We start from the raw sequence: 115,343 nt of genomic DNA on the forward strand, positions 1-115,343 counted from the left end.
CGGGCGGAATGGAAAAGTCGTATTTGCGGAAAGCGGAGAGATGTTCTCCGAAGATGTGGAAGGTTTGAAGAAGTACTTATGAAAACTCTGGTGATTGCAGAAAAGCCCTCGGTGGCACAAGACATTGTGCGTGCCATCACGCCCACGGCGGGGAAGTTCGAGAAGCACGACGAGTACTTCGAGAGCGACGAGTGGCTGGTCACCTCGGCCGTGGGCCACCTGGTGGAGATCCAGGCGCCCGAGGAGTTTGACGTGAAGCGCGGCAAGTGGAGCTTTGCCAACCTGCCGGTGATTCCGCCGTACTTTGAGGTCAAGCCCATCGACAAGACCAAAACGCGGCTCAACGCCATCGTCAAGCTGGCCAAGCGCAAAGATGTGGGCGCCATCGTCAATGCCTGCGACGCGGGGCGCGAGGGCGAGCTGATCTTCCGGCTGATCCAGCAGTACGCCAACAGCAAGCACCCGGTCAAGCGCCTCTGGCTGCAGTCCATGACGCCGGCCGCGATCCGCGAGGGCTTTGACAGCCTGCGTACCGAAAAGCAGATGCAGGGCCTGGCCGATGCCGCGCGCTCCCGCTCCGAGGCCGACTGGATGGTCGGCATCAACGGCACCCGCGCCATGACCGCCTTCAATTCACGCGATGGCGGCTTCTTCCTGACCACCGTGGGCCGCGTGCAGACGCCGACGCTGTCGGTGGTGGTGGAGCGCGAAGAGAAAATCCGCAAATTTGTCAGCCGCGACTACTGGGAGATCCACGCATCTTTCCTGGCCGAAGCCGGCGAATACCCGGCCAAGTGGTTCGACCCGAAATGGAAAAAGGCCGCGGCGAATGCCGACAATGCCGAGCCCGACGCCGAGCTGCGGGCCGACCGCGTCTGGTCGGAGCGCGAAGCGCTGGCGATTGCCGAGGCGGTGCGCGGCAAGGCCGCCACGGTCACGGAAGAGTCCAAGCCGACCACGCAGGCCGCCGGCCTGCTGTTCGATTTGACCTCTCTACAGCGCGAAGCCAACGGCAAGTTCGGCTTCTCGGCCAAGACCACGCTGTCGATTGCGCAAAGCCTGTACGAGCGCCACAAGGCGCTGACCTATCCGCGTACCGACTCGCGCGCGCTGCCCGAAGACTATTTGCCGGTGGTGAAGCAGACCTTCGAAATGCTGGCTGACAGCGGCATGCGCCACCTGGCGCCGCACGCGGCCACGGCCATCAAAGGCAACTACATCAAGCCCAGCAAGCGGATTTTTGACAACGCCAAGGTGAGCGATCACTTCGCAATTATCCCAACCACGCAGGCGCCCAGTGGCCTGAGCGAGGCCGAGCAAAAGCTGTACGACCTGGTGGTGCGCCGCTTCATGGCGGTGTTCTACCCGAGCGCCGAATACCTGGTCACCACGCGTATCTCGCAAGCGGTTGGACATAGCTTCAAGACCGAGGGCAAGGTGCTGGTGAAGCCCGGCTGGCTGGCAATTTACGGCAAGGAAGCGGCCGATGAAGTGGCCGATGCCAAGGACGGCGACAAGGGCCAGAGCCTGGTGCCGGTCAAGCCCGGCGAGATGGTGCGCGCCGAAGTGGTCGAGGCCAAGGGCCTGAAGACCCGGCCGCCGGCACGCTACAGCGAGGCCACCCTGCTGGGCGCGATGGAAGGCGCCGGCAAGACCATAGACGACGACGAGCTGCGTGAAGCCATGCAGGAAAAAGGCCTGGGCACGCCGGCCACGCGCGCCGCCACCATTGAGGGCCTGATTGCCGAGAAGTACATGCTGCGCGAAGGGCGCGAACTGATCCCGACCGCCAAGGCCTTCCAGCTCATGACGCTGCTACGCGGCCTGGGCGTGGAAGAGCTCTCCAAGGCCGAACTGACCGGCGAGTGGGAGTACAAGCTGGCCCAGATGGAGCATGGCAAGCTGAGCCGCGAAACCTTCATGGCTGAAATTGCCGCCATGACGGAAAAGCTGGTCAACAAGGCCAAGGGCTACGACAAGGACACGATTCCCGGCGACTACGCCACACTGCAGACGCCCTGCCCCAACTGCGGCGGCGTGGTGAAGGAGAACTACCGCCGCTACACCTGCACCGGGAAAAATGGTGGCGACGGCTGCGGTTTTTCATTCGGCAAGACGCCGGCGGGCCGCACCTTTGAAACGGCCGAGGTCGAGCAGTTCCTGCGCGACCGCAAGATCGGGCCGCTGGAGGGGTTCCGCTCCAAGGCGGGCTGGCCCTTCACCGCCGAGATGGTGATCAAGTTCGACGAGGAAACGAAGAACTACAAGCTGGAATTCGATTTTGGCGACGACAAGAACGGCGAGACCGGCGAGATCGTGGATTTTGTCGGCCAGCAGTCGCTGGGCCCCTGCCCGCGCTGCGCCGCCCGGGTGTTCGAGCTCGGCAAGAACTACGTCTGCGAAAAGTCAGTGCCCACGCTGGAGCAACCCACACCGAGCTGCACCTTCAAGACCGGCCAGGTGATCCTGCAGCAGCCGATCGAGCGCGAGCAAATGCACAAGCTGTTGGAAACCGGCAAGACCGACCTGCTGGACAAGTTTGTCTCCATGCGCACGCGCCGCCCGTTCAAGGCCATGCTGGCCTGGGACAAGGAGGCCGACAAGGTGAACTTCGAGTTCGCGCCGTCCAAGTTCCCGCCGCGCAAACCGGCGGCCGCCAAGACGGGGGTCGTGAAGACGCCGTTCGGCAAGACGGTGGCGGCCAAAGGGGCCGCAGGCGATGCGGCGCCGGCGGCCAAGAAAGCTGCGGCCAAAAAGGTCGCCGCCAAAAAAGCGCCGGCCAAGACGGCCGCACCCAAGGTGGCGCGCAAGGCAGCCACCCCCAAGCCGGGTGCCGGCCTCAAGCCCAGCGCATCGCTCGCCGCGGTGATTGGCGCCGAGCCGGTGGCCCGCACCCAGGTGATCAAGAAGCTGTGGGACTACATCAAGGCCGAAGGCCTGCAGGACGCCACCAACAAGCGCGCCATCAATGCCGACGCCAAGCTGCTGCCGGTCTTCGGCAAGCCGCAGGTGACGATGTTCGAGCTGGCCGGGATTGTGGGCAAGCACCTGAGCTGAGGCGTCCGCCAATGGATGCCCCCGCCGCATCACATGTCCTTTCGAGCACGGTCCGCCACCGCATCCGCACGATCACGGTGCGTGACGACATGGTGGGCTGGGTGGCCTCGGGCAGCAAGCGCCTGGCCACCCCGCAAGGCAGCACCGGTTTTCGCACCGGCGACGTGTTCGTGGTTCCGCGTGCGACGCAATGGGACATGGTGAACGACCCCGCGCCGCAGGGCCGTTACATCGCGCGCGTGTTGACTTTCGCGCCGCCGCTGGTGGAGCTGTTCCATGAGCGCTTTGGCCAGTTCGCTGCCACCCCGGTCGTGCAAGGCTGCGCCAGCCTGCTAGTCGACGAGGCGTTTACCGCCACCTTCGGCCATGCCGCTGCGGCCCTGGAGGACAGCGAAGCGTCGCAGGCCATGCGCCAGCATCGCGCGCTTGAAGTGCTGTTGCTGCTGGCCGAGCGCGGCCTGGTGTTCGCGCCAGCCCGTGAACTCGGCTGGGCCGACCGCGTGCGGCGGCTGGCGGGGCAGCGCCCGCAAGCCGTCTGGACGGTGGACGACGTGGCCCGCGCCTTTCACCTGAGCGCCAGCACCCTGCAGCGCCGGCTGGCGCAAGAGGCCACATCGGTCAGCCAGTGCGTGCGCGAGGTCCGGCTGGAAACGGCCATGAGCCTGCTGCAAACGACCGGGCTGCAGGTGTCTGAAATTGCCGGCCGCTGCGGCTACGAATCACACAGCCGCTTTTCCGCGGCGTTCCGCGAGCGCTTCGGCTTCGCGCCTTCGCACCTGCGTCCTTGAGAACGGGTTGCGGAGGGCTCTGGGCTCTGCCGCACAGCAATTGATGCGGCGCAGCCAGCAAGGTGCGCCGGTTTGCACCATCATCCGGTTCTCATCTTCAGGAGAATTTCATGAAACGCACGCTTCTCATCGCCGCCCTGGCAGGCGCCGCCACGCTGGCGCACGCCGCCGCCTTCACGCTCACCAGCCCGGACATCAGGGCCGGCGGAATGATCCCCAAGAGCTTCGAGTTCAACGGCTTTGGCTGCTCGGGCGACAACAAATCGCCCGCGCTCAAGTGGAGCGGCATGCCCAAGGACACCAAGAGCTTTGCCGTGACGGTCTACGATCCCGACGCGCCCACCGGCTCGGGCTGGTGGCACTGGTCGGTTATCAACATTCCGGCTTCGGTGACGGAGCTGGCGCCCAACGCCGGCGCTGTGGGTGGTGCAAACCTGCCCAAGGGTGCGGTCCCGGTGCGCATCGATTACGGCGTGGCCGGCTGGGGCGGCACCTGCCCGCCGCAAGGCGACAGGCCGCACCGCTACATCTTTACCGTGCATGCGCTCAAGGTCGACAAGCTGGAGGTGCCGGCCGATGCCACGGCGGCGCTTGTCGGCTTCATGATCAACGCCAACACGCTGGGCAAAGCCAGCTTTACCGCTAGATATGGCCGCAAGAAATAAGAACAGAAGAACAGCCGCGTGTCCGGGATCGTGTCGGCTGCGCTTCAGCCGGGCTGGCCCTGCTCAGCGCAGCTGCAGTGCCGGCCAGCCGCGCTCGCCGCCTATGGCCGCCAGTGTCGCGTCGGCGTTCACCGTCACCGGGTGCTTCACCGCTTCCAGCAGCGGCAGGTCATTGATGGAGTCGCTGTACGCCGTGGTTTTGAAGTCCTTGAAGCGCAGGCCGCGTGCCATCAGCCAGTCATGCAGGCGCGTTACCTTGCCGGCACGCATGTTCAGTGTGCCGGTGGTGCTGCCGGTAAAGCAGTTGTCTTGCACTTCGGGCTCGGTGGCAATCAGGTGCTCGATGTTCAGGTAGAAAGCGGTCAGCTCGGTGAGGAAGCGGTTGGTGGCCGTGGTCATGACGACCAGGTCGCCGGCTTCCAGGTGCTTGTCGACCAGCGCCACGGCCTGCGGCGTGATGCGCGGGACGATCCATTCCGAGAAGAACTCCTGCCGCAGGGGTTCCCACTCGCGCACGGTGCGTCCGGCCAGGGTGCCCACATAAAAATCGGCAAACTCTTTCAGATCGACCGTGCCGGCCTTGTAGCGCGCTTCGATGTCGGCATTGCGGGCGGAAAAATGCGCTTTGTCGAGCACGCCTTTTTCCATGAGGAAGTCGCACCACAGCACATCGCTGTCACCGCTGAGCAGGGTGTGGTCGAGGTCGAAGAGGGTCAGGCGCATGGTGTTCTCCTCATGACGAGACAATTTTCCGACGGGCCGCCCCGAGCAGGTTCAGCCCCGCTTTCCCGTGCAAGGGGCAGCGCACCGCCGAAGGCACGCGAAGCGACAAGCGTGGGGGCCATATTTCTAGGGTTGGCGCAAGTGCCAGGCCTTGGGACGGGTGAAGGTCTGGATGCCGTAGGTGGACAGCGTCAGGCCAACGCCCGAATCGCCGTAACCGCTCCAGGGCAGGCGCGGGCTGACGCGGTCGCAGCAGTTCCAGTAGACACTGCCCGCATTCACCTGCGCCAGCAGCGCCTTCGCACGGGTCTCGTTCGGGGTGAACACGCCCGCCGTCAGGCCGTAGCGCGTGTCGTTCATGAGCCTGACGGCTTCCTCGTCGCCGGCGACTTTCTGGATGCCGATGATGGGGCCGAAACTTTCCTCCTGCATCAGCGCCATGCCGTGGTTGACGTCGGCAAACACGGTGGGCGCATACCAGTTGCCCGGGCCCGGCAGGCGGTGGCCGCCGGCCAGCAGCGTGGCGCCTTTGGCTTTGGCGTCCAGCACCTGCGCATCCAGCACCTCCAGCTGGGGTGCGCGCGTGATGGCGCCGATATAGGTGTCCTCGGCCATCGGGTCGCCGACCTTGAAGGTCCTGACCGTGTCGACAAAGGCGGCCACGAACGCGTCGTGAATCTTCTCGTGCACGTAGATGCGCTCGACCGAGCAGCAGCTCTGCCCGGTGTTGTACATCGCGCCGTCGGCGAGCGACTCCGCGGCGGCTTTCGGGTCGGCATCGTCGCAGACGTAGGTCGGGTCCTTGCCGCCCAGCTCCAGCTGCAGCTTGACCATGCGCGGGCCCATGGCGCGGGCAATCCGCGCGCCCGTCGCGTAGGAGCCGGTGAAAAAGAGGCCGTCCACCTTCTGCGCCAGCAGGGCTTCCCCCACGGCCGCGCCGCCGACCAGCGGCACAAACACATCCCGGGGCACGCCGGCGGCGTGCAGCAGGCGGGCCATGGCCAGGCCCGTCATGGCGGCATATTCGGAAGGCTTGTAGAGCACGGCGTTGCCCGTGAGCAGGGCGGGAATGAACACATTGCCGCCGACGAACCAGGGGTAGTTCCAGGCCGAGATATTGGCCACCACGCCCAGCGGCGCGTGTTCGATCTGCTCGGTCATGCCGCCCTCGCTGAAGACGGTTTGCGTGGCGGTGGTGCTGTCGAGTTCTGCCAGGAAGAAGTCGACGCGCCCCAGCAGGCCGTTCAGTTCGTTGCGCGACATCTTGATGGGCTTGCCGGTTTCGTGCGTCATGGTCGCGGCCAGCGCGTCCAGCTCGGCCACGATGCCGGCGCGAAAACGCGTGATGCAGGCCTTGCGCTCGGCCAGCGGCACCCTGGCCCAGCCGAGCTGGGCGGCACGCGCCTGGTCGGCCTTGCTGGCCACCGTGGCAGCGTCATCGGCCGGCAGGTCCGTGATCAGGGCACCGGTCGCGGGGTTGTGGATGGACAGTTGCGTCATGCCTTGCTTTTTCGGGAATGGTTGTGATGGTTGTGCTTGGCGTCCGCCACGGCCGACAGGAAGTCTTCGAGCATGGCGGCGTCATCAATCGTGTCGGAGCCGGGCTGGTGGAATTCGGGATGCCACTGCAGCGCGGCGATATAGCTTTTGGAGCGGTCCTTGCGGCGTATGGCTTCCACAATGCCGTCGCCGACGCTGTAGGCCTCGACTTCAAATTCGGGCGACAGCTTCTTGATGGCCTGGTGGTGAATGCTGTTGACGCGCACCCGCTCCACGCCGGGGTACAGCGCCGACAGCCGGGAGCCCTGCACGATGTCCACGCTGTGGAAATTCTGGTCGTAGGCCGCCGCGTCGCGGTGAAGGAAGGAGTCGGGCACCTGGGTCTGGATGTCCTGGTAGAGCGTTCCGCCAAAGGCCACGTTCAGCAGCTGCAGGCCGCGGCACACGCCAAAAATCGGCTTTCCGACGGCTTCGAATGTGGCGACCAGCGCCTTGTCGTATTCGTCGCGTATCCGGTCGCCGGACCATTTGTCTTCCATGGGCGCCTCGCCATAGCTGCCGGGCCAGACGTCGGCGCCGCCATGCAGCACCAGGCCGTCCAGCCACTGGGCGTAATGCTCATAGGTCACATCGCCGCGCCGGGTACTGCCCGTGGGGCAGGGCACCATGACCACCATGGCGCCCGAGGACATCAGCCAGTGTGCGATGGACTGCTCCACGTACTGCAGTGTCTTGCCGGTAAAAAAAGACCGGCTCGGATCGGCGTGCGAAAAGCAGGCCGATAAACCTATTTTGAGACGACTGGCGGCGGTCATGGAGCCCCCACGCTTTTCACTGCGTGTAATGCGCTGCCCCCCGAGGGGGCGCTGCGCCTGCGGCCCGGCAAAGCCGGTTCCGCGGCCCCTGCTGGAAGTGGGAGTGGGGCCTCCATCACGAGAGTTGTCATATCGGCGTTCATAAAGCGGCCTCGAACAGCTTTTGAAAGTCCTCGGCCTTGCAGGGCCGCGGGTTGGTCTGATGGCAAATGTCGGCCGTGGCTATTTCGACCAGCCGCGGCAGGTGTTCACGCTTGACGCCGTGCGCCGACAGCGGACCGGTGATGCCGACACTTTCTTTCAGCTGCTTGAGCCAGGGCACCAGGGCCTTGCCGCCGCCGGCCACGCCGCAAACATGGGCCAGCTCGTCGAATTTGGCCGGGGCGGCTTCGTAGTTCCAGGCCAGCACCGTGTCTATCATCAGCGCGTTGGCCAGGCCATGGTGCAGGTCGCACACCGCGCCCAGCGCATGCGCACACGAGTGCACGGCGCCCAGGTCTTTCTGGAAGGCAATGGCGCCCATCATGGAGGCCATCATCATGTCGCCTCTAGCCTGCAGGTTGCCGGGCTCTTTCACCGCGGTGAGCAGGGCCCGGGCAGCGATGCGCGTGCCTTCGAGCGCAATGCCGTCGCACAGCGGATGGTAGGCGGGCGACAGGTAGCTTTCGATGTTGTGGGTGAGCGCGTCCATGCCGGTGGCGGCCGTCACATGCGGCGGCAGGCCGAGCGTGAGTTCGGGGTCGGCGAACACCACCTTGGCCAGGATTTTGGGGCTGAACACCACGCGCTTGAGGTGCGTTTCGTTTTCGCTGACCACGCTGGAGCGGCCGACTTCGGAGCCGGTGCCGGAGGTGGTGGGCAGGGCCACAAAGTAGGGCAGCTCGCCCGTGATGGCACGCACCTGCGGGTGGTCCCAGGCGTATTCCAAAATGTCGCCCTCATGGGTGGCCGCGACGCCCACCACCTTGGCCACGTCCAGCGCCGCGCCGCCGCCAAAGCCGATCACGCAGTCGGCCTGGTGCTCCTTGAACGCCGCGGCGCCGTCCATCACCTGGCTGCAGGTCGGGTTGCCGGACACGCCGGAAAATACCGCCACCTCCAGCCCCGCCAGATGGGTCCTGAACTCGGCCAGCACCGGCAGGGCCGCCAGGGCCTTGTCGGTCACGATGAGCGGGCGCTTGCAGCCGGCCGCCAGCAGGGCTTCGGCCACCTGCTTGCGTGCGCCCGGGCCGAATTTGATGGCGGTGGGGAAGGAGAAGCTGGTGATGGTCATGGGGTTAGAGGGCCAGAGGGTTATGAGGGTGGGGTGGTCAGAAGGACCGGGCGTGTGTGAGCTGGCGGTACATATGGGTTTTGCCCAGACTGGCGCCGTTGACCCGTATCGCGTCGGGCTCCGTGCCGAAAGACGAAAAACCGGCGCTTTCGTAGAGCGCCACGGCCTGCCGGTTGCTGTCCGTGACAGTGAGAATGACAAGCTCCACGCCCCAGGTTTTTGCCGTTTGCAGCACGGTGTCGACCAGCGCGCGGCCGAGACCCTGGCCGCTGTATTCCTCCGCCACATACATGCTCACCAGTGAGGCCTTGTGGCGGTTTTTCAGGCGGGTTTCACGGCTGAGCCCCACCATGCCGGCCATGACGGATTTCTCGCCTTCGACAAAAGCACCCCAGAGTTTTTCACTTGTGCTGGCGGCCAGCCTTTTTTCGGTGTCGGCCATGGGGCGCAGGGTTTCCTCTTCAAAACTCGACGTGAAGGCATCGGGGTGCTCGCGCAGGCCACGCAGCCGAAAGGCCCGGTAGACCGGCGCATCGGAGATTTCAAGGGGTCGAATTTCCATGCCTGCCATGTCTAGATGATCTCGAAGTAGCGTTTTAATTCCCAGTCGGTCACCCCGTCAAGCCATTGCCGCCATTCCCAGTCACGGGTCGCGGCGAAGTGGTCGACAAAGGTATCGCCCAGCCAGTCGCGGGCAATGCTGGACTGCTGGAAGATGCGGGTGGTTTCGATCAGGGTGCGCGGTGCGCGCGGAATGTGCTCGGCGCCCTGGTTGGTGCCGGTGATGGGCGGCGCCGTGAGCTTGAGGCCTTTTTCCACACCGTCCAGCCCGGCCGCAATCACGGCCGCCATGGCGAGGTAGGGGTTCACGTCGGCGCCCGGGCAGCGGGTCTCCAGCCGCGTGGCCTTGGGGCTGCCGGCAATCACGCGAAAGCTGGCGGTGCGGTTGTCCATGCCCCAGGTGGGTTTGACCGGCGCCCAGAAACCGTCGACCAGGCGCTTGTAGCTGTTGATGGTGGGCCAGATCAGCGGGCCGAAATCCATCATGCAGGCGACCTGCCCGGCCACATAGCTTTCAAACAGCTTGCTCATCTTGCGCGGGTTTTTCGCGTCGTAGAACAGGTTGTTTTTGCCGTCGGACAGGCTCTGGTGGATATGCCCGCTGCAGCCGGGCAGGTGCTGGTTGGGCTTGGCCATGAAGCTGGGCATGATGCCGAAGCGCGCACCGATTTCCCGGGTGCCGGTCTTGAACAGGATGGCGCGGTCGGCCTGCGCCAGCGCTTCGCTGAAGCCGATGGCGGCTTCATAGACGCCGGGCCCGGTCTCGGTGTGCAGGCCTTCAATCGGGATGTCAAAGGCCAGCATCTCATCCATGATGGCCTTGAAGAACTCGCGGTTCTGGTTCATGCGCAGCACCGAATAGCCGAACATGCCCGGTGTCAGCTGCTCGGGCCCGACGCCTTTTTTGGCGGCCCAGCTGTGCGGTGTCTCCAGGAAGTTGAACCACTCGAATTCCATGCCGGTCATCACCATGAAACCCATCTTGTCGGCGCGCTTGAGCACGCGCTTGAGCGTCTGGCGCGGGCAGACGGCATGCGGTGTGCCGTCCGCGTTGACGAATTCTCCGAGAAAGAAGGGCACACCATCGTCCCAGGGCACATGGCGCGCGGTGTTCAGGTCCAGCCTGGCCAGCGCGTCGGGAAAGCCGTGCTGCCAGCCGGTGACCGTGGTGTTGTCGTAACAGCTGTCCGTCATGTCCCAGCCCAGCACCACGTCGCAAAAGCCAAAGCCGCCCGCCGGGTAAGGCTCGGCGGTGCCCAGAAACTTGTCGCGGTGCAGGTATTTGCCGCGCAGGACGCCGTCGATGTCGCTGACGGCCACCTTGACCTTGGTCGCACCTGATTTTCTGACCGCCTCTACAGCGGGGTGGGTCTTGCCGGATGCTTTGCTGGCCATGCTGACTCCTGGTTTTTTATCGGTGTGCTCAATGCGCGGGTACGGCAGAGGGGACGCCCATGTCCTGCAACGCCCCGGCGATGGCCTGGACCGCCTGCTCCATTTCCCGCGGGCCGATCGCACCGATACAGCCTACACGGAAAGTTTCCACCTGGGTGAGTTTGCCGGGGTATAGGACAAAGCCGCGTTCGCGCGCGGAGGCATAGAACCTCTTGAATTCATAGCGGCTGTCGGCCGGCGCATGAAAGGTCACGATGATGGGGGCCTGGATGGCCGGGTCCAGGAATGGCTTGAAGCCGAGCCGGGCCATGCCGTCGACCAGCGTGGTGTAGTTGCGCTGGTAGCGCGCCAGGCGGGCGGGCTGGCCACCTTCCTCCTCGAACTGCGCAATCGCCTCGGCCAGCGCTACCACGACGTGCGTGGGGGGCGTAAAGCGCCATTGCGTGGTCTTCTCCATGTAGATGTACTGGTCGTACAGGTCCATGGCCAGCGACTGGCTGCGGCCGGCGCAGCCGTCCAGAATCGCCTTGCGGATAAAGACAAAGCCCATGCCGGGCACGCCCTCCAGGCATTTGCCGCTGGCCGCCACCAGCGCATCAAAGTGCACCTTGCGCGCGTCGATTTCCAGCGCGCCAAAGGAACTCATGGCGTCCACGATCAGGCCCCTGCCGTGGGCGGCGCACACGTCGGCCACCTCCTGCAGCGGATTGAGCACGCCGGCGCCGGTTTCGCAGTGGATCAGGATCACATGGCTGATGCTGGCATCGGCCTTGAGCTGGTCGGCCAGCGCGGCGGCAGACACCGGCGCCGCTTCGTCGAACGGCAGCACGGTGCAGCGGCGGCCCATCAGCGTGGTGAGGCGCGCGGCGCGTTTGCAATAGGCGCCATTGTCCAGCACCAGCACATGGCCGTCATGTGGCACCAGGGTGGCGACGGCGGCTTCGACGCTGAAGGTGCCGCTGCCCTGCAACGGCACCACCATATGCGAATCGTGGCCGTGGATGATGTCCAGCAGGCTGCGCCGCACGCTGGCCGTCACGGCGTTGAAGTCGGCGTCCCAGGAGCCCCAGTCTTTCAGCATGGCCAGCTTGGTGCGCAGCGTGGTGGTGAGGGGGCCCGGTGTGAGGAGGATTTTGTCTCGATCCATTTTTATCTTTCAGTTCCAGTGCCAGCTTCAGGCAATGAGAGAACGTGGGGGATAGTGGTCTTCACCAGCAGGGGCCGCGGGACTGGCTTCGCCAGACCGCAGGCGCAGCGCCCCCTCGGGGGGCAGGGAGCTACACGCAGTGAGCGAGCGTGGGGGCACTACTTCCTCCATGCTTGCGTACGGCGGTTGATCCACCACGCCAGCGCCATGAAAAGCAAAGTTGCAATCGTTGATGCAATACCAATCAGCACGGCCATGGCCGCGGCGGCGCCCATTTCGCCGGCTTCGTCCAGGTTCAGGATGGCAATCGATGCCACCTTGGTTTCGGGTGAATACAAAAACACCACGGCCGAAATGGTCGTCATGGCATTGATGAAGAAGTAACGCGCAATGTCCACCAGCGCCGGCGTGCAGATGGGCAAGGTTACGCGCCAGAAGGTCTTGAAGAACGGCACCTTGAGCGAGGCGCTGACCGCCTCGAACTCGCTGTCCAGGCTCTTCAGCGCCGTCACCGCGGTGAGGTGGCCGGTGGTGTAGAAGTGCACGATGGTGCACAGCGTCAGCAGCGTCAGCGTGTGGTACAGGCCGCCCAGGGGGTTGTCCGGCGCATTGAAAAAGAAAATGTAGCCCAGGCCCAGCACCAGGCCGGGCACGGCCATGGGCAGCATGGCCAGCATGCGCACGAAGCCGCGCAGGTTGTCCATGCCCTTGGTTTTTTCCAGCAGGTAGGCGCCGCAAAACACCAGCGCCGTGCCGAAGAACGCGGTGCCGGCCGACATCTTCAGGCTGTTCATGAAACCCACGCCCACTTCCGCATCGACCAGGCCGAGCGTGTAGTGGCGCAGGCTGGGTGTGAGGTTGTAGGGCCAGAAGCTGGCGAACGAGGCAAACACGGCCATCGCCAGCATGGCCAGCACCAGCAAGGCGATCGCGCAGCAATACAGCGTCATGAGGGCGTCGTAGCCGCGCGCGGGCGTGGGGCGGTAGGGCACTGCGCGCGCGGTGAGCATCGCGGTCTGCCGCTTGCTCACGTAGTTGTCGACGGCGAAGGTCAGCACGGCCGGTGCGAGCAGGAGAATCGCCACCACGGCGCCCTTGGCGAAGTCCTGCTGGCCGATCACCAGCTTGAAGACGTCGGTGGCCAGTACATTGAAGCTGCCGCCGATGACCTTGGGAATGCCGAAGTCGGTGATGACCAGGGTGAAGGTGACGAGGGCCGCCGAGATCAGGCCGTACTTGGCGCCCGGCAGCGTGATGGTGAAGAATTTGCGGCGGGCGCTGGTGCCCATGGCATTGGCCGCCTCATACAGCCGCGCATCCGACAGGCTCAGCGCGGTGAGCAGAATCATCAGCGCATGCGGGAACACGGCAAAGCATTCCGCAATCACGATGCCGGGCGCGCCGTAGATCTGCTCCACCCCCAGGCCCTGCATCCAGCCCTTGAGCACGCCCTGGTTGCCGAACCAGTAAATCAGGGAAATGGCCGACAGCAGCGACGGGGCCAGCAGCGGGATCAGCGTGATGCCGCGAAACAGCGCCTTGTAAGGCATGCACGAGCGCGCCAGCGCGTACGCAAAGCCGAAAGCCAGCGGCACGGTCACCACGGTGACGGCGACGGACACCCAGATGCTGTTCCACAGGCTTTCCAGCAGCGCCGGGGTCTTCGCGTAGTCAATGAAGTTGTCAAACCAGACGAAATCGCCGGCCTTGTCTTCCACGGCCTGCTGCAGGATGGTGATCAGCGGCGCCGCGAGGAACGCTATCAAAATGACAGCCACCAGCGCCAGTGCGGCGTAGGCGAGGTGGTCAATCCAGTGCACGCGCTGCCTGACCAGCGGGAGTTTGGCGGCGGTGGACAGGGGCATCAAAACACCTTGATGCGTTCGGGCAGCAGCCGAAGGGGCAGGGTCGAGCCGATCTGCAGCGACTGCTCGGACAGGAAGTTGAGCGAAAGATAAACCGTGAGCCTGTGCTTGTCCAGTGCGGGGGAGGTCACATGCACGTGGCAGAAGGACCCGAGAAAGTCGATTTTCTCGATGGTGGCGTTGAACACATGGGGGTCGCCCTCGGCAATGGGACGGGCCAGCACGTCTTCGGGCCGCAGGTAGACCTTGACGTCGCGGTCGGCGCCGTCGCAGGGCAGGCAGAGTGCGCCAAACCTCATTTCGCCGCCCCTGACATGGGCCGGCAACACATTCACCTTGCCGACAAAATCGGCCACGAAGGGCGAGGCCGGCTCGCGGTAAATCTCCATCGGCGTGCCCACCTGCTCGATCAGCCCCTCGTTGATCACGACAATGCGGTCGGCCACGCTGAGGGCTTCTTCCTGGTCGTGCGTCACCATGATGGTGGTCACGCCCAGCTTTTGCTGCAGCGCCCGGATCTCCTGGCGCAGCCGCACGCGTTCCAGCGCGTCCAGGGCCGACAGGGGCTCGTCCAGCAGCAACAGGCCCGGTGAGGTGGCGAGCGCCCGCGCCAGCGCAATGCGCTGCTGCTGGCCGCCCGACAGCTGGCTGGGGTATTTGGACTCGCTGCCCGGCAGGCCCACCAGCCTGACCAGCTCGCCCACCCGTCTGGCGGCTTCGGCCCGCCGGGTCTTGCGGTTGACCAGACCATAGGCCACGTTGTCGGCCACCGTGAGGTTGGGAAACAGCGCGTAGCTCTGGAACACAATGCCGTAGTCGCGCAGCGCGGGCGGCAGGCGGGAAATGTCGCGGCCGCCCTGGTGCACTTCGCCGGCAGTCTGCACTTCCAGCCCGGCAATGATGCGCAGCAAGGTGGTCTTGCCGCAGCCGGATGGCCCGAGAAAGCAGACGAACTCACCCTTGCGGATATCCAGGTTGATGTCCTGGAGCGCAGTAAAACCACCGAACTCTTTCCGGATGTGGCGCAGCGCGAGAAAAGTGTCGTGGGTCATTCGTGGGTCATACGTGTGTATTGCCTGGACGGGCGGCGCGCCGATGCAAAAAAGCAGGCAGCGGCGTGGAACCGGCTCCGCCGGGCCACAGCGGCTGTCCCCCTGAGGGGGAGACGGCGGCCAAAGGCCGCCGACAGGGGGCTATTTTTTTTCTGTTTTGCTGTTATAGCGCCGGGTCCATTCGTTCAGGATGCGTTCGCGGTTGTCGGCGGCCCAGGTGAAGTCCATCTTCACGAGGCGTGCTTCATAGTCCTTGGGCACGTTGGCCAGCGGCGGCGCCAGGCCTGGCTGCGCCGTGATGGCGAAGTTCTTGCCGTACAGCATCATGGCGTCCTTGCTGGAAGCCCAGTCAGCCAGTTTTTTGGCGGCGTCCAGTTTCTTGGTGCCCTTGTGGATGGCAAACGCCTCGAGGTCCCAGCCCAGGCCCTCTTTCGGGAAGACCAGGTCGATCGGTGCGCCCTTGGCCTTGTTGGCGTTGCCCCGGTACTCGAAGGAGATGCCCATCAGGAACTCACCGGCGGCAGCCATGTTGCAGGGCTTGGAGCCGGAGTGGGTGTACTGCGCAATGTTTTCATGCAGGCCGTCCATGTATTTCCAGCCGCCGCCCTTGCCGTCCTTGTCGCCAAACAGGGTGAGCCAGGCGGTCACGTCGAAGTAGCCCGTGCCGCTGGAGGCGGGGTTGGGCATGACGATCTGGCCCTTGTAGATGGGCTTGGTGAGGTCCTGCCAGGTTTCCGGTTTGGGAATGTTCTTTTTCTGGGCTTCGGTCGTGTTGAAGCAGATGGTGGCACCCCACACGTCCATGCCAAACCAGGCCGGGACTTTTTTCTTGTCGCGGTACTGGCTCATGATGCCGTCGAGGTTGAGCGGCGCATAAGGCTCGAGCATGCCCTGCTTGTCCAGCAGGGCCAGGCTGGAAGCCGCCACGCCCATCACTGCGTCGGCCTGCGGATTGGCTTTTTCAGCGAGCAGCTTGGCGGTGATCACGCCGGTCGAGTCGCGCACCCACTTGATGTCGATGTCGGGATGCGCCTTGTTGAAGCCTTCCTGGTAGGCCTTGAGCTGGTCGGTTTCCAGGGCGGTATAGACCAGCAGCTGGGTTTTTTGCGCGGAGGCCGACGCTGCGATGGCCAGCAGGCCTGCTGCGGCGAGTGCCTTGCCGAGGGATTTGAGATGGAGAGCCAGCTGCATACATCGTCCTTTGTGAAAAACCTGCCATGTTGTGACCTGATCGTGTCAGCGGGATGACATGTGATGGCGCAACCTGCGCTCAGGCCATATCGATCCAGCTCGAGTGAATTGGACGCCGCCCCTTTTTACTTGTCAATTGTTTTTTGCAGATTGTTGACATTTTTTGGTTTTGTGCTTCAATGCAGGGCATGAACGCAGTCTTTCACCCCACCATCGCGCTCCTCCAAAACAGTTCCCTCACCACCGTAGTGCAGCAGGAAATCGAGCGGGCCATTCTCGTCGGCGAGTACGAGCCCGGCAGCAAGCTGATTGAAGCGGCGCTGGCCGAGAAGATGGGTGTCTCGCGCGGGCCGGTGCGTGAAGCCTTTCGCATGCTGGAGGAAGCGGGGCTGGTGCGCAACGAAAAAAACCGCGGCGTCTTTGTGCGCGACATCCCGATCGACGAGGCGGTGGAGATTTTTGACCTGCGCGCGGCGATGGACGAGCTGGTGGGCCGCCAGCTCGCCAGGAACATCACGCCGGCGCAGCTCAAGGAAATCAAGGGCCTGGTCGACGAGATGGAAAAGGCCGTGAAGGCCGAAGACGCCTACAACTACCACCTGCTGAACCTCAAGTTCCACGACCGGTTGGTCGAGATGGCCGGCAACCGCAAGCTCACGGCGATTTACCGCAAGCTGATCAAGGAGCTGTCGCTGTTTCGCCGTCTCAACCTGGCCGACGGCTGGCTCATGCCCATTTCGGCCAGTGAGCACCGGCAGATCGTCAAGGCCATCGCCTCGGGGGACGCGGATACCGCCGGGCGGGCCATGTTCGACCATGTGATCGAAAGCAAGGAACGCACGATCGAGAACGATTTGCGGCGCCAGGCACGGCTGCAGGGCGGCGACGCCGGGACGGGTGCAGGGCAGGGCGCAGCCAGGGCCACGCACCTGAACAACACTTCGGACACCGACAGGGGAAGGCCCAAACGTGGCAACCGATAAGGCACGCGCTGAACTGACGGTGAATGGCCGGTCGTACGCACTGCCGACGCAGCCCACGGTGGTGGTGTGCGTCGATGGCTGCGAGCCCGACTACCTGGCCCAGGCCGTCGCCACGGGCCACATGCCTTGGCTGCAGCGCACGCTGGCCCTGGGTTCGGGCCTGACGGCCGACTGCGTGGTGCCCAGCTTCACCAATCCCAACAACCTGTCCATCGTCACCGGCGCGCCGCCCAGCGTGCACGGCATTTGCGGCAACTACCTGTTTGACACCGCGACCGGCACGGAGGTCATGATGAACGACCCCAAATGGCTGCGCGCGCCCACGCTGCTGGCCGCGCTGGCCGATGCGGGCCTGTCGCTGGTGGTGGTGACGGCCAAGGACAAACTGCGCAAGCTGCTCGGCCATCAGATGAAGGGCATCTGCTTTTCGTCCGAGAAGGCCGACCAGGTGACGCTGGCGGAAAACGGGATTGAGGACGTGCTGGGGCTGGTGGGTCGGCCGCTGCCGGATGTGTACAGCGCAGACCTGTCCGAGTTTGTCTTTGCCGCCGGCGTGAAGATCATGCAGAAATACCAACCCGACGTGATGTACCTGTCGACCACCGACTATGTGCAGCACAAGCATGCGCCGGGTACCGACGGCGCCAACGCGTTTTACCGCATGATGGACGGTTACCTGGCCCAGCTGGATGCGCTGGGCTGCGTGATCGCGCTGACCGCCGACCATGGCATGAATGCCAAGGTTGCGCTGGACGGCACGCCCGATGTGATTTACCTGCAGGACTGGTTTGACGAGTGGCTGGGCACGGCGAAAGCGCGCGTGATCCTGCCGATCACCGACCCGTATGTCGTGCACCATGGCGCGCTCGGCTCGTTTGCCACGGTCTACCTGCCGGATGGTGTGGACGTGACCGCGGCCTGCGAACGCCTGGCGCAGCTCCAGGGCATGGAAGTCGTGCTGACCCGCGAACAGGCCGCCCGGCGCTTTGAGTTGCCGGCCGACCGCATTGGCGACCTCGTGGCCGTGTCGGAGCGCTTCACCGTGATCGGCACGTCGGCGTCGCGCCACGACCTCTCCGCACTGGAGGTGCCGCTGCGCTCGCACGGCGGCCTCAGCGAGCAGCGCGTGCCGCTGATCGTGAACCGCAAGCTGCCGGGGCTGGACAGGAACCGGCGTTTCCGGAACTTCGATGCCTTTGACCTGGCGCTGAACTATGCACAAGGCTGAGTCTTATTCCCTCTCCCAAAGGGAGAGGGGGGAAACATCCAGGAGTGTTGTGTGACGAGCGACTACATCCGCGACCACCAGCTCAATGCCATGCGCCTGGCCGGCCGCAAGGTCGGCGCCGAGCGCAGCGGCGGGCGCGCGATCCAGGTTTTCAATCCCTACACCGAAGCGCTGATTGGCACGGTGCCCAAGGCCACGCTGGAGGAAGTGCGGGAGACCTTCGCCAGGGCGCATGCCTACAAGCCCCAACTCACCCGCTACGAACGCGCTGCGATTCTCAACCGTGCAGCCGCCATCATCCAGGCGCGGCTTGGCGACGTGGCGAATCTGATCACCGCCGAGTCCGGGCTGTGCCTGAAGGACTCGCTGTACGAAGCCGGGCGCGTGAGCGACGTGCTGTTGTTCGGCGCCAGCGAAGCGCTCCGGGACGACGGCCAGATTTTCAGCTGCGACCTGACACCGCACGGCAAAAAGCGCCGCGTGTACACGCAGCGCTCACCGCTGCTGGGTGTCATCACCGCCATCACGCCCTTCAACCACCCGATGAACCAGGTGGCGCACAAGGTGGTGCCCAGCATCGCGAGCAACAACCGCATGGTGCTGAAACCCTCCGAAAAAGTGCCCTTCTCGGCCATCCTGTTTGCCGACATCCTGTACGAGGCCGGCCTGCCGCCCGAGATGCTCAGCGTGGTCACCGGCGACCCGCGTGAAATCGCCGACGAGCTGATCACGAACCCGCTGGTCGACCTGGTGACCTTCACCGGCGGCGTGGCGATCGGCAAATACATCGCGTCCAAAGCCGGCTACCGCCGCGTGGTGCTGGAGTTGGGCGGCAACGACCCGATCATCGTGATGGAAGATGCCGACATCGACGAAGCGTCCACGCTGGCGGTGCAGGGCTCGTACAGGAACTCGGGCCAGCGCTGCACGGCCATCAAACGCCTGCTGGTGCACGAGGCCGTGGCCGGCCAGTTTGTGGAACAGGTGCTGGCCAAGACCCTGGCCTGGAAATACGGCGACCCCACCGACCGGGCCAACGACATGGGCACGGTGATCGATGAGGCCGCCGCCATGCTGTTCGAGTCGCGCGTCAACGAGGCGGTGGCGCAGGGCGCCAAGCTGCTGGCCGGCAACCAGCGCCGCGGCGCGCTGTATTCGCCCACGCTGCTGGACCATGTCCTGCCGCAGATGACGGTGGCCCGGGAAGAAACCTTTGGCCCGGTGTCGCCGGTGATCCGTTTCAGGAACATCGATGAAGCGATACAGATCTCCAACGGCACGGCCTACGGCCTGTCGAGCGCGGTCTGCACCAACCGCATGGATTACATCACGCGCTTTGTGAGCGAACTGCAGGTGGGCACGGTCAATGTCCGCGAAGTGCCGGGCTACCGGCTCGAACTCACCCCTTTCGGTGGCATCAAGGACTCGGGCCTGGGCTACAAGGAGGGCGTGCAGGAAGCGATCAAGAGTTTCACCAACCTCAAAACCTATTCGCTCCCATGGAGTGGCTGATGCTCTCCCCGAAGCGCCTTCGGCGCCCCGTGCAACGGCCAGAGGCCGAAGCTCTTCGAGGCCTCCAAGCCTGCGAAAGCAGGCTTGGAGCCGCGGCCCTCAGCCCCAGGGGCGGCCACCTGCGGCCCGGCGAAGCCGGTTCCGCGGCGGCCACTGGCCTGTGCGTCCTTCTCTATTGTTCATCCTTTGAGGAATTCACGTGCTGAGCTTTGACGACATTGAACACCTCTTCACCGAGCGCGGCGGCGAGCAGTACAGTGGCGAGCCGGTCACGCAGCTGCAGCACGCGCTGCAGACCGCGGCGCTCGGCGAGGCCGAAGGCGCCAGCGACGAACTGGTGACCGCCGCCCTGCTGCATGACCTGGGGCATTTGCTGCACGACCTCGGCGAGACGCCTTCGCTGCGCGGTGTGGACGACGTGCACCAGTACCGCGCCCTGCCCTTTTTGCGCGGCCTGTTTGCCGACGAGGTGCTGGACGCCATCAAGCTGCATGTGGACGCCAAGCGCTACCTGTGCGCCGCCCGGCGCGGCTACCATTCCAGCCTCTCGGCGGACTCCAAGCGCAGCCTGCTGCTGCAAGGGGGGATCTTCTCGGCCGAAGAAGCCGCGCGCTTCATTGAGCAGCCCGGCGCTGTGGATGCGGTGAAGCTGCGCCTCTGGGACGACCTGGCGAAGGACGCCAGCAGGATCACCCCGCCCTTGACGCATTTCCTCGCACGCGCGCAGCGCTGCGCCCTGCCCCCGTCAAGGCCTGCTGTTGCCCTCTGACATCCTGGCGCTGACCTGGCCGGTGCTGGGTGCCGTGTTGTTCGGCGCACTGCTGCACGCCGGCTGGAACGCCCTGGTCAAATCCAGCACGGACAAGGCGCTGGACATGGCGGTGATCCACCTGATCGGCTCCGTGCTGGCCGTGCCGCTGGTCGCGCTGGCGGGGTGGCCGCGCCCGGAAGCCTGGCCTTTCATCGCCGCCTCGGTGGTGATTCATATCGGCTACTACATCGCCACCACGCAGGCCTACCACCATGGCGAGCTGGGCCTGACCTATCCGCTGATGCGCGGCGTGGCCCCCTTGCTGGTGGCCCTGTCGGCCTCCTTCACGCTGGGCGAGACCCTGTCGCCGCTGGCGTGGGCCGGCATCCTCGGCATCTGCTGCGGCGTGCTGGTGCTGGGCCTGAGCCGGCACGCGCTGCATGCGCCCAAGGCCGTTGGTTTTGCACTCGCCAACGCGGTCATCATTGCCATTTACACGGTGGTCGATGCGCTGGGCGTGCGCGCCTCGGGCAATGCCCTGCAGTATGTCGCCACGCTGTTCCTGCTGGACGGCTGGCCGTTTGGCCTCCTGATGCTGGCGCGGCGCGGCCGTGCCATGGGGCACTATGCGCTGCAGCGCTGGCCGATCGCGACCGGCGGCGCGCTGGCCTCGCTGGGCTCGTATGGCATTGCGCTGTGGGCGATGACCCGGGCTCCGGTGGCTACCGTCGCGGCCTTGCGCGAAACCTCGGTGCTGTTCGCCGTGCTGCTGGGCACCTGGCTGCTGAAAGAGGCGTTCACGATGCGCCGGCTGCTTGGCACCTGCGTCATTGTGGGTGGCGTGATGGCCGTACGGCTGGCCTGACCGCCCGCAAGGCATCTTCACAACCGTCGCGGTGTGATGCAGCACTGACGCGCCGGCTTCAGCCGACTTCAACCACCATCAGCCGCCGTCGGGCAAGTCCATGCCGACAAAGCGCACGGCCACGCGCGTGCCCGGCGACTGCGGGTGGCCTGCCAGGGCCGCGTCTTCAATGGTGATGGTGGCGCCATGCTGTTTGGCGATCTCCAGCACGATCGCCAGCCCGAGGCCCGACCCATCCACGTTGGTGCCGAGCGCCCGGTAAAAGGGCTGGAACACCAGTTCGCGTTCCGACTCCGGAATGCCGGGCCCCGAGTCTTCCACCAGCAGCACCAGCACGCCGCTGAAGCGGTCGGTCATCAGCCGCACCGTGACCTGGCCTTTTTCGGGGGTGTAGTTGATGGCGTTGTCCAGCAGGTTGCGCACCAGCTCCTTGAGCAGCGTCGGGTTGCCTTCCAGCTGGCTGGACGGCTCGCCGGCGGGTGGGCCGTCGTAGCCGAGGTCGATCTGCTTGTCGAGCGCGCGCGGCACCGAGTCGGCCATGACTTCCGAGACGATGTGCACCAGGTCCACGTGCTGCTTGGCCAGGCTGCGGCCGGTGGTTTCGGCGCGCGCCAGCGCCAGCAGCTGGTTGACGGTATGCGTCGCGCGTATGCTGGCGCGGCCGATGTGCTTGAGCGATTTCTTGAGCTCGTCGGTGTCGGTTTCACGCTGCGCCAGGTCGGCCTGCATGCGCAGGCCTGCCAGCGGCGTTTTCAACTGGTGCGCTGCGTCGGCCAGAAAGCGTTTTTGCGTGGTGAGCGACACTTTGAGCCGGCTCAGCAGATCGTTGATGGAGGACACCAGCGGCGCGACTTCTTCAGGCACGAAGGTTTCATCGAGCGGGCTCATGTCGTCGGACTTGCGCGCGCGAATGCGTTTTTCAAGTTGTGCCAGCGGCTTGATGCCGCGCACCAGCGCCAGCCACACCAGCAGCACGGCCAGCGGCAGGGTCACGAACTGCGGCACCATCGTGCCCTTCACAATCTCCGTTGCCAGTGTTTTGCGTTTTTCCAGTGTTTCCGCGACCTGCACCAATACTGGCGCCGCGCCTTTCACGTCCACCTTGAGCCAGGTGTAAGCCACGCGAACCTCTTCGCCCTGGATGACATCCTCGCGCAGCCGCACCTCGCCGTTGGTGGGCTTGTCCTCGTCGGGCGGCAGGGGCAGGTCGTGCTCGCCGCTAAGGTATTCGCCGTGCGTGCCCACCACCTGGTAGTAAACCAGGTCGGTGTCGTCGGCACGCAGAATCTCGCGCGCCGGTGCGGTCAGGTTGAACTGCACCTGGTTGTTCCTGACCACCACGAGCTTGGCCAGCGCCTGCACGTTGTATTCCAGCGCGCGGTCAAAAGGCTTGCCGGCAATGTTTTGCGCCACCAGCCAGGTCAGCGCCAGACTGATCGGCCACAGCAGCAGCAGCGGCGTGAGCATCCAGTCGAGGATCTCGCCAAACAGGCTGCGCCGCTCGCGCTGGAAGAGTCTCAGGGCCACAGGACTGTTTGCCCCCACGCTCCCCACTTCGTGTGGTTCGCTGCCCCCCGAGGGGGCCGCCCGCCTGCAGTCCGGCAAAGCCGGTCCTGCGGCTTGAGCTTGCCAAGGCGGATTACCGTTGGCGACCCATGAATTTGCAAGTCGGGGCCGCGGAACCGGCTTTGCCGGGCCGCAGGCGCAGCGGCCCCCTCGGGGGGCAGAGAGCTACACGCAGTGAGCGAACGTGGGGGCACCATTTAATTTGGGATTTTCTCAAGGCAGTAGCCCAGGCCGCGCACCGTCGCAATGCGTATCGGCCCTTTTTCAATCTTCTTGCGCAGGCGGTGGATATAGACCTCGATGGCGTTGTTGCTGACTTCCTCGCCCCACTCGCACAGGCGCTCGACCAGCTGGTCCTTGCTCACCAGGCGGCCGGCGCGCTGCAGCAGCACTTCGAGAAGGCCCAGTTCGCGCGCCGACAGCTCCACCATCTGGCCGTCAATGGTGGCGACCCGCCCGGCCTGGTCATAGACCAGCGGGCCGTGCTTGATGGTGCTGCTGGCGCCGCCCATGCCGCGGCGGGTCAGGGCGCGCACGCGCGCTTCGAGTTCCTGCAGTGAAAAGGGCTTGGCCATGTAGTCGTCCGCGCCGTAGTCCAGGCCCTTGACGCGTTCTTCCACGCTGTCGGCCGCGGTGAGTATCAGCACCGGCAGTGCCGAGCCGCGCGCACGCAGCCTTTTCAGCACTTCCAGCCCATGCATGCGCGGCAGGCCCAGGTCGAGAATCAGCAAATCAAATTCCGTGTTGGTGAGCAGCGCGGCATCGGCCTCGGTGCCGCTCGCTACATGGTCCGCCGCCGCGCCCGACGCGCGCAGGGTGCGCAGCAGGCCATCGGCTAGAACCTGGTCGTCTTCGGCAATCAGAATACGCATGGCTGTCTCCAGATATCAGCCCGCGGCAGGGCCTGCGGACGGTGTTTTTTGGTTCTCCATCAAATTCTAGGCTTTTGCGGTCATGGGTTTGCTTACGAAATAGAGCCCCCACGCTTTTCACTGCGTGTAATGCGCTGCCCCCCGAGGGGGCGCTGCGCCTGCGGCCCGGCTGAGCCGGTTCCGCGGCCCCTGCTGGCCCAGGCGGGGAAGGGCCATCGCTGCTTACCATTCACGCCCCCGCATACGCCTCCAGCCCCAGCGCTACCACCGTCGCCACATCGGCCCCCACCGCCTGCCGGAACTCCTCTTCGGTCTGGCGCACCGCGCGCCGGAAGGCATCCAGCCAGAGCAGGCCCGATTCGGTGAACACCACGCGGCGTGCGCGTTTGTCATGGGGGTCGGGCTGGCGCGTGACCAGCCCCCAGGCCTCGCACTGGTCGACCAGATCGCCCATGGCCTGTTTGCTCATGCCGGCGCTCGTCGCCAGGTCTGTCAGGCGCGAGCCGCCCACCGCCAGGTGCCGCGTGATGTGGATATGGGCGGCGCCCACCTGGTTGCGCGCCGCCAGATTGGACAGTGCCAGCGGCACGTCCGCATTGCTGGCCATCAGTGACAGCACGCGTTCGTCAAAGCGGCGCAGGGCGTGGCCGAGCAGGCGCCCCAGGTGGGTGAGGCGCCAGCCGGGTTCGGCGACACCGGGTGGGCTGGTCATCGCCTGGGCATCCATGTTGGGCATCCGGGTATGGTAGCCCAAGGCAGTGCAATTGATCAGGGAAACTGACTAAAAATATGGTTTACTTATTTTTATAGCGCCCATAAAGTACTGGTCATGCATCCAGCGCTGTAATTAAAAGCAGAAACGACTGGGAACCCTGCAAAGAGTTTGAATTCTTTTAAGTTATTGATTTTCAAGGAGTTTTTTATGGAACTGACCAGCAAGCTGAATCCCGCCCAAAACCCTGCGCAAACCGCCGCCCTGAACACCGAAAAAGCCAAGGCCCTGCAGGCCGCGCTGGCCCAGATCGAAAAGCAGTTCGGCAAAGGCACCATCATGAAGCTGGGTGCTGGCGAGGTGATCGAGGACATCCAGGTGGTCTCCACCGGCTCGCTGGGTCTGGACATTGCCTTGGGCGTCGGCGGCCTGCCGCGCGGCCGGGTGGTTGAAATCTACGGCCCGGAGTCGTCGGGCAAAACCACGCTGACCTTGCAGGTGATTGCCGAAATGCAAAAACTGGGCGGCACCTGCGCCTTCGTCGACGCCGAGCACGCGCTGGACATCCAGTACGCGCAAAAGCTGGGCGTCAACCTGCAGGAACTGCTGATCAGCCAGCCCGACACTGGCGAGCAGGCGCTGGAAATCGTTGATTCGCTGACCCGCTCAGGCGCGGTGGACCTGATCGTGGTTGACTCGGTGGCAGCCCTCACGCCCAAGGCCGAACTCGAAGGCGAAATGGGCGACTCACTGCCCGGCCTGCAGGCCCGCCTGATGAGCCAGGCGCTGCGCAAGCTGACCGCCACCATCAAGAAGGCCAACTGCATGGTGATCTTCATCAACCAGATCCGCATGAAGATCGGTGTGATGTTCGGCTCGCCCGAAACCACCACCGGCGGCAATGCGCTCAAGTTCTACGCGTCGGTGCGTCTGGACATCCGCCGCATCGGCTCCATCAAGAAAGGCGAAGAGGTGATCGGCAACGAAACCCGCGTCAAGGTGGTCAAGAACAAGGTGGCGTCGCCCTTCAAGACGGCGGAGTTCGACATCCTGTACGGTGAAGGCATCAGCCGCCTGGGCGAGGTGCTGGACCTGGGTGTGGCCGGCCACATCGTCGAGAAAGCCGGCGCCTGGTATGCCTTCAACGGCGAAAAAATCGGCCAGGGCCGCGACAACTCGCGGGAATTCCTCAAGGAGAACCCGGACCTCGCGATTGAAATCGAAAACAAGGTGCGCGAGTCGCTGGGCGTGCCGCTGATCGCCGTGGCTGCCGCCGAGACGGGCGACAAGCCGGACAAGGCCGCCAAGGCCGAAAAACCCGCCAAAGCGGCTGCCTGATCCGGCTTTTTACAGGGCAAGTCAGGCGTGGACCTCAAGGTGACGGATGTGGGGCTATGAGAATAATAGCAACTGCGTGCCGCCACAAGCCTTGTACCCGTGCCCCACGCCTGCCGACCGAGCCATGACCTCCGACAAGCCAGCCGCCCCGACGGGCTTCAAGCTCTCGCTCAAGGGCCGCGCCCTGCGCTTGCTGGCGGCCCGCGAGCATTCGCGGGCCGAGCTGGAATGCAAGCTCACACCCCACGAAGAAACGCCGGGCCAACTGGCGCAGGTGCTCGATGACTTGCAGGCCAAAGACTTCATCAGCGAGGCGCGGGTGGTCGAGTCGGTGATCAACCGGCGCGCCGGCCGCTACGGCGCGGCGCGCATACGCCATGAGCTGCTGAACAAGGGGCTGGGCGCGGAGGTGGTGGCCGGGGCGATGGACAGCCTCAAGGCCGGTGAACTCGAACGAGCCCGCGACATCTGGCGCAAGAAGTTCGATGGCCCGGCCCTGGACGCGGCCGGGCGCGCCAGGCAAATGCGTTTTCTGGCGGCGCGCGGTTTTGGCGGTGACGTGATTCGCCGCGTCGTTTCTCAATCAGAAGACGACTAGGAACTAAATGCAGATGGCGGCGCGGGCGCCGTGTTGGCGCCTACCCGGAATCAGCCTCAACGGGCCAGAGCAACTGAATGTGCAGGCCTTTGCCCTCGGGGCCTTCGCCAAGCGATATTTCGATCCGATGGCGATCGCAGATCTCCTTCGCGATCGCCAGCCCGAGGCCGGTGCCTTGCTCGCCGCTGCCGGCGCTGCGGTAGAAGCGCTCGAAGACCTTGAGGCGCTCGTCGATGGGAATGCCCGGGCCGTTGTCGATTACGCACAAGCGGGGCCGCCCATTGTGCCTATCCACCCGAACGGTGACGTGACCGCCGGGCGGCGTGTAACTGATGGCGTTGTGCACCAGATTTGCGACGAGTTCGCGCAGCAACACAGGTTCGCCGCGCACCAGCACAAGCATGTCGCCTTCGAAACCAAGGTCGATTGATTTCGCCCGCGCCAAAACCAGCATCTCGAAGGTCTGATTGCGTGCCAGTTCGGCAAGATCTATTTCTTCGATGTCGAGTGTGCGACCGGGTTCACTCCGTGCCAGGCTCAGTAGCTGGTTCACAAGTCTCTGGGTCGATTGCGTGGACAGGTGAATGCCGCTGACCACGGTGCGCATGTGGTCAAGGTCGGTCTGTTGCAAGGCGTGATCGACCTGGGCGCGCAGCACGGTCAGTGGCGTCTTCAACTGGTGTGATGCGTTGGCGATGAATCGCACCTGGGCATCACTGAGCTGCCGCTGCCGTTCGGTATGCGCGTTGATCGCATGGATCAGGGGCGCTACTTCGCGCGGGACGCTGCGCGTGTCGATTGGCGTCAGGTCGTTCGCGCCGCGCGCGCGTACCTCGTCGCGTAGCCGTTTCAAGGGGGCCAGGCCGCGCTGCACGCCGAAGGCGATGAGCGCGGCCGCCGCTGTGATCAGCAGCAACTGCATTGCCGCCGCATCGGAGACGATGCGGCGCGTAAGCTGGCGCCGGGCGTCCATCGTTTCGGCCACCTGCACGATCAGGGATCGGGGCGCCATATCGTCCACCACCAACCAGGTCAGCGCCACCACGCGGATGTTCTGCCCCTTATAAACTGCGTCATAGAACAGCGGCTCGGTGTCTGGCTGCGTGGCCGGCGGCGGCAGGTCTTTGTAGCCGGTGATGTGGTGGCCATCGGCAAGGCCGGCGACGCGGTAGAAGATACGGTCCTGCGCGTCGGTACGCAGCATTTCCAGCGCAGCATAGGGCAGGTCGGCCACAACCTGGCCGTTTTCCACACTCAGGCGCTCACCGATCACGAGCGCCGAACCGAGCAGCGTGCGGTCATAGGCTTCGTGAGCCTGCGCCAGGCTGCGCAGGTAGCCAATCGTTGACGCCAGCATCCACAGCCCCAGCGTCGGGATCAACAGCCAGCGCAGCAGCAGGCTACGCAGGCGCGTCATCGGCAACCTCAAGCACGTAACCGAGTCCGCGCAACGTGTGAATGGCCGCGCCGCTGCCGTCGATCCGGCGGCGCACACGGTGCACATAGAGCTCCAGCGCGTCGTTGCTGAGGACGGCGTCGCTGGTGCACAGGCGCTGGGTCAGCAGCAGCTTGTTGACCGGCCGGCCCGCGTGGACGATCAGGGCTTCCAGCAGGTCGTGCTCGCGTGGCGGCAAGTCCAGGTGCCGCGTGCCGAGCGCGAAGCGGCGCGATACCGTGTTGAATTCCAGCGCCGCCACGCGTAGCACCGCGTCGACCGAGCCGATCGAGCGCCGGTGCAGGGCGCGCAGGCGCGCTTCCAGTTCGGAAAGGTCGAACGGCTTGGGCAGGTAGTCGTCGGCACCGGCGTTCAGGCCCTGAACCCGGTCGTGGGTGTCGCCGTTGGCAGTGAGTACCAGCACTGGCACCTTGTCGCCGCGCTTGCGCAGGCGGCACAGGATTTCGAAACCACCCATGCGCGGCAACGCCAGGTCGAGCACCACGACGTCGAAGCTGCGTTCCTGCAATAGCGTATCGGCCAGCACGCCGTCGGCGCAGGATTCGACCTCGATGCCCAGCACCCCGAGCGATTGCTGCAGCGTCTGCACCAGTTGCAGGTGGTCCTCGATCAACAGGATGTGCATGGCGGGCTGGATGAATCACCGTCGACAGGGCCGGGGGTGCCCCGGGGCTCACGCAGGCGGTGCAAGCGTGCACGGTGATAATACCTCCCAGGAGACTTACGATGCCATTGAACCGCAGGGTGATCGGGGCCGGCTTGCTGGGCCTGGCGGCAAGTTCCATCGCGGCTGCGGCCGTCAGGGGCGGCGCCAGCGCGGCATCGGGCGCCCAGCGTGTGCGGGTTCTTGCGGCGACGGACCGGCACGCCATCGAGCCGCTGATCGCCGATTTCGAGCGCCGGCACGCCGGCCTGCAGGTAGACTACATCGAGCTCGGCAGCATGGCCCTGTACGAGCGCTTCCTGCGCCAGGGCGACGATGCACCCGATCGCGCCGACGTGCTGTGGAGTTCGGCTATGGATCTGCAGATCAAGCTGGTCAACGACGGCCACGCGCAGCGCTACGAAAGCCCGCACGCGCCAAACTTGCCCAAGTGGGCGGTCTGGAAGCACGAAGCCTATGGCACCACCCATGAACCGGTCGGGATGGCCGTGAACCGCCAGCTGCTGGCGGCCGGCGAAGTGCCGCGCACGCGTGCGGCTCTGGCCGCGTTGCTGCTGGCCGATACGCCGCGCTGGCGCGGCCGGGCCGCCACGTTCGACATCGCGCGGGCCGGTATCGGGTTCCTGGCCGCGGCGCAGGACGCGCTGGCCTCGCCGCGCTACTGGGAGCTGGTGCGCGCCCTGGGCCAATGCCAGGCACGCCTGCATACCGGCACGCAGGGCATGCTCGAAAGCGTGGCGGCAGGCGAAGCGATGCTCGCCTACAACGTGCTGGGGAGCTATGCGCAGGCGTTCGCGCGCAGCCAGCCGGAGATCGGTGTCACCTATTTCCAGGACTACACGCTGGTGGTCTCGCGAGTGGCCTTCATCGCCCGCACCGCGCCCAATCCGCAAGGCGCCCGCCTGTGGCTCGACCACCTGCTGTCGGCGCCCGGCCAGGACCTGCTGGCTGCCGGCGGCTTGCCCGCCGTGCGGACGGGCGCCATGCAAAGCCCGCCGCAGGGCATCGCCTTCAGGCCGGTCGCGCTCGGCCCCGGCCTGCTCGCGCACCTGGACCGCAGCAAGCACGACGCGCTGCTCAAGCGCTGGCAGCGCGAGTTCGATCCTCAGCGCTGACCGACGCGGCGGTGCGGCCGAGGTCTGAAGCCCTGACGACCAGCACCGGGACCGATGAATGTTCCAGGGTACCGGTGGCCACCGATCCGATCAGGCCCGCCGTGTGCGAGCCCAGGCCGCGCGAACCCATGACGATCAGGTCGCAGCCCACGGCGGCCGCCACCCCGGCGATGGTGGCGCCGGGGTCCCCGACGCGCCGATGCTCCTGGAAGGCCAGGCCTTCGGCGCGCAGCCGGTCGCGCGCCGGCGCCAGCGCCTGCTCGCCGCGCTCGCGGTGGTAGTCTTCGAGCGTCTGCACCGCGACAAACGAGGCCACGTCGCCCGACAAGGGCCGCTGCACGTTGACCAGGTGCAGTTCGACGCCCTCGGGATCGCTTAGGTTCTGGCGCAGCACCAGCAGCTGATCGAGCGCGCGGGCCGCGCCCGGTGAGCCGTCGGTCGCCAGCAGGATGCGGCGCAGCAGCCCGGACACCCTGGGCACGACGGCAGGCGCGCTGGCGAGCCGTGTGGCGGCGGCGCGGCCGGCAATGGCCTTGCCGATCAGCATGACGCTGACGGCCCCCGTCAGCGGCGCCGCGTAGTGCAGCCACGCCGCCTGCGCGTCGATCCAGGCCTTGACCAGCGGGTCGCCGATCGCCATCTCGCCCGCGACCCAGCCCAGCAGCGCGGCGCCGATGGTGATGATGGACGGGAACCGTTCCATCAAGGTCAGCAGCAGCCGGCTGGCGAAGACCACCAGCGGGATCGAAATGGCCAGGCCGACGACCAGCAGCAGCGTGCTGCCCTTGGCCGCCGCCGCGACGGCGATCACGTTGTCCAGGCTCATCACCAGGTCGGCCAGCAGGATGGTCCGCACGGCCGCCGCCATGCTGGTGTTCGCGCCGCCGTGGCCTTCGCCTTCCTCTTCCGGCACCAGCAGCTTGACGGCGATCCAGAACAGCAGCACCGCGCCCACCAGCTTCAGGAAGGGCAGGCGCAGGAGTTCGACCGCCACGATGGTCAGCACGATGCGCATCACCACCGCCGCGCCGCTGCCCCAGGCCACGGCGCTCTTTTGCTGGGCGGGCGGCAGTCCGCGCGAGGCCAGCGCGATCACCACCGCGTTGTCGCCCGACAGCACGATATTGATGCCGATGATCTGCATCAGCGCGATCCAGAAAGCAGTTGCTCCGAAGTCCATGGTGTAGTTCCCTCCTGGTCAGACAGTTGCTGCGAGCTGCCGCCGCCTGGCCATGGCCGTCGTCACGCGGGGCAGCACCAGCACGCAGGCGATGATGATCAGCATGGCAATCGACATCGGCCGCTGCAGGAAGACCGTGAAGCTGCCCTCGCCGATGGACACCGCGTTGCGCAGCTGCGCCTCGGCCAGCGGCCCCAGGATCATCCCCACCACCACCGGCGCGGTCGGGAAGTCGTAGCGCCGCATCACGATGCCCACCAGGCCGATGCCGTACAACAGCACCAGATCGAAGGCGCTCTGGCGCATGCCGTAGGCGCCGACGGTGGCGAAGATCAGGATGCCCGCGTACAGCTGCGGCTTGGGGATCTTCAGCAGCTTGACCCACAGCTTGACCAGCGGCAGGTTCAGGATCAGCAGCATCACGTTGCCGATATACAGCGAGGCGATCAGCGCCCACACCAGCGCGGCCGATGTGGTGAACAGCTGCGGCCCCGGCTGGATGCCGTAGTTCTGGAACGCGCCCAGCAGGATGGCCGTGGTGTTGGAGGTGGGGATGCCCAGCGTCAGCAGGGGAATCAGCGCCGTAGTCACCGTGGCGTTGTTGGCGGCCTCCGGCCCGGCCACCCCCTCGATGGCGCCCTTGGTGCCGAACTCGGCGCGGTCTTCTCCCTTGGCCAGCTTCTTCTCGGTCGCATAGCTCAGGAAGGTGGGGATCTCGGTGCCGCCGGCCGGGATGCAGCCGAAGGGCGCGCCGATGGCCGTGCCGCGCAGCCAGGCCGGAATCGAACGCTTCCAGTCGCGGCCCGTCATGTAGACCTTGGTCAGCTTGTTCTGCGTGTCGACCACCCGGCCTTCGTACATGGCCGCATACAGCACCTCGGCCACCGCGAACAGGCCGACCGCCACGAGCACGATCTCGATGCCGTCCAGCAGTTCGGGCACGCCCATGGTGTAGCGGGCCTGGCCCGAGATCTGGTCCAGCCCCACCAGGCCTACCGCCAGCCCGATGAACAGTGCCGTCATGCCGCGCAGCGCGCTGGAGCCGAGCACGGCGCTGACTGTGGTGAATGCCAGCACCATCAGCAGGAAGTATTCCGGCGGGCCGAGCTTGACCGCGAACTCGGCGACGAAGGGCGCGAACAGCGTGACGACCACTGTGGCGATGGTGCCGGCCACGAAGGAACCGATGGCCGCCGTGGCCAGCGCCGCACCCGCCCGCCCGCTCTTGGCCATCTTGTTGCCCTCCATCGCCGTGACCATGCTGGCGGTTTCGCCCGGCGTGTTCAGCAGGATGGAGGTGGTCGAGCCGCCGTACATGGCGCCGTAGTAGATGCCCGCGAAGAAGATCATCGAAGCGGTGACTTCGACCTTGGCCGTGATCGGCAGCAGCATCGCCACGGCCACGGCGGGGCCGATGCCCGGAAGCACGCCCACCGCCGTGCCCAGCGCACAGCCGACCAGGGCCCAGAGCAGGTTGGCCGGCGAAATCGCCGTGGCAAAGCCTTGCAAAAGCGCGTTCAGGATGTCCATGTCAGTTGCTCCACCGCGCTGCGCGCGACCCGTGACTCAGGTAACGGATGTCATTGCGGGCTCGACCCGCAATCCACGGCAGCGCGCCTGGACGCCACGATGGATCCCGGGTCGAGCCCGGGATGACAAGGCTTGATGGGGTCGGTTTCATTTCGGCTTTCATATCCAACCCGTTGTGGTGAGGCCCGGCAGGTTGATCGCCAGGAATTGGGTGAAGGTCCAGAACACCGGCGCTGAAATGGCCAGGCCCGTCGCCACGTCTGTCGCCACGGTCTGCGGCTTGCCGGCCGGCTGGCCGGCTGCGCGGCGCAGCCCCTGCACCGCGAGCACGTAGCACATCGTGCAGCTGAGGATGAAGCCCAGGGTGGTGATCAATGCCGCGTTGGCCAGCAAGCCGGCGGAGACCCACGCAAAACCGGGCCGATAGCCCTGCTCGGCGCCCGAGGGCTCTCCCATATTGCGATAGCCGCCCATGCGCGCCTCGCGGACGATCAGCACGCCGCACAGCGTGAGCACGCCGGCCACCAGCCACGGCAGGAAATTGGGCCCGATGCCGGAGTAGCCGGCGGCCGAGGGGATGGACACCGCGCCTGCGGCCAGCGCCACCCCGATCAGCCCGATGGCTGCGCCGACCAACGTCTGCGGCAGCGAATTGCCGGATGCCTGTTGTCGTGTCATTGTCTTTCCTCCTTTGCGCGTCAGACCATGCCCGACTTGACCATGGTCACGCGCATGCTGGCGAACTCGTCGTCGACGAACTTGTCGAAGGCCGGGCCGCTCAGCACGGCCGGCGTCCAGTTGTTCTTCTCCAGGGCCTCGGCCCAGAATTTGGTCTTGAGCGCGGCCAGCACCATGTCGGTCAGCGCGTTGCGCTGCGCGGGGCTGATGCCCGGCCCGCCGTACAGGCCGCGCCAATTGCCGATCTCCACGTTGATGCCCTGTTCCTTGAGCGTGGGCACGTTGATGCCCTTCAGGCGCTCGCCCGACGTCACCGCAATCGCCCGCATCTTGCCGCTGGTGATGTACTCGGCCAGCTCGCTGTAGCCGCCGCCGCCGACCGTCACGTTGCTCCCCAAAATGGCCGCCGTGGCTTCACCGCCCCCGCGGAAGGCCACATAGTTGATCTTGGCCGGGTCCACGCCGGCCTCGCGCGCGATCATGGCAGCCGCGATGTGCTCGGTGGAGCCGCGCGAGCCGCCGCCCCACTTCACGCTGCCGGGGTCCTTCTTGAGCTGGGCGACCACGTCGGCCATGGTCTTCAAGGGCGAGCTGGCCGGCAGGGCGAACACGTTGTACTCGCTGGTCAGGCGCGCGATCGGCGTCGCCTGCGACAGGCTCACCGGCGGCTTGCCGGTGATGATGCCGCCCAGCATCACGGCGCCCATCACCATGAGGCTGTTCGCGTCGCCCTTGCTGCTGTTGATGAACTGCGCCAGGCCCAGCGCGCCCGCGGCCCCGCCCTTGTTGTCGTAGCTCACGCTGTCGGCAGCCTTGGCTTCCTGTATTGCCTTGCCCAGAGCGCGACCCGTGGTGTCCCAGCCACCGCCGGGGTTGGCCGGAATCATCATCTTGAGGTTGACGCCGGCCCGCGCTGCGAGCGGCCATGCGCCGGCTCCCGCCAGCGCCAGTAAAGATTTCATGAATTCATCGCGACGCATGCTTGTCTCCTTGAAAGGTGCGGCCGATCTTGCTGCCGGCCCGCAGCGCCAAGCTTTCGGTGCGCTTTCAAATTGCGCGCGGCGAACTCGGTGGTTTCCCCAATCGGGTAATCGATAGGGTGCGATGAAAGGGTTTCGAAAGCGGCCCGGCGCGGCCGCCTCCTAGCATTCGCTACACATTCGAGCCACTCACAACGAAGGACAGCAATGAACGTCACCGGCATGCTGCACGGCGCCCGTCTCCTCAAGTTGGCGGGCTTTCCGACCCCGGAAATCCTGGGCCCCGACGCGAGCGAGTCGGCCATCAAGGCGCTGATCGCCAAACACGGACAAGTCTTTATCAAGCCGGTCTTCAAGGGCGGCGTCGGCAAGAAGGGCAAAGCCGGCCTGGTGGGCCGCGCCACCGACCTGAAAACCGCGCTGGCGGAGAAGGAGCGGCTGTACTTTTGCGAACACCGCCACGGCCACCAGTTCGCCAAGTCCAACGGCGTCACCTTCGAGGCCGGCGTTCCCGCCGAGCACGAGGTGTACTTCTCGCTCACCGACAACACGCGCTTTCGCGCGCCGACGATGACGCTGACGCACCACGGCGGCGTGGACATCGAGGAGCTGGACAAGACGCAGATCGTCAGCGTGCCTTTCAACCCGCTGACCGGCCTGAAGGCCTTTGTCGTGGCCAACGCGTTGTCCGAGCTGAAGGCGCCCAAGCAGATCATCTCGCCGCTGGTTCAACACCTGCCGAACCTGTGGGACCTGTTCCACGACTACGGCATGACCACGCTGGAGCTGAACCCGATCCGCCTGCGGCCCGACGCCAAGGGCCGGCTCACGCCGGTGGCCTGCGACTTCAAGTGCGGCTTCGACCGCGACGACCCGCGCTGGCAGCGGCTCGATCTGCCGACCGACCTGTTCGCCGCCGACTATTCGGACTTCGAGCAGGAGATCAACCAGCTGCGCACCTACCAGGGCCAGAGCGACGTCTACATCATCAACGACAAGGGCACGATCCTCGCGCCCACGTTCGGCGGTGGTGCGAACTCGCTGGTCACGCAGATGCTGGGGGACGACGCCATCATCTCGTCCGATTTCGGCGGCAACCCACCGTACGAAAAGATGAAATCGGTGGCACGCATCTGCTTCAAGCATTGGCTCAAGCAGTCGAACGTGCTGTTCATCATCGGCGGCAAGAGCAACAACACCGACATCTTCGAGACCTTCCGCGCCATGGCCGATGCGCTGCGCGAGCACTTCGGCAAATACGGCCCGCAGCCGCTGTACTTGGTGGTGGGACGCGGCGGGCCGAACCTGGTGCGCGGCATGGGTGTGCTGCGCGACACCTGCGATGCGCTCGGCATCCCCTACCGGATCTTCGGCTTCGATTCGGCGATGAGCGAAGTGGTCGACTACGCGCGCCGGGTAGACGCCTGGATGAAGGCCGGCGGGCGCCAGCAGGTGGCGACCGCGATGAACCTCGCCGCCTGACCGCACTCCTGCGGCCGCACTTCAGTGAGCTCAAGGATGAACCCAATGTCCCTCTTTCGACGCGCCACGCTCCTGTTCGCCGCGTTGGCGCTGGCGTCTTGCAGCGGCCTGCCTGCCAAGCCTGAGGCGAAGACCCTCCATGTGATGACTTCCGGCGGCTTCACCGCGGCCTACAACGAACTCGTACCACGGTTCGAGCGCGACACCGGGCACAAGGTGAACACCGCCTATGGCGCGTCGATGGGCGCGGCGGCGGATTCGATCCCGAGCCGGCTCGGGCGCGGCGAGCCGGCCGACCTCGTGATCCTCGCCCGGCCCGCGCTCGACGCCCTAGTGGCGCAAGGCCACGTGGTGGCGGGCAGCCAGGTCGATCTGGTGCGCTCCCTGATCGGCTTCGCGGTGCGCACCGGAGCGCCGAAGCCCGATATCAGTACCATCGAAGCGCTCAAGCGCGCACTGCTCGATGCGCCGTCGGTCGCCTATTCGGCGAGCGCGAGCGGCGTGTACTACGAGACCGAGCTTTTGAAGCGGCTGGGCATCGAGGAGCGGGTGTTACCCAAGAGCAGGCGCATTCTGAGCGAGCGCGTCGGCACCGTGGTAGCGCGGGGCGACGCGGCGCTCGGGCTGCAGCAGGTCAGCGAACTGCTGCCCATCGAAGGCATCCAGTTCATCGGCGTGCTGCCGCCCGAGGTGCAACGAGTAACCGTGTTCTCCGTCGGCATTACCGTGAAGGCGCGTGAGCCCGAAGCGGCGCGGCAATTGATCGCCTTTTTCAGAGCGCCGACGGCGGTACCGCCGATCGTCAAGAGCGGGCTGGAGCCGGCGCCTCAATGACCGCGAAAGCGGACCCGAAAGCGAACGAAAGCGAGAGCGACATGACTCAATTCAGAAAAAACGTGGGCGGTTTCAAGTACTTCACCGGTATCGAGTCGCTGGCCCAGATCGCGACCCGCGAGGACCGTGTGTGCGTGCTCAACATCCTGGGCGGGGAATCCAGCGAGGTCACGCCGGTCGGCCACGCCTGGAGCGGCGGCAACGTGGTGTTCGGTACCTCGCCTGGCAGAGGCGGCCAGGTGCTGGAGACGCCTCACGGCAGCATCCCGGTCTACAACAACGTTCGCGAAGGCCTGGAAGCCGGCCACAGCTTCAATTGCGGCGTGGTCTACCTGCCGCCGAGCGCTGCAGACGACGGCGTGGTCGAGCTGATCCGCGTCAATCCCGAGCTCACCAAGATCTTTATTCCCACCGAGAAGATGAGCGTGCACGACGCGCGCGAGATCCGCGCGATGGCGCAGGCGCGCGGCATCGATATCTTCGGCGGCAACAGCCTGGGTGTGGCGGATTCGTGGAACCAGGTTCGCATCGGCGGCGCGCTCGGGGGCGACAGCCCGGGCGATACGTTGAAGAAGGGCTCGGTAGCCATCCTGTCCAACTCGGGCGGCTTCACCACCACCATCGCGCAGTACCTGCGCATGGGCGGCTGGGGCACCACCACGCTGGTGTCCTCGGGCAAGGACGTCTACATCCACTATGCCGCGCCCGAGTTCGCCTTCGCGCTGGGCAACGACGACCGCAGCAAGGCAGCGGTGCTGTACTGCGAGCCCGGGGGCTACTACGAGCTCGACGCCGAGTTCACCAAGCCCGTGGTGGCCTGCGTGGTGGGGCGCTGGAAGAGCAAGCTCACACGCGCCGTCGGCCATGCCGGCGCGATGTCGGGCGGCGGCGACGACGCGGCCTCGAAAGAACGCTGGTTCATGGAGAAGTTCGGAGTGGACGCGCTGTATACGCCCGAGCGGCCGGTTTGCTCGGCCAAGGGCGCGGTGGTGACCAACATCGCCGACATCCCCGCGGCGCTGAGTGCGGTGATGGCCGCCAACGGCGTGAAGCCCGACTTCGCGCCGGAAGGCACGATGGAGCTGAAGGCCTGGTTCGGCTCGAACGCGGGCGCGAAGCTTCCATCCGAGCTGGACCTGCCCACGGTGCGCGCGGTGGCGCCTTACGACGTGCAGGTCAAGTCGCTGGAGTTGCAGGTCGGGGCCACGTTCGCACGCGAGGCCTTGAAGGACGCCTCGGGCGTCTCGCAGATGGACGCCAAGACGCAGGTCACGCGCCTGAACGGCGTGTCGGTGCTTGACGCGGCGCAGTACACGCTGGAGGGCAACGTCGGCCTGGCCCTGCTCAAGGAGCCCGGTGGCGAGAACGACCGCAAGCTGGTGAGCGTGGCGGTGGGCGCCTGGCTCAACCTGCATGGCGATGCGACGCTGGCGGCGGCGCAGGCCGCGCGGGAGGCTGGCAATGCGCCCAACGCCGTGCTGGCCGCGGCTCTCGCCATCGTGGGGCCGCGGCGCACCGAGCCGGCCCGTGCGATCGCGCACGAGCTGATCGCGCGCTTCTCGGCGGCGGGCCTGAAGGACGCGCTCGACGAAAGCTTCACCTTTGGCGGGCTGTTGGAGAGCCCAGCGGCGGGTATGGTGAGAACCACACCCGACCCGCGCGCCCAGGCGATGCTCGACGGACTGCGCGCCCGTGGTGCGCGCTCGGTGTTCGTGCGCTTTCTCGAGCGTCTGGGGGGCTACCCCACCGCCGATGCCGTGCTGGCCGCCATCACCACCACGCTGGGCTGGGGCCCCCTGATGCGCAAGCGCGTGTCGCGCCTGACAGTGGAATGCCTGCCTGCGTGGATGCAGCTGTTCGGCACGTCGATCGGCGCCTCGGTCGAGGCGTCACGGCACGAGCCGACGCGCTTTTGCGGCATCTCCGAGGCCGATCTGCTGGGTGCCCGCTCGCTCACCGAAGTCGCCTGCGTCGCGCTCCTGCATGCCCAGCCGCGCCCGGGGGACCTGTTCGCCTTCCAGACGCTGGTGGGCCTCTTGCTGTCGAACGGCCCGGGCACGATCTCCGCCCAAGGTGCCAAAGGGGCGGTGTCGTCCGACGGGCCGGAGCAGCCTGAACGCGTGCAGCTCAACAAGGGGATGATCGGTTTTCTCACCCATTGCGGCTACGCGCACGGGGGCAACGGCTACGAAGGCGTGGCCTTCCTGCTGGAGCAGTTCAAGGACAGCGGCCTGACCGATCCGGGCAGCCCGTCGCACGGCGCGGACGTAGGCGCGCTGGCGGCGCGCTATGTCGAGTCCTATGCACGCTACAAGGCCGACAAGAAGACCAGCGGCAACCTCGACATCCAGAAAATCCCCGGCGTGAACCATCCCGTGTTCAAGGACAAGCCGGTCAATCACGATCCGCGCGAAGTCTTCATCGCCGAGCTGATGGCCAGCCGCGGCGAGCACAACGTCTTTCACGAGTTTTATCGCGCGCTGGTTCAAAAGCTCTATGACGAGGGCGTGTCGCGCAACGTGTATTGCGTGAACATCGACGCGGTGATCGCCGCCTTGCTGCTCAAGACCGTGTGGCCGGCGTACCGCGCCGGCACGATCAAGGCCGATGCGCTGGAGACGGCGGCGTTCACGATCTTCCTGTACGCCCGCATGCTGGGCTGCGCGGCCGAGATCGACGATCACCTCAACCGCGGCCGCAACATGGACACGCGCTCCGCCGCGTCGGCGTGCCGCTTTCTGGCCTGACCCACGGAGACTGCGATGAGTGACACACTGAAGCGCGACGCCCTCGACTACCACCGCTATCCCACGCCGGGCAAGATCTCGGTGACCCCCACCAAGGCCATGGCGACCCAGCGCGACTTGGGCCTGGCCTATTCCCCGGGCGTGGCCGAAGCCTGCCTGGCGATTGTGGAGGACCCGCGCGAGGCGGGCAACCTGACGGCGCGCAACAACCTGGTGGCCGTGATCACCAACGGCACGGCCGTGCTGGGGCTGGGCAACATCGGCGCGCTGGCGGGCAAGCCGGTGATGGAGGGCAAGGGCTGCCTGTTCAAGAAGTTCGCCGGCATCGACGTCTTCGACATCGAGCTCGACGAACTCGACCCCGACAAGCTGATCGACACCATCGCGCGGATGGAGCCCACCTTCGGCGGTATCAACCTCGAAGACATCAAGGCGCCCGAGTGCTTCTACATCGAGAAAAAGCTGCGCGAGCGCATGAAGATTCCGGTGTTCCATGACGACCAGCACGGCACGGCCATTGTCGCCGCCGCGGCCATCCTGAACGCGCTGCGGCTGGTGAAAAAAGACATTGCCGAAGTCAAGCTGGTGTGCTCCGGCGCCGGCGCGGCGGCGCTGGCTTGCCTGGACCTGATCATCAGCCTGGGCCTGAAGCGGGCCAATGTTCTTGTCATCGACAGCAAGGGCGTGCTGTTCGCCGGCCGCGAAGGGCTTGACGACAGCAAGGCGCGCTACGCGCAGGAAACCCGCGCGCGGACCCTGGCCCATGCCTGCGAGGGCGCCGACGTGTTCCTGGGCCTGTCTTCCGCCGGTGTGCTCAAGCCCGAGATGGTCAAGACCATGGCGCGCGACCCCATCATCCTGGCGCTGGCCAACCCGGACCCGGAGATCAGTCCGGAAGAGGCGCTGGCCGCGCGTCCCGACGCGATTCTGGGAACGGGGCGTTCGGACTATCCGAACCAGATCAACAACGTGCTGTGCTTTCCCTTTATCTTCCGCGGCGCGCTGGACGTCGGCGCCACCACCATCAATGAGGAGATGAAGCTGGCCACGGTGCGCGCCATCGCCGAGCTGGCCCATGCCGAGATCCCGGAATCCGTGGCCAAGGCCTACGGCGCCGCCGGCCTTCGCTTCGGCCGCGACTACCTGATCCCCAAGCCCTTTGATCCTCGCCTGATCGAAATGGTGGCGCCCGCCGTGGCGCGAGCCGCCATGGATTCGGGCGTCGCCACCCGCCCCATCGCCGACATCGAGGCCTACCGTGGCGGTCTCGCGCGCTTCGTCTACCGCTCCGGCTCGGTCATGCAGCCGGTGTTCGCCGCGGCGCAGAAGGCACCCAGGCGTGTGGTCTATGCCGAAGGCGAAGACGAGCGCGTGCTGCGCGCCGTGCAGATCGTGGTCGACGAGGGGCTCGCCTGGCCGATCCTGGTGGGCCGTCCGTTGGTGGTGGAGCAGCGCATCCAGGACTACGGGCTGCGCCTGGCGCCGGGCCGCGACTTCGAACTCGTCGATCCGGATACCGACGCACGCCTGCCGCAGGCCGCCCAGGCCTACTACCAGCTCACGCGGCTCAAGGGTGTCACGCCGCTCGCGGCCGAGTCCGCCTTGCGTCGCAACCCCACGGCACTGGCCGCGATGCTGGTGCACCGCGGTGAGGCCGATGCCTTGCTGTGTGGCATGTGGGGCGGCTTTCGCAGCCACCTCGACGTCGTCGCCGCCGTCATCGGCTTGCGCCCAGGCGTCGAGACACTGGGGGCGATGAACATGCTGATGCTGCCCGAGCGCACGCTGTTCATCTGCGACACCCACGTCAACTACGATCCGAGCCCCCAGCAGCTCGCCGAGATCGCCGTGCTGGCGGCCGACGAGGTTCGCCGCTTCGGCGTGGTGCCGCACGCGGCCCTGCTGTCGCACTCGAGCTTCGGCAGCGAGGACACGCCCAGTGCGCGCAAGATGCGCCGCGCGCTTGAGCTGATCCGCTCGCTCAAGCCGCGCTTCGAGGTCGAGGGGGAGATGTACGGCGATGCCGCCTTGTCCAAGGAACTGCTGGACCAGGTGCATCCTGGTTCGGCGTTGACGCGTGACGCCAACCTGCTGGTGATGCCCACACTCGATGCGGCCAACATCACCTTCAATGTGCTCAAGGCCACGGCGGGCCATGGCATCACCGTGGGGCCCATCCTGCTAGGCCTGGCCCAGCCGGCTCACATCCTCACCCCCACGGCCACCGTCAGGCGCATCGTCAACATGTCGGCGCTGGCTTCAGTGGACTGCGCGTCGGAATGGTCCAGCCGCACCGCCAGCTCGGTGCTCTCGCAGATCCGCGCCGGTACTGATGAGCTGGCGTAGTGCCGAGCGCCGTAGTAACCCGCATTCGCACGCGCGGCCAGTGCAGGTTGTCCCATATCGGCATCATCAGAGTAGCGCACGAAATAGCGAACAAACTCGAGGCTACGGCTGCTGCAGTCGCAGCAGCAAGTCTAAATCAGGATACCCATCTGCAGGCAATCCGATGCTGCGTTGGTAGCTCCGGATGCCGTCCCGCGTAACCGGCCCCATTATGCCGTCGGGTGTGCCGCTGGCAAAGCCACGCTGGTTCAAGGCTGTTTGCAGCGCCTGCAACTGGCTGCGCGTCAGCGCCTGCAGATCGCGCGGCCAGGGCGCTTGCACGGCGGGGCCGTCGGACAGGCGCTGCGCCAGCAGGCTGACTCCCAGCGCATAGCTGGTGGAATTGTTGTAGCGCAGGATGGCGCGGAAGCTGGGGCCGCCCAGGAAGGCGGGGCCGCGCGCCCCGGCGGGCAGCAGCAGGTCTGCGTCGGCCAGGGCCGGCAGCGGCGCGCCGTCCATGCTGCGCACGCCTTCGGCAGCCCACTGGGCCGAAGTTTGCCGCAGCCCGGCATCGGCGCGGCCAACATCGAAGCCCGGCGGCAGCTGGACCTCGGTGCCCCAGGGTTGGTCGGCCTGCCATCCAGAGCGCGCCAGGAAATTCGCGGTCGAGGCCATGACGTCGGCCATGCTGCCCCAGATGTCGCGCCGGCCGTCGCCGTCGGCATCCACGGCATAGGCCAGGAAGTTCGACAGCAGGAACTGGGTCTGGCCCATGGCGCCGGCCCAGGAGCCAACCATGTGCACGCGGTCGATGTCGCCGTTCTGCAGGATCTTCAGGGCCGCGAGCAACTGGCCGCGCGCCCAGTCCTCGCGCCGGCCCTCGAAGCCCAGCGACGCCAGTGCGTCGATGGTGGGGATATCGCCGTAGTTGCTGCCGTAGTTGCTCTCCATGCCCCAGATGGCGACCAGGATACTGACGGGCACGCCGTAGCGCGCGGCGGCAGCGTCGGCCTCAGCGCGCACCTGCCGCAGCTTGTCCTGGCCGCGCGCCACGCGCTGGGGCGACACCGCGCTGTCCAGGTAGTCCCAGACCGTACGGGTGAATTCGGGCTGCGCACGGTCCTGTTCGACCACGCGCGGCAGGTAATGGGCGCCGTCGAGCGCGGCCTGCAGCGTTGCCTCGCCAATGCCTGCGGCGCGCGCGGTGGCGCGCAAGCCATCGACCCAGCGCGCGAAACGCTGCTGGAGCGCGGCTTCATCGGTCGCGGCCTCCGCTGGTGGGCCATTGGTGGCAGCGGCCGGCGGCTGGGGCGCCTTCGAAGGCCCGGCGGCGCAGCCCGCCAGGGCCACGGCCAGCACTAGGGGGCTCAGCCAGGAGCAGCGCAGCGGCGGAAATGTGGGTTCGTGCATGCCTGCAATTTTCGCCTACGCGCACCACCTCGCCGAAAACCCTGCACGCAACGCAGAACCGGCTCAGTCGAGGTCGCGGCGGCCCAGCAGCCATCCGAGCAGGACACCGGTAGCCAGTGCGCCGGCGGCGATCTTCCAGGGCTGGTCGTGGGCATAGTCGTTGGTCGCGCCGGCGATCTCCTTGGCTCTGCTGGCGGCGATGCGGGCCTTTTCGGCGGCGATTTCGCGGGCCACGGCCATCTTGGTTTCCACGCGCTGGCGCAGTGCTTTGAGCTGGGGCAGAGATTCGACTTCCTTGCCGGAGAGCACGCTGTGCACGTCGCTGGCGAGTTCTTCCACCAGGTTATTGGCGGTGGCTTCAAGGGTTTTAAATTGGCTCATACGAAACATACTTTCTGTTGGCTAAAGGGAGATTTCACAGGCACGTGCATGCCTGCGAAATTGGCTGTGATGGCGCGGCTTTCACTTACTCGCTGCGCACCGTCAAGGTCTCGATGATGGTTTCCAGTTGCGGGCTCATGGGCAAGTTGATGCTGGTGCCGGACTGTGGCAGTTTCTGCAGGAACCAGCGCTTGTATTGGCGCTCGATCTCGCCGTCGATGGCCAGGGCCTGGAAGCTGTCGTTCACCAGTTTGCTCAGCTGCGGGTCGCCTTTGCGGTACATGATGCCGTAAGGGTCGTAGGAGAGAAACTCGCTCACCACCTGGTAGTCGCCGGGACCCTTGCCCTTGTTCTGGGCGATCAGGCCGTAGAGCAGAACATCGTCGGTCGCAAAGGCTTCGGCGCGGCCGCTCGTCACCTGCGCAAACGACTCCGCATGGTCGCCCAGCACCAGCAGATTCAGGTTGAGCTTGAACTTCTCCGACAGCTCGCGCATCGTCTTCTCGTTGGTGGTGCCACGCGTCACGGCCACAGTCTTGCCCGCCAGGTCACGAAACCCCTTGATCGGCGAGCCTTTCTTGACCAGCAGCTTGGTACCTGAGACGAAGATCGTGGGCGAGAAACTCACCCGCTTCTGGCGCTCCAGGTTGTTGGTGGTCGAGCCGCACTCCAGATCGACCTGACCATTGGCCACGGCGTCGATGCGCGACTCGGCCGTGACCGGCGCCCACTTGATCTCCAGGCTCTTGTGCACGGCCTCTTCCATCGAGGCGACCAGGGCCCGGCACAGCTCGATCGAATAGCCGATAGGCTCGCCACGTGCCGACAGGTAGGAGAACGGCACCGACGATACACGGTAGCCGATGGTAACGGCGCCGGTCTCGCGCACCTTGGCCAGCGTGCCGCTGAGCGCGACCGGCGAGCTTGGCGAAGTCGGCTCGGTCTGTGCCAGCGCCACGGACGCCAGCCCGAGCAGCAGTACCGCAGTCAGCGGTGTCTTCCAGAGGAATTGCATGGCTGGGGCCTCAGGTGTGCACCGGCTGCGCCAGGGTAGCCGCACTCTCTGCGTCCAGCGTCTTGGCGTTCTCCGCGGCGGCGTTCTCGGGCAGCAAGGCGCCTTCCCACTTGGCGACCACCGCCGTGGCGATCGAGTTGCCGACCGCGTTGGTTGCCGAGCGTCCCATGTCCAGGAAGGTGTCCACGCCAAGAATGAGCAGCAGGCCCGCCTCGGGGATGTTGAACTGGTTCAGCGTGGCGGCGATCACCACCAGCGAGGCCCGCGGCACACCGGCCATGCCCTTGGAGGTGAGCATCAGGATCAGCAGCATGGTGATCTGCGTGCTGATCGGTAGCGCGATGCCGTATGCCTGAGCGATGAACAGCACTGCGAAGGTACAGTACATCATCGAGCCGTCGAGGTTGAACGAGTAGCCCATGGGCATCACGAAGCTGGAAATCTTGCGCTTGACGCCGAAACGGTCGAGTGCATCGAGGATCTTCGGATAGGCTGCCTCCGAACTGGCCGTGGCAAAGGACAGAAGGAAAGCCTCTTTGATGAGCACCAGCAGCTTGAATACGCGCGGGCCCAGGAAGGTGAAGCCCGCCAGAATCAGCACGGTCCACAGCACGAACAGGCCCAGGTAGAAGTCGCCCATGAAGACCGCGAACTTGAGCAGGATCTCGAGCCCGTTCACCGCCACGGTGGCCGCCATCGCGGCCATCACGGCGAGCGGGGCCAGCTTCATCACGTAGCCGGTGATTTTGAGCATCGCGTGGGCTAGTTCGTCGATGGCTGCCACGAGGGTCTTGCCCTTTTCGCCCAAGGCCGCTAGCGCGACGCCGAAAAACATCGAGAAGACCACGATCTGCAGGATCTCGTTGTTGGCCATGGCCTCGGCGAAGGACTTGGGCACCAGGTGGCTGACGAAGTCTTTCAGCGTGAACTTCGAGGTCGCCAGGTTGGCGGAGGCACCGATGTCGGGCAACGGCAGGCCGAGGTTCAGGCCCGGCTGCAGCCAGTTGGCCATCACCAGTCCGAGCACCAGCGAGATCAGCGAGGCGGTGACGAACCAGCCCAGCGCCTTGCCGAACACCCGCCCGACGGAGGACGCATCGCCCATGTGCGCGATCCCCACAACCAGGGTGGAGAACACCAGTGGCCCGATCAGCATCTTGATCAGCCGCAGGAACACGTCCGACACGATCGAGATGTAACCCGCGATCTGGGTTGCGGCTTTCTTGTCGGGGAACTCAATAAAAACAAAATAGCCGATGATGATCCCGAGCACCATCGCTATCAAAATCCAGGCAGCTGGCGGAAGTTTTCTTTTCATGTCGGAGTCTCCATGTGTGTTGTGGGTCAAAGTTTTCGGTGAAATAGCCCGCACCGCGGCGCGGGCTGGCAAAAAAGGCAAATGGTCAGCTGGGTGGGAAGGCCGGATAGACGACGTCTCGTTGTCCCTCCTTGAAAGTGGCGATGGACTGGACCCAGCTGTCACCGGGCCATAGCAGTTCGGCCTGCCCGCTCAGGGGGCGGTAGACCGCGCTGTACAAGGTGCCGTAGCCGCGCAGCCACGACGACTGGTACAGGGGCGTACGCAGCAGGGCATCCGCCAGCGCCTGTATGGGAGCCAGCTGGTCGATCTGCTGCTGCAGCGCGGCCAGCCGCTGCGGCGAACGCGTAGCCCGCGCATGCTCGGGCCACTCGATGTCATGCTGGAAATTGGTCACCGCCTTGCGCCGCGTGACTTCGGTCGGACGATCGGGTGCGACAAACACGGTGGCCCAGTCGGCGCTGCGGTCCAGCAGGGTCACGCTGTAGCTCATATGCACCGGAACGCGCTGGAGAATGGCGATGGCCTCGGCCGTGCTGTGCGCTGCCTCCAGCACATAGCGCAGCACCAGCGGGATACCAAAGCCCGCGCCGGTCACCGTGCGGCCACCGAAGGACAGGGACGCGCTCAGCCCGGCCTGGTTCACGCCGTCCAGTGCGCCCCACAGGCAGTCGCTCATCGCCAGCACCCGATTCCGCTGGTCGGTCCAGCGTGTGGCCAGCCAGTCGCCTTCCAGCAGCGCGGGCGCGAAATCGTAGTTGCGCAGCAGCACGGGCTCCTGCGCGCCAGCGGGATCGATCCAGACGGCCTGGGCACAGCCGGCGATGTACGGCGGCGGGCACCACAGCGACAGGAAGCGCGCCTCCACGTCGCCGCCGCCGGCCAGCCCGACCAGGCGCTCCCAGGTCGGCACCAGCTCGGGCATGTGCTCTCTGATGGCCCGCCGACTTTCGAGGTAGCTGGGCCGCCCGACCGCGCCGCTGCGCAGAAACCAGGCGCGGTAGCCAGGCCAGGAGCGATTGAAAATGGCCTGCCATTTCTCGCCCGGCTGGTCTTCGCTCACCGCGCGGAAGCTCACATTGATCGACATTGCGTGCGCCGGCTCAGAGAATCTTGAACGAACCCGGTGCTGGCGCCACCGCGTGCTGCGTCGTCACGATAGGCTTGCCGTCGTAGTGGTTCTTGATGCCGCGGATCCAGTCGCGCGCCCGGACGTTGAGCTTGAAGTTGTCGTCCATCGAACGCCCCCGCGTGATCAGGATGCCCAGGTCCGCGCCCTCGTAGCGGTAGTCGCCCGGGCCGGTTATGCGCAGGAAGAAGGCCTCGCGCTCGCTGTCGATCGCGCGGCGCTCGTGGTCGTAGCGCTGGTAGCCCATGGTGCCGTCTTCGCTCAGGCGATAGATGCCGGTGGCGGGTGCGCGCGTCACCTGGTCGACCTTGTCCTCGGTGTACTTGATGACCACCTGCGACCAGGAGTCGATGAAGTGCGGCTGCGCCCAGCGCTCGTTGATCTCGCGCACATTGAGGTCGAAGGGCACGCCCGAGAACTCGAGCAGGTGGAACAGGAACAGCGGTGCATCCGCGTAGGCGAAGGCCGCGTGGTTGGTCATCGGGCTGGCGCCGCAGATGCGCGGGTTGAGTTCGCCCAGGTAGACCTCGCCGTTGTCCTGGTCGATCAGGAAGTCGAGGTCGAAGTAGCCGCGGTAGCCCTCTTCCAGCAACTGGTTGCCGAAGCGTTCGGCCATGTCGCGGGCCTTCTGCCGCACGCCTTCGGAGAAGGCGCCGGGAAACACCTCGTTGCCGCACCAGCCGCCCTTGTAGGGAGTCAGTTCCTTGGCGCCCACCACCTCGGTGAGCAGCGGCCCGACCAGCGTGCCCGACTGCGTGGCACACGCTTCCAGCGTGGCGCCGCGGCAGTTGATGCGTTTCATGATCTTGACCTCGGGGTCGTTGACGATTTCGTCCTTGTGCTTGTTGAAGTCGTCCTCGTTGGCGATGAAAAAGGTGGTGTGGCCAGAATCACCAAAGGCCGACTGCACCACCAGGTCGCGGCCGAGCTTGTTGCGTTCCGCGATCTGCATCAGGTGCTGGTAGCTGTCGACTTTTTCCAGGGCGTTGGGCACCGAGAAGACGCCGGCCTTGTTGCCGATGCGCACGGTTTCCATCTTGTTGTCGCAGCGCTGGCGCAGCTTGGCGGGTGGGAACCACACGTCCATGCCCAGCTCGCCGGCCAGCGCCTCGGTCTTCTCGTCGAACATCAGGAAGGTGGCGACGGGCTTGCCGCCGCGACGCTCGATCAGGTCGATGACTTCCTTGTGCTGCAACAAGTAATTGCTGATGTCCTCGATCGACTCGAACTCCGCGTGCGGGCTTTCACTGGGCACGAAAACGTTCGGGTGGCGCCCGTCGAAGCAATCGATGTAGTTGATGTAGCGAAAGCGATTGACCCAGCGGTCGACGCCCAGCAGATTGAAGTTGGTTGCGCCGATGAAATAGATGGGCCGCTCGTTGCGGTGAAACATCAGCAACAGATCGGAAATGCTCTTGACTTTATTGCTCACTTGTTGCTCCTCTTGGTGGACTTGGCAGGGGTGGTTTCTGCAACAGCGGTGGTGACCGCCTCGTTTTGGGGATCTTGTTCCTGCGGCAGCGCCGCTCTGCCGGCGACGGCCAGCGCGGCGCGGGCCGCCGTGGCCTGGGCGGCGCGGGCCAGCGCAACTTCATTGAAGATGCGAAAGCCCAGCTCGGGCCGGAAGCCATGGATCTCGCGCACGTCGAGCGCGGCCATGAACTGCAGGATTTCGGCGCTGATCACCTGCCCCGGCACCAGGATCGGGAAGCCCGGCGGATAGGGAATCACAAACAGCGCCGAGACCAGCTCGCGGCCCGCGCGGATCTCTTTCGCGGCCTCCTCCATGCCGATGTATTCGCAGTTGATGTCGTCGTAGGACAGGAAAAAGGCGCTGCGGATATCGCCGTCGCGCGTCTCGGCGCGGCCCTCCACGCTGCGCCCGCGGAACGCGAAATGGAAGCTCGAGAAATCGGGCAGCGGCGGCTGTTCCAGCGTCAGCGAGCGCACCCGCTTCTCGTGGATGCGCCGCTCGATGGCGCTCATGTCGGTCACGCGGTCATCGACGTCGCGCGCGATCTTCACCAGCACCTCGAGCAGATAGGCGATCGCCGAACGGGTGCTGCCGATGTTGGTCATGAACAGCACGGTGTTGCGCGAGGTCTTGTTGATCTGGATGCCGTACTTGTCCATCAACTCCTTGTTCTTGAAGGTGTCGCCGTCCATGCCGGTGGCGCCGATGGTCAGGGTGGCGCGCGTCGGGTCGAGTGCGAACTCGTCGGTGCGCCAGGCCGCTTCCAGATTGTTCCAGCCGTTCTCGTCGTTGTAGTAGGACTCGACCCCCGATTCGCGGTATGGCAGAGGCACCACATCGCTGACGCGCAGGAAGCGGAAATAGCGTTTCAGCAGCGGGTGGATGCGTACCTGTTCGCGCAGACTCATCGCCAGCTCGAGCTGGCGCTGGATCAGCTCGTAGCCCTCGAGTTCGACCTGGCGCCGACCGACGTCGAGCGAGGCCAGGATCTGGTAGTTCGGCGAGGTCGAGGTGTGCGTCATATAGGCCTCGTGGAAAGCCTCCTCGGCCTTGTCCTTGAAGTCCTGGTCCCACACATGGATCATCGAGCCCTGGCGCAAGGCCGTAAGCGTCTTGTGGGTGGAGTGGGTGGCATACACGCGCACCCGCGCCTTGGCCGGGTCGGGCAGCAGCCGCTGGTCCAGCAAGGCCTGGTCGTCATCCCAGTCCAGGCCGGCACGGAATTCGGCATAGCGCTGCGCGTACTGCGGGTCTTTCAGCGTCTCGGCCAGCTTGGCCGCCGCCGCCATGCCGGTACGCTGGCGGTAGATCGGGTGGCAGCGCGCGAAGGCGAACCAGGCTTCGTCCCACAGGAACACCAGGTCCGGCTTGATCGCCAGACATTCCATCATCACGCGCTCGACGTCGTAGACGATGCCATCGAAGGTGCAGTTGGTCAGCAGCACCATGCGCACGCGCTCCAGCGTGCCGGCGCGCCGAAAGCCCAGCAGCGTCTCCTTGATATGGCGGATCGGCACCGCGCCATACATCGAGTACTGATCGAGCGGATAGGAGTCGAGATAGGCCACCTGGGCCCCCGCCAGCACCAGGCCATAGTGGTGCGACTTGTGGCAGTTGCGGTCGACCAGCACGATGTCTTCGGGACGCACCATCGCCTGCACCACGATCTTGTTGCAGGTGGAGGTTCCGTTGGTTGCGAAATAGGTGCGCCGGGCCCCGAAGGCGCGCGCCGCGTACTCCTGTGCCACCTTGAGCGGACCGACCGGATCGAGCAGCGAATCGAGCCCGCCCGAGGTGGCCGAAGTCTCGGCCATGAACAGGTTCATGCCGTAGAACTGTGCCAGGTCGCCGATCCAGTTGGAGTTCATGATCGATTTGCCGCGCGCCAGCGGCAGCGCATGGAACACGCCGGTCGGCTGCTTCGCATATTCGCGCAGCGCATTGAAGAAGGGCGTGCGATGCCGCTCGCCCACGCCCTTCATGATCGAGCTGTAGAGCTCGATGTGGTCTTCCTCGCCGAAGAAGATGCGCTTGAAAACTTCGCCCACGCGCGCCGCAATGTCCTCGACATTGACGTCGGTCACCAGGTACAGGTCGAGCTCGGGGCGGATCTTGGCGATTCGGCGCCCCAGCAGGGGGCCGCGCTCGAACTCGGGCATCATCTCGATGCCCTCGTCGAGCCCATCGAGAAAGCGCCGCAGCATATCGTTGTGGTTGACCGAGCGGAACGGGAAGCCGTGCCGGATCACCACGGCCTGCAGATTGAAATTGACCAGCGTGGCCATCAGCGCATCTTCGAAGCTGGGGACCACCACGATGTCAAAGATGAAGTCGTCGTCGGCGCTGCGCTTGCGCTGGACGCGGCGGCGCAATGCGTCTTCCTCGCTGGCCGACATCTCGTCGACGATCAGCACTTCAAAGTAGGGGCGCGACAGCTGCGCCTGGCGTTCGCTGTCGGTCTCGATCTGCGACGGCAGCTCCGAGTCGCCGTCCAGCGCGTTGGACTCATGGCGGTAGGTCCGCGCCGCCAGCACTCGATGGATGCGGCGTGCGGCCGAATGCGCCCGCGCCAATTCCCCGCGCTCGATCCAGTTGCATAGCTCGTTGAAAACCCTGCCGCCCGGGAAGGCCCAGTAGCTCTCGATGGGCGCGAGTTCGTTGCTCAGATCCGTGACTTTTTTCAGCCGCCGCGCGTACTCGGCGTGGTCGCTGGGCAGGATGTTCAATTGGCTCAGATGGTCGACCAGACCGATCCAGCTGTCCGCACGCATCTCCCACACGCTGCGATGGCGGCTCAGTGAGGGCTGCCCTTTTTTGCTAGGCGTTCCAGCATTCATGTTTGTCTCCTGGGGACACTGCGGAGTGCTTGTGTGTCCCGAATTTTTGTTGATGGCGAATCTGGGATGCTTGGGGGTCAGTCGGGTTTTTTCAGCGCCCCCAATGTGTTCAGATAGGGATAGGCCGGGTTGTTCTCCCGGTAGACGTCAAACACGCATTCGCGGTCGCGAAAGCTCTTCAGCGGTTGCCCCAGATTGCTGCGCAAGCCGCGCTCGCGCTCGCGCCGGACACGCGCGAAATCGACGTCGATGGCCATGATCTCGGCGCCGCCGTCGGCCTGGTGCAATACATAGCCCGACGGGTCGCAGATGATGGAGCGGCCCACGCCGCCGTCGCCCACGCCGTTGACGTCAAAGAAGTACACCTGGTTGGTCACCGCGGATGCACGGGCGATCGACAGTTCCACATCGCGGTCGATGGTGTCCGTCATGGTGGGGTGCAGAATCACTTCGGCCCCCATCGCCGCCAGCGTGCGCGTGGTCTCGGGAAACCACATGTCGTAGCAGATCGAGACCCCGAAGCGGCCCGCGCCGGGCACGTCGAAAACGCAGAACTCCGAACCGCCCGCAACGTCGCGCTCGTAGGGTCGGAAAGGGAACAGCTTGCGGAATCGCGCAATCACTTCGCCTTGCGGATTGATCACCGGCGTGGTGTTGTAAATGACCGGGCCGGTGGGCCCCTCGGCCCGCTCGAACAGCGAGCCGGGTATGAACCACAAGCCGGTCTCGCGGGCCAGTTCGCACAGGCGGGCCTCGGTGGGACCGGGCAGCGGCTCGGCCTTGTTGCGCCCGGGGCCGTGCGCCGAGAGCTCGGAGAAAAGCACCATCTTCACCCACGGAAAACGCGCACGGATATGGCGCAGATAGCCGCCCATGCGTTCCACGTTGCTATCGAATGCAGAAACATTCATCTGTACGCCCGCCACACCAAAAGTGCTGGCCGCGTCGTGCTGCATATGTGCACCGTTCATTGATCCAAATCTCCTATCGTGATTGATTGATGTACTTGCTAAGAACCCATCGCGTTCGTGGCGCGGCCTGGTGCAGCGGAGCACGCCCGAAACGCGTCAACGCTTTTCATTTCCGCAGACCCAGGACCACATGGCATCGATCACCGGCTTGGAACTCTGGGACGCGCGGTAGAGCCGAACTTCCAGGTTGGTCGTCCATTCGTCCGATCCGGCGACCGCCACCTTCCCGTCCTCGAGTTCGGTGACCACACAGCTCTCCGGCAGCCAGCCTATGCCGTGGCCGGCAACCACCATGGCCTTGAGGGCCTCGGACATATGGGTCTCGAAATTGCGCCGCAGATTGCACGGCGTGCGGGCGTTCAGCAGGGTCATCTCGACGACGTTGCCCAGAAAAGCCCCCGACGAATAGGCCATGAACGGCAGCGGATCTTCGCTGGACCCGGGCAGGCTAAACAGGGGCTTGCCGCTGGCGTCCATCGCGGAGAACGGCAGGATTCTCTCGACGCCCAGCAGCAGATAGGGAAACAGATTGGGGTCCAGCAGGATCGGCAGCTGCGGATGGTGGTAGGCCAGCAGGAGGTCGCAGTTGCCCTCCACCAGTTGCTGCACGCCCGCGGGCACATTCACCGCATGGACGCGGGCCACCAGCGGACCGAAGCTCTGGTGCAGCTTCTTGAGCCAGACCGGAAAGAAAGTGAGCGCCAGCGTGTGGGCCACGGAGAACTGGACCACCTTCTCCGGCTCGGCCAGGGGCTGATATCCCCCCAGCAAGGTGCGCGCCGCATAGGCGTCATGCAGCAGGTCCGCCGCTATGCGGCGAAACAGCCAGCCCGCCGAGGTCAGGGTCGCCGGATGGACGCTGCGGTCCACCAGATCCACGCCCAGCCACTCTTCCAGGGCCATGATGCGCCGGCTGAACGCGGACTGGGTGATGTGCCGGTCTGTCGCCGCGCGCGAGAAGCTGCGCGACTCGGCCAGGCTCAAAAAGTCCTCAAGCCATTTAACTTCCATTTGGTAACCCCAATGCGGCAAAAAGACGTGTCATCGAATGCTGCTATAGCGTAGTCCCATATCCCCGGGCGTGCCACTGTTATGTGCCACTTGTGCTATGCAAAATTCGCCGCGCTTTATTCTGAATTCGAATTTTCATTGCCTCGCCCGCCGGGCTCCTACATAGTCGCCCCTGCAAAACCTCGGCAACCCGCACGAACACTAGAGAGTGACTTTTTTCGCAGCCGCATTGACGCCATGCTCAACCTGAGCGACCCCTTGGCGGTGCTGGCAACGCGCTTTCCGTGGGATCAGATCGAAGCGACGCTGGCGCAGAAGTTCGAGCACCAGCACGCACCGGCCAAATTCTCGAAGGCCAGGACATGTTTGGCAACGACCCTGGTGGGCGCAGGTCGCAGCAATGCCGGACACCCCAAGCTCCCCGTTCGCCTGATGGCCAGCCTGCTGTACCTCAAGCACAGCTTCAACCTCAGCGACGAAGAGCTGGTGGTGCGCTGGAGTGAGAACATCCTGTGGCGGTTCTTCAGCGGCGTGGACTACTTTGAGCACCGGTTGCCCTCAGCGCTCAGGACGCCCGCGCCAGTACGACACCAACGCCGAGGCGCGCGTGATCGCCTTGGCCTGCTCAGCCCCGCCCAAGGAACGCCAGCGCTGGACCATGGTCGAGCTCGAACGCGCCGCCTGCCAGGAGCCTGGCATGCAATCCGTGAGCCGGGAAACCGTGCGCCGCATGCTAAAAAAAACGATCTCAAGCCCTGGCGCCGGGTAATGTGGTGCATTGGGGCTCTGACCGAGGAGTACCGTGCCCGGATGTATGCCCTGCTCGAACTGTACGCGCGGCCAATATCCAAAGCCGAGCCGGTCATTTGCATCGACGAGAAAAGCCTGCAACTTATCAATCACAGCCGAGCGCCGTTGGCCATGGCAACGAATAGCCCAAGCAAGCAGGACTACGAGTATGTGCGCAATGGCACCACCAATCTGTTCGTTGCGGTCGAGCTCAAGGCGGGGCGGCGCATCGTCTCGGTCACCGAGCGTCGAGGAAAGTTCACTTCGTCGCCTTCATCAAAGAACTGCTCACTGGCGCATATGCCAAGGCACACCGAATTCACAGGCACCGCATCGTGTGGCCTATCAGGTAGGCGAGATGGTCACGGCGCGGCAGCTGGTCGCCACGACAAGGTATGCACCGGCTGTGCCGTGTCATGACAAATTCGCATCCAGTTCGTATGAAATGAAGTTGCTCTATACGCTCGCACTCCTGTCTTGTCTTAAAACTTTGTGCGAGGAATATTTCGATGACCACTGGACGCTATAGAACCGAACACGATCTTCTGGGTGATCGCGAAGTCCCCGCCGATGTCTACTACGGTGTGCATACGCTGCGCGCGTTGGAGAATTTTCCCATTACCGGTATTCCCATATCGGCTTATCCCGAGCTGATTAATGCGCTTGCCTACATCAAACAGGCGGCGGCGCTCTCCAACCATGAACTAGGCCTGCTCGACGAAGTCCGCTGCAATGCCATCGTCAAAGCGTGCGCCGAGTTGCTCGCGGGAAAGCTGCATGAGCAGTTTGTGGTGGACGTGATCCAAGGTGGCGCGGGCACCTCGACCAATATGAATGCCAACGAGGTCATTGCCAACCGTGCACTCGAATTGTTGGGCCACACAAAAGGCGAATACCAATATTTGCATCCCAATGAACAGGTCAATATCGGGCAAAGCACTAACGATGTATATCCGTCAGCACTCAAGATCGCCACGTGGTTTGGAATTTTGGGACTGGTTGATGCCATGGCCGTGTTACGGCATGCTTTCGAAGCCAAGGCGGAAGAATTCAAGGATGTCCTGAAAATGGGCCGCACCCAGATGCAGGACGCGGTTCCGATGACGCTGGGGCAGGAATTCAGCACCTACGCCGTGATGCTCGGCGAAGACGAAGCGAGGTTGCGAGAAGCTGCACTGCTGATATGCGAGATCAACATGGGGGGTACCGCCATCGGAACCGGCATCACGGCGCACCCCGACTATGCGCCACGGATCGTGAAGCATCTTATCGAGACCACCGGCATCCCCCTCATCACCGCTCCCAACTTGATCGAGGCAACACAAGACTGCGGAGCCTTCGTCCAATTGTCCGGCGTTCTCAAGCGGGTGGCTATCAAACTCTCGAAAACCTGCAACGACCTGAGATTGCTTTCCAGTGGCCCGCGTGCTGGCTTGGGCGAGATCAATCTGCCGGCCATGCAGGCCGGTTCAAGCATCATGCCCGGCAAGGTGAATCCGGTCATCCCGGAGGTGGTGAACCAGATCGCCTTCGAGGTCATCGGAAATGACATCACCGTCAGCTTCGCGGCCGAGGCTGGACAGCTGCAGCTCAATGCCTTTGAACCCATCATCGCGCACAGCATATTCAAGAGTGTGAGTCATCTGCGAAACGGTTGCCTGACCCTGGCCGAGCGTTGCGTCAAAGGCATTACGGCCAACAAAGAGCACCTGCGTTCCTTGGTGGAAAACTCGATCGGCATCGTCACGGCCTTGAACCCCTACATCGGCTACGCCAACGCCACGCAGGTGGCGCAAGAGGCGCATGCCTCGGGGGGCAGCGTCTACGAAATCGTGCTAAGCAAGGGCTTGCTCTCCAAGCAACAACTTGACGAGATCCTGAGGCCCGAGGTACTGACCCGCCCCACGGCGCTGTATCTAAATATCTAAAGTGATTTCCGGCGACATCACATCATGAAGTCAAGCAAACTCACCACGTGGATCTTTCGACGCGGCGTTTGCCAGCACGCTGGAGCGGGGTTTTCGCCGGCTGGCGGCGAGCCGCAAGATCGTCTGGATATACGAGAAATGGTTTTTCAAGCGATTGCCCTCGGGTCTGCGCAGCCGGCGAGGGAGGCGGCCGCGCGCGCCGGCTCTCGAAACTCTCTCATTGCCTCCTATCGATTTCCCTTTGCGGGTAAGTGCCGAGCTCAAGACGCGTCATTTGAAAGTTCGCCGAAAGCTTGCCCGCGCCACCGGCCAGCAAAATTCATTCGCCCCGAAATCAATTTGATGGAGACATACCGATGAAGATCCCCCATGCGCCGGCGTCGAAGATCGCTGCGGCGTTGACGCGCAGGGCAGCCGCTACCCCGTACTAACCCGCAGTCGGGCGGACGGCAAGCCGGGCGAAAGCCGCGCCGGCATTCCGGCATTCCGGCCTGCGGCGCCGGGCCAGCGCCCCGGGTTACGGAAAAACTCTTTCTAAATCAATAACTTGACGTCCATCACCGATCACTGGGCGGTTTGGCACGCCGATTGCGATACCCAGTCAAGCGCATGTCGCCCCGACCCCGCGGCATGAAGTAACAACAGGAGACAAGATGAATGTGAATGACGACCTCGATCCGATCGAAACCATTGAATGGGTCGACGCACTGCGCGCGGTGGCGCAGCATCGCGGCCCGCAACGCACCAACCACATCGTCAACCGCCTGGTGGACCTGGCGCGCAACGACGGCGTGTACGTGCCCCGCTCGCTGAACACGGCCTACAAGAACACGATTGAGCCGCAAGACCAGGCGAAGTCGCCCGGCGATCGCGAGATCGAGCACCGGCTGCGCTCCATCATCCGCTGGAACGCGATGGCGATCATCCTGCGCGCCAACAAGGAGTCGTCCGAGCTGGGCGGCCACATCGCCAGCTTCCAGTCGGCGGCGACGCTGTACGACATCGGCTTCGGCCATTTCTGGCATGCGCCCACCGAGCAGCACGGCGGCGACCTCATCTATATCCAGGGCCACTGCTCGCCCGGCATCTACGCCCGCGCCTTCGTCGAGGGGCGCCTCACTGAGCAACAGCTGCTGGGCTACCGGCAGGAGACCGAGGGCAAGGGCATTCCCTCCTATCCGCATCCCTGGCTGATGCCCGACTTCTGGCAGTTCCCCACCGTCTCCATGGGCCTGGGCCCGTTGATGGCGATCTACCAGGCGCGTTTTTTGAAGTACCTGCAGGGCCGCGGCCTGGCCGATACCGCGCCGCGCAAGGTCTGGGCCTTCATGGGCGACGGTGAAATGGACGAGCCCGAGTCGCTGGGCGCGATCTCGCTGGCCGGGCGCGAAGGCCTGGACAACCTGATCTTCGTCATCAACTGCAACCTGCAGCGCCTGGACGGCCCGGTGCGCGGCAACGGCAAGATCGTGCAGGAGCTGGAGTCGGTCTTTCGCGGTGCCGGCTGGAACGTCATCAAGGTGCTGTGGGGCACCGGCTGGGACAAGCTGCTGGCCAAGGACAAGAGCGGCCTCTTGCTCAAGCGCATGGAAGAGTGCGTGGACGGCGAATACCAGGACTTCAAGAGCAAGAGCGGCGCCTATGTGCGCGAGCACTTCTTCGGCAAGTACGAAGAGCTGAAGGCGCTGGTCGCCGACATGAGCGACGACGAGATCTGGGGCCTGACGCGCGGCGGTCACGACCCCGAGAAGGTGTTCGCGGCCTACGCGGCCGCCGTCAAGCACACCGGCCAGCCCACCTTGATCTTGCCCAAGACCGTCAAGGGCTACGGCATGGGCGAGTCGGGCGAGGGCCAGATGATCGCGCACCAGGCCAAGAAGATGACGCAGGATGCGCTGCGGGGCTTTCGCGACCGCTTCCAGATTCCGGTGTCCGACGAGGATCTGCCGAACATCCCCTTCATCAAGCTGCCCGAGGACAGCCCCGAGATGAAGTACCTGCGCGCGCGCCGCGAAGCTTTGGGCGGCTACCTGCCGCAGCGCCGGCAGAAGTCCAACGCGCTGACCATCCCGCCGCTCGATACCTTCCAGCGCCTGCTGGCCAGCTCCGGCGAGCGCGAAATCTCCACCACCATGGCCTTCGTGCAGATGCTGGGCACGCTGGTACGCGACAAGAACATCGGCAAGCACATCGTCCCCATCGTGCCCGACGAGTCGCGCACCTTCGGCATGGAGGGCATGTTCCGCCAGTTGGGCATCTACTCGTCGCTGGGCCAGCTGTACAAGCCGCAGGACGCCGACCAGCTGATGTACTACCGCGAATCGAAGGACGGGCAGGTGCTCCAGGAGGGCATCAACGAAGGCGGGGCCATGTCCAGCTGGATCGTTGCCGCCACCTCGTACAGCGTGAGCAACGTGCCGATGATCCCGTTCTACATCTATTACTCGATGTTCGGGCTGCAGCGGGTGGGCGACCTGGCCTGGCTGGCCGGCGACATCCGGGCTCGCGGCTTCCTGCTGGGCGGCACCGCCGGTCGCACCACGCTCAACGGCGAGGGGCTGCAGCATGAGGACGGCCACAGCCACCTGCTGGCCGCGACGATCCCGAACTGCGTGTCCTACGACCCGACCTTCGCCTACGAGATGGTGGTCATCGTGCGCGAGGGCATGCGCAGGATGTACGAGCAGCAGGAGGACGTCTTCTACTACCTCACGCTGATGAACGAGAACTACACGCACCCGGGCCTGGCCGATGCCGGGGCGGGCGCCGAGGCCGGGATCCTGAAAGGGCTGTACAAGCTCCAGGATGGCGGCAAGACGGCCAGGAAGGGTCTGCGTGTGCAGCTGATGGGCAGCGGCACCATCCTGCGCGAAGTGATCGCCGCGGCGGCGCTGCTCAAGGCCGACTTCAATGTCACCGCCGACATCTGGAGCGCGACCAGCTTCAACGAGCTGCGCCGCGACGGCATGGCAGCCCAGCGGTGGAACCTGCTGCACCCGACCGAGGCGCCGCGCCAGAGCTGGGTCGAGAGCTGCCTGGACGGCAGCGAGGGCCCGGTGATCGCATCCACCGACTACATGCGCAGCTACGCCGACCAGGTGCGTGAATACGTACAGGCCGCCGGCCGGCGCTTTGTGGTGCTGGGCACCGACGGCTTCGGACGCAGCGACTACCGCGTCAAGCTGCGCAAGTTCTTCGAGGTGGATCGCCACTATGTGGCCGTGGCCGCACTGAAGGCGCTGGCCGATGAAGGCGCCATCAAGCCGCAGGTGGTGGCCGATGCCATCGCCAAATACGGCCTGGACACCGAGCGCGCCGCGCCCTGGACCGTTTGATAGGAACGACACAACATGAGCCACGTAACAGACATTCCGGTGCCCGACATCGGTGACTTCAAGGACGTACCCGTGATCGAGATCTTCGTCAAGGTCGGCGACACGGTGAAGGCGGAGGATCCGCTGATCTCGCTGGAATCGGACAAGGCGACGATGGACGTGCCCGCGCCCCATGGCGGCGTGGTCAAGGCCATCAGCGTCAAGGTCGGCGACAAGGTCAGCGAAGGCAGCGTGGTGATGCAGTTCAACGGCGCGGCCGGTGCTGCTGTGGCGGCCGCCGAGCCCACCAAGCCCAGCGTCAGTGCGCCGCCCGCGGCCGTCAGCGCGCCGGCCGGGCTGGCCGAGGTGCGCGTGCCCGACATTGGCGACTTCAAGGATGTGCCGGTGATCGAGATCTTCGTCAAGGCCGGTGACACGGTGAAAGCCGAGGACCCGCTGATGTCGCTGGAATCCGACAAGGCGACCATGGATGTGCCCGCGCCTTTGGGTGGCGTAGTGCAGGAGATCCGCGTCAAGCTGGGGGACAAGGTCTCGGAAGGCAGCGTCATCATGATGCTGGCGACGGGGGCGGCTACTGCCAGCGCGCCCGTGAGCCAGGTGCAGCAGACACCCTCACCCCAACCCTCTCCCGCAGCTGCGGAAGAGGGGGCAAAGGCGGGTATCGACGAGGCGACGTTCGCCCTGGCCTACGCCGGGCCGGCGGTGCGCAAGCTGGCGCGCGAACTCTCGGTGGACCTGGGCCGCGTCAAGGGCAGTGGCGCCCACGGCCGCATCGTGCGCGACGACGTCGAAGCATTCGCCAAGGGCGGAGCTGCAGCGGCTGGCGCAGCGCCGTCGGCCGCCAAGGCTGCCGCCGCGCCGGCCGGTGGTGGCGCTGGGCTGGACCTGCTGCCCTGGCCCAAGGTCGACTTCGCCAAGTTCGGGCCGATCGAGCGCAAGGAACAGAGCCGCATCAAGAAGATCTCGGCCGCCAACCTGCATCGCAATTGGGTGGTGATTCCGCATGTCACCACGCACGATGAGGCCGACATCACCGACCTGGAGCAGTTCCGCGTCCAGATGAACAAGGAGCTGGAGAAGTCGGGTGTCAAGATCAGCATGCTGCCCTTCATGATCAAGGCGGCGGTGGCGACCCTCAAGAAGTTCCCCGAGTTCAACGCCAGCCTGGACGGCGACGCTCTCGTGCTGAAGAACTACTGGCACATCGGCTTTGCCGCCGACACGCCCAACGGGTTGATGGTTCCGGTGATCCGCGACGCCGACAAGAAGAGCGTCCCCGAGATCGCCAAGGAAATGGGCGAGCTGGCCAAGCTGGCGCGCGACGGCAAGCTCAAGCCCGACCAGATGCAGGGCGGCACCTTCACCATTTCATCGCTGGGCGGCATCGGCGGCATGTACTTCACGCCCATCATCAATGCGCCCGAGGTGGCCATCATGGGCGTGTGCAAGAGCTACTGGAAGCAGCACTCCGGCGACGGCAAGAACTGGGCCTCGCGCCTGACCTTGCCGCTCTCGCTTTCCTGGGACCACCGCGTGATCGACGGCGCCGCCGCCGCACGCTTCAACGTCCATTTCGCCAACCTGCTCGCCGACATGCGGCGCGTGATGTTCTAAGGGCACTCTCCAAATGGCACAACTCGTGGAAGTCAAAGTCCCCGACATCGGCGACTTCAAGGATGTCGCGGTGATCGAAGTGATGGTGAAGGTCGGCGAGACCATCGCCGTCGATACCGGCCTGGTCATGGTCGAGTCCGACAAGGCATCGATGGAGATTCCCTCGACCCATGCCGGGGTCGTGAAGGAGATCAAGGTCAAGGTGAATGACAAGGTCAGCGAGGGATCGGTGTTGCTGACGCTGGAGGCTGCGGGCGCGGCCAGCCCCTCACCCCAACCCWCTCCCCAAAGGGGCGAGGGAGCAATACCGGTATCGGCCCCCTCTCCCGCGCCGCGGGAGAGGGCGGGGGGTGAGGGTGCTCCGGCGCCTGCCGCCTCCAGCTATTCGGGCAAAGTGGATGTGGAGTGCGAGATGCTGGTCCTCGGCGCCGGCCCCGGCGGCTATTCGGCCGCCTTCCGCAGCGCCGACCTCGGCATGAAGACGGTGCTGGTCGAACGCTATGCCACGCTGGGCGGCGTCTGCCTGAATGTCGGCTGCATCCCGTCCAAGGCGCTGCTGCACACCGCCTCGGTGATGGACGAAGTCGCGACCCTGCCCGACCATGGCATCAAGTACGGCCCGCCCGAGATTGACATCGACAAGCTGCGTGCTTTCAAGGACGGCGTGATCAAGAAACTCACCGGCGGCCTGGCCGGCATGGCCAAGGCGCGCAAGGTGGAAGTGCTCACCGGCGTCGGCAGCTTCCTCGATCCGCACCACCTGGAAGTTTCTTGGGCCGGCGGTGACAAGAAGATGGTGGTGAAGTTCGCCAAGGCCATCATCGCGGCCGGCAGCCAGGCGGTGCAGCTGCCTTTCATGCCCAAGGACGATCGTGTCGTCGATTCGACCGGGGCCCTGCTGCTCAAGTCCATCCCCAAGCGCATGCTGGTGGTGGGCGGCGGCATCATCGGGCTGGAGATGGCCACGGTGTATTCGACGCTGGGCACGCGCATCGACGTGGTCGAAATGCTCGACGGATTGATGCCGGGCGCTGACCGCGACCTCGTCAAGGTCTGGGAGAAGATGAATGCGCCGCGCTTCGGCCACGTGATGCTCAAGACAAAAACCGTCGGGGCCAAGGCGACGAAGGCCGGCATCGAAGTGAGCTTCGAAGGCGAGAAGGCACCCAAGGAGGTGCAGCTCTATGACCTGGTGCTGGTGGCCGTGGGCCGCAGCCCCAATGGCCAGAAGATCGGCGCCGAGAAGGCCGGCGTGGTCGTGACCGACCGGGGCTTCATAAACGTCGACCGGGAGATGCGCACCAACGTGCCGCACATCTTCGCCATCGGCGACATCGTCGGGCAGCCGATGCTGGCGCACAAGGCGGTTCATGAGGCCCACGTGGCGGCCGAGGTCGCCCACGGCGAGCCGTCCTCGTTCGACGCCCGCCAGATTCCATCGGTGGCATACACCGACCCCGAGATCGCCTGGGCCGGCAAGACCGAAGAGCAGTGCAAGGCCGAGGGCATCAAGATTGGCAAGGCGGTATTCCCCTGGGCGGCGTCGGGCCGTGCCATCGCCAACGGGCGCGACGAGGGCTTCACCAAGCTGATTTTCGACGAGGCCACGCACCGCGTGATCGGCGGCGGCATCGTCGGCACCCATGCGGGTGACCTGATCAGCGAGGTCTGTCTGGCGATCGAGATGGGCTGCGAGCCGGCCGACATCGGCAAGACCATTCACCCGCACCCGACGCTGGGCGAATCGATCGGCATGGCCGCCGAACTATTCGAAGGCGTGTGCACCGACCTGCCGCCGCAGAAGAAGAAATAGGACGCACACCGCCGTGTCCATTAAATTGGCTTTCGAGGTGGTGGGCAACGGTCCGCCCGTGGTCATCCTGCACGGTTTGTTCGGGGCTGGGCGCAACTGGGCCCAGATCGCCCAGGCCCTGGGCCACTCGTACCGGTTCTACCTTCCCGACGCGCGCAACCATGGCGCATCCCCCTGGGCCGAGGCCATGTCCTACCCCGACATGGCGCTCGATGTGCTGGCTCTGATCGAGCGCGAGCAATTGCAGCAGCCGATTCTGATCGGCCACAGCATGGGCGGCAAGACCGCCATGGCCCTGGCCCTGGAACACCCGCAGGCGATCGCCGGCCTGGCCGTGATTGACATAGCACCCGAACGCTACGGCGATCAATTCTCGCTCTACATGAAGGCCATGCGTCGCCTGGACGTTGCGGTCGCAGCCGGTCGCAAGGAAGTACGGCAGGCGCTCGCGCACAGCCTGGGGGGCGGCGCCCCGGGTGACTTCCTGATGCAGAACCTCAGGCGTCATGACGAGCGCTTCGACTGGCGCATCAACCTGATGGCGACAGCCATGTGCATGCCTGACCTGTGCCGCTTTCCGCAGCCGCTGATGCGCAAGCACTACGCCGGGCCGGCCCTGTTCGTCGCCGGGGTGGACTCCGACTATGTGCGCACCGAATCGCATGCGGATATCGAGCGTCTGTTTCCCCGTGCGCGCCTGGCGCATATCGACGATGCGGCGCACTGGGTCCATGCCGACCAGCCCGAGGCGCTGGTGCACGCCTTGCACAGCTGGCTGCGCGAGCTGGTCGAACCGCGCGCAGGGCACTCCTTGCCGGCGCTGGCGACACACTGATTCGAATTCCAACCCCTACGACGGAGACCCCCATGTCAGACAATTTACGCGAAGCCGCCCTCGACTACCACCGCTATCCCACGCCGGGCAAGATCTCGGTGACCCCGACCAAGGCCATGGCAACGCAGCGCGACCTCGGGCTGGCCTACTCGCCCGGCGTGGCCGAAGCCTGCCTGGCGATTGTGGAGGACCCGCGCGAGGCCGGCAACCTGACGGCGCGCAACAACCTGGTGGCCGTGATCACCAACGGCACGGCCGTGCTGGGCCTGGGCAACATCGGCGCGCTGGCGGGCAAGCCGGTGATGGAGGGCAAGGGCTGCCTGTTCAAGAAATTCGCCGGCATCGACGTGTTTGACATCGAGCTCGATGAGCTCGACCCCGACAAGCTGATCGACACCATCGCACGCATGGAGCCCACCTTTGGCGGCATCAACCTCGAAGACATCAAGGCGCCCGAGTGTTTCTACATCGAGAAAAAGCTGCGCGAGCGCATGAAGATTCCGGTGTTCCATGACGACCAGCACGGCACCGCCATCGTCGCCGCCGCGGCCATTCTCAACGCACTCAAACACGTCGACAAGGACATCAAGGAGGTCAAGCTGGTGGCCTCGGGCGCCGGCGCCGCCGCGCTGGCCTGCCTGGACCTGATCGTCAGCCTCGGGCTGCCGATGCGCAACGTGTTCGTGTCCGACAGCGCCGGCGTGGTCTATGCGGGCCGCAAGGAGCAGATGGACCCGAACAAGGCCCGTTACGCGCAGGAGACCTCGGCTCGCAAGCTGGCCGACATCATCGGCGGGGCCGACATCTTCCTGGGCCTGTCGGCCGGCGGCGTGCTCAAGCCCGAGATGGTCAAGACGATGGCGCGCGACCCCATCATTCTGGCGATGGCGAACCCGACGCCTGAGATCGAGCCGGCAGAGGCGCTGGCGGTTCGTCCCGACACGATCATGGGGACGGGTCGTTCGGACTACCCGAACCAGGTCAACAACGTGCTGTGCTTCCCGTTCATCTTCCGCGGCGCGCTGGACGTCGGCGCCACCACGATCAACGAGGAGATGAAGCTGGCGGCGGTCAGAGCCATCGCCGAGCTCGCCCATGCCGAGATTCCCGAGGTGGTGGCCCAGGCCTACGGGACCGTGGGCCTGCGTTTCGGTGCCGAGTACCTCATTCCCAAGCCGTTCGATCCGCGCTTGATCGAGGTCGTCGCCCCGGCAGTCGCCCAGGCGGCGATGGACAGCGGCGTGGCCACGCGCCCGATCGGTGACATGGACGCCTACCGCCAGCGGCTGAGCCAGTTCGTTTATCAGTCGGGTGGCGCGATGCAGCCGGTGTTCGCGGCAGCCAAGCGCGCGCCCAAGCGCGTGGTCTATGCCGAAGGCGAAGACGAGCGCGTGCTGCGCGCCGCCCAGGTGGTGGTCGATGAAGGGCTGGCGCGTCCGCTGCTGGCGGGCCGGCCCGAGGTCATTGCCCAGCGCATCGAGCAGTTTGGCCTGCGCCTTCAGCCCGGCGTGGATTGCGAGTGCGTGAACCTGCTGGATCCGGACGTCTACGGCCCTGCGGCGGACGCCTATTACCGGCTGGCCCGCCGCCGGGGCGTGTCGCGCGCCACCGCCCGTGCCGAGATGCGCAGCCGCAGCACGCTTCTCGGCGCGATGCTGGTGCGTGAAGGTTCGGCGGACGCCATGCTGTGCGGCACCCTGGGCAGCTACGCCGATCATCTGGGCTATGTGAGCGACGTGATCGGCCTGCGCGGCGGCACCCGCACCTTCGCGGCCATGCAGATGCTGATGCTGCCCGGCCGCCAGCTCTTCATCTGCGACACCCATGTCAACAGCGACCCGACGGCCGAGCAGGTCGCCGAGATCGCGCTGCTGGCGGCCGAAGAGGTGCGCCGGTTCGGCATCGTCCCCAGCGTGGCGCTGCTGTCGCACTCCAGCTTCGGCAGTTCGAACGCGCCGGCGGCGCTGAAGATGCGCGAGGCGCTGGCACTGGTGAAGGCGCGCGACCCCAGCCTCGCGGTCGACGGCGAGATGCGCGGCGACGCGGCTTTGTCCAAGGAGATTCTCGATCGCGAGTTCCCGGATTCTGGCCTGGCGGGCGAGGCGAACGTGCTGGTCATGCCCAACGTCGATGCGGCCAACATTTCCTACAACCTGCTGCGCATCGCGGCTGGCGGCGGCATCACGGTGGGTGGCATCCTGCTGGGCGCGGCGCTTCCGGTCCATATCCTGACGCCGTCGTCGACGGTGCGCCGCATCGTCAACATGACGGCGCTCGCTACGGTCGATGCGGCCGCACAGCGAGCCCAGACATGGGTCGCCGACTGAGCACGTCATGGATGCATCTACCCTCTCTCCGGGCCAGCGCGGCGGCGCCAAGACCGCGCGCATTCCGATCAAGGTGGTGGCGGCACCCGCGCTGCCCAAGCCCGACTGGATCCGCGTGCGCCTGTCGCACAGCGAAACCTTCCGGGGCGTCAAGCAGGTGCTGCGCGAGCAGGGCCTGCACACGGTCTGCGAAGAGGCCGCGTGTCCCAACATCGGCGAGTGCTTCGGCAAAGGCACGGCCACCTTCATGGTCCTGGGCGACCTGTGCACGCGGCGCTGCCCCTTCTGCGACGTGGCGCATGGCCGGCCGCTGGCGCCGGATCCGCAGGAACCGCTGAAGCTCGCCGACACGGTGGCCCGGCTGCGCCTGAACTATGTGGTCATCACCAGCGTGGATCGCGACGATCTGCGCGATGGCGGGGCGGCGCATTTTGCGGCCTGCATCCGGGCGGTGCGCCGGCAATCGCCGCGCACGCGCATCGAGATCCTGACGCCGGATTTCCGGGGGCGGCTGGAGACAGCCCTGGACGTGCTGGCGGTGGATCCGCCGGACGTGATGAACCACAACCTGGAAACCGTGCCGCGCCTGTACCGCGAAGCCCGTCCTGGCGCCGATTACGCCCATTCCCTGGAACTGCTGCGCGCGTTCAAGCAGCATCGCCCCGAGGTGCTCACGAAGTCGGGCCTGATGCTGGGCCTGGGCGAAACCGACGACGAAGTGCTCGCCGTGATGCGCGACCTGCGCGCCCACGGCGTGGACATGCTGACGGTGGGCCAGTACCTGCAGCCGCGCCCCGGCAACCTGCCCGTGCGCCGCTACGTTGCGCCGCAAGCTTTCGAGGCCCTGGCCGGGCAGGCGCGGCAGATGGGATTCACACATGCCGCCTGCGGGCCGCTGGTGCGCTCCAGCTACCACGCAGACGTGCAGGCCGAAGCGGCGGGCGCCCAGCGCCAGCCAATGATCACCCATAACTGAAGGAGATATTCATGGACAAAGACCCGACCCCCAAGCCTCTTTACCAGTCGCTCTATTTCCAGGTCATCACGGCCATCGTGATCGGCGTGCTGCTGGGCCACTTCTATCCGGAAACGGGCGCCGCCATGAAGCCGCTGGGTGACGGCTTCATCAAGCTGATCAAGATGATCATCGCGCCCATCATCTTCTGCACCGTGGTGGTGGGCATCGCCGGCATGGAAGACATGAAGAAGGTCGGCAAGACCGGCGGGCTGGCGCTGCTGTATTTCGAGGTCGTCAGCAGCCTGGCGCTGGTGATCGGGCTGGTCATCATCAACCTGGTCGGGCCAGGCGTGGGTATGAATGTCGACCCGTCCGCGCTCGACACCAAGAGCATCGCCGCCTATACCGGCCCCGGCAAGATGCAGGGCACGGTGGACTTCCTGCTCAACGTGATCCCGAGCACCGTGGTGGACGCGTTCGCCAAGGGCGAAATCCTGCAGGTGCTGCTGTTCTCGGTGATGTTCGGCTTCGCGCTGCACAAGTTCGGCGGCCGCGGCACGCTGGTGTTCGACCTGATCGAAAAAGGTTCGCACGTGCTGTTTTCCATCGTCGGGATCATCATGAAGGTCGCCCCGATTGGTGCCTTCGGCGCCATGGCCTTCACCATCGGCAAGTACGGTGTCGGCTCGCTGCTCTCGCTGGGCAAGCTGATGGGCACGTTCTACGCGACCTGCTTCTTTTTCATCTTCGTGGTCTTGGGGCTCATCGCCAGGCTGCATGGCTTCTCCATCTGGAAGTTCATCAAGTACATCAAGGAGGAGCTGCTGATCGTGCTGGGCACCTCGTCGTCCGAGTCGGTGCTGCCGCGCATGATGGCCAAGATGGAGAACCTGGGCGCGCGCAAGTCCGTGGTCGGCCTGGTGATTCCCACCGGTTACTCCTTCAATCTCGATGGCACCTCGATCTACCTGACCATGGCCGCGGTATTCATCGCGCAGGCCACCAACACCCCGATGACGCTGACGCAGCAGCTGACGCTGCTGGGCGTGCTGCTGCTCACCTCCAAGGGTGCTGCCGGCATCACCGGCAGCGGCTTCATCGTGCTGGCCGCGACCCTGTCCGCCGTGGGCGGGGTGCCTGTGGCCGGCCTGGCACTGATCCTGGGCATCGACCGCTTCATGTCGGAAGCCCGGGCGCTCACCAACCTGATCGGCAACGGCGTCGCCACCGTGGTCGTGGCGCGCTGGACGGGTGATCTGGACATGAAACGCATGCACAACCAGCTGAACAACGAGACCGCGGCTGAAGCCGAGGAGCCGGAAGCCGTGCTGGACCAGGTCGAGCACCACATGCCGGCGCCGACGGCGGCCCAGGCCGGGCGCACCGACCAGGGCGCGCCGAACATGCCGCTGCCCGCAGCGCGCTGATGGATCTCCCGGAACTTCGATCATGAGCGCAGCCACTCTTCGCGCCGGCACGCCGCACCGCATCGTCATCGTTGGCGGCGGCGCGGGCGGGCTGGAACTCGCCACCCGGCTGGGCGATACGCTGGGCCGCCGTGGCAAGGCGGAGGTGACGCTGATCGAGAAGACGCGCACCCATGTCTGGAAGCCCAAGCTGCACGAGATCGCCTCCGGCAGCATGGACATGAGCGCGCACGAGGTCGGCTACCTGGCGCAGTCGCACTGGCATCACTTCCGCTACCGCGTCGGCGAAATGGTGGGGCTGGACCGCGAGCGGCGCGAGGTGCTGGTGGCGCCCCACGTCGACGACGAGGGCCAGCAGGTCACGCCGCGGCGCGTGTTCGGCTACGACACGCTGGTGATGGCCGTGGGCAGCCAGAGCAACGACTTCGGAACGCCCGGCGTGCGCGAGCACGCCATGCGGCTGGAGTGCGCGGCCGATGCGCTGCGCTTCCATTCCCGCATGGTCAATGCCTGCATCCGTGCCCATGCCCAGGCCACGCCGCTGCGGCCCGAGCAATTGCACGTCGCCATCATCGGAGCCGGCGCGACCGGGGTCGAACTGGCCGCCGAGTTGCACCGCACCACGCGGCAAGTCGTGGCTTTCGGCCTGGACCGCGTCGATGCCGACAAGGACATCAAGGTGACGCTCATCGAGGCAGCCCCGCGCGTGCTGCCGGCGCTGCCACCGCGCCTGTCGCAAACCACCTCAGACCTGCTGCGCAAGCTGGGCGTGGAGGTGCACACCGACGCCAAGGTCGCTGAAGTCCACGCGGGCGGTGTCCGCCTGGCCGATGGGCGCGTGCTGCCGGCCGAACTGGTGGTGTGGGCCGCCGGCGTGAAGGCGCCGGACTTTCTGAAGGACATCGCGGGCCTGGAAACCAACCGGATCAACCAGCTGGTGGTGCATTCCACTCTGCAATCCACGCGGGACGAGAACATCTTCGCCATGGGCGACTGCGCGGCGTGCGAATGGCCGCAGGCCAACCAGGGCCAGGGCGGGTTTGTTCCGCCCCGGGCCCAGGCCGCGCACCAGCAGGCCTCGCACATCGCCGGGCAGATCAGGCGCCGGCTGGCCGGCAAGCCTTTGCGTGAATACCGCTATCGCGACTTCGGCTCGCTCGTCTCGCTCGGTGAATTCAGCACCGTGGGCAACATGATGGGCGGCTTGATGGTCGAGGGCCTGTTCGCGCGGCTGATGTATGTCTCGCTTTACAAGATGCATGAATTGGCCTTGCACGGCTTCCCCAAGGTCGCGCTCGACACGCTGGCACGCCTGATTGTGCGGCGCACCGAGCCGCATGTGAAGCTGCATTGAACGTCACCTGTCCTGACAGCACAACGTCGAGAAACAACCATCATGACTACACCATCCCGCGACCCCGGCGCCTGGATCCAAGATCTATTAAGCGCTCAGCAGGCCACGCTGCGTACCCTGGGTGCACAGGCGAGTGCATTCTGGCTTGATGCCGCACCGGCCGACGCGCAGACCAAGGCGCAGTGGCAGTTTGCCCTGCGTCAGGTGCAGGACGCTCTCAGTCCCGCCAACTTCCTGGCCACGAATCCCGAGGCGCTGCAGCTCGCGGTGGATTCCGGCGGCGCAAGCCTGGTAGAGGGCATGAGGCTGTTCCTGCAGGATCTGGCCAAGGGCCGCATCTCGATGACTGACGACCAGGCGTTCGAGGTTGGCCGCAACGTGGCTACCACGCCAGGCAGCGTCGTGTTCGAGAACGAACTGATGCAGCTCATCCAGTACGCCCCCGTCACCCCCAAGGTTTACGCGCAGCCGCTGTTGATCGTGCCGCCATGCATCAACAAGTACTACATCCTTGATCTGCAGCCGGAGAACTCGCTGGTCGCACATGCCGTGGCGCAAGGGCATACCGTGTTCCTGATCTCCTGGCGCAACGTGTCGGCCGCCCAAGGACACCTGGGATGGGACGACTACCTCGAACTGGGGGTGATCTCCGCCATCGACACGGCGCAGGCGATCAGCGGCGCCGATCGCGTCAATACCTTGGGTTTCTGCGTCGGCGGTACCTTGCTGGCCTGCGCGCTGGCGGTGCTGGCCGCACGCGGCCAGCAGAAGGCGTGCAGCATGACGCTGCTGACGACGATGCTGGACTTCTCGGACACCGGCGAGATCGGCCAGCTCGTGGACGAGCGCGGCGTCGCGATGCGTGAAACCACCATCGGCCACGGCGGCTTGCTGCAAGGGCGTGAGCTGGCCCAGGTGTTCGCGTCGCTGCGCGCCAACGACCTGATCTGGCCGTATGTAGTCAACGGGTATCTGAAGGGCAAGGCGCCGCCCGCCTTCGACCTGCTGTTCTGGAATGGCGATGACACCAATCTGCCGGGTCCGATGTTCTGCTGGTATCTGCGCAACGCCTACCTCGAGAACAAGCTGGGGGTCCCGGGTGCCACGGTGCAGTGTGGCGAGGCGGTGGACTTCGCGCGCATCGACGTACCCGTCTTCCTCTACGCCTCGCGCGACGATCACATCGTGCCCTGGCGCACCGCCTATGCCAGCACGCGGCTGCTGGGCGGTGACACCACTTTCGTGTTGGGTGCCAGCGGCCACATCGCCGGCGTGATCAACCCGCCGGCCAAGAACAAGCGCAACCATTGGGTGGGCGACATAGACATCGAGCCGCAACGCTGGTTGGACGCTGCGCAATCGGTCCCCGGCAGCTGGTGGCCGGCCTGGACCGACTGGCTGGCTGGCCATGTCGGGGCGCAGGTCAAGGCGCCCAAGCAGGCCGGCACGCGCAAGTTTCCCGTGATCGAGCCCGCACCGGGCCGATACGTCAAGGAAAAGGCGGCATGACGCCGCCGGTTCATTTTTTCACCGTTATCCACCCCTGAAGGAGCTTTTATGTCCGATATCGTCATCGTTGCTGCTGCCCGCACTGCTGTGGGCAAGTTCGGCGGTACCCTGGCCAAAACCGCTGCGCCCGATTTGGGCGCCCATGTCGTGCGCGGGCTGCTGGCCCAGGCCGGTGTGCCCGGCGACGCGGTCAGCGAAGTGATACTGGGTCAGGTACTCACGGCCGGCGCCGGCCAGAACCCGGCGCGACAAACCGTCATCAAGGCCGGGCTGCCGCAGGGCGTGCCGGGCATGACGATCAACAAGGTCTGTGGCTCGGGACTGAAGGCGGTGATGCTGGCGGCCCAGGCCATCAAGTGTGGCGACGCCGAGATCGTCGTCGCGGGCGGGCAGGAGAACATGAGCGCCGCGCCGCACGTGCTGCCGGGCTCGCGCGACGGCCAGCGCATGGGCGACTGGAAGCTGATCGACACCATGATCACCGACGGCCTATGGGACGTCTACAACCAGTACCACATGGGCACCACGGCTGAAAATGTGGCCAAAAAGTACGGCATCACACGCGAAATGCAGGATGCGCTGGCGCTGGCCTCGCAGCAAAAGGCGGCCGCGGCACAGGATGCAGGCAAATTCGCGGATGAGATCCTGCCCTTCACCATTGCACAGAAGAAGGGGGACCCTATCGTGTTTTCCGCCGACGAGTTCGTCAATCGCAAGACCAGCGCCGACGTCCTGGCCGGCCTGCGCCCGGCCTTCGACAAGGCAGGTTCGGTGACCGCCGGCAATGCGTCGGGCCTCAACGACGGCGCTGCCGCCGTGCTGGTGATGAGCGCCAAGCGCGCCGCGGCGCTGGGCCTGAAGCCGCTGGCCGTGATCCGCGCCTACGCCAGCGCCGGCCTGGACCCCACCATCATGGGCATGGGTCCGGTACCTGCCTCGCAGCTGTGCCTGAAAAAGGCCGGTTGGTCGGCGCAGGATCTGGACCTGATGGAGATCAACGAGGCCTTTGCCGCGCAGGCCTGCGCGGTCAACCAGGCGATGGAGTGGGACACCAGCAAGATCAACGTCAACGGCGGCGCCATTGCCATCGGCCACCCGATCGGCGCCTCGGGCTGCCGCATCCTGGTCACGCTGCTGCATGAGATGAAGCGCCGCGGCGCCAACAAGGGCCTGGCCTCGCTGTGCATCGGCGGCGGCATGGGTGTGGCACTGGCCGTAGAAATGTGACTCCCCCCCGAAGCGCCTTCGGCGCCTCCCCCTCAGGGGGCGCCACCAGCGGCCCGGCAGAGCCGGTTCCGCGGTGGCCCTGGCTGGAGAACTGAGATGACATCCAACAGAGTTTCAACAAGGAGAAATGAAATGACACAAGCAACACGCGTGGTTCTGGTCACGGGCGGCATGGGCGGCCTGGGCGAGACGATTTCCACCAAGATGGTCGATGCCGGCTACAAAGTCGCGGTGACCTACTCGCCCGGCAACGCCAAACACGCCGAGTGGGTGGCCCAGATGAAGGCCAACGGTTATGACATCCTGGCCGTACCCTGCGACGTGGCCGACATCGATTCCTGCCACGCCGCGGTGGCGCAGGTGCAGGAAAAGCTGGGCGCGGTCGACGTGCTGGTCAATAACGCGGGCATCACGCGCGACATGACCTTCAAGAAGATGGACAAGGTCAACTGGGACGCGGTGCTGCGTACCAATCTCGACAGCCTGTTCAACATGAGCAAGCAGGTCGCCGACAGCATGGTCGAGCGCAACTGGGGCCGCATCATCAATGTGTCCTCGGTGAACGGTTCCAAGGGCGCTTTCGGCCAGACCAACTACTCGGCCGCCAAGGCCGGCGTGCACGGCTTCACCAAGGCGCTGGCACTGGAGGTTGCGAAAAAAGGTGTCACCGTCAACACCATCTCGCCAGGCTACATCGGCACCAAGATGGTGACGGCTATTCCGAAAGAGGTGCTGGACTCCAAGATCCTGCCGAACATCCCGGTCGGGCGCTTGGGCAAACCCGAAGAAGTGGCGGGTTTGATCATCTACCTGGCCTCTGAAGAAGCCGCCTTCGTGACCGGGGCCAATATCGCCATCAACGGCGGTCAACACATGCAATGAGGACAAGACCATGATCAAGTCAGGAATCGACCAGGACGCACTGGTCAATATGTTTTCGCAGGCCACGGCCAAGCAGGGCGAAACCTTGCGCAAGACCGTGAGCGAGGTCACGCTGAAAGCCTTGCAGGGGCGCGAGCTGACGCTGGACAACATCCGCAAGGTGCTGAAGACGGTGACGCAGGCGGCCTCCACCGGCGCCGCGCAGAACCCGGCCAACGCGGTTGATGTCGAAGCCATGCTAGGCAAGGCCTTTGCGGGCATGGATGGCGCGTTGCTGCAGGCCGTCGAGGCCCACCGCAAGGCCTTGCAGCAGTTCATCGACCAGGGCCTGGACCTGAAGGACCGGCAGATGAAGGGCGCAATGGCCCATCTGGAGAAGATGGAGGACGTCTTTTTCACCACCGTCTCCAAGGCCACACAGGGCGCCGGCAGTTCTCTGCAAGCGCCGTGGCAGCAGGTGCTCCAAACCATGAAGGGCAAGGGCACCGACACGGGTGACCAGGCGAGCGCCGCCGTGGAACAGTTGGTGGAGCAGGCCCGCACAGCAATGCGAGCAGGCCGCGCCACCAGCATGAGCGCCACGCAGGCCATGATGGACAGCTACGCGTCGCTGGTCAGCGGCGTGCTGATCGGGATGTCCGAGGGATTGCAGCCGCAGGCCAAGGCGGCCGCCGGCCGCGCCCGTCGCGGTTGAGCGTCGCGCGCCAGGTTGCGGGGTGACCTTAAGAAAAGGAAAAGTCTCATGGACCCCATTCTCCTGGCGCGCATGCAGTTCGCGGCCAATATCAGCTTTCACATCCTGTTTCCGACCATCAGCATCGCGCTGGGCTGGATGCTGCTGTTCTTTCGCTGGCGCTGGCTGACCACGCACGTCGGCGCCTGGCTCATCGCCTATCGCTTCTGGACGAAGGTGTTCGCGCTGACGTTCGCGCTGGGCGTGGTCTCGGGCATCACCATGAGCTTCCAGTTCGGCACCAATTGGCCGGGCTACATGGAGCAGGTGGGCAATGTCGCCGGGCCGCTGCTCGCCTTCGAGGTGCTCACGGCATTCTTCCTGGAGGCAGGTTTCCTGGGCATCATGCTATTCGGCCACGGCCGTGTCAGCGAGCGCGTCCACCTGCTGTCGACCTTCTTCGTGGCCTTCGGCACCACGCTCAGCGCCTTCTGGATACTGGCGCTGAACTCGTGGATGCAGACACCGGCGGGGCATGAAGTGATCGCCGGCCAGTTCCACGTGAAGAGCTGGTTCGACGTGGTATTCAACCCCTCGTTTCCGTACCGCCTCACCCATATGCTGCTGGCCTCGGCACTTACCGTGGCCTTCCTGCTGACCGGCATCAGCGCCTGGCAGGTGCTGCGAGGCTGCGCCAATGCGTCGACTCCGAAGGTGCTGCGGGTTGGCCTGACGCTCGCGGCCTTGCTGATCCCGGTGCAGATCTTCGTCGGCGACCTGCACGGCCTGAACACGCTCAAGCACCAGCCGCAGAAGATCGCGGCCATGGAGGGCGTGTGGCAGACCGCGCGCGGCGCACCGCTGTTGCTGTTCGCCCTGCCGGATGGCGAGGCGCGCAAGAACCACTTCGAGATCGCGATCCCGAAGCTGGCCAGCCTGATCCTCACCCACGAGGCCGATGGCGAGATCAAGGGCCTGGACGAATTCCGCGACCGCCACCCACCGGCGCTGCCCATGTTCCTCGCTTTTCGCGCGATGGTCGGCATGGGTGTGTTGATGCTGCTGGTGAGCTGGGCCGGCTGGTGGCTGTACCGCCGCTGCGGTTGGCAGGCGCACTGGCTGCCGCGATGGCTGCTGTGGGGCCTGGCCGGCATGACCTTTTCGGGCTGGGTGGCGACCCTGGCCGGCTGGTACGTGACCGAGATCGGGCGCCAGCCCTACATCGTGTTCGGCCTGCTGCGCACCGCCGATGTGGCGTCCGCCGTGCCGGCGCCGATGATCGCGCTGACGCTGGCGATGTACGTGGCGCTCTACCTCGCGCTGATCCTCGCCTACGTGGCGGTCATCAAATACATGGCCGAGAAGCCTGGGCACGTCCTGGACCCCGATACCGACATGCCGGCTGCGGTTGTCGCTGGGAGCCAGGTATGAGCCGCCGGGCCGCTCCCAAGGCTCATGGCACCGCAGCCCGCAGGGCGGAGGTTATGCAATGACTTTCGACGAGTTCCTGCCGGTGATCTTCATGGCGCTGATGGGCGTGGCCATGCTGATCTACGTGATCAGCGACGGCTACGACCTGGGCGTGGGCATGCTGTTGCCGCGCGCCAACGATGCCGAGAAGGACGTGCTGATCGCGTCGATCGGGCCGTTCTGGGACGCCAACGAAACCTGGCTGGTGCTGGGCATCGGTATCTTGCTGGTCGCCTTCCCGAAGGCGCATGGCCTGGTGCTCAGCGAGCTCTACCTGCCCGTGGCGCTGATGCTGGTGGGCCTCACGCTACGCGGTGTGGCGTTCGATTTTCGCGTCAAGGCCAAGGCCGACCACAAGCCGATGTGGGACCGGATGTTTTTTGCCGGTTCCACCCTCGCCGCCGTGGCGCAGGGCTGGATGCTCGGCCGCTACGTCAGTGGGTTCGGCGAGGGCTGGAACTACCCCCTCTTTGCCGCCGCGATCGCCGCGGCACTGCCGATGGCGTACGTGCTGCTCGGTGCCGCGTGGCTGATCATGAAGACGGAGGGCGCCCTGCAGCAAAAGGCAATCGACTGGGCCAAGATCGCCTGGGGTCCGATGGTCGTCGGCCTGGCGCTGATCTCGCTGGCCACGCCATGGATCAGCGCCACCGTGCGCGAGCGCTGGTTCACGCTGCCGGCAGTGATCGCCCTCATGGCCATTCCATTGGTCACTGTCGCGGCGCTGCTGACCGTGCGCCGCCTGCTCGACACCCGTATCGTGCGCGGGCCCTTGTGCTGGCTGCCGTTCGTGCTGCTGATCGGGGTGTTCGTGCTGGGCTTTCTGGGGCTGGCTTACAGCCTCTATCCGTATGTGGTGATCGACCGCCTGACCATCTGGCAGGCCGCCAGCAGTCCGGCGGCGCTAAAAGTCATCCTGTTCGGCGTATGCATCTCGGTGCCGGCGATCGCGGCCTACACGGTGTTCTCGTACCGCGTGTTCCGCGGCAAGGCGACCGAGCTCAAGTACGCATGACCGCGCATGCCTGTCTAGATGAGCGCGGACTGCTTCGTGGCACACTTGAGCCGTTCTTGCAAGGAGCCGCGATCATCACCCCGAATGGCGTGCGCCGGATAGAGACCGGCGTGAAAAAACCCTGGCCCATCCGCGCGCTGGGCTGGATCGTATCGCTCGCGATCATCGCGGCCGCCGCGCTGGCGACTCATGATGCGGCCATGCGGTCCGGGCTCAATCGCCTGCGCGATGCGGCCGAGCACCGGCTCGACATGGTGGGTGTGGGGCTGGAGAGCGATCTGGCGCGTTACGAGTACCTGCCTTCGCTGCTGGAGATGACGCCCGGCGTCTTTGCCCTGCTGGCCGCCCCCGGCAACCCGGTTTTGCGCGACGAGGTCAACCGTTACCTGCAGGGCATCAACGCCACGGCGGGCGCGTCCAATCTGTATGTGCTGGACCGTGCGGGTGTCGCCCTCGCCGCCTCTGACTGGAGCGATCCGGGTACGCCGGTCGGCACGGACCTCTCGTTTCGGCCCTATGTGAAGGAAGCGCTGGCGCACGGCCGGGGCCGCTTCTACGGCGTCGGCATCACCAGCAAGCGCGCGGGCTACTACCTGTCCTACGCCTTGCCGCGCCAGGGGCCGCAGCGTGGCGTGGCGACCGTGAAGGTCAACCTTGAAGAGGCGGAAGCCGCCTGGAAAAAACTCCCCGGCACGGTGCTGCTGGTCGATGAACGCGGCGTGGTAATTCTGTCCTCGCGCGAAGAATGGAAGTTCCGGCCGCTGACCGCGCTGGCGCCGCAGGTGCTGGCCGATATCGCCAGCACGCGGCCCTACGGTGAGGCCACGCTGGCACCGCTGGACTGGCGCGAGGCGGAACGCCAGCCCGGCGATCCGGTCCTGGCCAGCGTGGACGGCATCGGCTACCTGAGCTCGGCGCGGCCTGTGCGCCAGTCCGGCTGGCGCCTGGTGGTGCTCGACGAGATGGCGCCGGTACGCGCCGGTGCCCGCTATTCCGCCATCACCGCCGCGCTGGGCACTTCGGTGTTGCTGCTGTTGGCGATGGTGCTGTGGCAGCGCCAGCGCGCCATACACCACAAGCTCGCCAGCCGAACCGCGCTGCAGGCCGCACACGACAGCCTCGAAGCCAAGGTTGCGGTGCGCACGGCCGAACTGCGACGCACCGTGGCCTTGCTGGGCGAGGAGGTCGAGGCGCGCAAGGCGATCGAGGCCGATTTGCGGGCCACGCAAAGCGATCTGGTGCACGCCGGGAAAATGGCCGCGCTGGGCCAGATGTCGGCCGGTGTGGTGCATGAACTCAACCAGCCGCTGGGCGCCCTGCGCACGCTGTCGGACAACGCTTGCGTGCTGCTGGAGCAGGATCGGCTGGGCGACGTGCGCGGCAATCTGCTGCGCATTGCGCACCTCGTGGATCGCCTCGGCCGCCTGACCTACCAGCTCAAGGCGTTTGCCCACAAAGCCAGCCCGTTGCGCGTGCCGGTGGCCTTGCAGCAGGTCATCGCCAACGCGCAGTTCCTGGTCTCGCAACGCCTGCGCGATAACGGCGTGGAACTGGTGGTGCAGGTGCAGCCCGCCGCCCTGGCCGTCCTGGCCGACGAGGCGCGGCTGGAGCAGGTGCTGGTCAATCTGCTGGGCAATGCCATCGATGCCATGGCGGCGTCCCCGCTGCGGCGCCTGCAGGTGCAAGCCGGCGTGGTCGACCTGGCGCCGGACCGCTGCCTCATCCGGGTCAGCGACACCGGTCCCGGCATTCGCGCCGACATCCTCGCGCACCTGTTCGAGCCTTTCATCACCAGCAAGCCGGCCGGCACCGGCCTGGGCTTGGGCCTGATGATCTCGGCGCACATCGTGCGCGAGTTCGGCGGCAGCCTGCGGGCCCACAACCTGGATGGCGCAGGCGCCTGCTTTGAAATCGAATTGCCATTGGCTAATCCACAGGAGACGGAAACCCATGAGTGACGCACAGCCCATCCGGGTGATCTTCGTCGAGGACGACGCCGATGTACGCCTGGGAAGCACCCAGGCGCTGGAGCTGGCCGGGCTGGCCGTCGACAGCTTTGCCTCGGTCGAGGATGCGCGCGCACGCATTCGGGCCGGCGTGCCGGCCGTGGTGCTGAGCGATGTCAAGCTGCCCGGCATGAGCGGCACCGACTGGCAAAACGAGATTCGCGCCATCGACGCCGATCTGCCGGTGATCCTGGTCACCGGCCACGGCGACATCGCGATGGCCGTGCAGGCGATGCGCCAGGGGGCCTATGACTTCATCGAGAAGCCTTTTTCATCGGAGCACCTGGTCGCGGTGGTGCGCCGCGCCGCCGAAAAGCGGTATCTCACGCTGCAGGTGCAGGCGCTGCGCGACCAACTGGAGAACTGGCATGGCATCCAGGCCGTGCTGCTGGGGCGCTCGGCCCAGATGCAGCAGGTGCGCCGCACCGTGCTGACCCTGGCGGCCACGKCGGCCGACGTGGTGATCTACGGCGAGACCGGCACCGGTAAGGACCTGGTGGCGCGCTGCCTGCACGAGCACAGTGACCGGCGCCGCGCCAACTATGTGCCGCTGAACTGCGGTGGCATGTCCGAGGCGCTGGCCGAGAGCGAACTGTTCGGCCACGAAGTGGGCTCCTTCACCGGCGCCACGCGCGTGCGCATCGGCAAGTTCGAGCATGCCCAGGGCGGCACCTTGTTCCTGGACGAAATCGAGAGCATGCCGATGGCCGTGCAGATCAAGTTCTTGCGCGCCTTGCAGGAACGCAGCATCGAGCGCATCGGCTCGAACAAGGCGATTCCCGTCGATTGCCGCGTGATCGCCGCGTCGAAGGACGATTTGAAAAGCCTGAGCGACAGGCACAAATTCCGTGCCGACCTGTACTACCGCATCGGCGTGGCCTTCATCGAACTGCCGCCACTGCGCGAGCGGCGCGAGGACATCCCGCTGCTATTCGAACACTTCACGCTGCTGGCGGCGAGCCGCTACCAACGGGTCGCGCCCCTGCTCAGCAGTTCGCAGCTGGCCGAGTTGATAGCCTATGCCTGGCCCGGCAATGTGCGCGAGTTGCACAATGTGGCGGACCGCTTCGTGCTGGGTTTGCTGGGGGATCGCCTGAATCTGACAACAGCGACTCACGCATTGTCCAGCAGCCTGCCGGAGCAAGTCGAGCACTTTGAGCGCGCCATGATCACCGAAGAGCTGAGGCGCCATCACGGCGATGTGGCTCACACCACCAAAGCGCTCGGGCTGCCCAAGCAGACTCTGTATGACAAGCTTCGTCGCCTGCAAATTTCCATAGATGCGTTCAGACAGGAGGATTGAGTCAGCGATGGCAAGCGGTCAACTGCTTTTTCTTTCGATGAATCGGTTGCGCAGTGTGTTACTAATTTAATAGCAAAATGGCGAAATTACAGGTCCAGCATCAATTTCAGGTTTTGCACGGCCGCACCCGATGCGCCCTTGCCCAGGTTGTCCAGCCGTGCAATCAGTACCGCATGGCGGTAGGTTTCGTTGCCGAACACGCGCAACTCCATCTTGTTGGTGTCATTGAGCGCCAAGGCATCCAGCTTGCCGGAGTCGGGCGCGGCTTCCACCGTTACCCATTCACTGCCTGCGTAATGCCGGGCCAGCACGTCGTGCAGCTGCGCGGCCGTGGGTTTGCCAGGCAGCAGATCCAGGTGCAGCGGCAGCTGCACCAGCATGCCCTGCTTGAAGTTGCCAACCGACGGAATGAACACCGGGCGGCGCGTCAGGCCGGTGTATTTCATGATTTCGGGCAGGTGTTTGTGCTCCAGGCCGAGGCCGTATACCTCGAACAGGGGCGCAGTGCCGGCCTCATAAGCCTCAATCATCTGGCGTCCGCCACCGGAGTAACCGCTCACGGAGGGAAGGCTCAGGGGGAAGTCGGCCGCAATCAGGCCGGCATCCACCAGCGGCCGGATCAGTGCAATTGCGCCGGTCGCATAGCAGCCCGGATTGCCGACGCGATCCGCCGCCACCACGGCGGCGCGTTGCGTGGCGGTGAGCTCCGGAAAGCCATAAACCCAGCCCGGCGTGGTGCGGTGGGCGGTGGAGGCGTCGATGATCTTGGGTTTTTTGCCCCCGTCGCCTGGCAGTGCGTCTATCATGGCGACTGATTCGCGTGCCGCGTCGTCGTGCAGGCACAGAATCACCAGGTCCACCTGTGCCATCAGGTCGCGCTTGGCCGCCGCATCCTTGCGCAGCTCGGGTGCGATGCTGACCAGCTCGATGTGAGGCATGGCTTGCAGCCGTTCACGGATTTGCAGGCCGGTGGTGCCGGCTTCTCCATCAATAAAAATTTTGGGCATAAGAACTTTCAGGGGGACGGACGGGTTACCGGTGACTGCCCGGGAGCGCCTGTCTGGGGCTAAATTGCTAAGTAAGAACCGCACAATAATTGTGCATCGCAGCATGATACAGTTCCATCTTGCTGCCTGCAGTGACCGTTAACATGGTGTTTTGGGGCCTGTTTCGTATTTTCAACAGTCTCTTTCCAAATTCCTGTTGCACTCCTCTTTTACTGAATTCTGAAGGTTTTTCATGAAAATTCACGAGTACCAAGGCAAGGAAATCTTGCGCAATTTTGGTGTGCCAGTGCCGCGGGGAATTCCTGCGTTCACCGTGCAGGAAGCGGTCGAAGCCGCACAGAAGCTGGGCGGCCCTGTCTGGGTGGTCAAGGCGCAGATCCATGCGGGCGGCCGCGGCAAGGGTGGCGGCGTCAAGCTGGCCCGCAGCATTGATGAAGTGAAAAAGCTCGCCGGCGAAATACTCGGCATGCAGTTGATCACGCACCAGACCGGCCCTGAAGGCCAGAAGGTCCGCCGCCTCCTGATTGAAGACGGCGCCGACATCAAGAAAGAATACTACGTGTCCGCCGTGACCGACCGCGCCACCCAGAAAGTGGCGTTCATGGCTTCCTCCGAAGGCGGCATGGACATCGAGGAAGTGGCCCACGCCACGCCCGAGAAAATCATCAAGGTGTTTATCGATCCGGCCACCGGCCTGACCGATGCACAGGCCAAGGAACTGGCCGACGGCATGACCGTGCCGCCGGGCTCCACCGCCCAGGCCGTGGATGTGCTCAAAAAGCTCTACAAGTGCTACATGGAAACCGACTGCAGCCTGGCCGAGATCAACCCGCTGATCCTCGAAGGCAACGGCAACATCAAGGCACTCGACGCGAAGTTCAACTTCGACCCCAACGCGCTGTTCCGCCACCCTGAAATCGTGGCCTTCCGCGATCTGGACGAAGAAGATCCTGCCGAAGTCGAAGCCAGCAAGTTCGACCTGGCCTACATCAGCCTGGACGGCAACATCGGCTGCCTGGTCAACGGCGCCGGTCTGGCCATGGCGACCATGGACACCATCAAGCTGTTCGGCGGCGAGCCGGCCAACTTCCTGGACGTGGGCGGCGGCGCCACTGCCGAGAAAGTCACCGAAGCCTTCAAGATCATGCTGAAGAACCCCGATGTCAAGGGCATCCTGGTCAACATCTTCGGCGGCATCATGAAGTGCGACACCATCGCCGACGGCGTCATCACCGCCTGCAAGGCCGTGAACCTGTCGGTTCCACTGGTCGTGCGCATGAAGGGCACCAACGAAGACCTGGGCAAGAAAATGCTGGCGGACTCCGGTCTGCCGATCATTGCCGCAGACACCATGGCCGAAGCCGCGACCAAAATCGTCGCTGCCGTGAAGTAAGCCATCAAGCCCAGGAGAAACAAGCATGTCGATCTACATCAACAAACACACCAAAGTCATCACGCAAGGCATCACCGGCAAGACCGGGCAGTTCCACACCCGCATGTGCCGCGACTACGCCAACGGCAAAGAGTGCTTCGTCGCTGGCGTGAATCCGAAGAAAGCCGGCGAAGATTTCGAAGGCATCCCGATTTATGCCAACGTCACCGAAGCCGCCAAGGCCACCGGTGCGACGGTGTCGGTGATTTATGTGCCGCCAGCCGGCGCGGCAGCCGCCATCTGGGAAGCCGTGGAAGCCAACCTCGATCTGGCGATCTGCATCACCGAAGGCATTCCCGTGCGGGACATGCTGGAAGTGCGCAACCGCATGAAGGCCAAGGAAGCTGCTGGCGGCAAGAAAACCCTGCTGCTGGGACCCAACTGCCCAGGTCTCATCACGCCCGAAGAGATCAAGATCGGCATCATGCCCGGCCACATCCACCGCAAGGGCCGCATTGGCGTGGTCAGCCGCTCCGGCACGCTGACCTATGAAGCCGTGGCGCAACTGACCGAAATCGGCCTGGGCCAGTCCAGCGCCGTGGGCATTGGTGGTGACCCGATCAATGGCCTGAAGCACATCGACGTGATGAAAGCCTTCAACGACGACCCTGACACCGATGCCGTCATCATGATTGGCGAGATCGGCGGCCCCGATGAAGCCGAAGCGGCCCAATGGTGCAAGGCCAACATGAAAAAGCCGATCGTCGGCTTCATCGCGGGTGTGACGGCACCGGCCGGCAAGCGCATGGGCCATGCCGGTGCGTTGATCTCCGGTGGCGCCGACACGGCCGACGCCAAGCTGGCCATCATGGAAGAGTGTGGCTTCACGGTGACGCGCAATCCGTCTGAAATGGCCAAGCTGCTCAAGGCTTTGCTGTAAGACGCGCAAGACGTCGAGTCAAAACTCGATTCAGGAAACTTGATCGCGGTCAAGTGCGTAAGCAGTAATACCAATCGTGGCGAGCCCCAATGGGGCTTAGACTCATCAAAAACAAAAAAGCGCTTTCCGGCGCTTTTTTAATTCATAACAGGAGATACCATGTTTTTTGGTCTGGACTTGATGTCCCCCCTTTTCTGGAGCGCCTTTGGCTCCATTTTGCTGGCCAATATCGTCCTGTCGGGTGATAACGCCGTGGTGATTGCCATGGCTGCCAGGACGCTGGAGCCGCATCAGCGGAACAAGGCGATTTTCTGGGGTAGTGCCGCAGCCATCGTCATGCGGATCGTCCTGACCATCGTGGCGATCCAGCTGTTGACTTTGCCCTACCTGAAAATCATCGGTGCCATTTTGCTCGTATACATTGGCGTGGATCTGCTCAAGGGCGAAGAAGAAGAAGATGGTGAAGGTCATCATATCAACGGCATGATGGCCGCCATCCGCACCATCCTGATTGCTGACCTGGTCATGAGTCTGGACAACGTGCTGGCCGTGGCCGCAGCCGCGAAGGGTAATTTGCCCCTGCTGGTGCTGGGTCTGCTGGTGAGCATTCCGCTGATTATTTTCGGCGCAACGCTGCTCACCAAGGTCATGGAGCGCTTCCCGATCATCATCACGATTGGTGCTGCCCTGCTTGGATTCCTGGCGGGTGAAATGCTGCTGACCGATCCGGCCGTCACGACCCAATTTGGCGTTGTCGGTGAGCAAACGGTTACGTTCGGCGGCATCCTGGGGGCTGTCCTGGTCGTGGCGCTGGGGACTTACCTCACAAAACTTCAGCAAAAGAAACAATCGGCCACCTGAGTTTCAGGGGATCACCTGGCTCGTTTGCTTTCCAGCCGACGGGTCGGGGGCTGTTAACAAGCCTCAAACGGCGGGCCTGACGGATCTCCCGCTCCAGGCGCCGCGTATGGCCGCGCTGTCGCGCCTTGCCAAAAAACACCAATTTGCAACAGTAAATGCGCCAGGCGTGTAAAAGTGCCTTGTCCGGTCGCAGCCCCTCTGTTAATGTCAGAGACAGGGCGACTTGTAACCTGAGGGATACAGTTTGACGGGATCTGCAGGTGCGCAAAACAACTGATAAAAAGCGGCGATGGCTATGGACGGCATCAGGACAAGGACCGGGAGGTGGCTCAATTCTCTGGCAAATGGTGTCGGTTTTGGCCTGCCGGATGATGGCTGGGCCTGGCGCGCGCCGGCGGTTTTTTCCTGGAGTGGCTTTGCCGGCCCGGTACCTCGCGTTGGCCGCCGGCACCGATCACACGAGGTGCCTGCCCGGCCTGCGTCAGCCGCAGTGGGTGTTCCTCTGAAACGCGCGACAGTGGCCCATTCGATACGTCCCTGGCTCACTCTTTGCTGGCGGCGCCTCGGGCATGTTCGGCAAGGGCCTATGATGCAAGTGAAGCCGTGATGATCCTGGCCCGCGCAGGGATTGAACTACCCGTTGCCCCGACCCCGCTGACGACCGAAATTCCAAGCGATAACACGAAAAAGATGATTTACGAGATTTGCACTCAAACAGACCCTGGTTTGACGCGGGACAACAATGAAGATGCCGTGGCAGTCGATGCCCAGACGGGGCTTTGTATCCTGGCCGACGGGATGGGTGGCTATAACGCCGGTGAAATTGCCAGCGGCATGGCTGCAGCCTTCATCAAGTCGGAGATGGGGCGCTGGCTGTCCCAGGCCGGCCGGTACGCCAATGCCAAGGAAGTGCGCCGGGCCATGGAGATTTGCGTGGAAAATGCGAACCACTCGATCTTTAACGCGGCCAACTCCAATCCGCAATACACAGGGATGGGCACGACGCTGGTGGTGGGTGTTTTTCAGGACAACCGCCTGATGCTGGGGCATATTGGAGATTCGCGCTGTTATCGCGTGCGTGGCCGGGAGTTCCGGCAACTCACCAAGGATCACTCCTTGCTGCAGGAGCAGCTTGACGCCGGCCTGATCACCCCGGAGCAGGCCCTTACTTCGGTGAACAAGAATCTGGTGACACGCGCTCTCGGCGTGGAAGACACGGTTTTGGTTGAAGTCAACGAGTACCGTGTGGAGGCCGACGACCTCTACCTGATGTGTTCGGATGGCCTGTCAGACATGGTGATTGACGAAGCCATCAGTGCCATCCTCCTCGGCGACGGAACGCTGGAGTACAAGGCCAGGCAACTGGTTGTCGCAGCCAATGAAGGCGGGGGGCGCGATAATATTTCAGTGGTGCTGGCGCACGCGAAAGAAGACTCGGCCAAGCGCGGCCTTCTGTCCAGAATACTGGGAAAATGAAGCGGTGACTGAAATACTACACAGGAGTCGGCCATGCCGAAAATGATCGTCTCTATTGATGGCGTTGTGATCAAGGAGGTCCAGTTGACGAAAGACCGGACATCTTTGGGGCGCAGGCCCTACAACGATATCGTCATTGACAACCTGGCTGTCAGCGGTGAGCACGCCGTTCTGCAAATGACCGGCAACGAGGTCTACCTCGAAGACCTCAACAGCACCAATGGCACGTATGTCAACGGCAAGGCGATCAAGAAGCGGCTGCTGCAAAACAGTGATCTGGTCGAAATTGGCAAGTACAAAATCAAGTATGTGAACGAAGCGGCTGCGCCCGATTACGAGCAGACGATGGTCATCAAGCCGGCATCCGCAGCCCTCGCGGCGCTTGCGGCTGCTGGTGCCGGTGGTGCTGGTGCTCCTGCGGCCGCCCCCGTGACGGCAGACGCAGCGGGTGTGGGCCTGCAAGGGGCGATCAAGGTCATGTCCGGCGCGGCCGCCGGCCGGGAAGTGGCCCTGGTCAAAGTCGTGACCACCATTGGCAAGCCCGGCGTGGCGGTGGCGGCCATTACCAAAAGACCTCAGGGTTTTGTGGTGGCCCATGTGGAGGGCGCCGGCAAGCCCACGCTCAATGGCGTTCCCATTGGCGCCGAACCTGTCAGTTTGAAAAATGGCGATATGCTGGAGCTGGCCGGGACGCAGATGCAGTTCGTGCAGCACTGACCGATGTCCTTGCCCGCCGCCAGCGGGAGATCGGGACCATGGGCGTCTCCATCCCAAAATTTCGATGAAACGCGTGCCCGGGCATGGGACTGGCATTTGCGACGTGCGGATACCGCGGATGTCTGCCCTGCCGCCGATCAGCGGCCAGCCCTGCCGTCGTCTGCATTGCGCGGGCGTGACAATATTGACAATCCGCCAAAAAGTTCCTTTACCGCACCCATGTGAAGCGTGTAGTCTCCATGGGCTGGCTGTCTTTTGGCCCAAAGCGGGATGACGCAGCCAGTTTCGAAACCATGTAACCTCAAGGCAGGGTGGAAACCTCATGAAAGTACGTGTATTGGGCTGTTCGGGAGCCATCGCCAGGGACTGCCGCACCACGTCTTTTTTGCTGGACCATGATTTGCTGGTCGATGCCGGCACGGGTGTCGGGGATCTCACCCTCGATGAAATGCGCGGCATTGACCATGTCCTTCTGACACATTCGCATCTCGACCATGTGGCCGCGCTGCCGCTGATGGTGGATGCAATTGCCGGCCAGAAAACCACGCCGATACAGATTCACGCCTTGCAAGGCACGATTGACGCGCTGAAGGCCCACATTTTCAACAACACGATCTGGCCTGACTTCTCAAGAATTCCAGACCCGGCAACGCCTTTCATCAGCTTTCATCCGCTGGAGCTCGGTCAAACCCTGGAGTTGGCCGGCAAGCATATTGAAGTGCTGCCCGCTGTGCACACGGTGCCGGCCGTCGGGTATGCGGTGAGCGCCGGCAAGGGCTGTTGGGTATTTACCGGCGACACCGAGCGCAATCCCGCGTTGTGGGCCCGTATTAATCAGCTAGATGTCGCGATGCTGGTCATCGAGACCGCCTTCAGCAATCGCGAGCGTGACCTGGCCAAACGCAGCCTGCATCTGGCGCCCCATGTGCTTGCCGGCGAACTCGACTGCATTGCGAGCGGCAAAAAATACCCCATCTACATCACCCACACCAAGCCGGCCGAGACAGAACTCATCATGGCCGAGATACAGCGCTTTGACCAGACACGCAACCTGGCGCACCATGTTTTGCACGACATCCGGTGGCTGCGGGCGGGTCAGGAGTTTGAACTGTGACAGTCCTCGTGCAAGGGTATCCCCAAAAAGGCATTCCTTGATTTACAGAAGCTCCCTCCCCAGAACAGAAGCGTCGTGGGCTCAGCCTTGAATTGCTGTACTTTCGGCAATTGCAACTGGTGACGAACCGAATTCACGAAACGGAAAATATTGACCAGATCATGCTGGAGGCCAGCTAGGACATCTGCAAGCTGTTCGATGCCGAGCGGCTGACCCGGTATGCGGTTGATGAAGATCGCACCGCCATTATTTTAATGCTGGTTGCGCCTGTGATGGACGGTGACACCCTGTATGGTGTTCTTCAGGTGATCAACAGCCGCAGTGATTCGCCAGCGCATGCAGAAAGAAGAGGGCCCGCGGCGCAAGGTGACCAAATACGACGGTCTGGTGACCGAAGGACTGCCGTCACAGGACGAGTTGCAGCAGTGCCTTGTGCAGGCGCGGAATGAGGCCTGGTCCGGCAGGCACCTGCTATGGCCAAACGCCATATATGGCCTGCCCATCAGCCCCCGAGTCCATCACCCGGCTACTGGACATGGGAGTGGCCCCTTTCAACTTTGCGGGTGCCCTGCTGGGCATTCTGGCCCAGCGGCTGGCCAAAAAGCTGCGTGACTGCAAGCAGCCCTATCACCTCGACTCCCGGGAAATCGGGGATTTCATCAGGGAGTACGCCGAAGAGCTGCGCCCCGCCGAAGCATGAAGGGCGGATCCCGGCGGTGAGTCGCCAAAGCTGTTCGAGGACTGGACCGCGCACTAAGGACACGAGGGGAAACTCCAGATATACCGGGCGGCCAGGGTGCGACAAATGCGGCAAGACGGGCTACAAGGGCCGCATTGGTTTGCGCGAATTGATGATTGCTGGCGACGTGGCCAAAAAACTCATCCAGGAGCGGGCCCGGGTGGCCGAGCTGTTTTCTTCAGCCGTCAGCAGCGGCATGCGCACACTGAAAATGGACGCCATGGAAAAAGTACTGATGGGCGTGACGGACCTCAAGCAGGTGCGATTAGTCTGTATCAAGTGACAAAAATGTCGCTTGGGGTGGTGCTGCCTGCCAAAAAATGAGCAAATAACGGGATAGGCGTAGCGTAAACGCAGCTAAAAGTTCTCGAATTGGAGGCTTTGGCGAGCTGGCCCGAAACCTGCTCTATTCCATTGCTTTTTCAACCAAGGAGTTTTCAATGAAGCGTACTATCCAACAGGGTTTCACCCTGATCGAGTTGATGATCGTTGTGGCGATTATCGGTATTCTGGCTGCCGTGGCTTTGCCTGCTTACCAGGACTACACCAAGCGCGCCAAGATGTCTGAGGTGATTTTGGCGGCTTCTTCCTGCCGCACGAGTGTCACGGAAACTTATCAATCCACCAATGCTGCTTCGCTGCCTGTGGGTGGCAAATGGGGCTGTGAGTCCTCGGTAGCCACTTCTAAATATGTTTCATTGATTGAGACTAATCAATATGGCGCAATCAGGGTGACTGCGGCCAATATTGCCACCGATGCAAACGGTACGGTTTACTTGACCCCGGTACCTGTGACTGCTAGCCAAACCATTAGCGCTTGGTTGTGTGGTCCCGGTACTGTTAATCCTAAATTTTTGCCCGGCTCTTGCCGCGACGCTACTGCTGCTACGGTCACTGAAGGTGGCGGCACCTTCGCGTCTAACTAATCTGCCGACTGCTGCTTAGTTCACTTGCAGCAATTGATTCAGGTTTAAAAACGCCCTTCGGGGCGTTTTTCTTTTTTTGATCATATGAAATATTTGTCAGCAAGTCTTCTGTTGCTCGGTTGGTTAATGCCCTTGCACTTTCCACCTTGGGTAAGCTGGCATAGTGAAATACTGTATTTTTTTTCCGCATTGCTGCTGGCTTGGTATGGCCTGTTGACTGAGGTGAAGAAGGATCGTTCATACCTTTTACCCTTCCCCGCCGCCGTCTTTCCCTTGATTGCCTTGGCATTTATTGCGGTCATTCAAGGTGCTGGGGGCCAGATCACTTTTTGGGGTGACGTTTCCGTTTTTGAGCTCTATGTGGCTTTGTGCATCCTCTGCCTCACGCTGGGATTTGCCTCTAACTCGCAAGCTCCGTCCCTGCGAGCTGGGGCGCATGATGGAAGCCGTCAAAACCTGGCGCTGACGTTTCTGGCTGTTACATTGACCTTTGGGGCTTTTGTTTCGGCCGTGGTGGCATTTGTTCAGGTCTTTGATCTGTGGGAGCACGCCACGTGGATTAACCGGATGCCTCAACTCCGTCGTCCCGGCGGAAATTTGGGGCAACCCAATCATTTGGCAACCCTGTTATTGATGGGCATGGCTAGCCTGTTGTTCCTGTATGAATCGGGCAAGCTCAAGGCTTTGCCCTCAGTCTTGGTTTTTCTGGTGTTGTGCACAGCCCTGGCTGCCACCGAGTCCCGGACCGGCGTAGTGAGCTTTTTGGTGCTGTCGGGCTGGTGGTTTCTCAAAAATCAGCGTGTGGGTTTCCATGTGTCCCCGTGGGCCGTCGCGCTGTCGGTTGTCGGATTCCTGGTGCTCTACTGGGTGTGGCCGTCGATTTTTGCTTTCGTTCAGCTCAACTCGGGCTTTGGCGTGGAAGTCAACACCGCCGCCGGGTCACGCCTGCTGGTGTGGCCGCAGCTGGTAGAGGCGGTGGCGCAGCGGCCATGGTGGGGCTGGGGCATCCGCGAGGTTTCCGAAGCGCACAACGCTGTGGCGCATGCCTATGCCGTGAGCGAACCCTTTTCATACAGCCACAATATTCTGCTTGATCTGGCGGTAGGGGTGGGCGTGCCGCTCACCGCAGTGCTGGTACTGGTCACGGGCGTGTGGCTGTGGCGGCGTGTCAGGCTGGCCAATCAGTTGCTGCCCTGGTATTGTCTGGCGGTGGTCGTGCCAGTAGCGGTGCATTCGATGCTGGAATTTCCGTTTGCTTATGCCTACTTTCTGGTTCCGGTCATGTTTTCGTTGGGCGCGCTGGAGCGCATGGCAGCCGCCAAGCCTGTGCTGCGCGTCGGGGTGCGTTCTGCCGCGGCGCTTTTGCTTGGGGTGAGCTTGGTGGCGGTCTGGTCATTGATTGAGTATGTTGACGTTGAAGAGGATTTCAGGGTCGCGCGTTTTGAGGCCCTGCGCTTGGGACAGACCCCCGGCGACTATCAAAGACCGGACGTTGTTCTATTGACGCAATTGGGAGCTTTGCTGGAGGGCGCCCGTATTTCGCCCAAGCCGGGCATGAAGGCCGAGGAGCTGGAACTCGCCAAAAAAGTTGCGCTTCGCTACCCCTGGACAGCCACGCAGAACCGTTACGCTCTATCGTTGGCGCTGAACGGAAACCCCGATGAAGCCTTGCGACAACTCCGCGTTATGCGGGCCATGCATGGCGAAAAAACCTACACGGAGATCAAGGCGAATTGGACCACCCTGGCTCAAGAGAAATATCCCCTATTGCGCGACCTGAAACTGCCTTGACGGGCTGGCGTGTGCCCCTGAACTCTATTCTCGCGCTGGTCGCGGGGCTGGCGCTGACTGTGCCTTGGCTATTGCCGCCGCAAGGTGGTCCCAGTCCTTCAGTGGTTCCGTGGCTGTTCAGTCTGGCCTGTGCCGGGGTTCTGTTGGGGGTTCTGCCGCTATCGCGCAAGCGTTGGTTGTGGTCCTGCTGGCTGGCTGCCGGGTGTCTGGGGGCGGTGTTTGTCCTCAAGGGTCATGCCACGGATACACTCGTCGCCGTTTTCGCCTTGGGGCTGGCCGGAACTTGCGCAGCTCTCGCCGCGAGCGTCAGCACTAACAGCCGTTCGGTATTCCGGCTGGCAACAGCATGGCTGATCGCTGGCCTGATCAGCGTTGTTATTGGTCTTTGCCAGTATTTTGGCGTGGAGCAGTACTTTCTGCCCTGGATGAGCCAGTCGGGCGTTGGCGAAGCCTTTGCCAACTTGCGTCAGCGCAACCAGTTTGCAACCTTGACCAACATGGGGCTGCTGGCTGTGCTGTGGCATGCAGCGCCGACCAGCAGCGGTCAACCCAAGCCATGGCGCTGGTGGGGCCTGATGGCGGCTGCCGTCTTGCTGTCAGTTGGCAATGCGGCGTCTTCATCGCGCACGGGGCTGGTTCAGCTGGGTTTCCTCGGAGGCATGGCCTGGCTGTGGGGCTGGCGGCGTCAATTAGCCATGCGGATTTTGATAATTGCCGTGCTGACCTATGGCGTTGCGGCGCTGGCCCTGCCTATGCTCGCAGGGCTGGACCCGGCGAGCACCGGCATTTTGGCGCGTTTGCACAATGGTGGACCAGCTTGCGCCAGCCGTTTGACCTTGTGGAGCAACGTACTGCACCTGATCGGACAACGGCCCTGGCTTGGCTGGGGTTGGGGCGAACTGGATTACGCCCACTACATGGCGTTCTATGACGGGCCGCGCTTTTGCGAAATCCTGGACAACGCGCACAACCTGCCGCTGCACCTGGCAGTGGAGCTGGGGATTCCGGTGGCCTTGGCGGTATGTGGAGGCTTCGTCTGGTGGGTCATCCGGCAACGGCCCTGGCGTGAGACGGACCCCACCCGCCAGATGGCGTGGGGTGTGCTGGCCGTCATTCTTTTGCACAGCATGCTGGAATACCCCCTATGGTACGGCCCGTTCCAAATGGCGTTTGGCTTGTCCCTGGGCCTGCTCTGGGGAGGCCGCAGAGCGCAGGCGAGCCCGCTGGAATCTCCGCCGGAGGAGTCACCTGTGTCTATTTTTCAAGCCTTGGCTGCTACTATTCTGATAGCTATCGTGGGTTACGCCGGTTGGGACTATCACCGTATCAGCCAGATTTACCTGGCACCCGAAGTCCGCGATGCGGCGTACCGTGACGACACGCTGCCCAAAATTCGCGGCTCCTGGCTGTTTCGCAATCAGGTGCGCTTTGCTGAACTGACCATCACGCCGCTCACGCGGGACAATGCGCAATGGACACTCGACACGGCGAGGGCGCTGCTGCATTACTCACCAGAGCCTCGCATCATCGAAAAGGTGATTGAGAGTGCTGTCATGCTCGGCCATGACGACGAGGCGTTAATGCATTTGGCGCGCTACCGGGCCGCCTTCCCGGAGGAGCATGCGCGCTGGGCGCAAGAGGCTGCAGCGGCACCGGAGCGTCTTCAGCGCCTGAAGTGACGCGGCTCAGGGGTTGACAAAGCTTCCTGACTTGCCGCCATGCTTTTCAAGCACGCGCACATCGGTCATGATCATCGCCCGGTCCGCCGCCTTGCACATGTCGTAAATCGTCAGCAAGGCCACTTGCACCGCGGTCAATGCTTCCATTTCCACACCGGTCGGGCCGACGGTTTCCACGGTCGCCTCGCAGGTGACGCTGGCGCTTGCGGCGTCGACCCTGAAATCAAGCGCTACGTGCGTGAGTGCCAGCGGATGGCACAGGGGGATCAGCTCGCTGGTTTTTTTCGCAGCCATGATGCCCGCTATCCTGGCCACACCCAGTACATCGCCTTTTTTTGCCGTGCCGGCGATGATGAGTGCCAGTGTGGCAGGATTCATGGTGATGCGACCCTGGGCAATAGCAACACGGTGCGTTGCGGCCTTGCCGGCCACGTCGACCATATGGGCTTGGCCTTGTGCGTCGAAGTGAGTCAGCGGAGAAGTCGTTGTCATCCTGTTACGAAACCTTTACAACCATCCCTCATCATACGAGCATGTTTTCAAAGTCATCTTCCTGGGGCCATCGCCTCTATGCCTCGAGCATTCATTTGGGCATCAGCCTGCTGGTCGCCAGTTTGGCGGCACTGCTGGTGTTTGCCGTCTGGTACCCCTACCCCTACCGCGAAATTTCCGGCGGGCGCAGCCTGTTTTTGCTGGTAATTACCGTCGATGTGATCATGGGCCCGTTACTGACATTGGCCGTATTCAACCGCAGCAAGCCGCTCAACGAGCTGCGCCTTGACCTGGCCGTCATTGGCTTGCTGCAACTGGCAGCGCTGGCCTACGGCTTGTGGACCGTCGCGGTGGCCCGGCCGGTGCACCTGGTGTTTGAAATCGACCGTTTTCGGGTGGTGCATGCGATTGACGTGCCGCCGGAATTACTGGATCGGTCGCCGGCAGGGTTGCGGCCCTTGCCACTGGCGGGGCCCACGCTGCTTTCGGTGCGTGAGTTCAAGAATGCCCGGGAGAGCTATGAGGCCACCATGGCGGCGATTCAAGGCGTGGCACTTGGCGCCCGGCCTGATTTGTGGCAGGGCTATGAACAGGCGACAGCGCAGGTCAAGGCACGCGCGCGCCCCGTGAGCGAGCTGAAAAATCGCTTTCCTGGCCGTGCCGCCGAAATTGACCAGGCCCTGAAGGCCGCGTCTTCCGCGGTCCGGGCCATGACCTCGGTGGGTTATGTTCCCCTGGCGAGCCGAAACACTTTCTGGACTGTCCTCATCGATACCAACACCACGGAGGTGATTGCTTTTGTTCCCATCGATTCGTTCTAGGCCCTACCCGTTGCAGCAGAGGGTTTTTGCCTGCAAGGTGCTGACAGCGGTGGTGTTGATGGCCACCACTGCCCATTTGTCGCTGGCGCAAGCGCCGGGCGCGGCGTCGGGCAGCCTTCCGTCTCTGGGTGACAACTCCGAGTTGGCGGCCGCTGCGGAGCGCCGCATCGGGGATCGCATCGCCGTCAGCATTTACCGTGATCCGGACTATCTCGATGACCCGGTGCTCGGGGATTACCTGCAAAGCATCTGGCAGCCCCTGATGACTGCCGCGCGGGCGCGTGGCGAGCTCAATGCCGAACTGGATGAGCGTTTTGCCTGGGACGTCTTTCTGGTCCGTGACCGAAGCGTCAATGCCTTTGCCCTGCCCGGAGGCTACTTTGGCGTGCACCTGGGTTTGATTGCCGCGGTGAGTAATGCGGACGAACTCGCCGCGGTCCTGGGCCATGAGCTCAGCCATGTCACGCAGCGGCATATCTCCCGGTTGATGACGCAACAAAACCGGCAAGCTCCCTGGGTGATTGCCGCCATGGTTCTGGGCGCCCTGGCCGCCAGTAAAAATCCCAATGCTGCCAGTGCCGCCATCGTCGGTGGGCAGGCGGTCGCGGTGCAGAACCAGCTCAACTTTTCCCGTGACATGGAGCGTGAAGCCGACCGGGTCGGGTTTGGCGTCATGACCGATGCCGGCTTTGCAAGCCGCGGCGTGGCGACCATGTTTGAAAAACTGCAGCAGGCCTCGCAGCTCAATGACAACGGATCTTTCCCCTATTTACGCTCGCATCCGCTGACCACCGAGCGAATCGCCGAAGCGCAGTCGCGCCTGCAGCTGGATGCAAGGGCTGCCACCAAGCCCACCCCGGAGGGCGAGGCCCGTGCCGCCAAGGCGCGCGTGTTGCATGCCATGATGGCCGCGCGTGCGCGAGTCCTGGCCAGCCCCGGAGTCGATGCGTTGCGTGCGATGGTGGCTGAGGCGCAGCGGCGGCCGACCTCGCTGCAAATGCAGGAGTCCCCTGCCACGGCGGCGCACATCCGCGACGCGGGAATCCTGTATGGGGGAACATTGGCGGCCGCCCAGCTGCGTGATTTTGCCGGTGCGCGAAACCTTCTGGCCAAGCTCAAGCCCCTCACCGTCGAAATTCAGCCTGCCAGTCATGCGCTGGACTTGCTGTCCATCGAGATTGATCTGATGGCGGGGACCGTGCCGCCCTCGGCGTCATCCTTCGACATGGCCAAGGCCCTCTCGCGCGCCGATGTGCTGACCCAGGCCCGGTCGTTGATGGCTGTCCAGCGGGCACGGGAGGTCTCGGGCAGACTGCAAACCTGGGTGGCAGGCCATCCTAAAGATGCGGCGGCCTGGCAATTGCTCGCGGTGGCTTACGGCAACCAGAACCAGACAGTCCGTGCGATTCGCGCTGATGCGGAAAGCCGCGCGGCCCACCTGGACTACGCGGCGGCGCTGGATCGCCTCAAGGCTGCGCAGGCGCTGATGCGCAGCAACCCCGCCAGCGCCGATTACGTGGAAGGCTCGATCATCGACACACGTACCCGCCAGATTGAGCTAGTCCTTAAAGAGCAGGCGCTCCAGGACAAAGTCGATCGCTAGTTGCAGTGCCGAGTAAATCAGGGAGCCTATGAGTGCCGCGCCAAAACCCTTGACGTTCAAGCCGCTGACCAGGCTGGCGGCCGCCCAGAACATGAGCGCGTTCACGATGAACAGAAAGAGGCCGAGCGTCACCACGGTCACAGGCAGCGTCAACAACACGAGAACAGGACGCACCACCATGTTCAGGGCGCCAAGTACCGCCGCCGCAATCAGGGCTGCGGTGAAGCTGGTCACCACCACGCCGGAATAGAGATAAGCCACCGCCAGCAAGGCGACCGCGCTGCAAAGCCAGTTGATGATGAGTTTCATCGCCAGAGAATACCACCTGGATGCGGCCTCTCTCATCCCGTCCCGCTGGGACATCGTGTCGGTAATTTGACTTGATTGCTGACCTGCAGCGTTCCGGATTTTCCGCCGGGCCGCCCCAAGGAAAATGAGCCCCCTCGGGGGGGGCGCGCCTTACGCGAAGCGAATAGCGTGGGGGCTATTCAATCGGTCGCAACCAGCAGGCCCGCGCTTGCCAGCGCGGCGGCATAGCCCAACACACCATGGTGCTCCTGGGCCTGCTCGGTCGTGACGGGTTGCAGATCCTGGCCGAATTTGGGTCGACGGGCATCCAGCACACGTGCAACGCCATGCTCCTTGATCAGGGATTCCGTCTGGGTGCTCAGCGTGGTCTGCGCCATTTGCGTCACCACGGTATCGCCCTCTTTTTGCAGGAGGGGCACCACTTGCGCAAATACTTTCGCCGCCCATTTGCCGCGCCAACTCTCCCGCGCACTGTGGGTTACCCATTTGCTGGCATGGTGCGTCACGCGTGGTGCACAGGCCACCAAAATCCAGCGGGTCGGACTGCGCGAGTTGCCCTCTGGCAGCATGGGTTGCAGCATATGCAGGGCATAGCCGGCATCGTCAATGTAAACAATGATGTTGTCCATAAAGTTCTCCTTCAGTTGTCATGTTTATAGAAGCTTCACTGGTTGAAACAAAAGGCCTTGGACCTCCCGCTGGCCTTCGGTGTTGCCTTTCACTTTCAATGTGGAATCAGTTCCTTGTCGCTTGCAAAGTGTTCCGACTTGTGGCGCCGGGTGGCCCACCAGCCCGCACCCAGCACACCCGCCACGGCCAATGCATAAGTAGCCCATTGAGCCGCGGTGTGCAGGGTTTCGGCAGAGGGCAATGCGCTCGGACCGCCGTAAATCGGGTCAAGCAGTTGTTCGCCGATGATCATGTTGGCGGCGGTGAATGCCAGAACGGCCGCCCCCAGGTTGATGATGATGGGGAAACGCGACACCAGTTTGAGCACCATCGTGCTGCCAAAAACCACGATAGGCACGCTCACCAGCAGGCCGATGATGACCAGGTCGAAGGCCCCGTGCGCGGCGCCGGCCACACCCAGAACGTTGTCGATGCCCATCAGGGCGTCGGCCACGACGATGGTTTTCATGGCGCCCCAGAATGTGGTGGCAACCGGGCCATGGTGTTCTCCGCCGCCCTCGTCAGCCAGCAGCTTGTAGGCAATCCAGAGCAGTCCCAAGCCGCCCACCAGCATCAGGCCGGGGATCTTGAGCAGCCACACCACACCCACCGTCATGGCAGAGCGCACCACGATGGCGCCAACCGTACCCCAGACAATGGCTCTTTTCTGAAGGGTGGGAGGCAGATTGCGCGCGGCCAGTGCAATCACGATGGCGTTGTCGCCGGCAAGCACGAGATCAATGAGGATGATCGCCAGCAGGGCCGACCACCAGGGGGCTGTAAATAGTTCCAATTTCACACTCCATATCAAGTTCAGACGTGGAAACCCAACGGATGGATTTCCGGCTTCGTTCAAACCGGACAGGTATGTGAGTGGTGCGGGTAGGGTTATACCGCAAACGCCTCGATCAAACCTGTACAGGTTTCAATCGAAGGTCTGGCTCAATATGCAGTGTCGCTGCATACCCAGCAAGCCGGAAGTGTGAACTTCGGAATGACGACTTGCTGTTAGCGATTTTGCTGTGTTGTCTGTTATCGAATATGTCAGCAAAACGAGGGAGTTACTCCCCTTCGTAAAGTGATTGGACAACAAAAAAAGATTTTTGGCAAGCCCCCGCACGCGGTGGAGGTGTTTTGTCTGGCTGATAATGAACAGCCCGGCTTTGCTGTTCGCCCACCAGGCGGGAGCGGTCCATAGTTTTTCTTTTTTCTCCATGCCCGGCATCCACATCACTGACATCGAAGCGGCCATCAACTACTGGCGCGACAAGAAGCCATCACCCGATGGCGTCACACTCGCGCCGGAGTTGCGTGCGCTGGCCGAGGTTTACGCCCTGATGGTTTTCTACCATGAGGACGAGGCCGATGAGGGGAGCTTTCCGCCCAAAGCGCTGGCAGCCTGGCGCACCTGGTACGACACCACGGCAGACACGCCCTGCATCGCCATCTGCTCGACCAGCCAGGGCGATTCGCTGTGCAAGGGTTGCGGCCGCACCTTCAATGAAGTGCAGCGCTGGCCCGAGATGACGCCAGCCGAAAAACGCGGCACCTGGCGACGCATCACGCTGGAGGCCACGGCCTGGCGCTTTGGCCGTTATGCGGACCGGGCGCTTGAAAAAGGTGTGGTTTCGACACTGTAAAAGAGCTGAAACGGCGGGCGGTTTCTGTCTCTTTTTATTGTGGAACAAGATGAGGCAGCTATCAAGTTCATAGCAACCAGTGGTGAAAAAGGATAGACTGGCGCATGCTTCGACTGACGCGCGCTCCCAATATTGCAATTGCCGCGCTGTGGGCCGGCGCCTTACAGCATGCAGGGTTGGCGGCCAGCGTGCAGCGTTACTACCTGGGCGGTGTCGCCGGTGAACTGCCGCCTGACCAATGCCTGCCCGAAGTGTGGCTCACCCATGATGAGGATGAACCCCGGGCGCGCGAGTTGCTGCACAACCTGCAAAATCTGCCGCAGCGGCGCTGGCTGTGCGCCTGCGGGGAGACCGTCGAAGGCGGGTTTGAGCAGTGCTGGCACTGCGGTGCGGACATGCCGGACATGCCGGTTTAGCGCCGCCGCAGCGGCAACCAGCAAGGGCGTTAAACCCTCCTGGCCAGCGTGGCGGCCAGGCCGACATAGCTGGCCGGCGTCATGGCCAGCAGGCGCTGCTTCTCCGCCTCGGGAATTTGCAGGGACCGGATCAGGGCATGCAGGTCTTCGGCCCGGACGGTTTTGCCGCGCGTTACTTCCTTGAGCTTTTCGTAGGCGCCCTGCACGCCGTAGCGGCGCATGACGGTCTGTATCGGTTCAGCCAGCACCTCCCACGAGCTGTCCAGGTCCTCCTGCAGCGCTTCCCGGTTGAGTTCCAGCTTGCCCAGCCCCACGCCCAGTGAGTTGTAGGCCAGCACGGCGTAACCCAGCGCCACGCCCATGTTGCGCAGCACGGTCGAGTCGGTCAGGTCGCGCTGCCAGCGGGAAACCGGCAGCTTTTCGCTCAGGTGCCTGAGCAGTGCATTGGCCAGGCCCAGGTTGCCTTCGGCGTTTTCAAAGTCGATCGGGTTCACCTTGTGCGGCATGGTGGAGGAGCCGATTTCGCCCTCCTTGAGGCGCTGCTTGAAATAGCCCACGCTCACATAACCCCAGACGTCCCGCGCGAAGTCGATCAGGATGGTGTTGGTGCGGGCCACGGCGTCAAACAGCTCGGCCATGTAGTCATGCGGCTCGATCTGGATGCTGTAGGGCTGGAAGGTCAGGCCCAGGCCCAGCGGCTCGGGCGTTTCAATCACGTTGCGGCTGAAGGCTTCCCAGTCAAAGTCGGGCCAGGCCGACAGGTGGGCGTTGTAGTTGCCGACGGCGCCGTTCATCTTGGCCATGAGCCTGATGCCGGCGATCTTTTCGCGCGCAGCTTGCAGGCGCACCACCACGTTGGCTATTTCCTTGCCTACCGTGGTCGGGCTGGCGGTCTGGCCGTGGGTGCGGCTGAGCATGGGCTCTGCCGCGTAGGTGTGCGCCATCTCGCGCATCTGCGCAATCACCTTGTCAAGGGCCGGCAACAGTACCAGTTCGCGACTGCTTTTGAGCTGCAGCGCATGGCTGGTGTTGTTGATGTCTTCGCTGGTGCAGGCGAAGTGCACGAATTCACCGGCAGCCTGCAACTCCGGCCGGGCTTCGAATTTCGACTTGATCCAGTACTCCACGGCCTTGACGTCGTGGTTGGTGGTTTTTTCAATCTCCTTGATGGCCACCGCATCGTTTTCCGAGAAATTCTTGACGAGGCCCAGCAGGTAAGTGCGCGCGCCGGGGCTCAGCGGCTTGAATTCGGCAAACTTCGCGTCCGAAAGGGCAATGAACCAGGCTACTTCCACCTGGACCCGGCGGTGCATATAGCCTTGCTCGGACATCAGGGGACGTAATTGGTTGAGTTTGCCGGCGTAGCGGCCGTCCAGCGGAGACAAGGCGTTGATGGTAGAAAAGCTCATACCGCAATTGTAGGCTGGTCGCCCGGGGAATGGCCCGGGCGCGCGGTGGCTGGGGGGTGCCTGAAACCTGGCAGATTTGCTCACCTTCGGGCGGTGTCGGCCGGAGCCGGTGCTTACTCGATAGAATGGCTTTTCCCGCACCACGATTTACACACGCTATGAAACTCATTGGATCCGCCACCAGCCCCTACGTACGCAAGGTACGTATCGTGATGGCTGAGAAAAAGCTCGACTACCAGATGGTGCTGGAAGATGTCTGGGCGGCCAATACCACCATCACCGCCTCGAACCCGCTGGGCAAGGTGCCCTGCCTGGTCATGGAGGGCGGCGAGGCCGTGTTTGATTCCCGCGTGATTGTCGAATACCTGGACACCCTTTCACCCGTGGGCAAGCTCATTCCGACCCAGGGCCGCGAGCGTGCCGAGGTCAAAACCTGGGAAGCCCTGGCCGACGGCCTGGTGGATGCGGCCATCCTGGCCCGGCTGGAAGCCACCTGGTCTGGCCGCAGTGCCCACGAGCGCAGCGACGCCTGGATACAGCGGCAGATGGGCAAAATCGAGGCCTGCCTCAAGGCCATGAGCACAGGTCTGGGCGAGAAGGCTTTTTGCAGTGGCATCCATTTCAGCCTGTCGGATGTCGCGGTGGGTTGCGCCCTGGGCTATCTGGACCTGCGGTTTGCCCAGGTGAACTGGCGCGAGAGCTATCCCAACCTGGCCAAATTGCAGGAAAAACTGGTTCAGCGCCCCAGCTTCGCGGAAACCCAGTCGGGCTGAAATTCCGCCTGAATCTGATAGAAGCCCGGCCTCCCGGGCTTTTTTTTCGCCTCGTGTAGCACGGCTCCGGGGGAAATCCGGCGACGGTCACCTGCGCTCACCGGGCGCGTTGCTTCAGCCAGCGCATCAGGCCGCCGATCCAGGGCAGCTTTTCATAAAGCTCCTGGGCGGCATCCCAATAGTCCCGGTGAAAATCAATCAGGCCGCTGGCCGTGAACTTCAGGTGCGAACCGCCGCAAACAGGTTGATGAGGTTGGGGTAGGTGTGCTCCGCGTTAAACACCAGAAAAACCGGTGTCCACCCCATGGCTCGCAGGACCGGGGGCGCTGCTCATGCCGGCGCCCGGAAGATAAAAATGCTGCGAAGCGCCCCGGCGCGAACGAGGGAGGGAGGGAGGAGGAGGAGCGCACCGGGATTGCAGCCGAACCAAAGTGATCCGGAAGGCTTCGCAACAGTGAAACTGTCTTATTGCTGGCGCTGCTGGGGGTTCCAGTCTGCGCCTGCCTTTATATGAGGACGCCGGTGCGCTGGTAGTTCCCGACGGAGGGCTGTTCTGGCTGGTAAATTTTTGTTAACGAAATGGCTCCTGGCAAGACGCCGCGGCCAGCGCAAACTGGGCAGGGGAAATTAAATTCCGCGCTGCAGGCGAAACATCTTCGTAGGGCGTCTTGGAGCGGCGGTGGGGATCGAAAACCTGGAGGCTCAGGGACCGGCCAGCTGTTTTTCGATCTCTTTGACGAACTGGCGGCTTTCCGGGGCGGTCAGGGAATTGAAGCTGACCGCACTGACGCCGTCCCGCGCAATCACATACTTGTAAAAGTTCCAACGTGGTGTGGTGCCGGTTTTGGCGGCGAGCTGCTTGAAGAGGGGGTTGGCGTCCTTGCCGCTGACGCTGGTTTTGGTAAACATCGGGAATTTCACGCCGAAGGTGTTTTCGCAAAAGTCGGCAATCTCCTTGTTGCTACCGGTTTCCTGCGAAAAGTCGTTGGAGGGAAAGCCCAGGACCACCAGACCCCGGTCTTTGTATTTCGCATAGAGCGCTTCCAGGCCCTCGTACTGGGGCGTAAAGCCGCAAAAGCTCGCGGTATTGACCACCACCACGACCTTGCCTTGGTACTGGCAAAGCGATTGCGGCTTTTCATCCTGCAATCGCAGGAAGTTGTGCTGCAAAAGGCCGGGGCAGACTGCTGCGTCCGCGGCGGCGGGCCCGGGTACGGGGGCGGATGGGGCAGGGACTGCCGATCTGGTGGCGGCTGCCGAGAGCGCGAGTCCGGCCAGCAGGGCAATCCGCAGCAGCGGTCTGGAGGGGGATGTCTGCTGGTTGTGCATGGCCCGAAATTCCTTGTGAGTCAAATAATTATGGTGCTAATGGCGTTTGGGCGTGCGCAGTAGCCATCCCGGGAGAGGGGCGAGCGTGCCGCATGCCATCAGGGGCCGCGCTGGTCCGCCAGACTCAGGGTTATGAAAGGTCTTCTGACAGCAAATGGCCCGGCATCCTGCCGGAAATCATCCCGATTTGCTGCCAAGTGGCCTGTAAATGGCCTGTAAGTCACCAGTTGTCACATTAGCCGCCTAAAATCGGCCAGTACCGGGATGTAACAGACATCCGGGGCAGATTTCTCTGCGTATTCGCTTGGCAAGGAGTTCACATGCTTTATCCTGAACTGTTCAAACAACTCGAATCCGTCCGCTGGGATATGGACAAAGACATTCCCTGGGCCAGTTTTGACGCATCCCAGTTGTCTGACGAGCAGGCCCAGACCATCAAGATGAATGCCATCACCGAATGGTCGGCCTTGCCCGCCACGGAGATGTTCCTGCGGGACAACAAGGACGACAGTGATTTTTCCGCTTTCATGTCCATCTGGTTTTTTGAAGAGCAAAAGCACTCGCTGGTGCTCATGGAATACCTGAAGCGATTCCGGCCCGACCTGGCTCCCACCGAAGAGGAACTGCACGAAGTGCGTTTCGAGTTCGAGCCGGCGCCCGCGCTGGAAACCCTGATGCTGCATTTTTGCGGTGAGATTCGCCTGAACCACTGGTACCGCCGGGCCAGCGAGTGGCACACCGAGCCGGTCATCAAGCAGATTTATACCCAGCTCAGCCAAGATGAAGCGCGCCATGGCGGCGCTTACCTGCGCTACATGAAACGCGCCATCAACAATTTCGGCAACGAAGCCAAGGCAGCCTTTACCAAGGTAGGCGTGCTGATGGCCAGTGCCCGCCGGACGGCGCAGGCCCTGCACCCGACCAACCTGCACGTCAACAAAAGCCTGTTTCCGCGCGACACCATCCAGAGCCGCCTGCCCAACCCCGAATGGCTGGAGCACTGGCTCGACACGCAGATCAAGTTTGACGCGGTGTGGGAGGGCAAGGTGGTCGAGCGCATCCTGCACAACCTGAGCCTGCTGATGAACCAGAGCTTCAAGAGTGTCCAGGAGCTGAACCGCTACCGCAAGGAACTCGGCAAGGATCTGGCCGCCGTCATCGTGCCTGACGGAAAGCCGCAAATCGCGTGAGCCTGCCTGCCCGCGTGAGCAAACCCGCCTTTCTGGACAAGATCGTTTCGCGCCAGGATGCAGCGGCCCGGGTCGCGGCGCTGCCCCGGCCGGTCGTGTTCACCAACGGTGTGTTCGACGTGCTGCACCGGGGCCATGCCACTTACCTGGCGCGCGCCCGCGAACTGGGTAGCAGCCTGGTTGTTGCGCTCAACACGGACGTGTCCGCCAAGCGCCTGGGCAAAGGCCCGGATCGCCCCTTGAACAACGAAGAAGACCGCGCCGTCATGATGGCGGCACTGGAGTCGGTCAGCCTGGTGACCTGGTTTGACGAAGACACGCCGCTGGAGCTGATCACCGAACTCAAGCCCGACCTGCTGGTCAAGGGCGGCGACTACGACATGGACACGCTGGCCGAAACCGCCGTGGTGAAGGCTTACGGCGGCAAGGCCCTGGCGATTCCTTTTGTGGATGGCTACTCCACGACGGCCCTGGTCAAGAAAATCCGCCGCACGCCACCCTGAATTTGCTATCTAATTGATAGCTTTGTGTGCCAGTCCATATTGCCAGTCCATATCGGGATGCAGGCCAATATTCCATATGGTTTGAATTGGACCGGACCCTCCATTCACGGAGTCTTTGACGGTGACGGTGACGGTGACGCAGGCGTTTGCGGCGCCTTGCGGCGCAACTTGCCGGCCATGCGCCTGATCCATTGCTCCAGGTCGTCCATGTAGGTAAATACCGCCGGCACCACCAGCAGGCTCAGCACGGTCGAGGTGATCAGGCCGCCAATCACCGCCACCGACATCGGCGAGCGAAAACTCGGGTCGGCCACGCCAAAACCGATGGCAATCGGCAGCATGCCGGCGCCCATGGCCAGCGTGGTCATGATGATGGGCCGGGCACGCTTGTGGCAGGCGTCGAGCAGCGCGTCGAGGCGGCTCATATGGTGGTCGCGCCGGGCCACGATGGCGTACTCGACCAGCAAGATCGAGTTCTTGGTGGCAATGCCCATCAGCATGATGAGGCCGATCAGCGAGGGCATGGAAAAGCTCTTTTGCGCAATCAACAGGCCGACAAACGCGCCGCCCAGCGACAAGGGTAAAGCGGCAAGAATGGTCACCGGGTGCAAAAAGTCCTTGAACAGCAGCACCAGCACGATGTAGATGCACAGCACACCGGTGAGCATGGCCAGGCCAAAGCTGGCAAACAGCTCGCCCATGACCTCGGCGTCGCCGATTTCGACGACTTTCACCCCCGGCGGCAGGTTCTTCACGGCGGGCAGCTCCTGCACCGCCTTGGTCACCTCACCCAGCGGCAGGCCCGACAGCTCAATCTCGAAGTTGACGTTGCGCGAGCGGTCGTAGCGGTCAATGATGGCCGGGCCGCTGGCGATCTCCAGCGTGGCGACCTGGCCCAGCATGACCGGCCCCGCGCCCGGCTTGATGCTGGGCACGCTCAGGCGTTCCAGCACGCTGAGGTCTTTGCGCGCGGCATCGGCGAGCTTCACCACAATTGGCACCTGGCGCTCCGACAGATTGAGTTTGGGCAGCGACTCGTCGTAGTCGCCCAAGGTCGCGATGCGCAGGGTTTCTCCGATGGCGGCACTGGTCACGCCCAGGTCGGCGGCGCGCGCGAAGTCGGGCCGCACGGCGATTTCGGGGCGGATCAGGCTGGCGCTGGAGGCCACGCTGCCCAGGCCGGGGACGGTGCGCAGATCTTTTTCAACCGCCCGCGCCGCGGCCTGCAAGGCCAGGGGGTCTTCGCTGGTCAGCACCAGCACGTATTTTTCGCCCGAACCGCCCAGCCCGACCTTGCTGCGCACGCCGGGCAGCGGCTCCAGCGCCGTGCGTATCTTGTTTTCTATGCCCTGCTTGCGCGGCCGCTCGCCGCGCTCGGCCAGCAGCACCGTGAGCGTGGCCTTGCGGGTTTCGGCCGCACCCGACATGGCGAACGGGTCGGTGCCCGCGCTGCCGCCGCCTATGGTGGTGTAGACGCTGCGCACATGCTCGACCTTGCCGATCAACAGCCGGGCCTGCTCGGCGGCCGCTTCGGTTTGCGCCAGGCTGCTGCCGGGCTGCAGCTCCAGGTAGACCTGGGTTTGCGAGTTGTCGTCGGGCGGAATAAAGCCGGTGGGCAGCAGCGGAATCAGCATGATGGAGCCGACAAAAAAGAGCGTGGCCGCCACCATGGTGACGGCGCGATGGCGCAGGCACCAGGCGGCCGCGCGCATGTAGCGTTTGAGCCAGCCGGGCTCTTTGTGGTTGTCCACGATCGGTTTCAGGATATAGGCCGCCATCATGGGCGTGAGCACCCGTGCCACCACCAGCGAGGCCAGCACCGCCAGCGCGGCGGTCCAGCCGAACTGCTTGAAAAACTTGCCGGCAATGCCGCTCATGAATGCGGTGGGCAAAAACACTGCCACCAGCGTGAACGTGGTGGCGATCACCGCCAGGCCAATTTCGTCGGCGGCTTCCATCGCCGCCTGGTAGGGCGTTTTGCCCATGCGCAGGTGGCGCACGATGTTTTCTACCTCGACGATGGCGTCGTCCACCAGAATGCCGATGACCAGCGACAAGGCCAGCAAGGTCACGACGTTGATCGAAAACCCCAACAGGTACATGCCGATGAAGGCCGGAATCACCGACAGCGGCAGCGCCACCGCCGAGACAAAGGTGGCACGCCAGTCACGCAAAAACAGCCACACCACCAGCACCGCCAGGATCGCGCCCTCGTACAGCAGGTGCAGCGAGCCGTCGTACTCTTCTTCCACCGGGGTGACGAAGTTGAAGGCCTCGGTCAACACCAGGTCGGGGTGCTGGGCCTTCAGCTCGGCGAGCGCCACCTGCACCGCCGCACCCACGGCCACTTCGCTCTCCCCGCGGCTGCGCGCCACTTCAAAACCGACCACCGGCTTGCCGTCGAGCAGCGCCGCCGAGCGCGGCTCGGCCGTGGTGTCGCTGACGGTGGCGACTTCATCCAGGCGGATGCGCCGGCCATCGCCGAGCGCCAGTTCCAGCCGGCCCAGTTCTTCGGCCGACTTGACGGTGGCCAGCGTGCGCACCGGCTGCTCGCTGCCACCCAGGTCGGTGCGGCCGCCGGCGCTTTCGTTTTGCACCTGCCGCAGCTGGCGCGAGATGTCGGCCGCCGACGCGCCCAGCGCCTGCAAACGCGAGGGGTCAAGCGCCACCCGCACCTCGCGCGTGACACCGCCGACGCGGTTGACTGCGCCCACGCCGCGTACCGCCAGCAGCTTGCGTGCAATGTCGTTGTCCACAAACCAGGACAGCGCCTCGGCATCCATGCGGGCCGACGCGATGGTGAAGGCCAGGATTGGTTGCCCGGCCAGATCGACCTTGCTGACCACCGGGTCGCGCACATCGCCCGGCAGGTCGGCGCGCACGCGTTGAACCGCGGAGCGCACGTCGTCGACAGCTTCCTGCACCGGCTTTTCAAGCCGGAATTCGGCGGTCAGGGTCACGCCGCCGTCCTGCACCTTGGTGCTGATGTGCTTCAGGCCCTGCACGGTGGCAATCGAGTTTTCGAGCTTGCGGGCCACCTCGGTTTCCAGCTGGGCCGGTGCGGCGCCGGGCAGCGAAGCAGAGACGCTGACCGTCGGCAAATCAATGTCGGGAAAGTTCTGCACCTTCATGGCCTTGAAGGACAGCAGGCCGCCAAAGCTGAGCAGCACAAACAGCATCACTGCCGGAATCGGGTTCTTGATAGACCAGGATGAGACGTTCATCATCTTGAGCTGCTCCTTATTTGACAGCTTTTGATGCTGCTGCTGACGATGACGGTGATGGTGATGTGGGCGCCGCGGCCTGGTTTGATGCGGCTTCTTCGCTGACCCGCACCAGGTCACCGTCGTTCAGGAAGCCCGCGCCATTGACCACAATGCGCGCATCGGCGGGCAAGCCCGAAACGACCTCGACGCGCTCGCCGGCCAGCCGCCCGGTTTGCACCTTGAGCTGGCTGACGCGGTTGTCGGCCCCGAGGCGAAACACATAGTTAAAACCATCGCGCACCACCAGCGCGCGCTGCGGCACCGTCAGCGCGTTGGATGCGCCGAGGTCAAATTCCCCGCGCGCAAACATGCCGGCCTTGGCCGGCGAGCCCTTGCCCGCCGACGAGGGCAAATCCACATACACCAGCGCCGAGCGGGTCTGCGGATCCACACTGGGCGCGATCATGCGCACGCGGCCGTTCAGCTCGCCGCCGCTGGCGGGGCGCACGATGGCCGTCGTGCCGGCAGTGATGCGGCCCAGCTCGGCTGACGTGACTTCCGCGCGCCACTCCAGCCGGCCCTGGCGAATCATGCGAAACAGCTCAACGCCATTGCCCACCACAGCGCCCACCGTGGCGGTGCGCGCCGAGATCACGCCGCTGTCGGGCGCCAGCACCTGCGTCTGGCGGCCGCGCAGCTGCTGCGCGGCCAGCACCGCCTGGGCCGCTTCAGCGCGCGCCTTGGCGGTTTGCTCGGTGGTGAGGTACTGGTTGATCTGCTGGGTGCTGAGGGCGCCCGAGTTTTGCAGCGTGCGCGCCCGTTCGGCGTTGGCCGCCGCATCGGCCGCGTTGGCCTGGGCTTCCAGCAGGCTGGCCCGGGCCTGCGCCACGTCGGCCTGCACACTGTCGGTGGCAAACGTCGCCAGCACCTGGCCGGCTTTCACCGCATCGCCCACATTGACCCGTACCTCGGTCAGGCGCAGTCCACTGGATTCCGATCCGATGATGGCCTCCTGCCAGGCCGTGATGCTGCCATTGGCGGCCAGCCTGATGGGCAGGCGGGTGGGCTCGGGCTGGGCGGCGGTGACGGTGAGCGCCGGTTTGGCGGTGGGCTTGGTGCCGGCTGCAGCGGCATCGGGCTTGCCGGAAGAAAAGACAAAGAAAGCGCCGGCGGCTACGGCGATCACCACGAAGGCGATCAGGGCGGCCGGCTTGAGTTTGAGTTTTTTCATGGTGTTGGGAGGTCAGACGATGGCAGTACAGGCAATGGGGCAACGGGTGGTGCGCTGTGCAGTGGTGGTGGCCGGCGTCCAGCCGCCGCCCATGGCGCGGTACAGCGCCACCCAGGCCGCCATGCGTTCGCGTTGCAGGGAAGCCAGCGTGATCTGGGCGGCCAGCAAGGTGCGGCGCGCGTCCTCGAGCTCGACCAGGCTGGCCAGGCCGCTCTGGTAACGCGCTTCGGTGCCGGTGAACGACGCCCGGTAGCCGGCGACCGCGGTTTGCAGGTCGCCCTCGCGCGCGGTGGTGCTTTGCAGGTTGACCAGCGCTTCCTCGACTTCACGCACGGCCTGCCGCACGCGGGCGCGGTAAAGGGCGGCCGCTTCCTCGTAACGCGCCTGGGCCGCATCGACATTGGCGGCGCGCCGGCCGCCGTCAAACAGCGGCAGTGTTAGCGCCAGTGGACCGATAGACCAGGTAGTCAGGTCGGTCGTCACGCCGCCGGCGCGAAAACTCGAGCGGCCGATCGAGCCGTTCAGGCTCAGGCGCGGGTAGCGCTGGGCTTGTGCGCTGCCAATGTCGGCGCTGGCGGCGGCCACTTCACGCTCGGCGTTGAACACGTCGGGGCGCTGGGCGAGTGCGTCGGCCGGCACGCTCGCGATTGAAATCATGGCTGCTTGTGCCCGTACTTCGGGGGCCAGAGCGACTTTTTGCCTTAGATCCGGCTCTGCCAGGCCGGTCAGGGCGACCAGTGCCTTGAGGTCCAGCTCGCACTGGGCGCGCTGCTGAGTGGCGCGGCCGCTGGCTTCCGCCGCGCTGGCGCGCGCCAAGGCCGCGGTGGCGGGCGCGGTAAAACCGGCCTGCATGCTGCGGTCCGACAGCTGCGCGGTTTGCTGGCGCGAGGCCGCGTCGGCGCGTGTCACCGCCTCCAGCTGGCCGCAGGTGCGCAGGCTGTAGTACTGATTGGCCACCTCGGCGGCGACCGACACGCGGGCGTCGTGCCACTGCGCTTGGGCGCCGGCCAGGCGCTCGGTGGCCGCATCGCGGCCGGCGCGGTTGCCGCCAAACACGTCGATTTCCCAGGCCGCCTGCAGGCCGGCCTGGGTGGTGGTGGTGATGGGGGCCGGGCCTGAGCCGGTCGGCGGCTGCGAACGGCTGCGGCTGGCGCTGGCCGACGCATCCAGCGAGGGCAGCAGCGCCGCACCGGCCGCCACCCGCGTGGCGCGTGACTGCTCGATGCGCGAGCGCGCCGTGGCAATCGAGGGGCTGACCGCCTGGGCGGCGGCAATCAGCTCGACCAGCAGCGGGTCACCCTGCTGTTGCCACCATTGCGTGAGGTCGGTGAGGGTGCCGTTATGCGGCAGCGGCGCAAACCATTGCGAAGGCAGCGCTGCCGACACCGTGCTGGGTGCCGGGTGCGTGGCGCAGGCGGCCAGCGCCAAAGGCAGCAGGCTGCAGATGATGAGCGAACGGGTGAACGAGGGTGGTTTCATGTTTTTTTTCTCTTGCCAGTTGCTGCGGTGGCTGTTGATTGCGCCGCGGTCTGGCGCAGTGCCGCTTCAATGCCCACCATGGCTTCTGCATAAGCCACCAGGTGGCCGGCCCAGGTGTCAATCGCCTGTGGCTGGTCCAGCAGCTGCGGCCGGATGGCTTGCACCACGTCCCGCGTGATGAACAGCTGCAGGGCCAAGCCGGTGATGCTGAAGGCCAGCCGGTGCAGGTCGTCATCGGGCTGGTCAATCCCCAAATGCCGGCCCAGCACGGCCACCAGCGCCGCATGCGCGGGTTTGATGCCGTTGTCGATTTCCTCGGCCCACACCCCCGTGGGTTCCAGCATCTCGCGAAAGTGCAGGCGGGTGCACTGCTGCACCAGTTCCCCTTGTTTCATCGGGGCCAAAAAACTGGTGACGAACCCTTGCAAGGACTGCTGCAAGGTGAAATCGGGCTGGTCGTACCGCCCGATTTCATTGTCGGCACAGCCCATAGGCTCGGTGAACGCCGCACGGTAGAGTCCGGCCTTGTCGCCAAAGTAATAGCTGATCGAGGCGATGTTGGCGCCCGCGGCCAGCGCAATTTCGCGGGTGGAGGTTTTGTTAAAGCCTTTTTCGGCAAACAGCCGGAGCGCGGTATGCAGCAGTTGCTGCCGGGCTTCGGCGCCGTCCGAGCGCTGTTTTTTGCGCAGCTCGCTGGCGGGGACAGCGCGGCGCGGGCGTGAAACGGGCGTGGTGGAGGTCGTGCGGGCGCTGGAAGTCATGCGCCGTATTAAAGCACGTAGATCAATCGATTGATTTAATTAACCCGGCAGATCTGCTGTTGCACCACAACCGCGTGGAGCGCGGCACTCCTTCACTGCGTGAACGTCGCCGTCCAGAGCGCCTGGATGGCATCGCGTTCGGCCTGCAGCGCCGGCGGGCTGACCTGGGTTGGCTCTTCATTCAGGCGGGCCTTGTGCTGCACCCGACGCAGTTCGCGGTAGGCACTGGCAGCGCGCTGGCCCACGCCCATGGGCAGCAGGCCGGCGGCTTCCGCCCGCTGCAGCAGGGCGATGTTGCCGACGTTGGGTACCAGCTCCGGGTGCTGTGCAGACTGGGACAGCACCAGAAACTGCACCGCAAATTCGGCGTCGACCATGCCGCCATCGCTGTGCTTGATGTCGAACCGGTCGGACTTGACCGGATGCGCGGCGCGCACTTTTTCGCGCATGGCCACGATTTCATGGCGCAAGGCGTGGGCGTCACGCGGTGCGGTGATCACCGCTTCGCGCACCTGGTCGAAGCGCTGGCGCAGCGACTCGTCACCCAGGACAAAGCGCGCACGTGTCATGGCCTGGTGTTCCCAGGTCCAGGCGGTGTTGCTGCCGCGCTGCTGCTGGTACCTGGCATAGGCTTCAAAGCTGGTGACCAGCAGCCCTGAATTGCCATTGGGGCGCAGGGCGGTGTCGATCTCGAACAGGTCGCCCTCTGCGGTCTTGATGGTCAGCCAGTTGATCAGTTTGCGCACAAAGGCCGCATAGACCTCGGGCGCCTGCTCGGCCTCGTCTTCATAGACGAACACAATGTCCAGGTCGCTGCCGTAGCCCAGTTCCTTGCCGCCCAGCTTGCCGTAGGCAATGATGGCAAACTGCGGCATCTCGCGGTGCCGGTTCCTGAGGCGCTGCCAGCACCAGCCGGCGGTGACGTCCAGCACCGCTTCCGCCAGCGCGCTTAAATCGTCGGCCACCTGCTCGACCGTGAGCACCCCTTCCACATCGCGTGCCAGCGTACGGAAAACCTCGGCATGGTGGGCGCGGCGCAGCAGGTTCAGGCAGGTTTCCTCATCGTCCTCGCCGGTGCGCCTGAGCGCGGCCAGCCGCTGCTGCAACTCCCGGATGAAGGCGGCGCTGTCAAAACGCTCGCGCAACAGCTCATCGCTGGCCAGCTCGTCAATCACGCCGGGATGCTGGAACAGGTAGCGGGCCGGCCATTTGGCGGCACCCAGCAGCCGCAGCAGGCGCTCATGCACCGCCGGGCGCTCCAGCAGCAGCGCAAGATAGCTTTCCCGCCTGAGCAGCGGCTCTATCCAATCGATGATGCGGACGGCGGCTTCTTCGGTCACGCTGCCTTCGCGCAGCCACAACGCGGTGCGCTGCACCAGGCGCACCAGGCGCGCACGCGACTCCTCGCGCAGGGCCAGCACCCGGGGATGCTGGCGCCACAGCGCCAGACGGGCGCGAAACTGCTCTGGCCATTGCTCGGACAGCTGCTCGAGCAGTTCGTCGAGTTGCTGCGGCGCCGACCCGTTGGTTCCGGCCGCCTTGCCGCAGCCCTTGCAGTCGGTTTTGCCGCCCAGCAATTTGTCAAACTCCCCGGCAACCAGCTCGCGGTGGGCGTCCAGTTCGCTGAGAAACGGGCAGCAGCTGCTGTAACCCAGGGTGTGCGCAATCCAGGCCAGATCGTCGTCGCGGGTCGGCAGGACGTGGGTTTGCTGGTCGTCCAGATACTGGATGCGGTGCTCGACGCGGCGCAGGAAGTCGTAAGCCCGCGTCAGCGCATCGGCCGTTTCCTGGGGCATCAGCCCGGCGCGTGCGACGCGCTGCAACGCATCGACGGTGGGACGGGTGCGCAGCTCGGGGAATTGCCCGCCCCGCACGACCTGCAGCAGTTGCACGGTAAATTCAATTTCGCGGATGCCACCGCGCGATATCTTCACATCGTTGGCGCGCTCGGGGTGGCCGGCGCAGCGCTTGGCCGCATGCTCGCGAATTTGCCGGTGCAGGATGCGCAGGGCATCAAACACGTTGTAGTCCAGGTAGCGCCGGAAGACAAAAGGCAGCACGGAGCCACGCAAGGCCTGAGCCGAGCCGCTCTGGATGCATTCCAGGGGCGCGACCACCCGGCTTTTGAGCCAGGCAAAGCGTTCCCATTCGCGCCCCTGGGCCTGGAAATATTCTTCCAGCGCGCTGAGCGAGACGGCTGCAGGCCCCGAATTGCCATTGGGCCGCAGTGCGAGATCCACCCGGAACACAAAGCCGTGCTCGGTGGCGTCGCCGATCAGCCCGAATACGGCCTTGACCTGGCGTGCAAAATATTCGTGGTTCGATATCTGGCCGCGGCCGTCGCTGCGGCCGGTGGTTTCGCCGTCGTGGTCATACACGTAAATCAGGTCGATGTCGCTGGAGACATTGAGCTCACGCGCCCCCAGCTTGCCCATGCCCACCACCCACATGCGGGCGCGGCCACCCTCGGGGGCCTGCGGAGCACCATGCAAGGCGTCCAGCATCCCGGCGGAGTCCCGCATGGCCACATCGAGCGAAAGTTCTGCCAGCTCGGTCATGGCGCGGGTCACGACGTGCAGCGCAACGCCGGGGGTACTCGCGGTGGCAACGGCCGCCAGCGCCGGGCCGCCCCAAGCAAGGCCAGCCCCCTCGGGGGGCAGCGAACCACACACAGTGGGGAGCGTGGGGGCCATCTGACCGTCGCAGTCGAGCACCACCAGCCGTTCCATCACCAGTTGCCGCAGCACCCGCAGTGCCGCGCCGGTCTCCAGGCCGCTGGCCAACAGCGCATCCAGGGCGACCTGCATGGTGGAACGCACAGGCGCTCCAGCCGGCAGCAGGTGCATCTGCTCTGCGTAGCGGCGGCGAATGCGTTGGACAAATCGGGAATAAGCCGAGGCTGGCGACCCTGGGTCGGCGGGAGTTTCGGGGCGGGCGGTTGAGGCGACGGTCATCACACTAGTTCACAAAACTTCATGGTTTTCCACCGCGCGGCCGGGCGAAGCATGGCACCGGCGGTCATAATTCTCATGTCAATGGAGCCCACCATACCCAGCCCGTCCGCCCCGCCAGTCTTGCCGTCCCGACGCCTGCGATGGATCGCTTTGTTCACGCGCTTCTCGCTGTGGCTGGTCGCGATGGTCTGGCTGCTCTTTGGCCTGAGCTGGTTGGTGTTGCATGGCTGGATTGTGCCGCGAATCGGGGAATTCCGTCCGCGGCTGGAACTAGAGGCCAGCAAGGCGCTGGGGGTGCCCGTCCGGATTGGCCAGATCACCGCCCACTCGCAGGGGATGATTCCCTCGTTTGAACTGCAAGGCGTGGCGCTGCTGGACGCGCAGGGGCGCGAGGCACTGCGCCTGCCGCGCCTGCTGGGAACCCTGTCGCCCTCTTCGCTGCTGGGGCTGGGCTTTGAGCAGCTTTACATCGACAAGCCCGAGCTGGAGATCCGCCGCACCGCTGACGGCAAGATCTATGTGGGCGGGCTGGATGTCTCCCGGGACCAGGCCGCCGGCCAGCGTGCGATGGCCGACTGGTTTTTCTCCCAGACCGAGTTCGTCATACGGGGTGGCACCGTGCGCTGGACCGACGAATTGCGGCAGGCGCCGCCGCTGGCATTGACGCAGGTGGACTGGGTCATGAAAAATGCCCGGCACCGGCATCTGATGCGCCTGGATGCCACGCCGCCCGCCGGGTGGGGTGACCGCTTCACCCTGAGGGGCATTTTCCGGCAGTCGTTGTTGTCGCGCGACGCGGGTGACTTCCGCGGCTGGGCGGGACAGTTGTATGCTGAATCCGGCCGGGTCGATCTGTCGCGCCTCAAGCAATATGCCAGCCTGGAATCGCTGGGCCTGGATTTGACGCGGGGTCACGGCGCCTTGCGTGCCTGGGCCGATGTCAGCAAGGGGCAGGTCACCGGCGGAACGGCCGATGTGGCCCTGCAGGACGTGGATGCCAGGCTGGGGCGCAAGCTTGAGCCCCTGGCATTCGACTCGGTGGCCGGGCGCTTTGGCGGCAGGCAGCGTGCCAACGGGTTTGATTTCAACACCGAGGGCCTGCGGTTTCGCACGCGTGACGGTCTGCAGTGGCCCGGCGGCAATATGGCGCTGGTGCATACCAGCGCCGAAGCGGGGGCGCAGCCGCGCAGCGAACTCAAGGCCGACAAGCTGGACCTCGCGGCACTGGCCCAGATCGCCAATCGCCTGCCGCTGGACAGCCCAACGCATGCGCTCATCTCCTCTTTTGCGCCGCAGGGACTGGTCGAAACGGTGGAAGCCCGCTGGCAGGGGCCGCTCGACGCGCCCGTCACCTTTGCCGCAAAAGGCCGCGTGACAGGGCTGAGCCTTGATGCCTTGCCGGTATCCGGCGTATCTGCAGCGGGTGCGATGTTGCAGAAGCCCGGCCGGCCGGGCATCAGCGGTGCGGCCGTTGACTTTGACCTGACGCACGAGGGCGGACAGGCGAAGGTGAAAATACTTCATGGCGCGCTGGACCTGCCCGGCGTATTTGAGGAATCGCGGCTGCCGCTGGATCAGCTGTCGGTGGACTCCCAGTGGAAATTCTCGGGCCGCAAAATCGAGGTGCAATTGCGCAACCTGCAGTTCGCCAATGCCGATGCGCAGGGTGAGGCGCAAGTCCATTGGCGCACCGAGGATGCGGCGCCGGGCGCGGCACCCGCCGGCACGGCGGCAGATCACCGGTTTCCGGGCGTGCTGGATCTGCAGGGCAGTTTGAGCCGCGGCGATGGCTCGCGGGTGCACCGTTATTTGCCGCTGGTGCTGCCCGCGCCGGTGCGCCACTATGTGCGGGATGCCGTGGTGCAGGGCCAGGTCAGCGATGTGAAATTCAAGGTCAAAGGGCCGGTCAATCACCTGCCGTTTGCCAACCCGGCCCTGGGGGATTTCCGGGTGTCCGCCAAAGTGCGTAACGGGCACTTTGCCTATGTGCCGAAATCCCTGCAGGGGCCGAATGCGCCCGCCTGGCCGGCCCTCACCGAGCTCAACGGAGAACTTGTTTTCAACCGTGCCGCGCTGGAAGTGAACGGCGCCACCGGCAAAGTAGCCGGCCTGCCGGGCCTGCAATTGGTCAAGGGCTCTGCGCGCATTCCTGACCTGATGAAGGACGCCACGGTCGAGGTGGCCATCGATCTCAAGGGGGCCCTGTCCGACGCGCTGGGCTTTGTCAACACCTCACCCGTGGGTGGCATGACGGACCAGGCGCTGGCCAAGGCCACGGCAACCGGCGCGGGCGACTACCGCTTCCGCCTGAGTCTGCCCATCCATTCGATCGACAAATCGCGGGTAGAGGGCAGCATCGTCCTGCCCGGCAACGACGTGCAGTTCTCGCCGGCTACGCCCCTGCTGGCGAAACTCAGGGGCACGGTGGCCATCAGCGAACGCGGTTTCACGGTGACGGGCGCGCAGGCGCGCGCGCT

94 protein-coding genes and 2 pseudogenes (2 of these 96 running past the window's edge) are annotated in these 115,343 nt (G+C 64.3%); 53 read left to right on the plus strand and 43 right to left on the minus strand.

The features are described from left to right. From AC1DUR_RS03655 to AC1DUR_RS03670, 4 genes are all read left to right on the plus strand, one after another. Positions 1-82 carry the end of a TlpA disulfide reductase family protein gene (locus AC1DUR_RS03655; RefSeq protein ID WP_477721253.1) on the plus strand. It extends 437 nt beyond the left edge of the window, so 82 of the gene's 519 nt are visible here — the last part of the coding sequence; its start codon lies off the left edge, out of view; its stop codon occupies positions 80-82. Then, a complete protein-coding gene (locus AC1DUR_RS03660) occupies positions 79-3,057 on the plus strand; it encodes a DNA topoisomerase III (RefSeq protein WP_477721254.1) in 2,979 nt (992 codons plus the stop codon). The genes AC1DUR_RS03655 and AC1DUR_RS03660 overlap by 4 nt, the downstream gene beginning before the upstream one ends. Before the next feature lie 11 nt (positions 3,058-3,068). Beyond that, positions 3,069-3,845 (plus strand): helix-turn-helix transcriptional regulator, encoded by a 777-nt coding sequence (locus tag AC1DUR_RS03665; protein WP_477716483.1) that lies wholly within the window; start codon positions 3,069-3,071, stop codon positions 3,843-3,845. 110 nt (positions 3,846-3,955) lie between these two features. After that, entirely contained in the window at positions 3,956-4,510 is a 555-nt protein-coding gene (locus AC1DUR_RS03670) for a YbhB/YbcL family Raf kinase inhibitor-like protein (RefSeq protein WP_477721255.1), read from the plus strand. A gap of 63 nt (positions 4,511-4,573) precedes the next feature. On the opposite strand, the gene AC1DUR_RS03675 is transcribed toward AC1DUR_RS03670, so the two are convergent. The 10 genes from AC1DUR_RS03675 to AC1DUR_RS03720 all read right to left on the minus strand — a co-directional run bounded on the left by AC1DUR_RS03675 (position 4,574) and on the right by AC1DUR_RS03720 (position 16,032). Further along, complete coding sequence (locus tag AC1DUR_RS03675) at positions 4,574-5,233, minus strand: HAD family hydrolase (protein ID WP_477721256.1); 660 nt, start codon at positions 5,231-5,233, stop codon at positions 4,574-4,576. Positions 5,234-5,359: 126 nt separating this feature from the next. Continuing rightward, positions 5,360-6,733, minus strand: a complete 1,374-nt coding sequence (locus AC1DUR_RS03680) for an aldehyde dehydrogenase family protein (protein WP_477721257.1) — start codon at positions 6,731-6,733, stop codon at positions 5,360-5,362. After that, positions 6,730-7,548 (minus strand): gamma-glutamyl-gamma-aminobutyrate hydrolase family protein, encoded by an 819-nt coding sequence (locus AC1DUR_RS03685; RefSeq protein ID WP_477716479.1) that lies wholly within the window; start codon positions 7,546-7,548, stop codon positions 6,730-6,732. The genes AC1DUR_RS03680 and AC1DUR_RS03685 overlap by 4 nt, the downstream gene beginning before the upstream one ends. A gap of 139 nt (positions 7,549-7,687) precedes the next feature. Further along, entirely contained in the window at positions 7,688-8,821 is a 1,134-nt protein-coding gene (locus tag AC1DUR_RS03690) for an iron-containing alcohol dehydrogenase (RefSeq protein ID WP_477721258.1), read from the minus strand. Between the two features lie 37 nt (positions 8,822-8,858). Beyond that, the gene (locus tag AC1DUR_RS03695; RefSeq protein WP_477721259.1) at positions 8,859-9,383 is read right to left on the minus strand and encodes an N-acetyltransferase family protein; all 525 of its coding nucleotides are present in this window, start codon (positions 9,381-9,383) and stop codon (positions 8,859-8,861) included. 11 nt (positions 9,384-9,394) lie between these two features. After that, a complete protein-coding gene (locus tag AC1DUR_RS03700) occupies positions 9,395-10,777 on the minus strand; it encodes a glutamine synthetase family protein (RefSeq protein WP_477721260.1) in 1,383 nt (460 codons plus the stop codon). 28 nt (positions 10,778-10,805) lie between these two features. Next, complete coding sequence (locus tag AC1DUR_RS03705; protein WP_477721325.1) at positions 10,806-11,930, minus strand: 2-aminoethylphosphonate--pyruvate transaminase; 1,125 nt, start codon at positions 11,928-11,930, stop codon at positions 10,806-10,808. 152 nt (positions 11,931-12,082) lie between these two features. Continuing rightward, the gene (locus tag AC1DUR_RS03710) at positions 12,083-13,789 is read right to left on the minus strand and encodes a putative 2-aminoethylphosphonate ABC transporter permease subunit (protein ID WP_477721261.1); all 1,707 of its coding nucleotides are present in this window, start codon (positions 13,787-13,789) and stop codon (positions 12,083-12,085) included. Continuing rightward, positions 13,789-14,841, minus strand: coding sequence for a putative 2-aminoethylphosphonate ABC transporter ATP-binding protein (locus AC1DUR_RS03715; RefSeq protein ID WP_477721262.1), 1,053 nt, complete (start codon positions 14,839-14,841; stop codon positions 13,789-13,791). The genes AC1DUR_RS03710 and AC1DUR_RS03715 overlap by 1 nt, the downstream gene beginning before the upstream one ends. A gap of 141 nt (positions 14,842-14,982) precedes the next feature. Then, positions 14,983-16,032, minus strand: a complete 1,050-nt coding sequence (locus tag AC1DUR_RS03720) for a putative 2-aminoethylphosphonate ABC transporter substrate-binding protein (RefSeq protein ID WP_477716473.1) — start codon at positions 16,030-16,032, stop codon at positions 14,983-14,985. Positions 16,033-16,220: 188 nt separating this feature from the next. On the opposite strand from AC1DUR_RS03720, the gene AC1DUR_RS03725 reads away from it, so the two are divergent. The 5 genes from AC1DUR_RS03725 to AC1DUR_RS03745 all read left to right on the plus strand — a co-directional run bounded on the left by AC1DUR_RS03725 (position 16,221) and on the right by AC1DUR_RS03745 (position 21,371). Continuing rightward, entirely contained in the window at positions 16,221-17,015 is a 795-nt protein-coding gene (locus AC1DUR_RS03725; protein WP_477721263.1) for a phosphonate utilization associated transcriptional regulator, read from the plus strand. Next, positions 17,002-18,243: a phosphonoacetate hydrolase gene (gene phnA, locus AC1DUR_RS03730; RefSeq protein WP_477721264.1), complete on the plus strand. Its 1,242-nt coding sequence runs from the start codon at positions 17,002-17,004 to the stop codon at positions 18,241-18,243. Before AC1DUR_RS03725 ends, phnA begins: the two co-directional genes overlap by 14 nt. A gap of 90 nt (positions 18,244-18,333) precedes the next feature. Next, a complete protein-coding gene (gene phnY, locus AC1DUR_RS03735; protein WP_477721326.1) occupies positions 18,334-19,755 on the plus strand; it encodes a phosphonoacetaldehyde dehydrogenase in 1,422 nt (473 codons plus the stop codon). A gap of 199 nt (positions 19,756-19,954) precedes the next feature. Continuing rightward, positions 19,955-20,524, plus strand: coding sequence for a phosphonate degradation HD-domain oxygenase (locus AC1DUR_RS03740; protein WP_477721265.1), 570 nt, complete (start codon positions 19,955-19,957; stop codon positions 20,522-20,524). Further along, on the plus strand, positions 20,514-21,371 hold the full coding sequence (locus AC1DUR_RS03745; RefSeq protein WP_477721266.1) for an EamA family transporter: 858 nt from the start codon (positions 20,514-20,516) through the stop codon (positions 21,369-21,371). Before AC1DUR_RS03740 ends, AC1DUR_RS03745 begins: the two co-directional genes overlap by 11 nt. A 78-nt stretch (positions 21,372-21,449) precedes the next feature. Here AC1DUR_RS03745 and AC1DUR_RS03750 read toward each other — a convergent pair whose 3' ends face one another. The 3 genes from AC1DUR_RS03750 to AC1DUR_RS03760 form a co-directional block, all read right to left on the minus strand. Beyond that, positions 21,450-22,892 carry a sensor histidine kinase gene (locus AC1DUR_RS03750; protein WP_477721327.1) on the minus strand — a complete coding sequence of 481 codons (1,443 nt, stop codon included), beginning with the start codon at positions 22,890-22,892 and terminating at the stop codon, positions 21,450-21,452. 242 nt (positions 22,893-23,134) lie between these two features. Continuing rightward, entirely contained in the window at positions 23,135-23,809 is a 675-nt protein-coding gene (locus tag AC1DUR_RS03755; RefSeq protein WP_477721267.1) for a response regulator, read from the minus strand. Between the two features lie 229 nt (positions 23,810-24,038). Then, positions 24,039-24,545 (minus strand): MarR family winged helix-turn-helix transcriptional regulator, encoded by a 507-nt coding sequence (locus tag AC1DUR_RS03760; RefSeq protein ID WP_477721268.1) that lies wholly within the window; start codon positions 24,543-24,545, stop codon positions 24,039-24,041. Positions 24,546-24,731: 186 nt separating this feature from the next. On the opposite strand from AC1DUR_RS03760, the gene recA reads away from it, so the two are divergent. After that, positions 24,732-25,859 (plus strand): recombinase RecA, encoded by a 1,128-nt coding sequence (gene recA / locus AC1DUR_RS03765; protein ID WP_477716466.1) that lies wholly within the window; start codon positions 24,732-24,734, stop codon positions 25,857-25,859. A gap of 124 nt (positions 25,860-25,983) precedes the next feature. Further along, positions 25,984-26,457, plus strand: a complete 474-nt coding sequence (gene recX, locus AC1DUR_RS03770; protein ID WP_477721269.1) for a recombination regulator RecX — start codon at positions 25,984-25,986, stop codon at positions 26,455-26,457. Between the two features lie 40 nt (positions 26,458-26,497). Here the strand turns inward: recX and AC1DUR_RS03775 are convergent, their stop codons facing one another. After that, complete coding sequence (locus AC1DUR_RS03775) at positions 26,498-27,874, minus strand: sensor histidine kinase (RefSeq protein WP_477716464.1); 1,377 nt, start codon at positions 27,872-27,874, stop codon at positions 26,498-26,500. Continuing rightward, on the minus strand, positions 27,858-28,538 hold the full coding sequence (locus tag AC1DUR_RS03780) for a response regulator (RefSeq protein WP_477716463.1): 681 nt from the start codon (positions 28,536-28,538) through the stop codon (positions 27,858-27,860). Before AC1DUR_RS03780 ends, AC1DUR_RS03775 begins: the two co-directional genes overlap by 17 nt. Positions 28,539-28,639: 101 nt before the next feature. Here AC1DUR_RS03780 and AC1DUR_RS03785 point away from each other — a divergent pair, with 101 nt between their 5' ends. After that, positions 28,640-29,692, plus strand: a complete 1,053-nt coding sequence (locus AC1DUR_RS03785) for an ABC transporter substrate-binding protein (protein WP_477716462.1) — start codon at positions 28,640-28,642, stop codon at positions 29,690-29,692. Here the strand turns inward: AC1DUR_RS03785 and AC1DUR_RS03790 are convergent. The 5 genes and pseudogenes from AC1DUR_RS03790 to AC1DUR_RS03810 all read right to left on the minus strand — a co-directional run bounded on the left by AC1DUR_RS03790 (position 29,655) and on the right by AC1DUR_RS03810 (position 34,060). Further along, positions 29,655-30,173 (minus strand): universal stress protein, encoded by a 519-nt coding sequence (locus tag AC1DUR_RS03790; protein ID WP_477721328.1) that lies wholly within the window; start codon positions 30,171-30,173, stop codon positions 29,655-29,657. The genes AC1DUR_RS03785 and AC1DUR_RS03790 overlap by 38 nt on opposite strands. A 9-nt stretch (positions 30,174-30,182) precedes the next feature. Continuing rightward, positions 30,183-30,872: pseudogene (locus AC1DUR_RS03795) on the minus strand (TerC family protein); the annotation flags it as partial. Between the two features lie 18 nt (positions 30,873-30,890). After that, positions 30,891-32,402, minus strand: a complete 1,512-nt coding sequence (locus AC1DUR_RS03800; RefSeq protein ID WP_477716461.1) for a tripartite tricarboxylate transporter permease — start codon at positions 32,400-32,402, stop codon at positions 30,891-30,893. Positions 32,403-32,561: 159 nt separating this feature from the next. Beyond that, positions 32,562-33,080 (minus strand): tripartite tricarboxylate transporter TctB family protein, encoded by a 519-nt coding sequence (locus AC1DUR_RS03805; RefSeq protein WP_477721270.1) that lies wholly within the window; start codon positions 33,078-33,080, stop codon positions 32,562-32,564. A 20-nt stretch (positions 33,081-33,100) separates the two neighbouring features. Next, on the minus strand, positions 33,101-34,060 hold the full coding sequence (locus AC1DUR_RS03810) for a Bug family tripartite tricarboxylate transporter substrate binding protein (protein WP_477716459.1): 960 nt from the start codon (positions 34,058-34,060) through the stop codon (positions 33,101-33,103). 207 nt (positions 34,061-34,267) lie between these two features. Here AC1DUR_RS03810 and AC1DUR_RS03815 point away from each other — a divergent pair, with 207 nt between their 5' ends. Genes AC1DUR_RS03815 through AC1DUR_RS03830 form a run of 4 tightly spaced genes read left to right on the plus strand, consistent with a single transcriptional unit; the run spans position 34,268 to position 41,469 of the window. Beyond that, positions 34,268-35,542, plus strand: a complete 1,275-nt coding sequence (locus AC1DUR_RS03815) for an ATP citrate lyase citrate-binding domain-containing protein (RefSeq protein ID WP_477721271.1) — start codon at positions 34,268-34,270, stop codon at positions 35,540-35,542. Positions 35,543-35,578: 36 nt separating this feature from the next. Beyond that, positions 35,579-36,376 carry a substrate-binding domain-containing protein gene (locus AC1DUR_RS03820; protein ID WP_477716457.1) on the plus strand — a complete coding sequence of 266 codons (798 nt, stop codon included), beginning with the start codon at positions 35,579-35,581 and terminating at the stop codon, positions 36,374-36,376. A gap of 41 nt (positions 36,377-36,417) precedes the next feature. Beyond that, on the plus strand, positions 36,418-39,123 hold the full coding sequence (locus AC1DUR_RS03825) for a CoA-binding protein (RefSeq protein WP_477716456.1): 2,706 nt from the start codon (positions 36,418-36,420) through the stop codon (positions 39,121-39,123). A 15-nt stretch (positions 39,124-39,138) separates the two neighbouring features. Continuing rightward, entirely contained in the window at positions 39,139-41,469 is a 2,331-nt protein-coding gene (locus AC1DUR_RS03830; protein ID WP_477721272.1) for an NADP-dependent malic enzyme, read from the plus strand. 102 nt (positions 41,470-41,571) lie between these two features. Here the strand turns inward: AC1DUR_RS03830 and AC1DUR_RS03835 are convergent, their stop codons facing one another. The 9 genes from AC1DUR_RS03835 to AC1DUR_RS03875 all read right to left on the minus strand — a co-directional run bounded on the left by AC1DUR_RS03835 (position 41,572) and on the right by AC1DUR_RS03875 (position 52,994). Next, complete coding sequence (locus tag AC1DUR_RS03835) at positions 41,572-42,858, minus strand: lytic murein transglycosylase (protein WP_477721273.1); 1,287 nt, start codon at positions 42,856-42,858, stop codon at positions 41,572-41,574. Positions 42,859-42,921: 63 nt separating this feature from the next. After that, positions 42,922-43,239, minus strand: a complete 318-nt coding sequence (locus AC1DUR_RS03840) for an ElaB/YgaM/YqjD family protein (protein ID WP_477716453.1) — start codon at positions 43,237-43,239, stop codon at positions 42,922-42,924. 85 nt (positions 43,240-43,324) lie between these two features. Next, on the minus strand, positions 43,325-44,254 hold the full coding sequence (locus AC1DUR_RS03845; protein ID WP_477716452.1) for an amino acid ABC transporter substrate-binding protein: 930 nt from the start codon (positions 44,252-44,254) through the stop codon (positions 43,325-43,327). Between the two features lie 10 nt (positions 44,255-44,264). Next, positions 44,265-45,572: a dicarboxylate/amino acid:cation symporter gene (locus AC1DUR_RS03850; RefSeq protein ID WP_477716451.1), complete on the minus strand. Its 1,308-nt coding sequence runs from the start codon at positions 45,570-45,572 to the stop codon at positions 44,265-44,267. 85 nt (positions 45,573-45,657) lie between these two features. Continuing rightward, positions 45,658-46,662, minus strand: coding sequence for a C45 family autoproteolytic acyltransferase/hydolase (locus AC1DUR_RS03855; RefSeq protein ID WP_477716450.1), 1,005 nt, complete (start codon positions 46,660-46,662; stop codon positions 45,658-45,660). A 13-nt stretch (positions 46,663-46,675) separates the two neighbouring features. Next, a complete protein-coding gene (locus AC1DUR_RS03860; RefSeq protein ID WP_477716449.1) occupies positions 46,676-48,133 on the minus strand; it encodes a biotin carboxylase in 1,458 nt (485 codons plus the stop codon). Continuing rightward, positions 48,130-51,012 (minus strand): aminotransferase class I/II-fold pyridoxal phosphate-dependent enzyme, encoded by a 2,883-nt coding sequence (locus AC1DUR_RS03865; RefSeq protein ID WP_477716448.1) that lies wholly within the window; start codon positions 51,010-51,012, stop codon positions 48,130-48,132. The genes AC1DUR_RS03860 and AC1DUR_RS03865 overlap by 4 nt, the downstream gene beginning before the upstream one ends. A 77-nt stretch (positions 51,013-51,089) precedes the next feature. Next, positions 51,090-51,983 carry a carbon-nitrogen hydrolase family protein gene (locus AC1DUR_RS03870; protein WP_477716447.1) on the minus strand — a complete coding sequence of 298 codons (894 nt, stop codon included), beginning with the start codon at positions 51,981-51,983 and terminating at the stop codon, positions 51,090-51,092. A 96-nt stretch (positions 51,984-52,079) separates the two neighbouring features. Beyond that, the gene (locus AC1DUR_RS03875; RefSeq protein WP_477716446.1) at positions 52,080-52,994 is read right to left on the minus strand and encodes a LysR substrate-binding domain-containing protein; all 915 of its coding nucleotides are present in this window, start codon (positions 52,992-52,994) and stop codon (positions 52,080-52,082) included. Positions 52,995-53,231: 237 nt separating this feature from the next. On the opposite strand from AC1DUR_RS03875, the gene AC1DUR_RS03880 reads away from it, so the two are divergent. The 18 genes from AC1DUR_RS03880 to AC1DUR_RS03965 all read left to right on the plus strand — a co-directional run bounded on the left by AC1DUR_RS03880 (position 53,232) and on the right by AC1DUR_RS03965 (position 79,459). Next, positions 53,232-54,203: a transposase gene (locus AC1DUR_RS03880; protein WP_477716445.1), complete on the plus strand. Its 972-nt coding sequence runs from the start codon at positions 53,232-53,234 to the stop codon at positions 54,201-54,203. 89 nt (positions 54,204-54,292) lie between these two features. Next, the gene (aspA, locus tag AC1DUR_RS03885; RefSeq protein ID WP_477716444.1) at positions 54,293-55,711 is read left to right on the plus strand and encodes an aspartate ammonia-lyase; all 1,419 of its coding nucleotides are present in this window, start codon (positions 54,293-54,295) and stop codon (positions 55,709-55,711) included. Between the two features lie 653 nt (positions 55,712-56,364). Beyond that, a complete protein-coding gene (gene aceE, locus AC1DUR_RS03890; protein WP_477721274.1) occupies positions 56,365-59,046 on the plus strand; it encodes a pyruvate dehydrogenase (acetyl-transferring), homodimeric type in 2,682 nt (893 codons plus the stop codon). Between the two features lie 15 nt (positions 59,047-59,061). Next, on the plus strand, positions 59,062-60,660 hold the full coding sequence (locus AC1DUR_RS03895; RefSeq protein ID WP_477716442.1) for a dihydrolipoyllysine-residue acetyltransferase: 1,599 nt from the start codon (positions 59,062-59,064) through the stop codon (positions 60,658-60,660). Between the two features lie 13 nt (positions 60,661-60,673). Beyond that, entirely contained in the window at positions 60,674-62,473 is a 1,800-nt protein-coding gene (gene lpdA / locus AC1DUR_RS03900; RefSeq protein WP_477721275.1) for a dihydrolipoyl dehydrogenase, read from the plus strand. A gap of 13 nt (positions 62,474-62,486) precedes the next feature. Then, entirely contained in the window at positions 62,487-63,308 is an 822-nt protein-coding gene (locus tag AC1DUR_RS03905) for an alpha/beta fold hydrolase (RefSeq protein ID WP_477716440.1), read from the plus strand. A gap of 32 nt (positions 63,309-63,340) precedes the next feature. Beyond that, a complete protein-coding gene (locus AC1DUR_RS03910; RefSeq protein WP_477716439.1) occupies positions 63,341-65,635 on the plus strand; it encodes an NADP-dependent malic enzyme in 2,295 nt (764 codons plus the stop codon). A gap of 7 nt (positions 65,636-65,642) precedes the next feature. Then, complete coding sequence (gene lipA / locus AC1DUR_RS03915) at positions 65,643-66,611, plus strand: lipoyl synthase (protein ID WP_477716438.1); 969 nt, start codon at positions 65,643-65,645, stop codon at positions 66,609-66,611. An 11-nt stretch (positions 66,612-66,622) separates the two neighbouring features. Further along, positions 66,623-68,020 carry a dicarboxylate/amino acid:cation symporter gene (locus AC1DUR_RS03920; RefSeq protein WP_477716437.1) on the plus strand — a complete coding sequence of 466 codons (1,398 nt, stop codon included), beginning with the start codon at positions 66,623-66,625 and terminating at the stop codon, positions 68,018-68,020. Between the two features lie 22 nt (positions 68,021-68,042). After that, positions 68,043-69,374, plus strand: a complete 1,332-nt coding sequence (locus AC1DUR_RS03925; RefSeq protein ID WP_477716436.1) for an NAD(P)/FAD-dependent oxidoreductase — start codon at positions 68,043-68,045, stop codon at positions 69,372-69,374. A 42-nt stretch (positions 69,375-69,416) separates the two neighbouring features. Next, positions 69,417-70,883, plus strand: coding sequence for a PHA/PHB synthase family protein (locus tag AC1DUR_RS03930; RefSeq protein WP_477716435.1), 1,467 nt, complete (start codon positions 69,417-69,419; stop codon positions 70,881-70,883). A 48-nt stretch (positions 70,884-70,931) separates the two neighbouring features. Further along, positions 70,932-72,110 carry an acetyl-CoA C-acetyltransferase gene (locus AC1DUR_RS03935; RefSeq protein ID WP_477721276.1) on the plus strand — a complete coding sequence of 393 codons (1,179 nt, stop codon included), beginning with the start codon at positions 70,932-70,934 and terminating at the stop codon, positions 72,108-72,110. 132 nt (positions 72,111-72,242) lie between these two features. Further along, positions 72,243-72,992, plus strand: a complete 750-nt coding sequence (phbB, locus tag AC1DUR_RS03940) for an acetoacetyl-CoA reductase (RefSeq protein WP_477716433.1) — start codon at positions 72,243-72,245, stop codon at positions 72,990-72,992. Between the two features lie 10 nt (positions 72,993-73,002). Further along, a complete protein-coding gene (locus AC1DUR_RS03945) occupies positions 73,003-73,686 on the plus strand; it encodes a DUF6781 family protein (protein ID WP_477716432.1) in 684 nt (227 codons plus the stop codon). Between the two features lie 48 nt (positions 73,687-73,734). Then, positions 73,735-75,096: a cytochrome ubiquinol oxidase subunit I gene (locus AC1DUR_RS03950; protein ID WP_477716431.1), complete on the plus strand. Its 1,362-nt coding sequence runs from the start codon at positions 73,735-73,737 to the stop codon at positions 75,094-75,096. Between the two features lie 58 nt (positions 75,097-75,154). Then, the gene (locus AC1DUR_RS03955) at positions 75,155-76,150 is read left to right on the plus strand and encodes a cytochrome d ubiquinol oxidase subunit II (RefSeq protein WP_477716430.1); all 996 of its coding nucleotides are present in this window, start codon (positions 75,155-75,157) and stop codon (positions 76,148-76,150) included. Positions 76,151-76,260: 110 nt separating this feature from the next. Then, entirely contained in the window at positions 76,261-78,108 is a 1,848-nt protein-coding gene (locus tag AC1DUR_RS03960) for a sensor histidine kinase (RefSeq protein WP_477721277.1), read from the plus strand. Beyond that, positions 78,101-79,459, plus strand: coding sequence for a sigma-54-dependent transcriptional regulator (locus AC1DUR_RS03965; protein ID WP_477721278.1), 1,359 nt, complete (start codon positions 78,101-78,103; stop codon positions 79,457-79,459). Before AC1DUR_RS03960 ends, AC1DUR_RS03965 begins: the two co-directional genes overlap by 8 nt. Positions 79,460-79,545: 86 nt before the next feature. On the opposite strand, the gene argC is transcribed toward AC1DUR_RS03965, so the two are convergent. Continuing rightward, on the minus strand, positions 79,546-80,466 hold the full coding sequence (argC, locus tag AC1DUR_RS03970) for an N-acetyl-gamma-glutamyl-phosphate reductase (RefSeq protein WP_477716427.1): 921 nt from the start codon (positions 80,464-80,466) through the stop codon (positions 79,546-79,548). Between the two features lie 232 nt (positions 80,467-80,698). Between argC and sucC the strand changes: the two genes are divergently transcribed. The 11 genes from sucC to AC1DUR_RS04025 all read left to right on the plus strand — a co-directional run bounded on the left by sucC (position 80,699) and on the right by AC1DUR_RS04025 (position 92,081). Further along, complete coding sequence (gene sucC / locus AC1DUR_RS03975; protein WP_477716426.1) at positions 80,699-81,859, plus strand: ADP-forming succinate--CoA ligase subunit beta; 1,161 nt, start codon at positions 80,699-80,701, stop codon at positions 81,857-81,859. Positions 81,860-81,884: 25 nt separating this feature from the next. Next, positions 81,885-82,778, plus strand: a complete 894-nt coding sequence (gene sucD / locus AC1DUR_RS03980) for a succinate--CoA ligase subunit alpha (RefSeq protein ID WP_477716425.1) — start codon at positions 81,885-81,887, stop codon at positions 82,776-82,778. A 159-nt stretch (positions 82,779-82,937) separates the two neighbouring features. Beyond that, positions 82,938-83,639, plus strand: coding sequence for a TerC family protein (locus AC1DUR_RS03985; protein ID WP_477721279.1), 702 nt, complete (start codon positions 82,938-82,940; stop codon positions 83,637-83,639). A gap of 690 nt (positions 83,640-84,329) precedes the next feature. Further along, a complete protein-coding gene (locus AC1DUR_RS03990; protein ID WP_477721280.1) occupies positions 84,330-85,115 on the plus strand; it encodes a Stp1/IreP family PP2C-type Ser/Thr phosphatase in 786 nt (261 codons plus the stop codon). Between the two features lie 33 nt (positions 85,116-85,148). Beyond that, a complete protein-coding gene (locus AC1DUR_RS03995) occupies positions 85,149-85,832 on the plus strand; it encodes an FHA domain-containing protein (protein ID WP_477721281.1) in 684 nt (227 codons plus the stop codon). Between the two features lie 322 nt (positions 85,833-86,154). Beyond that, the gene (locus tag AC1DUR_RS04000; RefSeq protein ID WP_477716421.1) at positions 86,155-86,946 is read left to right on the plus strand and encodes an MBL fold metallo-hydrolase; all 792 of its coding nucleotides are present in this window, start codon (positions 86,155-86,157) and stop codon (positions 86,944-86,946) included. 541 nt (positions 86,947-87,487) lie between these two features. Then, positions 87,488-87,646: a hypothetical protein gene (locus AC1DUR_RS04005; RefSeq protein ID WP_477721282.1), complete on the plus strand. Its 159-nt coding sequence runs from the start codon at positions 87,488-87,490 to the stop codon at positions 87,644-87,646. Positions 87,647-87,662: 16 nt separating this feature from the next. After that, positions 87,663-87,968 carry an ATPase, T2SS/T4P/T4SS family gene (locus AC1DUR_RS04010; RefSeq protein ID WP_477721283.1) on the plus strand — a complete coding sequence of 102 codons (306 nt, stop codon included), beginning with the start codon at positions 87,663-87,665 and terminating at the stop codon, positions 87,966-87,968. 157 nt (positions 87,969-88,125) lie between these two features. Further along, the gene (locus tag AC1DUR_RS04015; protein WP_477721284.1) at positions 88,126-88,611 is read left to right on the plus strand and encodes a pilin; all 486 of its coding nucleotides are present in this window, start codon (positions 88,126-88,128) and stop codon (positions 88,609-88,611) included. Between the two features lie 84 nt (positions 88,612-88,695). Further along, complete coding sequence (locus tag AC1DUR_RS04020) at positions 88,696-90,402, plus strand: PglL family O-oligosaccharyltransferase (protein ID WP_477721285.1); 1,707 nt, start codon at positions 88,696-88,698, stop codon at positions 90,400-90,402. Between the two features lie 11 nt (positions 90,403-90,413). After that, entirely contained in the window at positions 90,414-92,081 is a 1,668-nt protein-coding gene (locus AC1DUR_RS04025; protein ID WP_477721286.1) for a PglL family O-oligosaccharyltransferase, read from the plus strand. A 6-nt stretch (positions 92,082-92,087) separates the two neighbouring features. Here AC1DUR_RS04025 and moaC read toward each other — a convergent pair whose 3' ends face one another. Then, positions 92,088-92,573: a cyclic pyranopterin monophosphate synthase MoaC gene (gene moaC / locus AC1DUR_RS04030; protein ID WP_477721287.1), complete on the minus strand. Its 486-nt coding sequence runs from the start codon at positions 92,571-92,573 to the stop codon at positions 92,088-92,090. A 41-nt stretch (positions 92,574-92,614) separates the two neighbouring features. On the opposite strand from moaC, the gene tfpZ reads away from it, so the two are divergent. Beyond that, on the plus strand, positions 92,615-93,394 hold the full coding sequence (gene tfpZ / locus AC1DUR_RS04035) for a TfpX/TfpZ family type IV pilin accessory protein (protein ID WP_477721288.1): 780 nt from the start codon (positions 92,615-92,617) through the stop codon (positions 93,392-93,394). Between the two features lie 58 nt (positions 93,395-93,452). Next, positions 93,453-94,997: a M48 family metalloprotease gene (locus AC1DUR_RS04040; protein WP_477721289.1), complete on the plus strand. Its 1,545-nt coding sequence runs from the start codon at positions 93,453-93,455 to the stop codon at positions 94,995-94,997. Here the strand turns inward: AC1DUR_RS04040 and AC1DUR_RS04045 are convergent. The 4 genes from AC1DUR_RS04045 to AC1DUR_RS04060 all read right to left on the minus strand — a co-directional run bounded on the left by AC1DUR_RS04045 (position 94,953) and on the right by AC1DUR_RS04060 (position 97,191). Next, entirely contained in the window at positions 94,953-95,306 is a 354-nt protein-coding gene (locus AC1DUR_RS04045; RefSeq protein ID WP_477721290.1) for a phage holin family protein, read from the minus strand. The two genes, AC1DUR_RS04040 and AC1DUR_RS04045, sit on opposite strands and share 45 nt — an antisense overlap. A gap of 179 nt (positions 95,307-95,485) precedes the next feature. After that, on the minus strand, positions 95,486-95,935 hold the full coding sequence (locus AC1DUR_RS04050; RefSeq protein ID WP_477716412.1) for a hypothetical protein: 450 nt from the start codon (positions 95,933-95,935) through the stop codon (positions 95,486-95,488). Between the two features lie 95 nt (positions 95,936-96,030). After that, positions 96,031-96,768: a TerC family protein gene (locus AC1DUR_RS04055; RefSeq protein ID WP_477716411.1), complete on the minus strand. Its 738-nt coding sequence runs from the start codon at positions 96,766-96,768 to the stop codon at positions 96,031-96,033. A gap of 132 nt (positions 96,769-96,900) precedes the next feature. Next, positions 96,901-97,191: a hypothetical protein gene (locus AC1DUR_RS04060; RefSeq protein WP_477721291.1), complete on the minus strand. Its 291-nt coding sequence runs from the start codon at positions 97,189-97,191 to the stop codon at positions 96,901-96,903. Between AC1DUR_RS04060 and AC1DUR_RS04065 the strand changes: the two genes are divergently transcribed. Beyond that, on the plus strand, positions 97,190-97,615 hold the full coding sequence (locus AC1DUR_RS04065) for a DUF3717 domain-containing protein (protein ID WP_477716409.1): 426 nt from the start codon (positions 97,190-97,192) through the stop codon (positions 97,613-97,615). The two genes, AC1DUR_RS04060 and AC1DUR_RS04065, sit on opposite strands and share 2 nt — an antisense overlap. Before the next feature lie 104 nt (positions 97,616-97,719). After that, on the plus strand, positions 97,720-98,031 hold the full coding sequence (locus AC1DUR_RS04070) for a putative signal transducing protein (RefSeq protein ID WP_477721292.1): 312 nt from the start codon (positions 97,720-97,722) through the stop codon (positions 98,029-98,031). A gap of 29 nt (positions 98,032-98,060) precedes the next feature. Here the strand turns inward: AC1DUR_RS04070 and purB are convergent, their stop codons facing one another. Then, positions 98,061-99,440: an adenylosuccinate lyase gene (gene purB, locus AC1DUR_RS04075; protein WP_477721293.1), complete on the minus strand. Its 1,380-nt coding sequence runs from the start codon at positions 99,438-99,440 to the stop codon at positions 98,061-98,063. Positions 99,441-99,598: 158 nt separating this feature from the next. Between purB and AC1DUR_RS04080 the strand changes: the two genes are divergently transcribed. After that, entirely contained in the window at positions 99,599-100,213 is a 615-nt protein-coding gene (locus tag AC1DUR_RS04080) for a glutathione S-transferase family protein (RefSeq protein ID WP_477721294.1), read from the plus strand. A gap of 97 nt (positions 100,214-100,310) precedes the next feature. Here AC1DUR_RS04080 and AC1DUR_RS04085 read toward each other — a convergent pair. Next, positions 100,311-100,460: pseudogene (locus tag AC1DUR_RS04085) on the minus strand (nuclear transport factor 2 family protein); the annotation flags it as partial. Between the two features lie 455 nt (positions 100,461-100,915). After that, positions 100,916-101,542 carry a glutathione peroxidase gene (locus AC1DUR_RS04090; RefSeq protein ID WP_477721295.1) on the minus strand — a complete coding sequence of 209 codons (627 nt, stop codon included), beginning with the start codon at positions 101,540-101,542 and terminating at the stop codon, positions 100,916-100,918. A gap of 320 nt (positions 101,543-101,862) precedes the next feature. Here AC1DUR_RS04090 and AC1DUR_RS04095 point away from each other — a divergent pair, with 320 nt between their 5' ends. Next, positions 101,863-102,732, plus strand: coding sequence for a ferritin family protein (locus AC1DUR_RS04095; RefSeq protein ID WP_477721296.1), 870 nt, complete (start codon positions 101,863-101,865; stop codon positions 102,730-102,732). 14 nt (positions 102,733-102,746) lie between these two features. Then, the gene (rfaE2, locus tag AC1DUR_RS04100; protein WP_477721329.1) at positions 102,747-103,235 is read left to right on the plus strand and encodes a D-glycero-beta-D-manno-heptose 1-phosphate adenylyltransferase; all 489 of its coding nucleotides are present in this window, start codon (positions 102,747-102,749) and stop codon (positions 103,233-103,235) included. A 104-nt stretch (positions 103,236-103,339) separates the two neighbouring features. Here the strand turns inward: rfaE2 and AC1DUR_RS04105 are convergent, their stop codons facing one another. The 5 genes from AC1DUR_RS04105 to glnE all read right to left on the minus strand — a co-directional run bounded on the left by AC1DUR_RS04105 (position 103,340) and on the right by glnE (position 112,866). Beyond that, positions 103,340-106,459 (minus strand): efflux RND transporter permease subunit, encoded by a 3,120-nt coding sequence (locus AC1DUR_RS04105; RefSeq protein ID WP_477721330.1) that lies wholly within the window; start codon positions 106,457-106,459, stop codon positions 103,340-103,342. Between the two features lie 16 nt (positions 106,460-106,475). After that, a complete protein-coding gene (locus AC1DUR_RS04110; protein ID WP_477721297.1) occupies positions 106,476-107,672 on the minus strand; it encodes an efflux RND transporter periplasmic adaptor subunit in 1,197 nt (398 codons plus the stop codon). A gap of 12 nt (positions 107,673-107,684) precedes the next feature. Then, a complete protein-coding gene (locus AC1DUR_RS04115; protein ID WP_477721298.1) occupies positions 107,685-109,151 on the minus strand; it encodes an efflux transporter outer membrane subunit in 1,467 nt (488 codons plus the stop codon). Continuing rightward, positions 109,148-109,912 carry a CerR family C-terminal domain-containing protein gene (locus AC1DUR_RS04120; protein ID WP_477721299.1) on the minus strand — a complete coding sequence of 255 codons (765 nt, stop codon included), beginning with the start codon at positions 109,910-109,912 and terminating at the stop codon, positions 109,148-109,150. Before AC1DUR_RS04120 ends, AC1DUR_RS04115 begins: the two co-directional genes overlap by 4 nt. A 92-nt stretch (positions 109,913-110,004) precedes the next feature. Beyond that, positions 110,005-112,866, minus strand: a complete 2,862-nt coding sequence (gene glnE / locus AC1DUR_RS04125; protein ID WP_477721300.1) for a bifunctional [glutamate--ammonia ligase]-adenylyl-L-tyrosine phosphorylase/[glutamate--ammonia-ligase] adenylyltransferase — start codon at positions 112,864-112,866, stop codon at positions 110,005-110,007. A gap of 81 nt (positions 112,867-112,947) precedes the next feature. Here glnE and AC1DUR_RS04130 point away from each other — a divergent pair, with 81 nt between their 5' ends. Further along, a protein-coding gene (locus AC1DUR_RS04130; protein WP_477721301.1) for a YhdP family protein crosses the window boundary here: on the plus strand, positions 112,948-115,343 show its 5' portion. It continues 1,858 nt past the right edge of the window; the window shows 2,396 of its 4,254 coding nt (coding positions 1-2,396); its start codon is at positions 112,948-112,950; the stop codon falls past the right edge of the window.

It is taken from the genome of Polaromonas sp. P4_F4, assembly GCF_056401355.1.

What these genes read in the sequence shown, in the direction of transcription:
- AC1DUR_RS03845 (WP_477716452.1), bottom strand. Translation starts at nt 44,254, where the DNA reads ATGCAATTCCTCTGGAAGACACCGCTGACTGCGGTACTGCTGCTCGGG.
- AC1DUR_RS04120 (WP_477721299.1), bottom strand. Translation starts at nt 109,912, where the DNA reads ATGACTTCCAGCGCCCGCACGACCTCCACCACGCCCGTTTCACGCCCG.
- AC1DUR_RS03910 (WP_477716439.1), top strand. Translation starts at nt 63,341, where the DNA reads ATGTCAGACAATTTACGCGAAGCCGCCCTCGACTACCACCGCTATCCC.
- AC1DUR_RS03820 (WP_477716457.1), top strand. Translation starts at nt 35,579, where the DNA reads ATGAACCCAATGTCCCTCTTTCGACGCGCCACGCTCCTGTTCGCCGCG.
- AC1DUR_RS04050 (WP_477716412.1), bottom strand. Translation starts at nt 95,935, where the DNA reads ATGGACAACATCATTGTTTACATTGACGATGCCGGCTATGCCCTGCAT.
- moaC (WP_477721287.1), bottom strand. Translation starts at nt 92,573, where the DNA reads ATGACAACGACTTCTCCGCTGACTCACTTCGACGCACAAGGCCAAGCC.
- AC1DUR_RS03995 (WP_477721281.1), top strand. Translation starts at nt 85,149, where the DNA reads ATGCCGAAAATGATCGTCTCTATTGATGGCGTTGTGATCAAGGAGGTC.
- AC1DUR_RS04115 (WP_477721298.1), bottom strand. Translation starts at nt 109,151, where the DNA reads ATGAAACCACCCTCGTTCACCCGTTCGCTCATCATCTGCAGCCTGCTG.
- AC1DUR_RS03805 (WP_477721270.1), bottom strand. Translation starts at nt 33,080, where the DNA reads ATGACACGACAACAGGCATCCGGCAATTCGCTGCCGCAGACGTTGGTC.
- AC1DUR_RS03725 (WP_477721263.1), top strand. Translation starts at nt 16,221, where the DNA reads ATGAACGCAGTCTTTCACCCCACCATCGCGCTCCTCCAAAACAGTTCC.
- AC1DUR_RS03680 (WP_477721257.1), bottom strand. Translation starts at nt 6,733, where the DNA reads ATGACGCAACTGTCCATCCACAACCCCGCGACCGGTGCCCTGATCACG.
- AC1DUR_RS03990 (WP_477721280.1), top strand. Translation starts at nt 84,330, where the DNA reads ATGATTTACGAGATTTGCACTCAAACAGACCCTGGTTTGACGCGGGAC.
- AC1DUR_RS03830 (WP_477721272.1), top strand. Translation starts at nt 39,139, where the DNA reads ATGAGTGACACACTGAAGCGCGACGCCCTCGACTACCACCGCTATCCC.
- lipA (WP_477716438.1), top strand. Translation starts at nt 65,643, where the DNA reads ATGGATGCATCTACCCTCTCTCCGGGCCAGCGCGGCGGCGCCAAGACC.
- AC1DUR_RS03800 (WP_477716461.1), bottom strand. Translation starts at nt 32,402, where the DNA reads ATGGACATCCTGAACGCGCTTTTGCAAGGCTTTGCCACGGCGATTTCG.
- AC1DUR_RS03945 (WP_477716432.1), top strand. Translation starts at nt 73,003, where the DNA reads ATGATCAAGTCAGGAATCGACCAGGACGCACTGGTCAATATGTTTTCG.
- AC1DUR_RS04020 (WP_477721285.1), top strand. Translation starts at nt 88,696, where the DNA reads ATGAAATATTTGTCAGCAAGTCTTCTGTTGCTCGGTTGGTTAATGCCC.
- phnY (WP_477721326.1), top strand. Translation starts at nt 18,334, where the DNA reads ATGCGCCTGGCCGGCCGCAAGGTCGGCGCCGAGCGCAGCGGCGGGCGC.
- AC1DUR_RS04110 (WP_477721297.1), bottom strand. Translation starts at nt 107,672, where the DNA reads ATGAAAAAACTCAAACTCAAGCCGGCCGCCCTGATCGCCTTCGTGGTG.
- recA (WP_477716466.1), top strand. Translation starts at nt 24,732, where the DNA reads ATGGAACTGACCAGCAAGCTGAATCCCGCCCAAAACCCTGCGCAAACC.
- AC1DUR_RS03920 (WP_477716437.1), top strand. Translation starts at nt 66,623, where the DNA reads ATGGACAAAGACCCGACCCCCAAGCCTCTTTACCAGTCGCTCTATTTC.
- AC1DUR_RS03775 (WP_477716464.1), bottom strand. Translation starts at nt 27,874, where the DNA reads ATGACGCGCCTGCGTAGCCTGCTGCTGCGCTGGCTGTTGATCCCGACG.
- AC1DUR_RS03760 (WP_477721268.1), bottom strand. Translation starts at nt 24,545, where the DNA reads ATGCCCAACATGGATGCCCAGGCGATGACCAGCCCACCCGGTGTCGCC.
- AC1DUR_RS03850 (WP_477716451.1), bottom strand. Translation starts at nt 45,572, where the DNA reads ATGAAAAGAAAACTTCCGCCAGCTGCCTGGATTTTGATAGCGATGGTG.
- AC1DUR_RS03685 (WP_477716479.1), bottom strand. Translation starts at nt 7,548, where the DNA reads ATGACCGCCGCCAGTCGTCTCAAAATAGGTTTATCGGCCTGCTTTTCG.
- glnE (WP_477721300.1), bottom strand. Translation starts at nt 112,866, where the DNA reads ATGACCGTCGCCTCAACCGCCCGCCCCGAAACTCCCGCCGACCCAGGG.
- AC1DUR_RS03895 (WP_477716442.1), top strand. Translation starts at nt 59,062, where the DNA reads ATGAGCCACGTAACAGACATTCCGGTGCCCGACATCGGTGACTTCAAG.
- purB (WP_477721293.1), bottom strand. Translation starts at nt 99,440, where the DNA reads ATGAGCTTTTCTACCATCAACGCCTTGTCTCCGCTGGACGGCCGCTAC.
- AC1DUR_RS04040 (WP_477721289.1), top strand. Translation starts at nt 93,453, where the DNA reads ATGGCCACCACTGCCCATTTGTCGCTGGCGCAAGCGCCGGGCGCGGCG.
- AC1DUR_RS03665 (WP_477716483.1), top strand. Translation starts at nt 3,069, where the DNA reads ATGGATGCCCCCGCCGCATCACATGTCCTTTCGAGCACGGTCCGCCAC.
- AC1DUR_RS03785 (WP_477716462.1), top strand. Translation starts at nt 28,640, where the DNA reads ATGCCATTGAACCGCAGGGTGATCGGGGCCGGCTTGCTGGGCCTGGCG.
- AC1DUR_RS03780 (WP_477716463.1), bottom strand. Translation starts at nt 28,538, where the DNA reads ATGCACATCCTGTTGATCGAGGACCACCTGCAACTGGTGCAGACGCTG.
- AC1DUR_RS03710 (WP_477721261.1), bottom strand. Translation starts at nt 13,789, where the DNA reads ATGCCCCTGTCCACCGCCGCCAAACTCCCGCTGGTCAGGCAGCGCGTG.
- AC1DUR_RS04060 (WP_477721291.1), bottom strand. Translation starts at nt 97,191, where the DNA reads ATGGAGAAAAAAGAAAAACTATGGACCGCTCCCGCCTGGTGGGCGAAC.
- tfpZ (WP_477721288.1), top strand. Translation starts at nt 92,615, where the DNA reads ATGTTTTCAAAGTCATCTTCCTGGGGCCATCGCCTCTATGCCTCGAGC.
- sucC (WP_477716426.1), top strand. Translation starts at nt 80,699, where the DNA reads ATGAAAATTCACGAGTACCAAGGCAAGGAAATCTTGCGCAATTTTGGT.
- AC1DUR_RS03855 (WP_477716450.1), bottom strand. Translation starts at nt 46,662, where the DNA reads ATGTCGATCAATGTGAGCTTCCGCGCGGTGAGCGAAGACCAGCCGGGC.
- AC1DUR_RS03825 (WP_477716456.1), top strand. Translation starts at nt 36,418, where the DNA reads ATGACTCAATTCAGAAAAAACGTGGGCGGTTTCAAGTACTTCACCGGT.
- AC1DUR_RS03815 (WP_477721271.1), top strand. Translation starts at nt 34,268, where the DNA reads ATGAACGTCACCGGCATGCTGCACGGCGCCCGTCTCCTCAAGTTGGCG.
- recX (WP_477721269.1), top strand. Translation starts at nt 25,984, where the DNA reads ATGACCTCCGACAAGCCAGCCGCCCCGACGGGCTTCAAGCTCTCGCTC.
- AC1DUR_RS04000 (WP_477716421.1), top strand. Translation starts at nt 86,155, where the DNA reads ATGAAAGTACGTGTATTGGGCTGTTCGGGAGCCATCGCCAGGGACTGC.
- AC1DUR_RS04015 (WP_477721284.1), top strand. Translation starts at nt 88,126, where the DNA reads ATGAAGCGTACTATCCAACAGGGTTTCACCCTGATCGAGTTGATGATC.
- AC1DUR_RS03955 (WP_477716430.1), top strand. Translation starts at nt 75,155, where the DNA reads ATGACTTTCGACGAGTTCCTGCCGGTGATCTTCATGGCGCTGATGGGC.
- AC1DUR_RS04095 (WP_477721296.1), top strand. Translation starts at nt 101,863, where the DNA reads ATGCTTTATCCTGAACTGTTCAAACAACTCGAATCCGTCCGCTGGGAT.
- AC1DUR_RS03715 (WP_477721262.1), bottom strand. Translation starts at nt 14,841, where the DNA reads ATGACCCACGACACTTTTCTCGCGCTGCGCCACATCCGGAAAGAGTTC.
- AC1DUR_RS03660 (WP_477721254.1), top strand. Translation starts at nt 79, where the DNA reads ATGAAAACTCTGGTGATTGCAGAAAAGCCCTCGGTGGCACAAGACATT.
- AC1DUR_RS03700 (WP_477721260.1), bottom strand. Translation starts at nt 10,777, where the DNA reads ATGGCCAGCAAAGCATCCGGCAAGACCCACCCCGCTGTAGAGGCGGTC.
- sucD (WP_477716425.1), top strand. Translation starts at nt 81,885, where the DNA reads ATGTCGATCTACATCAACAAACACACCAAAGTCATCACGCAAGGCATC.
- AC1DUR_RS03950 (WP_477716431.1), top strand. Translation starts at nt 73,735, where the DNA reads ATGGACCCCATTCTCCTGGCGCGCATGCAGTTCGCGGCCAATATCAGC.
- aspA (WP_477716444.1), top strand. Translation starts at nt 54,293, where the DNA reads ATGACCACTGGACGCTATAGAACCGAACACGATCTTCTGGGTGATCGC.
- AC1DUR_RS03925 (WP_477716436.1), top strand. Translation starts at nt 68,043, where the DNA reads ATGAGCGCAGCCACTCTTCGCGCCGGCACGCCGCACCGCATCGTCATC.
- argC (WP_477716427.1), bottom strand. Translation starts at nt 80,466, where the DNA reads ATGCCCAAAATTTTTATTGATGGAGAAGCCGGCACCACCGGCCTGCAA.
- AC1DUR_RS03865 (WP_477716448.1), bottom strand. Translation starts at nt 51,012, where the DNA reads ATGAATGCTGGAACGCCTAGCAAAAAAGGGCAGCCCTCACTGAGCCGC.
- AC1DUR_RS04105 (WP_477721330.1), bottom strand. Translation starts at nt 106,459, where the DNA reads ATGAACGTCTCATCCTGGTCTATCAAGAACCCGATTCCGGCAGTGATG.
- AC1DUR_RS03875 (WP_477716446.1), bottom strand. Translation starts at nt 52,994, where the DNA reads ATGGAAGTTAAATGGCTTGAGGACTTTTTGAGCCTGGCCGAGTCGCGC.
- AC1DUR_RS03690 (WP_477721258.1), bottom strand. Translation starts at nt 8,821, where the DNA reads ATGACCATCACCAGCTTCTCCTTCCCCACCGCCATCAAATTCGGCCCG.
- AC1DUR_RS03835 (WP_477721273.1), bottom strand. Translation starts at nt 42,858, where the DNA reads ATGCACGAACCCACATTTCCGCCGCTGCGCTGCTCCTGGCTGAGCCCC.
- aceE (WP_477721274.1), top strand. Translation starts at nt 56,365, where the DNA reads ATGAATGTGAATGACGACCTCGATCCGATCGAAACCATTGAATGGGTC.
- AC1DUR_RS03675 (WP_477721256.1), bottom strand. Translation starts at nt 5,233, where the DNA reads ATGCGCCTGACCCTCTTCGACCTCGACCACACCCTGCTCAGCGGTGAC.
- AC1DUR_RS04090 (WP_477721295.1), bottom strand. Translation starts at nt 101,542, where the DNA reads ATGCACAACCAGCAGACATCCCCCTCCAGACCGCTGCTGCGGATTGCC.
- AC1DUR_RS03720 (WP_477716473.1), bottom strand. Translation starts at nt 16,032, where the DNA reads ATGCAGCTGGCTCTCCATCTCAAATCCCTCGGCAAGGCACTCGCCGCA.
- AC1DUR_RS03695 (WP_477721259.1), bottom strand. Translation starts at nt 9,383, where the DNA reads ATGGAAATTCGACCCCTTGAAATCTCCGATGCGCCGGTCTACCGGGCC.
- AC1DUR_RS03670 (WP_477721255.1), top strand. Translation starts at nt 3,956, where the DNA reads ATGAAACGCACGCTTCTCATCGCCGCCCTGGCAGGCGCCGCCACGCTG.
- AC1DUR_RS03755 (WP_477721267.1), bottom strand. Translation starts at nt 23,809, where the DNA reads ATGCGTATTCTGATTGCCGAAGACGACCAGGTTCTAGCCGATGGCCTG.
- AC1DUR_RS03840 (WP_477716453.1), bottom strand. Translation starts at nt 43,239, where the DNA reads ATGAGCCAATTTAAAACCCTTGAAGCCACCGCCAATAACCTGGTGGAA.
- AC1DUR_RS03935 (WP_477721276.1), top strand. Translation starts at nt 70,932, where the DNA reads ATGTCCGATATCGTCATCGTTGCTGCTGCCCGCACTGCTGTGGGCAAG.
- AC1DUR_RS04045 (WP_477721290.1), bottom strand. Translation starts at nt 95,306, where the DNA reads ATGAAACTCATCATCAACTGGCTTTGCAGCGCGGTCGCCTTGCTGGCG.
- AC1DUR_RS04080 (WP_477721294.1), top strand. Translation starts at nt 99,599, where the DNA reads ATGAAACTCATTGGATCCGCCACCAGCCCCTACGTACGCAAGGTACGT.
- phbB (WP_477716433.1), top strand. Translation starts at nt 72,243, where the DNA reads ATGACACAAGCAACACGCGTGGTTCTGGTCACGGGCGGCATGGGCGGC.
- AC1DUR_RS03930 (WP_477716435.1), top strand. Translation starts at nt 69,417, where the DNA reads ATGACTACACCATCCCGCGACCCCGGCGCCTGGATCCAAGATCTATTA.
- AC1DUR_RS04070 (WP_477721292.1), top strand. Translation starts at nt 97,720, where the DNA reads ATGCTTCGACTGACGCGCGCTCCCAATATTGCAATTGCCGCGCTGTGG.
- AC1DUR_RS03810 (WP_477716459.1), bottom strand. Translation starts at nt 34,060, where the DNA reads ATGCGTCGCGATGAATTCATGAAATCTTTACTGGCGCTGGCGGGAGCC.
- AC1DUR_RS04065 (WP_477716409.1), top strand. Translation starts at nt 97,190, where the DNA reads ATGCCCGGCATCCACATCACTGACATCGAAGCGGCCATCAACTACTGG.
- AC1DUR_RS03880 (WP_477716445.1), top strand. Translation starts at nt 53,232, where the DNA reads ATGCTCAACCTGAGCGACCCCTTGGCGGTGCTGGCAACGCGCTTTCCG.
- AC1DUR_RS03985 (WP_477721279.1), top strand. Translation starts at nt 82,938, where the DNA reads ATGTTTTTTGGTCTGGACTTGATGTCCCCCCTTTTCTGGAGCGCCTTT.
- AC1DUR_RS03870 (WP_477716447.1), bottom strand. Translation starts at nt 51,983, where the DNA reads ATGAACGGTGCACATATGCAGCACGACGCGGCCAGCACTTTTGGTGTG.